This is a genomic window from Saccharibacter floricola DSM 15669 (assembly GCF_000378165.1).
GTDB lineage: Bacteria > Pseudomonadota > Alphaproteobacteria > Acetobacterales > Acetobacteraceae > Saccharibacter > Saccharibacter floricola.
The window spans coordinates 1-115,343 of record NZ_KB899339.1 but is presented as its reverse complement, the minus strand read 5'-3'; the positions used below and the strand labels follow the sequence as shown (position 1 = coordinate 115,343).

The 115,343-nt window shown below is 52.2% G+C and carries 100 protein-coding genes, 3 tRNA genes and 2 pseudogenes (1 of these 105 running past the window's edge); 56 read left to right on the top strand and 49 right to left on the bottom strand.

All coding sequences use genetic code 11. The annotated features are described in order from the left end of the window. Positions 1-644 carry part of the coding region annotated (locus F457_RS13335; protein WP_018980576.1) for an autotransporter outer membrane beta-barrel domain-containing protein on the top strand (this coding region is incomplete at its 5' end). 704 nt of the annotated region lie to the left of the window's left edge, so 644 of the 1,348 annotated nt are shown. Between the two features lie 180 nt (positions 645-824). On the opposite strand, the gene rdgB is transcribed toward F457_RS13335, so the two are convergent. Together rdgB and rph are read right to left on the bottom strand one after the other, a co-directional pair. Next, entirely contained in the window at positions 825-1,448 is a 624-nt protein-coding gene (rdgB, locus tag F457_RS0107790; RefSeq protein ID WP_018980575.1) for an RdgB/HAM1 family non-canonical purine NTP pyrophosphatase, read from the bottom strand. A 5-nt stretch (positions 1,449-1,453) separates the two neighbouring features. After that, the gene (rph, locus tag F457_RS0107785; RefSeq protein WP_018980574.1) at positions 1,454-2,161 is read right to left on the bottom strand and encodes a ribonuclease PH; all 708 of its coding nucleotides are present in this window, start codon (positions 2,159-2,161) and stop codon (positions 1,454-1,456) included. 171 nt (positions 2,162-2,332) lie between these two features. On the opposite strand from rph, the gene F457_RS0107780 reads away from it, so the two are divergent. The 8 genes from F457_RS0107780 to F457_RS13780 all read left to right on the top strand — a co-directional run bounded on the left by F457_RS0107780 (position 2,333) and on the right by F457_RS13780 (position 11,801). After that, positions 2,333-4,867, top strand: a complete 2,535-nt coding sequence (locus F457_RS0107780; protein WP_018980573.1) for a penicillin-binding protein 1A — start codon at positions 2,333-2,335, stop codon at positions 4,865-4,867. Positions 4,868-4,906: 39 nt separating this feature from the next. After that, positions 4,907-6,038, top strand: a protein-coding gene (gene prfB / locus F457_RS0107775; RefSeq protein WP_156809400.1) for a peptide chain release factor 2 whose coding sequence is annotated in 2 segments (ribosomal slippage) — positions 4,907-4,975 and positions 4,977-6,038 — 1,131 coding nt in all. Because the reading frame shifts where the segments join, the coding sequence is not laid out codon by codon here. Positions 6,039-6,552: 514 nt separating this feature from the next. Then, entirely contained in the window at positions 6,553-7,239 is a 687-nt protein-coding gene (locus F457_RS14295) for an energy transducer TonB (protein WP_018980570.1), read from the top strand. A 179-nt stretch (positions 7,240-7,418) separates the two neighbouring features. Further along, on the top strand, positions 7,419-8,465 hold the full coding sequence (locus F457_RS0107760; RefSeq protein WP_018980569.1) for a MotA/TolQ/ExbB proton channel family protein: 1,047 nt from the start codon (positions 7,419-7,421) through the stop codon (positions 8,463-8,465). A 4-nt stretch (positions 8,466-8,469) separates the two neighbouring features. Then, positions 8,470-8,898 carry an ExbD/TolR family protein gene (locus tag F457_RS0107755; RefSeq protein WP_026294278.1) on the top strand — a complete coding sequence of 143 codons (429 nt, stop codon included), beginning with the start codon at positions 8,470-8,472 and terminating at the stop codon, positions 8,896-8,898. 101 nt (positions 8,899-8,999) lie between these two features. Next, complete coding sequence (locus tag F457_RS0107750) at positions 9,000-9,440, top strand: ExbD/TolR family protein (protein WP_018980567.1); 441 nt, start codon at positions 9,000-9,002, stop codon at positions 9,438-9,440. Positions 9,441-9,444: 4 nt separating this feature from the next. Continuing rightward, positions 9,445-10,725, top strand: a complete 1,281-nt coding sequence (locus tag F457_RS0107745) for a hypothetical protein (RefSeq protein ID WP_018980566.1) — start codon at positions 9,445-9,447, stop codon at positions 10,723-10,725. A gap of 389 nt (positions 10,726-11,114) precedes the next feature. Continuing rightward, a complete protein-coding gene (locus tag F457_RS13780; RefSeq protein ID WP_156809399.1) occupies positions 11,115-11,801 on the top strand; it encodes a hypothetical protein in 687 nt (228 codons plus the stop codon). Here F457_RS13780 and F457_RS0107735 read toward each other — a convergent pair. After that, positions 11,788-12,135 (bottom strand): protease inhibitor I42 family protein, encoded by a 348-nt coding sequence (locus F457_RS0107735; RefSeq protein WP_018980564.1) that lies wholly within the window; start codon positions 12,133-12,135, stop codon positions 11,788-11,790. The two genes, F457_RS13780 and F457_RS0107735, sit on opposite strands and share 14 nt — an antisense overlap. A gap of 173 nt (positions 12,136-12,308) precedes the next feature. On the opposite strand from F457_RS0107735, the gene F457_RS0107730 reads away from it, so the two are divergent. The 3 genes from F457_RS0107730 to F457_RS0107720 all read left to right on the top strand — a co-directional run bounded on the left by F457_RS0107730 (position 12,309) and on the right by F457_RS0107720 (position 15,924). After that, the gene (locus F457_RS0107730) at positions 12,309-12,890 is read left to right on the top strand and encodes a DJ-1/PfpI family protein (RefSeq protein ID WP_018980563.1); all 582 of its coding nucleotides are present in this window, start codon (positions 12,309-12,311) and stop codon (positions 12,888-12,890) included. Between the two features lie 39 nt (positions 12,891-12,929). Further along, the gene (locus tag F457_RS0107725) at positions 12,930-13,217 is read left to right on the top strand and encodes a ribbon-helix-helix domain-containing protein (protein WP_018980562.1); all 288 of its coding nucleotides are present in this window, start codon (positions 12,930-12,932) and stop codon (positions 13,215-13,217) included. Positions 13,218-13,452: 235 nt separating this feature from the next. After that, positions 13,453-15,924, top strand: coding sequence for a mechanosensitive ion channel family protein (locus F457_RS0107720; protein ID WP_018980561.1), 2,472 nt, complete (start codon positions 13,453-13,455; stop codon positions 15,922-15,924). A gap of 111 nt (positions 15,925-16,035) precedes the next feature. Here the strand turns inward: F457_RS0107720 and F457_RS13600 are convergent, their stop codons facing one another. Continuing rightward, on the bottom strand, positions 16,036-16,206 hold the full coding sequence (locus tag F457_RS13600; RefSeq protein ID WP_018980560.1) for a YqaE/Pmp3 family membrane protein: 171 nt from the start codon (positions 16,204-16,206) through the stop codon (positions 16,036-16,038). Positions 16,207-16,458: 252 nt separating this feature from the next. Between F457_RS13600 and F457_RS0107710 the strand changes: the two genes are divergently transcribed. Beyond that, positions 16,459-18,879 (top strand): mechanosensitive ion channel family protein, encoded by a 2,421-nt coding sequence (locus F457_RS0107710; RefSeq protein ID WP_018980559.1) that lies wholly within the window; start codon positions 16,459-16,461, stop codon positions 18,877-18,879. 97 nt (positions 18,880-18,976) lie between these two features. Here F457_RS0107710 and F457_RS0107705 read toward each other — a convergent pair whose 3' ends face one another. Together F457_RS0107705 and F457_RS0107700 are read right to left on the bottom strand one after the other, a co-directional pair. Then, on the bottom strand, positions 18,977-19,396 hold the full coding sequence (locus F457_RS0107705; protein WP_018980558.1) for an ArsR/SmtB family transcription factor: 420 nt from the start codon (positions 19,394-19,396) through the stop codon (positions 18,977-18,979). After that, positions 19,396-20,112, bottom strand: a complete 717-nt coding sequence (locus tag F457_RS0107700) for a peroxiredoxin (protein ID WP_018980557.1) — start codon at positions 20,110-20,112, stop codon at positions 19,396-19,398. The genes F457_RS0107705 and F457_RS0107700 overlap by 1 nt, the downstream gene beginning before the upstream one ends. A gap of 261 nt (positions 20,113-20,373) precedes the next feature. On the opposite strand from F457_RS0107700, the gene cydD reads away from it, so the two are divergent. From cydD to F457_RS0107675, 5 genes are all read left to right on the top strand, one after another. Continuing rightward, the gene (gene cydD / locus F457_RS0107695) at positions 20,374-22,050 is read left to right on the top strand and encodes a thiol reductant ABC exporter subunit CydD (protein ID WP_018980556.1); all 1,677 of its coding nucleotides are present in this window, start codon (positions 20,374-20,376) and stop codon (positions 22,048-22,050) included. Beyond that, complete coding sequence (gene cydC / locus F457_RS0107690) at positions 22,047-23,744, top strand: thiol reductant ABC exporter subunit CydC (protein WP_018980555.1); 1,698 nt, start codon at positions 22,047-22,049, stop codon at positions 23,742-23,744. Before cydD ends, cydC begins: the two co-directional genes overlap by 4 nt. A 157-nt stretch (positions 23,745-23,901) precedes the next feature. After that, entirely contained in the window at positions 23,902-25,515 is a 1,614-nt protein-coding gene (locus tag F457_RS0107685; protein ID WP_018980554.1) for a cytochrome ubiquinol oxidase subunit I, read from the top strand. After that, the gene (gene cydB, locus F457_RS0107680) at positions 25,515-26,654 is read left to right on the top strand and encodes a cytochrome d ubiquinol oxidase subunit II (RefSeq protein ID WP_018980553.1); all 1,140 of its coding nucleotides are present in this window, start codon (positions 25,515-25,517) and stop codon (positions 26,652-26,654) included. Before F457_RS0107685 ends, cydB begins: the two co-directional genes overlap by 1 nt. A 10-nt stretch (positions 26,655-26,664) precedes the next feature. Further along, the gene (locus tag F457_RS0107675; protein WP_018980552.1) at positions 26,665-26,883 is read left to right on the top strand and encodes a hypothetical protein; all 219 of its coding nucleotides are present in this window, start codon (positions 26,665-26,667) and stop codon (positions 26,881-26,883) included. 428 nt (positions 26,884-27,311) lie between these two features. Here the strand turns inward: F457_RS0107675 and F457_RS0107660 are convergent, their stop codons facing one another. After that, positions 27,312-28,301, bottom strand: coding sequence for an aldo/keto reductase (locus F457_RS0107660; protein ID WP_018980549.1), 990 nt, complete (start codon positions 28,299-28,301; stop codon positions 27,312-27,314). A gap of 111 nt (positions 28,302-28,412) precedes the next feature. Between F457_RS0107660 and F457_RS0107655 the strand changes: the two genes are divergently transcribed. Then, positions 28,413-29,306 (top strand): LysR family transcriptional regulator, encoded by an 894-nt coding sequence (locus tag F457_RS0107655; RefSeq protein ID WP_018980548.1) that lies wholly within the window; start codon positions 28,413-28,415, stop codon positions 29,304-29,306. A 153-nt stretch (positions 29,307-29,459) separates the two neighbouring features. Next, complete coding sequence (locus F457_RS0107650) at positions 29,460-30,371, top strand: DMT family transporter (protein ID WP_018980547.1); 912 nt, start codon at positions 29,460-29,462, stop codon at positions 30,369-30,371. Between the two features lie 12 nt (positions 30,372-30,383). Here the strand turns inward: F457_RS0107650 and F457_RS12580 are convergent, their stop codons facing one another. The 3 genes from F457_RS12580 to F457_RS0107635 all read right to left on the bottom strand — a co-directional run bounded on the left by F457_RS12580 (position 30,384) and on the right by F457_RS0107635 (position 34,764). Further along, entirely contained in the window at positions 30,384-31,766 is a 1,383-nt protein-coding gene (locus tag F457_RS12580) for an amino acid permease (RefSeq protein WP_245539126.1), read from the bottom strand. A gap of 11 nt (positions 31,767-31,777) precedes the next feature. After that, positions 31,778-32,677 (bottom strand): taurine dioxygenase, encoded by a 900-nt coding sequence (gene tauD / locus F457_RS0107640; RefSeq protein WP_051081317.1) that lies wholly within the window; start codon positions 32,675-32,677, stop codon positions 31,778-31,780. Between the two features lie 1,190 nt (positions 32,678-33,867). After that, positions 33,868-34,764, bottom strand: coding sequence for a hypothetical protein (locus F457_RS0107635; protein ID WP_018980544.1), 897 nt, complete (start codon positions 34,762-34,764; stop codon positions 33,868-33,870). Between the two features lie 520 nt (positions 34,765-35,284). On the opposite strand from F457_RS0107635, the gene F457_RS0107630 reads away from it, so the two are divergent. The 3 genes from F457_RS0107630 to F457_RS0107620 are packed head-to-tail and all read left to right on the top strand — an operon-like array spanning position 35,285 to position 37,771. Continuing rightward, entirely contained in the window at positions 35,285-36,106 is an 822-nt protein-coding gene (locus tag F457_RS0107630; protein ID WP_018980543.1) for a MetQ/NlpA family ABC transporter substrate-binding protein, read from the top strand. Next, positions 36,097-37,140: a methionine ABC transporter ATP-binding protein gene (locus F457_RS0107625; RefSeq protein WP_018980542.1), complete on the top strand. Its 1,044-nt coding sequence runs from the start codon at positions 36,097-36,099 to the stop codon at positions 37,138-37,140. Before F457_RS0107630 ends, F457_RS0107625 begins: the two co-directional genes overlap by 10 nt. Further along, positions 37,121-37,771, top strand: a complete 651-nt coding sequence (locus F457_RS0107620) for a methionine ABC transporter permease (RefSeq protein WP_018980541.1) — start codon at positions 37,121-37,123, stop codon at positions 37,769-37,771. Before F457_RS0107625 ends, F457_RS0107620 begins: the two co-directional genes overlap by 20 nt. Positions 37,772-37,856: 85 nt before the next feature. Here F457_RS0107620 and F457_RS0107615 read toward each other — a convergent pair whose 3' ends face one another. Further along, positions 37,857-39,140 (bottom strand): cystathionine gamma-synthase family protein, encoded by a 1,284-nt coding sequence (locus F457_RS0107615; protein ID WP_018980540.1) that lies wholly within the window; start codon positions 39,138-39,140, stop codon positions 37,857-37,859. An 82-nt stretch (positions 39,141-39,222) separates the two neighbouring features. Here F457_RS0107615 and F457_RS0107610 point away from each other — a divergent pair, with 82 nt between their 5' ends. From F457_RS0107610 to F457_RS12575, 3 genes are all read left to right on the top strand, one after another. Then, positions 39,223-40,626, top strand: a complete 1,404-nt coding sequence (locus F457_RS0107610; RefSeq protein WP_018980539.1) for a cryptochrome/photolyase family protein — start codon at positions 39,223-39,225, stop codon at positions 40,624-40,626. 346 nt (positions 40,627-40,972) lie between these two features. Next, complete coding sequence (locus F457_RS0107605) at positions 40,973-41,683, top strand: polyprenol monophosphomannose synthase (RefSeq protein WP_018980538.1); 711 nt, start codon at positions 40,973-40,975, stop codon at positions 41,681-41,683. A gap of 749 nt (positions 41,684-42,432) precedes the next feature. Beyond that, on the top strand, positions 42,433-43,320 hold the full coding sequence (locus tag F457_RS12575) for a hypothetical protein (protein WP_018980537.1): 888 nt from the start codon (positions 42,433-42,435) through the stop codon (positions 43,318-43,320). Positions 43,321-43,348: 28 nt separating this feature from the next. On the opposite strand, the gene F457_RS0107595 is transcribed toward F457_RS12575, so the two are convergent. The 9 genes from F457_RS0107595 to F457_RS0107545 form a co-directional block, all read right to left on the bottom strand. Beyond that, a tRNA-Lys gene (locus F457_RS0107595) sits at positions 43,349-43,424 on the bottom strand. Positions 43,425-44,670: 1,246 nt separating this feature from the next. Next, a complete protein-coding gene (locus F457_RS0107580) occupies positions 44,671-45,156 on the bottom strand; it encodes a peptidylprolyl isomerase (RefSeq protein ID WP_018980534.1) in 486 nt (161 codons plus the stop codon). A 34-nt stretch (positions 45,157-45,190) separates the two neighbouring features. Continuing rightward, positions 45,191-45,697, bottom strand: coding sequence for a pantetheine-phosphate adenylyltransferase (coaD, locus tag F457_RS0107575; protein ID WP_040920978.1), 507 nt, complete (start codon positions 45,695-45,697; stop codon positions 45,191-45,193). After that, complete coding sequence (gyrA, locus tag F457_RS12570; RefSeq protein ID WP_018980532.1) at positions 45,684-48,470, bottom strand: DNA gyrase subunit A; 2,787 nt, start codon at positions 48,468-48,470, stop codon at positions 45,684-45,686. Before gyrA ends, coaD begins: the two co-directional genes overlap by 14 nt. Before the next feature lie 211 nt (positions 48,471-48,681). Beyond that, on the bottom strand, positions 48,682-49,383 hold the full coding sequence (locus tag F457_RS0107565; RefSeq protein WP_169584117.1) for a hypothetical protein: 702 nt from the start codon (positions 49,381-49,383) through the stop codon (positions 48,682-48,684). Positions 49,384-49,724: 341 nt separating this feature from the next. Continuing rightward, entirely contained in the window at positions 49,725-49,853 is a 129-nt protein-coding gene (locus F457_RS14290) for a hypothetical protein (RefSeq protein ID WP_018980530.1), read from the bottom strand. A 440-nt stretch (positions 49,854-50,293) separates the two neighbouring features. After that, entirely contained in the window at positions 50,294-51,469 is a 1,176-nt protein-coding gene (locus F457_RS0107555) for a hypothetical protein (RefSeq protein ID WP_018980529.1), read from the bottom strand. Between the two features lie 121 nt (positions 51,470-51,590). Continuing rightward, positions 51,591-52,985: a hypothetical protein gene (locus F457_RS13330; RefSeq protein ID WP_018980528.1), complete on the bottom strand. Its 1,395-nt coding sequence runs from the start codon at positions 52,983-52,985 to the stop codon at positions 51,591-51,593. A 64-nt stretch (positions 52,986-53,049) separates the two neighbouring features. Further along, entirely contained in the window at positions 53,050-53,847 is a 798-nt protein-coding gene (locus F457_RS0107545; protein WP_156809397.1) for a hypothetical protein, read from the bottom strand. Between the two features lie 386 nt (positions 53,848-54,233). Between F457_RS0107545 and F457_RS0107540 the strand changes: the two genes are divergently transcribed. After that, positions 54,234-55,556 carry an anthranilate synthase component I family protein gene (locus tag F457_RS0107540; protein WP_018980526.1) on the top strand — a complete coding sequence of 441 codons (1,323 nt, stop codon included), beginning with the start codon at positions 54,234-54,236 and terminating at the stop codon, positions 55,554-55,556. 835 nt (positions 55,557-56,391) lie between these two features. Further along, positions 56,392-57,210: an aminotransferase class IV gene (locus F457_RS0107535; protein WP_018980525.1), complete on the top strand. Its 819-nt coding sequence runs from the start codon at positions 56,392-56,394 to the stop codon at positions 57,208-57,210. A 214-nt stretch (positions 57,211-57,424) separates the two neighbouring features. On the opposite strand, the gene F457_RS12560 is transcribed toward F457_RS0107535, so the two are convergent. Beyond that, the gene (locus F457_RS12560) at positions 57,425-58,330 is read right to left on the bottom strand and encodes a diacylglycerol/lipid kinase family protein (RefSeq protein ID WP_083912732.1); all 906 of its coding nucleotides are present in this window, start codon (positions 58,328-58,330) and stop codon (positions 57,425-57,427) included. 600 nt (positions 58,331-58,930) lie between these two features. Between F457_RS12560 and F457_RS0107520 the strand changes: the two genes are divergently transcribed. The 3 genes from F457_RS0107520 to F457_RS0107510 all read left to right on the top strand — a co-directional run bounded on the left by F457_RS0107520 (position 58,931) and on the right by F457_RS0107510 (position 61,817). Further along, entirely contained in the window at positions 58,931-59,272 is a 342-nt protein-coding gene (locus F457_RS0107520; protein WP_018980522.1) for a hypothetical protein, read from the top strand. A gap of 51 nt (positions 59,273-59,323) precedes the next feature. Further along, a complete protein-coding gene (locus F457_RS0107515) occupies positions 59,324-59,617 on the top strand; it encodes a hypothetical protein (RefSeq protein WP_018980521.1) in 294 nt (97 codons plus the stop codon). A gap of 70 nt (positions 59,618-59,687) precedes the next feature. Continuing rightward, on the top strand, positions 59,688-61,817 hold the full coding sequence (locus F457_RS0107510) for a S9 family peptidase (protein ID WP_018980520.1): 2,130 nt from the start codon (positions 59,688-59,690) through the stop codon (positions 61,815-61,817). A gap of 411 nt (positions 61,818-62,228) precedes the next feature. Here F457_RS0107510 and F457_RS0107505 read toward each other — a convergent pair whose 3' ends face one another. Then, positions 62,229-62,660 carry a hypothetical protein gene (locus F457_RS0107505; RefSeq protein ID WP_018980519.1) on the bottom strand — a complete coding sequence of 144 codons (432 nt, stop codon included), beginning with the start codon at positions 62,658-62,660 and terminating at the stop codon, positions 62,229-62,231. A gap of 184 nt (positions 62,661-62,844) precedes the next feature. On the opposite strand from F457_RS0107505, the gene ykgO reads away from it, so the two are divergent. The 3 genes from ykgO (at position 62,845) to F457_RS13935 (ending at position 64,310) form a co-directional block, all read left to right on the top strand. Beyond that, entirely contained in the window at positions 62,845-62,970 is a 126-nt protein-coding gene (gene ykgO, locus F457_RS0107500) for a type B 50S ribosomal protein L36 (protein ID WP_026294274.1), read from the top strand. Between the two features lie 11 nt (positions 62,971-62,981). Next, on the top strand, positions 62,982-63,701 hold the full coding sequence (locus F457_RS12555) for a tetratricopeptide repeat protein (protein WP_018980517.1): 720 nt from the start codon (positions 62,982-62,984) through the stop codon (positions 63,699-63,701). 333 nt (positions 63,702-64,034) lie between these two features. Then, entirely contained in the window at positions 64,035-64,310 is a 276-nt protein-coding gene (locus F457_RS13935) for a hypothetical protein (protein ID WP_169584115.1), read from the top strand. Between the two features lie 545 nt (positions 64,311-64,855). Here the strand turns inward: F457_RS13935 and F457_RS12545 are convergent. The 3 genes from F457_RS12545 to F457_RS12540 form a co-directional block, all read right to left on the bottom strand. Beyond that, positions 64,856-66,694, bottom strand: a complete 1,839-nt coding sequence (locus F457_RS12545) for an HAD-IIIC family phosphatase (protein WP_018980516.1) — start codon at positions 66,692-66,694, stop codon at positions 64,856-64,858. Positions 66,695-67,035: 341 nt separating this feature from the next. Continuing rightward, positions 67,036-69,264 carry a primosomal protein N' gene (locus tag F457_RS0107475; protein ID WP_018980515.1) on the bottom strand — a complete coding sequence of 743 codons (2,229 nt, stop codon included), beginning with the start codon at positions 69,262-69,264 and terminating at the stop codon, positions 67,036-67,038. A gap of 447 nt (positions 69,265-69,711) precedes the next feature. Further along, a complete protein-coding gene (locus F457_RS12540; protein WP_018980513.1) occupies positions 69,712-70,170 on the bottom strand; it encodes a 5-fold beta-flower protein in 459 nt (152 codons plus the stop codon). Between the two features lie 299 nt (positions 70,171-70,469). On the opposite strand from F457_RS12540, the gene F457_RS0107460 reads away from it, so the two are divergent. Both F457_RS0107460 and F457_RS0107455 read left to right on the top strand, forming a co-directional pair. Beyond that, positions 70,470-71,495 carry a tyrosine recombinase XerC gene (locus tag F457_RS0107460; RefSeq protein WP_018980512.1) on the top strand — a complete coding sequence of 342 codons (1,026 nt, stop codon included), beginning with the start codon at positions 70,470-70,472 and terminating at the stop codon, positions 71,493-71,495. Further along, positions 71,492-72,439 (top strand): retroviral-like aspartic protease family protein, encoded by a 948-nt coding sequence (locus F457_RS0107455; RefSeq protein ID WP_018980511.1) that lies wholly within the window; start codon positions 71,492-71,494, stop codon positions 72,437-72,439. The genes F457_RS0107460 and F457_RS0107455 overlap by 4 nt, the downstream gene beginning before the upstream one ends. Before the next feature lie 40 nt (positions 72,440-72,479). On the opposite strand, the gene F457_RS0107450 is transcribed toward F457_RS0107455, so the two are convergent. From F457_RS0107450 to katG, 6 genes are all read right to left on the bottom strand, one after another. After that, positions 72,480-73,244: an SDR family oxidoreductase gene (locus F457_RS0107450; protein ID WP_018980510.1), complete on the bottom strand. Its 765-nt coding sequence runs from the start codon at positions 73,242-73,244 to the stop codon at positions 72,480-72,482. A gap of 12 nt (positions 73,245-73,256) precedes the next feature. Then, positions 73,257-73,643, bottom strand: coding sequence for a heme-binding protein (locus tag F457_RS0107445; protein ID WP_018980509.1), 387 nt, complete (start codon positions 73,641-73,643; stop codon positions 73,257-73,259). A 511-nt stretch (positions 73,644-74,154) separates the two neighbouring features. Continuing rightward, complete coding sequence (locus F457_RS0107440; protein ID WP_018980508.1) at positions 74,155-74,571, bottom strand: hypothetical protein; 417 nt, start codon at positions 74,569-74,571, stop codon at positions 74,155-74,157. Positions 74,572-74,901: 330 nt separating this feature from the next. Further along, on the bottom strand, positions 74,902-75,468 hold the full coding sequence (locus F457_RS0107430; protein WP_018980506.1) for a cytochrome b: 567 nt from the start codon (positions 75,466-75,468) through the stop codon (positions 74,902-74,904). Between the two features lie 123 nt (positions 75,469-75,591). Next, positions 75,592-76,038 carry a pseudoazurin gene (locus tag F457_RS0107425; RefSeq protein ID WP_156809394.1) on the bottom strand — a complete coding sequence of 149 codons (447 nt, stop codon included), beginning with the start codon at positions 76,036-76,038 and terminating at the stop codon, positions 75,592-75,594. An 88-nt stretch (positions 76,039-76,126) separates the two neighbouring features. Further along, the gene (gene katG / locus F457_RS0107420; RefSeq protein WP_018980504.1) at positions 76,127-78,373 is read right to left on the bottom strand and encodes a catalase/peroxidase HPI; all 2,247 of its coding nucleotides are present in this window, start codon (positions 78,371-78,373) and stop codon (positions 76,127-76,129) included. A 691-nt stretch (positions 78,374-79,064) separates the two neighbouring features. Between katG and F457_RS0107415 the strand changes: the two genes are divergently transcribed. From F457_RS0107415 to F457_RS0107380, 7 genes and pseudogenes are all read left to right on the top strand, one after another. Further along, positions 79,065-79,141, top strand: a tRNA-Asp gene (locus F457_RS0107415). Between the two features lie 205 nt (positions 79,142-79,346). Further along, entirely contained in the window at positions 79,347-79,997 is a 651-nt protein-coding gene (queE, locus tag F457_RS0107405; protein ID WP_026294271.1) for a 7-carboxy-7-deazaguanine synthase, read from the top strand. After that, positions 79,994-80,707: a 7-cyano-7-deazaguanine synthase QueC gene (gene queC, locus F457_RS0107400; protein WP_018980502.1), complete on the top strand. Its 714-nt coding sequence runs from the start codon at positions 79,994-79,996 to the stop codon at positions 80,705-80,707. Before queE ends, queC begins: the two co-directional genes overlap by 4 nt. Then, entirely contained in the window at positions 80,704-81,261 is a 558-nt protein-coding gene (locus F457_RS0107395; RefSeq protein ID WP_018980501.1) for a 6-pyruvoyl trahydropterin synthase family protein, read from the top strand. Before queC ends, F457_RS0107395 begins: the two co-directional genes overlap by 4 nt. Positions 81,262-81,824: 563 nt before the next feature. After that, a pseudogene (locus tag F457_RS13590) lies at positions 81,825-82,494 on the top strand (transposase). 359 nt (positions 82,495-82,853) lie between these two features. Continuing rightward, a complete protein-coding gene (locus tag F457_RS13930; protein ID WP_169584116.1) occupies positions 82,854-82,997 on the top strand; it encodes a hypothetical protein in 144 nt (47 codons plus the stop codon). A 131-nt stretch (positions 82,998-83,128) separates the two neighbouring features. Beyond that, positions 83,129-83,854 carry a CPBP family intramembrane glutamic endopeptidase gene (locus tag F457_RS0107380; RefSeq protein WP_083912729.1) on the top strand — a complete coding sequence of 242 codons (726 nt, stop codon included), beginning with the start codon at positions 83,129-83,131 and terminating at the stop codon, positions 83,852-83,854. A 44-nt stretch (positions 83,855-83,898) separates the two neighbouring features. On the opposite strand, the gene F457_RS12535 is transcribed toward F457_RS0107380, so the two are convergent. Further along, on the bottom strand, positions 83,899-84,576 hold the full coding sequence (locus tag F457_RS12535; protein WP_020684114.1) for a hypothetical protein: 678 nt from the start codon (positions 84,574-84,576) through the stop codon (positions 83,899-83,901). Positions 84,577-84,870: 294 nt separating this feature from the next. Beyond that, positions 84,871-86,247, bottom strand: a complete 1,377-nt coding sequence (locus tag F457_RS0107365) for a S41 family peptidase (RefSeq protein ID WP_156809393.1) — start codon at positions 86,245-86,247, stop codon at positions 84,871-84,873. A 569-nt stretch (positions 86,248-86,816) separates the two neighbouring features. Here F457_RS0107365 and F457_RS0107355 point away from each other — a divergent pair. Both F457_RS0107355 and F457_RS0107350 read left to right on the top strand, forming a co-directional pair. Then, positions 86,817-87,884 carry a catalase gene (locus tag F457_RS0107355; protein ID WP_018980495.1) on the top strand — a complete coding sequence of 356 codons (1,068 nt, stop codon included), beginning with the start codon at positions 86,817-86,819 and terminating at the stop codon, positions 87,882-87,884. A gap of 14 nt (positions 87,885-87,898) precedes the next feature. Then, positions 87,899-88,441, top strand: coding sequence for a cytochrome b (locus F457_RS0107350; protein WP_018980494.1), 543 nt, complete (start codon positions 87,899-87,901; stop codon positions 88,439-88,441). A gap of 198 nt (positions 88,442-88,639) precedes the next feature. On the opposite strand, the gene F457_RS13770 is transcribed toward F457_RS0107350, so the two are convergent. The 7 genes from F457_RS13770 to F457_RS0107310 form a co-directional block, all read right to left on the bottom strand. Then, entirely contained in the window at positions 88,640-88,813 is a 174-nt protein-coding gene (locus F457_RS13770) for a hypothetical protein (RefSeq protein ID WP_156809392.1), read from the bottom strand. Positions 88,814-89,175: 362 nt separating this feature from the next. Continuing rightward, positions 89,176-89,466 (bottom strand): transposase, encoded by a 291-nt coding sequence (locus F457_RS14390; RefSeq protein ID WP_018980492.1) that lies wholly within the window; start codon positions 89,464-89,466, stop codon positions 89,176-89,178. Beyond that, positions 89,451-89,633: a hypothetical protein gene (locus F457_RS13760; RefSeq protein ID WP_018980491.1), complete on the bottom strand. Its 183-nt coding sequence runs from the start codon at positions 89,631-89,633 to the stop codon at positions 89,451-89,453. Before F457_RS13760 ends, F457_RS14390 begins: the two co-directional genes overlap by 16 nt. A gap of 28 nt (positions 89,634-89,661) precedes the next feature. Next, positions 89,662-90,309 (bottom strand): GTP cyclohydrolase I FolE, encoded by a 648-nt coding sequence (gene folE / locus F457_RS0107330; protein WP_018980490.1) that lies wholly within the window; start codon positions 90,307-90,309, stop codon positions 89,662-89,664. 21 nt (positions 90,310-90,330) lie between these two features. Beyond that, entirely contained in the window at positions 90,331-91,188 is an 858-nt protein-coding gene (gene folB, locus F457_RS0107325) for a dihydroneopterin aldolase (protein WP_018980489.1), read from the bottom strand. Positions 91,189-91,501: 313 nt separating this feature from the next. Then, positions 91,502-92,326: a dihydropteroate synthase gene (gene folP / locus F457_RS0107315; protein ID WP_018980487.1), complete on the bottom strand. Its 825-nt coding sequence runs from the start codon at positions 92,324-92,326 to the stop codon at positions 91,502-91,504. Then, a complete protein-coding gene (locus F457_RS0107310) occupies positions 92,326-93,087 on the bottom strand; it encodes a DsbA family protein (protein ID WP_018980486.1) in 762 nt (253 codons plus the stop codon). Before F457_RS0107310 ends, folP begins: the two co-directional genes overlap by 1 nt. A gap of 285 nt (positions 93,088-93,372) precedes the next feature. Here F457_RS0107310 and F457_RS0107300 point away from each other — a divergent pair, with 285 nt between their 5' ends. After that, complete coding sequence (locus F457_RS0107300; protein WP_018980485.1) at positions 93,373-94,734, top strand: gamma-glutamyltransferase; 1,362 nt, start codon at positions 93,373-93,375, stop codon at positions 94,732-94,734. Between the two features lie 200 nt (positions 94,735-94,934). Next, entirely contained in the window at positions 94,935-95,996 is a 1,062-nt protein-coding gene (gene recA / locus F457_RS0107295) for a recombinase RecA (RefSeq protein WP_018980484.1), read from the top strand. Between the two features lie 102 nt (positions 95,997-96,098). Here recA and F457_RS12520 read toward each other — a convergent pair whose 3' ends face one another. Beyond that, on the bottom strand, positions 96,099-96,419 hold the full coding sequence (locus F457_RS12520) for a type II toxin-antitoxin system HicB family antitoxin (protein WP_245539124.1): 321 nt from the start codon (positions 96,417-96,419) through the stop codon (positions 96,099-96,101). Between the two features lie 330 nt (positions 96,420-96,749). Here F457_RS12520 and F457_RS0107285 point away from each other — a divergent pair, with 330 nt between their 5' ends. Then, on the top strand, positions 96,750-97,946 hold the full coding sequence (locus F457_RS0107285; RefSeq protein ID WP_018980482.1) for a multidrug effflux MFS transporter: 1,197 nt from the start codon (positions 96,750-96,752) through the stop codon (positions 97,944-97,946). Positions 97,947-98,150: 204 nt separating this feature from the next. Here the strand turns inward: F457_RS0107285 and F457_RS0107280 are convergent, their stop codons facing one another. Together F457_RS0107280 and F457_RS0107275 are read right to left on the bottom strand one after the other, a co-directional pair. Continuing rightward, positions 98,151-99,158: a ferritin-like domain-containing protein gene (locus tag F457_RS0107280; protein ID WP_018980481.1), complete on the bottom strand. Its 1,008-nt coding sequence runs from the start codon at positions 99,156-99,158 to the stop codon at positions 98,151-98,153. A gap of 39 nt (positions 99,159-99,197) precedes the next feature. Continuing rightward, positions 99,198-99,812: an ATP-dependent Clp protease proteolytic subunit gene (locus F457_RS0107275; protein WP_040920985.1), complete on the bottom strand. Its 615-nt coding sequence runs from the start codon at positions 99,810-99,812 to the stop codon at positions 99,198-99,200. A 283-nt stretch (positions 99,813-100,095) separates the two neighbouring features. Between F457_RS0107275 and F457_RS12515 the strand changes: the two genes are divergently transcribed. Further along, on the top strand, positions 100,096-101,040 hold the full coding sequence (locus F457_RS12515; protein WP_026294265.1) for an OmpA family protein: 945 nt from the start codon (positions 100,096-100,098) through the stop codon (positions 101,038-101,040). Between the two features lie 10 nt (positions 101,041-101,050). Here the strand turns inward: F457_RS12515 and F457_RS12510 are convergent, their stop codons facing one another. Then, on the bottom strand, positions 101,051-101,977 hold the full coding sequence (locus tag F457_RS12510; protein WP_018980477.1) for an AraC family transcriptional regulator: 927 nt from the start codon (positions 101,975-101,977) through the stop codon (positions 101,051-101,053). An 81-nt stretch (positions 101,978-102,058) separates the two neighbouring features. Next, entirely contained in the window at positions 102,059-103,060 is a 1,002-nt protein-coding gene (locus tag F457_RS0107260) for a glycosyltransferase family 32 protein (protein WP_018980476.1), read from the bottom strand. A 386-nt stretch (positions 103,061-103,446) separates the two neighbouring features. On the opposite strand from F457_RS0107260, the gene F457_RS0107255 reads away from it, so the two are divergent. Further along, entirely contained in the window at positions 103,447-104,232 is a 786-nt protein-coding gene (locus tag F457_RS0107255; RefSeq protein WP_211209038.1) for an SDR family NAD(P)-dependent oxidoreductase, read from the top strand. Positions 104,233-104,385: 153 nt separating this feature from the next. Here F457_RS0107255 and F457_RS12505 read toward each other — a convergent pair whose 3' ends face one another. Further along, complete coding sequence (locus F457_RS12505) at positions 104,386-105,843, bottom strand: SEL1-like repeat protein (RefSeq protein WP_018980474.1); 1,458 nt, start codon at positions 105,841-105,843, stop codon at positions 104,386-104,388. A gap of 235 nt (positions 105,844-106,078) precedes the next feature. On the opposite strand from F457_RS12505, the gene F457_RS0107245 reads away from it, so the two are divergent. From F457_RS0107245 to glpX, 3 genes are read left to right on the top strand one after another with little or no spacing between them, the layout of a single operon-like run. Beyond that, positions 106,079-107,323 (top strand): LL-diaminopimelate aminotransferase, encoded by a 1,245-nt coding sequence (locus F457_RS0107245; protein ID WP_018980473.1) that lies wholly within the window; start codon positions 106,079-106,081, stop codon positions 107,321-107,323. Beyond that, entirely contained in the window at positions 107,310-108,632 is a 1,323-nt protein-coding gene (locus tag F457_RS0107240) for a homoserine dehydrogenase (RefSeq protein WP_018980472.1), read from the top strand. Before F457_RS0107245 ends, F457_RS0107240 begins: the two co-directional genes overlap by 14 nt. Continuing rightward, the gene (glpX, locus tag F457_RS0107235) at positions 108,629-109,618 is read left to right on the top strand and encodes a class II fructose-bisphosphatase (protein WP_018980471.1); all 990 of its coding nucleotides are present in this window, start codon (positions 108,629-108,631) and stop codon (positions 109,616-109,618) included. The genes F457_RS0107240 and glpX overlap by 4 nt, the downstream gene beginning before the upstream one ends. Positions 109,619-109,994: 376 nt before the next feature. Here glpX and F457_RS0107225 read toward each other — a convergent pair whose 3' ends face one another. Continuing rightward, positions 109,995-110,903: an SEL1-like repeat protein gene (locus tag F457_RS0107225; protein WP_040920981.1), complete on the bottom strand. Its 909-nt coding sequence runs from the start codon at positions 110,901-110,903 to the stop codon at positions 109,995-109,997. A 302-nt stretch (positions 110,904-111,205) separates the two neighbouring features. Between F457_RS0107225 and recJ the strand changes: the two genes are divergently transcribed. Both recJ and F457_RS0107215 read left to right on the top strand, forming a co-directional pair. Beyond that, on the top strand, positions 111,206-113,020 hold the full coding sequence (gene recJ / locus F457_RS0107220; protein ID WP_018980468.1) for a single-stranded-DNA-specific exonuclease RecJ: 1,815 nt from the start codon (positions 111,206-111,208) through the stop codon (positions 113,018-113,020). A 49-nt stretch (positions 113,021-113,069) separates the two neighbouring features. After that, positions 113,070-113,145, top strand: a tRNA-Glu gene (locus F457_RS0107215). A 134-nt stretch (positions 113,146-113,279) separates the two neighbouring features. Here F457_RS0107215 and F457_RS0107210 read toward each other — a convergent pair. Both F457_RS0107210 and F457_RS12500 read right to left on the bottom strand, forming a co-directional pair. Beyond that, positions 113,280-114,356: a catalase family protein gene (locus F457_RS0107210; RefSeq protein WP_018980467.1), complete on the bottom strand. Its 1,077-nt coding sequence runs from the start codon at positions 114,354-114,356 to the stop codon at positions 113,280-113,282. A gap of 26 nt (positions 114,357-114,382) precedes the next feature. Further along, complete coding sequence (locus F457_RS12500) at positions 114,383-114,853, bottom strand: MarR family winged helix-turn-helix transcriptional regulator (RefSeq protein ID WP_018980466.1); 471 nt, start codon at positions 114,851-114,853, stop codon at positions 114,383-114,385. Between the two features lie 320 nt (positions 114,854-115,173). Between F457_RS12500 and F457_RS13585 the strand changes: the two are divergent. Continuing rightward, positions 115,174-115,343, top strand: a pseudogene (locus F457_RS13585) (transposase); the annotation flags it as partial.

Sequence of the window (115,343 nt, the reverse complement as noted above, 5' to 3'; positions counted from 1 at the left end):
GGGGGCGCGCTTGGTCGGTCGGTGGCTTAACCCGTGATGCGGCACTCACCCTCAAGCTAGGCCTGACCTATAGCTGGGATATGATTAACACCAATCGTTCTATTCGCTTGCCAGACTATCAAGAAAAAACACATAGTAATTATCGCGCAGGAACGGCCCAAGCCTTTGGTGAAACAGGCTATCGCTTCACACTCCATGCTCATCACACGCCTATTGCTTTGGAACCTTTTGTGCGGATGACCTACCTCAGCACACAATATGGGTCTTTCCACGAGCATGGCTCTCTGGCTGCCCTCCGGGTTAAGGGCCGCAACGATAATATGGGTTACGCAACATTCGGCTTAAAAAGCTCAACGCGCTTTACTCTGGGCGCCGTGGCCATTGCCCCTCATCTAAGCGCAGCCTACCGATATGGTTTTGGGATGACCCGCACAACAGCCCATGCGGCTTTTGCCGCAGCAGGGCAAGACGCTACAATGATGAGCGTGGCAGGCACGCCAATTTCCGCCAACACTGCCCTGCTCAACACAGGCCTTTCAGCCCAGCTGGCGCAGCGTCTGGATGTCAGCGTGGATTATATCGGCCAATATGGGTCACACATCACCAGCAGCGGCGGCTTCGGAAGCGCAACATACCGTTTCTAATTGCGTCACATTGAAACATTTTTGACAGAAAGGCTGAGAAGAACGCTCTTCTCGGCCTTTTCTCTTATGTAAGGGCAACACACCCTTACTCGTGATGCACCACCATCAGGTCTGTTATAGAAGAACACCCCATTTCGATACGCCCTGCGAGCACCTGACAGAACGCTTCATCATCACGTATCAACGCGTCACACAGTCCGCTAGAAAGCGCTCCATCGCCTGTCCACGATGGCTGAAACGGTTTTTCTCTGTCTCGCTCATCTGGGCAAAGGTGCGCGTTTCTCCCTTGGGGATGAAGATCGGGTCATAGCCATGGCCATGCTCGCCCTGTGCTGGGAAGCTAACCGTGCCTTCGCAACGCCCATGAACCATGCGGTATGTGCCATCTGGCCATGCCAGACACAGCACCACGACAAAAGCCGCCCGTCTATCGTCAGAGCCCGCTTCAGCAAGTTCACGCTCAACCCGGCCCATCGCGACCGACATGTCCCGCTCAGGCCCCGCCCAGCGGGCAGAATACACACCCGGACGATTATCGAGCGCGACAACACAGAAGCCTGAATCATCAGCCAAAGCCGGCAGTCCCGTCGCGGTCGCGGCGGCGCGCGCTTTAATCAGCGCATTGCCCTCAAAGCTATCGGCATCTTCAACAGGTTCTGGCAGGTTTAGCTCAGCAGCCGAGCGCACCGTGATGCCACTCGTGCCGAGAAGAAGCGCAAACTCGCGCAACTTTCCCGCATTATGGCTTGCTAGAACAATCTCCGCCCCATGAGCGAGGCGGCGGGTTGTGTCCTCGCCGCTCATCGCTCTCAGCCTTCCAACGCTTTGCGCTGTGCGTCAAAGAGCTCTTTGGTGCCCTTCTGCGCAAGCGCGAAAAGCTCCATAAATTCTTCTGGGCGGAAAGGCTTATCTTCTGCCGTGCCCTGCACCTCAACAATGCCACCATCGGCCGTCAGGACGAAGTTTGTATCGGCCTGTGCTGTGCTGTCTTCGTCATAATCAAGGTCTAGCACCGCACCGGCTTTGGTCAGCCCGCAGGACACGGCCGCTACTTGACCCGTCAGTGCTGCAGAACGGCCCATGCTTTTAAGCGCCTGCGCCAACGCAACCCATGCCCCCGTGATAGACGCGCACCGTGTGCCCCCATCCGCATTCAGCACGTCACAGTCCAACGTGATGGAGCATTCACCCAGTGCTTTAAGATCCACACAAGCGCGCAAGGAACGACCAATCAAGCGCTGAATTTCCTGCGTACGGCCAGACTGCTTACCCTTGGCGGCTTCACGCAAACCGCGCGTATGCGTAGCGCGGGGAAGCATCCCATATTCCGCCGTGACCCAACCTTGGCCTTTCCCGCGCAAAAATGGCGGTACGCGTGTTTCGACCGACGCTGTGCACAGCACCTCCGTCCCGCCAGCACGGATCAACACCGACCCTTCTGCATGGTGAGAAAAGCCCGGCTCAATAGAGAGGGGGCGAAGTTCATCAACGGCACGACCGGAAGGGCGTTGAGACATAATGGAGGCATCCTTAGGAAAGTTTAATCTTTTCGTGACAGTATCACAGCCCTATCCCTCCTCATAGAGGGCGCGGTTTTTCTAAGGAAATGCCCCTAAAGCCTTTCTTAAACGCAACGCGTGCAAGACCGCTTCCCGTCTCTGTAAAGCCCGTGTTATGAACACATCATTATGACGCGTTCCTCTCTCCGCCCTGATGGCTCCGCCTCGCCAATCCGCACACCACGTTTTCGCCGTGTGCGTGTTTTTCTTGCGACTGTTTCAGCCCTAGCCGTCGTAGGCTTTGGCGGAGCGCTGATTGCTGCGTATGGGTTCTATCTCCATATCAGCGCAGACCTCCCCAGTGTGGATGCGCTGAAGCAGTATCACCCCCCTGTGGTCAGCCGCCTTTATACCGCTGATGACACGCTGATGGCCGAGCTGTCCCATGAGCGGCGCATTTACGTGCCCATTAGCGCCATTCCCCCACGAGTGCGGAACGCCTTTATCGCGGCGGAAGACCAGAATTTTTACAGCCATGGCGGGGTGGATTACTTCGCTATTGCACGCGCAGGCTTAACCGACCTCGTCGCCCGCCACGGCAAGCGCCCTTTAGGGGCCTCCACCATTACGCAGCAAGTCGCTAAGGTGATGCTGCTGAACAATAATGTGTTGAGCATTACCCGCAAAGCACGCGAGGCCCTGCTGGCCATGCGGATGGAACAGGCGCTGCCCAAAGACCGTATTCTCGAAATTTATCTGAACGGCATTTACCTCGGCAACGGCGCATATGGGGTCGAAGCCGCCGCACAGACCTATTTTGACAAATCGCTTGACCAGCTCAGCGATGCAGAAGCCGCTATGCTGGGAACACTGCCCAAATCCCCTAGCAATTATAACCCGTTCCTCCACCCTAAAACCGCTCTCTGGCGGCGGAACTGGGTGCTGGATCGGATGAGCGACATTCATATTATCTCTGTTCAGGAAGCTGAAGAGGCCAAGCAAGAACCGCTCGTGCCTCAAACACGCCGCCGTTTAGGCCCGCTTTCCAACTCTGAATGGTTCGCAACGGAAGTCCGCCGCCAGCTCATCGCCCGTTATGGGGAAGACCAAACGGCTGAGGGTGGCCTTGATGTTCATACCAGCTTAGACCCTCACCTTCAGCAAGTCAGCACACGCGTTCTGCGCAATGGGCTGATGCAATATGACCGCTCTCATGAAGGCTGGCGCGGCCCCGTTGGTCATTTGATCGATTCGCCACAATGGGAGGACGACCTTCCCAAACTAAAAGCACCTTTGGGGATGCTTCCCTCATGGCGCCTTGCTGTCGTCCTCTCCCCAACGGGGGACGTCGGTTGGCTGGAAAACAAACAGCCCCGCCACGCTATGTTGCGTAAAGAAGACCTGAGCTGGGCCCGCCGTCGTCACCCTCTCACCGCAGGCGATGTGGTGATGGTTGAACCGCAAAGCGATCATGACAGCGCCGCCTTGCAGCAAGTCCCCCGTGTGCAGGGCGCAACCGTCACGATGGATGTCCATACAGGCCGTATCTTGGCCATGGTCGGTGGTTGGTCGTTTAAACAAAGCTGGTTTAACCGCGTGACACAGGCCCAACGCCAACCGGGCTCGTCCTTTAAGCCGCTCGTCTATCTCGCCGCGATGGAACGCGATATTTCGCCGTCAGAAACATTCGACGATTCGCCCATTTCCTTTGGCGATTGGCACCCGCAAAATTACGAGCATGATAATTGGGGCCCCACGACGCTGCATGATGCCTTGCGCGAAAGCCGCAACCTCGTCACGATCCGCGTTGCAGCCCATCTAGGCATGGATGCTGTAGGGGACATTGCCGTTCGCTCCGGTCTTGTTGATAAAATGCCACCTTACCTCCCCTCCGCCTTGGGAGCTGTGGAAACGACTGTGCTGCGAGAAGCCGGCGCTTATGCCGCCATTGCGAATGGTGGGCATGTCGTTAGCCCAAGCGTCATTGATTATATCCAAAACCCAGATGGACAGGTCATCTGGCGCGCGCAAGACCCCGCTAAAGCGCTCACAACAGAGACAGGGGTGCCCCTCCTGCATGACACACGCCCCGTCCTTGTCAGCCCGCAAAGTGCCTACCAGATGCAGACGATGATGCGCGATGTCATCCGCCACGGGACGGGCATCCGCGCGGGGATCGGCATTGACCGGCCCATTGCCGGCAAAACAGGCACCAGCCAAGATTACCGCGATGCGTGGTTTGCTGGCTTCTCCCCCGATGTCGTCACGGTTGTGTGGATCGGGTACGACACACCCCAATCCTTGGGGAAAAACGAAACAGGCGGGCATATTGCTGGGCCGATCTGGAATGAGATCATGAAAGCGGTGTTCGCCACCCGCCCACGTCTCGACTTCCCTACGCCTGATGGGATGACCTTAGCCCATTATAACACGGGCCGGATCTCCGCTGTTGATGCGTTCAAACCGGGGCAAATCCCCGGTGCTTCTGTGCCCCTTCACGGCTTTGGCTCTGGCACGCAGGCTCTTACCGCTGCGGATACGGGAGCGGATATGCTCCCCGACTCTGAAAATGACATGCCCGGTAGCACACCAGCACCAGACGCGAACACGCCGCTGCCTCCTCCCTCTGCCACACCATCTGATGGCTCACAGAGCACGCCCAACACGCCACCACCAAAGAATGGCGGCGAAGGTGGTGACATTGGCGTAGGAGGGCTGTACTAACGCAAGCCTAACGCTAACCTTTTTTCTGGAGAAAGACGGATGTCGGCTGAGACCGAAGCACTCTCCGAGCAGATCAAGCAGTCCGTGGCGCTGCTGAGGAGGCATCTTTGACTGGGATGTCTCCACAACACGCCTTGCCGAACTGAACCATCAAAGCGAAGACCCCGACCTTTGGAACAATCCTGAGGCCGCTCAGAAACTGATGCGCGAGCGCACCATGCTCGCCAATCAGATTGAGGGCGTTCAGCTGATTGAGGAAAAAACGCGCGATACGCTCGACCTTGTCGAACTCGCTGAAATGGAAGACGATACGGCCGTCGTAACCGAAGCCATCGCGACCTTAAAAGAACTCTCCGCAGAGGCCCAGAAACGCGAGACAGAAAGCCTGCTCTCCGGTGAAGCTGACAGCAATGATTGTTATCTGGAAGTCAATTCCGGGGCTGGTGGCACAGAGGCGCAAGATTGGGCGCTGATGATGCTGCGCATGTACACGCGTTGGGCCGAAAAACACGGCTATAAAGTCACGCTCATGGAAAATAGCGATGGCGAACAAGCCGGTATTAAGTCCGCCACCATCCTCGTCAGTGGCCCCAATGCCTATGGCTGGCTGAAAACAGAAGCTGGTGTGCACCGCCTTGTGCGTATCTCACCTTTCGATGCCGCCGCCCGTCGTCAAACCTCCTTCGCCTCTATCTGGGTGTACCCCGTTGTGGATGACACCATTGAGGTGGAAGTGCTGGATTCTGACCTCCGCGTTGATACGTTCCGTGCCTCTGGGGCTGGTGGACAGCACGTTAATAAGACGGATTCAGCGATCCGTATTACCCATATCCCAACCGGGATCGTGGTCGCCTGTCAGACGGATCGTTCCCAACATCGTAACCGCGCCACAGCCATGGAAATGCTCCGTGCTCGGCTGTACGAAGCAGAGCTGCAAAAGCGTGAGAACGAAGCCGCCGCGAACGAAGCTGCCAAAACCGATATTGGCTGGGGGCATCAAATCCGCTCCTATGTGCTGGCGCCCTATCAGCTGGTCAAAGACCTCCGAACCAACATCGAGAAAACCAATCCAGATGCTGTTTTGGATGGAGATCTGGATGCGTTCATGGCCGCCTCATTGGCCCAACGTGTCAGTGCGACACGCTCACAAGCCAGTGCTGATGCCCAATAAAGTCGCCTAACGAAACGTTATTGCTTTAAGAGGGGGTGTAAGGAGATTCTCTTTACACCCCCTCTTTTATGGCATTTTTATGAAGTTTCATGACGTTTTTGTGCAATCAAAGAATAAAAAAAATAGCACAGATCACGGTCATTATAATACACAGTCAGAACGTGTTCGAAATGTTAGAAAACTGGGATTTCTTTCCATTCATACGCGTTGTCCCCACTTTTCAAAGAAACGATTTTTGACCAAAAAAGATCTATGATCGCGTCCACAACGCTTGACAGAAAAGCCATTGATCGGCCCAACTTGTCCCGTAAATAACCATTTCTTTGCGGTGATTACTATTCACCCCTTTTCTGGACCAGATAGGGCCGGTATGAAGGGGAGGCCTAGGCAAGTTCCACCGCAGAGCTGGTTTGGGTCAAGACAACACGCAACCTGACCCGCCACGCTGCCCGGCCCTATCATCTAGGCAGGCGCCGGGGCGGACTTAGGGAATAAGGGGTAAGAAGGTTTCGAAATGAAGAGCTACGCCGCCCAGCAACGCAAGCCGACGGACTATATCGTCGCGGTTGTCGTGGCCATTTTGGCCATGGGCGTGGTGGTCTATGCCCTGACGCGCCACCCGTTCAGCAAGTCTGAGCCACCCCACGCACCCATTCAGACGCGCGTCATCAATGAACCACCACCACCACCGCCTCCACCACCGCCGCCGCCTCCGCCGACGATGGTGCAGCCACCTCCACCATATATTCCACCGCCTAAGATCAATGTGCCACCACCGCCTAAACCACCGATGCGGCATGTGACACATCAAAAGCCACCGAAGGCACAGCCACCGGCCACGTCCCCGACGCCACCGGCCCCAACGTCAGCGCCGCCTTCTAACGCAGACACGGCGGAAACAGATCATGGTGTCAGTGCGAGCCCGATTAACAAGCCCCCTCTGAACTACCCAGAGGACGCTGAATCTGAAAGCCGTGAAGGCTCTGTGACGGCTTCGTGTGACATTATGCCAGATGGTCATCCTGCACATTGTAAGGTGATCAGTGTGAAGGGCGGGAGTGACTTTGCGGAAAGCGCAATGGAGTTCCTGACAAGCCCACGGCTTCGTTACCAGCCTGCTGTGATCAATGGGCAACCCGTTGTGGAGCATAACCACGTGCTTCATGTGGACTTTAGTTTGGGCGGTGGTAGCGACGAATAACCATCGCCTGCCCCTTCCCATCCTGTATGGATATGGAAGGGGGACAGATTTCTTCTCTTTCGCCTTTTCTTAGGGGAAAGATCAGCTTAACTTCGGGAGGGCGGCCAATCCACAAGCCCCCTTCCAGCGCACCCCCTCCACTCAGCGGGTGTCTGACTTTTGACGAGGATATGGGATTCATGACCAGACTGTTCCGCCTTCCTGTAACCCCTGCTTCGCCTAAGGCGCGCACTGTAGGTGGCACCGCTCTCGCGCTTACACTGGCTCTCGCAAGCGTCTCCGCTCCTGCTGCGTTCGCACAGGATGCCTCCCAGCAACAGGCACCGGCCGCTCCACCTGCCGATGCAACAACCCCAGCTGCCCCTCCTGCCGGTGCAACAACGCCAGCAGCTCCCCCAGCCGGTGCAACGACCCCTGATGCAAACGCACCAGCGCCTTCCAACGGCACGCCTGTTACCGCAACACCAGTGAGCGATAAGCCTGCTGATAAGGCTCCTGCTGAGAACCCTTATGGCCTTAAGGCTCTGTGGAAGAATGGTGACGTGATCGCCCGTGGCGTTCTGCTCATCATGGCGATTATGTCTTTGGGCACATGGATCATTCTGGTTACGAAATTCATCGAACAAGCCCGCCTCTTCAAAGCGGCTCGTGATGCAGGCCATACATTCTGGAACCAGAAGTCTGTCCAGGAAGGCACTAAGAAGCTTAAAGCAGAATCCCCTTTCCGTTACATTGCTGAAACCGGCATCGCTGCTGCTCAGCACCATGAAGGGTCTATGCGGGATTCAATTGATCTGCCTTCATGGATCGCCATGTCCATCCAGCGTTCCATTGAAACGGTTAATACACGCCTCCAAGGCGGGCTAGCCTTCCTCGGGACTGTGGGCTCCACCTCTCCCTTTATTGGTCTGTTCGGAACCGTGTGGGGTATTTATCACGCGCTGACAGCCATCGGGATTGCTGGTCAGGCTTCTATCGACAAAGTGGCTGGCCCTGTGGGTGAATCGCTGATCATGACGGCCATCGGTCTGGCAACCGCTGTTCCCGCTGTGTTGGGCTACAACCTGCTTGTCCGCCGCAATAAAGGGGCTATGGATCGCGTGCGTAATTTCGGCTCTGACATTCACTCCATTTTAATTGGTGGCTATCGTCATGGTTCTGTGGAGCTTGACGTTGGCAAGAGCGACTCTGCACCAACCACCACAACCACTAGCCAGCGAGTCTAAGAATATGGCTATGAACGTCGGAGGAAGTGGCGGTGACGACGAAGTGGTGTCGGCGATTAACACCACGCCACTCGTCGACGTCATGTTGGTGCTGCTCATCATCTTCTTGATCACCATCCCTGTTGCCACTCATACGGTGAAGGTGAAATTGCCGGTTGACCATAACCAACCGACACATACCAAACCGGGCAACGTCGTCTTGGCGATTACCGCTGATGGGCAGACCTACTGGAACACGACACCACTACGGAGCCGTGAGGAGCTGCTCAACCGCCTCGTTGAGGCGGCTCGCCAAACACCACAGCCTCAGATCCAGATCCGAGGGGATGGTGCTGCGAAATATATGGCTGTCGGCCAAGCCGTGGCCGCCTGTCAGGAAGCCGGTATTTCCCATATCGACTTCATTACAGAACAGCCCCACGACGCTAACTAAGTAGGAGGGCGAGATAAGCGACATGCTCTCGCCCTTCCATCCCTCTTTCCCATGCTCTACCAACCTTACAGATAGAGCATGCGCTTTCTGGAGACTGCCTTATGGCTATGAGTGTTGGCTCTGACAGCACCCATGAAGACGAAGGTATCGTCGATATCAACACCACGCCTTTGATTGACGTGATGTTGGTGCTGTTGATTATGCTCATCATCACCATCCCTTTGCAGACACATTCCGTTTCGATTGATCTGCCTCAAGGGAATCCCCCTCCCTCCAGCGTGCAATCCCCGATCGTGACGATTGCCGTAAGCTATGATAATTCTATCATGTGGAATGGCTCTCCGATTACGTCAGAAGAGTCTCTGCAAGCGCATCTGCGCAATGCCGTTTCCGGCCCTGAAGACGGACAGCCTGAAGTGCATATCCACCCAGATCGTCTCTCAAGCTATAAGACGGTGGCGCACGTGATGGCAGATGCTCAGCGTCTTGGCGTCACCAAGCTGGGTATTGTCGGCCTAGATCAATTCATGGAAGGACAATAAGCTCATGGCCCCCTCTCCCTTAACGATCTCTCGTGCAGCATTGATGGCGAGCGCTTTTGGTCTGGCCGCTTTTATCGCACCACACCATGCTCCCTTTAACGGAGGAGGGGCACTGGTCTCTACAGCTTATGCTGAGGATGCTCTCGGTCAAGAAGTCGGCGGCCATCTTCAACAAGCTCAGAAAGCACTCGCAGCCCACAAACTCAGCCAAGCGATGGAGGCCGTAGATGCTGCTGATGCCGTCAAAAGCAAAAGCAGCTACGAGGCCTATGTCATTGCGCAAATGCGCGCTGCCGTTGCCGCGCAATCTGGCAATGCAGCAGCAGCGCTCAAGGCCTATGATGTCTTGATCAATAGCGCTCGCACACCTGCGGCTTCTAAAAAGCAGATGCTCATGGCGCAAGCGAGCATGGCCTATAGTGCGCGTGACTATGCCAATGCGGCTAAAGCAGCAGCGCGCTATACCCATGATTACGGTGCTGACCCACAGATGCAGACCTTGCTCGTGCAGTGCTATTATCTTCAGCAAGACTGGAAGGGCACGATTGCCGCTGTACGCGGGATTATCGCAGCTGACCAAAAGGCCAAGCGCCCCCCTGCCGAAAGCCAGCTTCAAATGATGGCAACGGCCTATGGCAATTTACGTGACCTCCCCGGCCAAACCAACGCTTATGTTCAGCTCGTAAAATATTATCCACGCACGCAATATTGGCAGATCCTGATCCATAATCTGGTCAGCGATCAATCATTATCACCACGCTTAGTCTTTAACCTTCAGCGTTTGCGGCTTGCCACGGGTGTGCTCACCAATCCTTCCGACTTTCAGGATATGGCAGAACGCGCTGTGCAAATGGGCCTACCGCAACTGGCACTTAACCTGCTCAATGAAGGCTATAATCGCCATCTCCTTGGCAGCGGCCCAGCGGCAGCATCCCAAGAACATTTCCGCTCTTTTGTCGCTCAACAGGCTGCAAAAACGCGCAACGATCTCCCTGCTTCGGTACAAGAAGCTGGACGCACACCAACAGCCGGGCCATCTCTCACGACTGGGTATAACCTCATCCTGAATGGTCAAGTCGATCAGGGGCTTGCTCTCATTCAACAAGGACAAGAGAAAAAACCGCGCTTCCCCGACATTGCCCAGCTTGAGAAAGGAATGGCGTTGATTGATGCGGGCCGTAAGACGGACGCCGCAACGCTCCTAGACTCCATGAATGGTGATGGTGTCGTCAATGACCTCGCCCAGCTCTGGGCTGTGTATCTCCACAGTGCAGCCGCACGCTAACGCACCGCGCTAGCTCGCACGCGCATAGGCATTCAGAACGCACGTCTCGCGTAGTTGGGACGTGCGTTTTTATATCACAATGTTTGGTTCCAGACCTCAATAAACCCACACAGTCAGCCATCATTCACCTATGATAGAGTGAGTACGTTCCACAGGCATCTTTAGAAACCCATAAAGATCAACGGCTCTTAATCTTTTGATAAAACGATGTCGCTGACTGCCATACTGCATGGTCTATCGTGCTTACCATGATAGCGAGCGATACATGCCCGGCTCACACAAAAGCCACACATAGGGTCACATCACATTCATGATATCTCTTTATTCTCGACAAAAATCTAAAGAAATTTTATCTCACAGTTATTCCATCATGACGAAAAAAGACCTCTGTGACGATAAACCGCCATTTTCTTCTTAACCTCACTTTGTGCGTCGTACTCACCGCTATAAGTGGATGTACCTCGATTGGTACCAAATTTCGCCCAGAACATGTTGAATGGGCCCGTGCGCAAGGGAAGGCCACTCTTACTGTGCGCGGCTACATGACCGGCACGAGCAAAATCAAAATACCGTGCAATACATCACCCGCCAAGGCGATCCTCATGCCAGATGACCCTTATTACAGAGGGTGGATCCGTGCGATGAATTCTTTCCACATAAGCTTCCCTGCTACTCTATCAACGAAAGCAGAGGTACTTCTTCGACAAAGCCCCTGGACAGGACGCTGCATCTTTACCTTTAAAAACGTGCCTCCCGGCCCATGGCTGGTCATGATCACGATGCATGAAACCATCGTCCGCGAGATCCACTCCACAGGGTTTGGCGGCTCCGTCTCATTCCCAGCTGTCATCCCTGACCTCGCCTACGCTCCCCTCACCATTACCTCAAGCGATACGGTTATACGCAAAAACATTGTGATGGATTACAGCAAACGCACAGATATTGGTCTCTTCAAATTTCGTAAGCGTGCCACCCTAAGTGACGTCGAAGAATGGACACCACCCGAAAAAACACCCATTACTCCCCCCAAACAGAGCCCTTTTCACAGTTCCCAGTCGCTCTTTAACGGACGGTAATCGTTTTGACCGTCTCCTCTTTAGGGAGGGCTTCAAAGGGGCGCCCATAAACCAACACAAGCTTGTCCGTCCCGCGCTTTACGGCTTTGAGATAAAGCACTTCCTGCTCAGGGCAGCCAACAGCACCGTGGCAATCCCGACCGGGCTGGCGCTCCATCCCGACAAGCACGGCTGTTTGAGGAAGGGTTTTGACCATCCAGCTTGCACCTGTGGAAAATTGCGCGGGTAATGTCAGAGTGAAAAGAGCCTGAGGACGGACAGTAAGGTCGGTGCGCTCCTGAGCATAACTCAGCGAAGGAAGAAGTAACGCGACCAATGCAAAACATGTCTTCATATCAGACCTTCTCCTATACAGCTTGCTTCTCTCAATGTCGTTACCACCTATTACCTGTCACATATGAAGTAGCCTATAATAAGGCATTCCCTTGATAAGGGACGGTATATGAAACCATTCAGCGCCCCCTCTGCCGCGTCATGGGGGAGCGATACAGTAGAGAGGATATTATCATGGCACAGAAGAGAATTCTTTTTATCGTTGGCGATTTTGTCGAAGACTATGAAATTATGGTTCCCTTCCAGATGTTAGACATGGTGGGCCATCACGTTGATGTTGTCTCTCCGGGTAAGAAGACAGGCGATCACGTCGCGACGGCTATTCATGATTTTGAAGGGTTCCAAACCTATACCGAAAAACGCGGCCATAACTTCACACTAAACGCCAACTATGATGACGTTTCTGAAGAAGAATATGATGCACTTGTTATCCCTGGGGGGCGCGCTCCTGAGCATCTCGCCACTCATGCCTCTGTTCTAGAGCTCGTTCAGGCCTTCTCGCGGGCGAACAAACCGATCGCGTCAATCTGTCACGGGCCGGTCTTGCTGGCAGCAGCTGGCGTGATTTCTGGCAAAAAAGTAAGCGCTTACCCAGCTTGCCAAGCTGATATAGTCCTCGCAGGAGCCTCATACCACACTCTTCCGATGACAGGTGCCATCACCGATGGAACGCTTGTTACAGCTCCAGCATGGCCTGCCCATCCCGCTTGGATCGCGCAATTCTTGGAAGTTCTGGGCACCAAGATTACGCGTTAAGCGCATCAACTTTTCTCATATCACGTAAGGAGTGCGTTTATGTGCGATCTCTATAGCCATGCTGACCCAGCACTCTATCACTATCGCACGCGCTCTTTGCGCCTCCACGGGGTGGTGACCACCCTGCGGTTGGAGGATATTTTTTGGGATATTCTCCAGACGATCGCTCATGATAGCGGCCTCACCCTTAACCAAGCCATTACGCGGCTGATTGATGAAGCCATTGAGCGTCATGGCTCCATTGCTAATACAGCATCTTTCTTACGCGTTTGTTGCCTACGCTACCTGAGTGAAAACCCTTCCCAAAAATCCAACGTCCCCTCTTAACGCAGCAAGAGGGTTTCTCCTCCTAATCAAGCGCCCTTCCCATATGAAGACAAGCCAATAACTCTGCTCTTTTTACACAGGAATATAAGGCTCTTTTGATTTTTTTTCTGTATCCTATATTTTAATAAGATCGCTTTAAAAATGATGGTTCGTTTTTTACAAAGGTCTTAGACCTTGTGGCGGGAACATCAACCTGTCTTCCCTCGCCATCATCACATCTTTGGAGAAGTCGCTCATGCCAGACAGGGCCTTCAGCTCTGGGCGCCATAGCCCGCCTTCCCAGTTTTTCTGGGGCCATTTCCGCCCGCTCCTGCGTCTTTTTGTCGTGCCTTTGCTTCTTATAAGCTTAGCGCCGACTTTGGCACAGGCCGCCACAACGCCTGCTCCAGCGGGGCCGCATATTGATGCCGCTCAAGCAAAGCAGTTGATCGGTGTGCTCAATGATGACGCTAAACGTAAGCAGTTTGTCACGACGCTAAGCAACTTAACAGCTGCACAAACCTCGACAGCGCAAAAAGCGTCGCTCCCCGACCAAGTGCTGACGAATTTGTCCTCGTTTGGCAGCCGCACGATGATACAGCTGCGTGTGTTGCATCAAAACGCGCTCAATTTTCGTGAAATCATCCCTTGGGTGCAGCATGTCTGGCAGGACAAGAGCACGCAAAGCCAGATCTCCTGCGTCCTTCTCCGTGTCGCACTGATGATTGTCGGCAGCTTTGTGCTCATTCAAGTGATGAGGCTGCTCCTCAAACTGCCACGCAATAAGCTTGATGAGTTGGCGAAGGATCATGATCGGCTCCAGTTCCATCGTGAAGCCGATAAGCTCAGAGCGGCCAGCGCAGCTAATGCGAAAGCCGAAAAAGCAGAAGCAGAAGCAGAAGATGATTCTTCTGAGGATCAAAAAACGAGCACAGACGCAGCTCAACCCGACTTTGAAGATCAACTCCGTCGTCAAGGGGCTCTGTCTCGTCTGCTCATCTCCCTCCACCGCTTCCCCTATACATTCGGAAATGCGGTGCTAGATGGGCTGATCATCCTCATGTTCCCCCTCACAGCTCTGCTTATTCAAAGCTTAGACCCAGCCCCCACTGATGAAACGTTACAATCTGTTTGGAGCATTGCGTGGATATCGGGCATCGGTCTGGGGATCTGGACGATCCTGATCCGGGCTTTACTCGCACCTAAACAGCCTTGGCTGCGCCTAACGGTCTTGCAAGACAATGTGGCGAAGTTCCTTTACTATTCCTTCCTACACCTCGCTACGGTGCTCGCTTGGGGCTATACAGCACTGATCGTATTGCACCATTGCACCCTACCCCCGGATGTCTCGCTGAGCTTAGAAAAGCTCCTTGTCCTCGTTGTGCATGCGATGGTTGCCGTCATGATCTTGCGGGCCCGCGGGATGATCAAGCATGTGTGCGACCGTGTGGCAACGCGCAGCCCACGTCTAGCCCCATTCATGCGTGTGATTGCCCGCTGCTGGTGGGTTGTGGCGCTCTTCTTTGACGTTGCACTATGGCTTGTCTGGGCCGCTAATATTCAGGGTGGCTATGATGTCATCTTGCGTATCTTCGTTCGTACATGCGTTGCACTGGTGCTGATGCGCGTTCTCAGCATTCTGGCCTATGGTGGGCTGAGCCGTATTGTCCATGCCCTTACTGATTCTACCCTCACACATGAGACGCAAAACCGTATTTTGCGCTATTACCCCGTTGCCCAGCGCCTTTTAGCGGTCGTGATCGCGGTGCTAACAGCTCTGTCCCTCGCTGTGGCATGGGGAGCACCGATCTACTCCGTCTTTGGGGAACATACACTCGGTGGGCAACTCTTCTCCTCCATTATCACCATCATCATCGCCTTGGTTGTTGGTGTTGTGGCGTGGGAAGTTGTCAATGTCGCGATTGAGAACCAGATCCGCCGTCTGGGCCAAAAAGACAGCGTTGAGCAGCAAAACCGTATGGCACGCCTGCGCACCTTGCAGCCGATGTTCCGTATTCTTCTGCTCGTTGTTCTGGTCATCGTCATTGGTCTGACGGTTCTCTCTCAGCTGGGGATCAATACTGGCCCACTTCTGGCGAGTGCCTCTATTTTTGGTGTGGCTTTGGGTTTTGGTTCTCAAAAGCTGGTGCAGGATTTCATCAGCGGTATTTTCTTACTGATGGAAAATGCCCTCACGGTTGGTGATTCTGTCACCCTCAACGGCACCTATGGTGTGATTGAGAAACTGTCGCTCCGCTCGGTGCATATCCGCGCCAATGACGGGTCGATGAACATCTTCTCCTTCAGCTCCTTAGGTCAGGTCACCAATTATAACCGTGATTTCTCTCGCGCTATGATCATTGTGGAAGTCGGTTACGATGTGGATACGGACGTTGCCGTTCAGGCTCTGCTCGATATTGCGCAAGACATGCGTAAAGATCCGAACTTCTCTTCAGACATCATTGACGACTTCCAGCTCTGGGGCGTTTCAGCGCTCAATGATTTCTCTGTAACAGTGCGAGGAACCTTCCCCACAACCACATCAGGCCGTTGGCCGGTTGAGTGGGAATTCTATCGTCGGGTGAAAAAAACCTTCGAGGAACGTGGGATCACCATCCCCTTCCCAACACGGACGATCAATCTTCAAGATGTCGCCGAGGCCGGCACATCACGCGCTGTGCCATCACGGCCTCACGCTCCAACCCAGGGGGGCAACAACGCCTCCTAAAGACAGAAGGGGAGCTTCCAGCTCCCTCTTCTCTCATAAAAAAAACCCCTGCCTTCACTCAGAAAGGCAGGGGTTTTTTGATACGACGGTTCAATGAACCTTCAAAAAGACTTAGCCATGTTCTTCGTCATAAGAGCGTAAGGCTAGAAGCGCCCAAATCGTGGCTGGAACCCAACCAAGAATAGTCACCTGAAGCAGCAGGCAGATAATCCCCGCAATGGGACGACCGATTGTAAAGAAGCTCAACCACGGAATAAAAAATGCGATCAGAACACGGAGCATACTCTGCCCTCCTTATTAGCGTATGACAATAATCTCCATGACGCTCCATACTTTGGACACGCTCATGGCCTCTTACGGCCGTACTATAAACAACCGTCCTTTAATAGAGAGTTTCCATCTTGCCGGTATGATGTGATCATTCCATACTGTAAGTATCGTGTCACGAGCCTTTTTGTTTTAACCACAGGCGCGTGGATAGGCTCAACATACCCTCTAAAAAACACGTCCTTTGCGTGGAGAATGATCCCTCTTATGGTTTTGACAATCCAGAAACCTTCTTTTATGCGCCATATATACAGGCTTATGCTTGTCGCATTGGTCTCTGCTCTGACGGCTTTAGGCTTAAGCTCCGCCCAAGCTTCCAGCCCAGCCCCTGCTGCAGCACAACCCACGCTCAACACACCTCTGAGCCGCGATGAAGCACAACGCCTGCTCTCTGTACTCAATAACCCACAAGAGCGCGATCAGTTTGCCCGCACGCTCTCGCTCATGGCGCGCGCAGCACCACCAGCCTCCACGCCGGCCTCATCCCCTTCATCTACCCCCACACTGGATAAAAGTCTTTTACCAGACCTGCACTCCGGCTTTAACAGTCTGCGCAACCAAGTCTGGGGCGATATTGGCCATTTTTTCAGCCTCTTTAACGATGTGCGCTATGTAGGGATTGAAGCCCATAAACAACTGAGCGCTCCAAGCGTACGGGCTGCTATTATTAGTACCCTAACAAAAACGGCCCTTATTTTCATCATTGGTCTGGCCTTGGAATATGGCACTAGCGTTCTTCTACGCCGGCCTGTGCATTATCTGACAAGCCAAGCCTTCCGACGCGATACCCTCAAACGCTCGGATACCTCCCCCGACCCCTCTGCTTCCGCAACCGGTGAAGATAACGAGAAAACAGAAGAACTTCGGGCAGCCGACCAAAGACGCCAAGCAGAAACATTGCGCTTTCTCGCACGCATTCCTTATGCTTGTGGGTTCTTTGGTCTCAAAATAGCTCCTATCGCTGTTTTTTACTTGCTGAGCCTCGGCGCCTTTGTACTCATTCCGTGGGATCAGACCGGTGGCGATGTCTTTATGAACATCGTCAATATTTATGCCGTTACACGCTGCCTCTATCTTTGCGGGGAAACCATCCTCGCCCCGCACGCATCCACCATTCGTCTCCTGCCCGTCATGGACATAACGGCACGTTTGCTCACACGCTGGTGGAAATATCTCATTATCCCTCTCGCGATCATCGTTATGCTTACCTGCTTGGGCGATAACCGATTTATCATCCTTCCACGCGGGGCTGATGCGTTAATCCGTATTATCGTCTTTATTGAACATCTCTTAATCGCGGTCTTTATCTGGCGCGTACGCCATATTGTGAGCCGCTTTTTAACACCAAACCGCACCACTGCTCACACGGTCTCTTTTTGGAGTGTACTGGGGGCTATCGCCCGTTTATGGTGGATTCCAGCTCTGTTACTCGATGTGTCACTCTGGACGGTTTGGGCCGCACAACTGCCGGGCGGTTATCATTGGATCATTCGTGCCACATTAGCCACGATCGCTACACTCGTGCTCTTCCGCATTGTTGCGATTATGGTTTATGGCGCTCAAAATACCCTTTTCCGCCTCAAACCCTCCCTCGTTCAGCGCTTTCCTGACCTCCAAAAACGTGCTGACCGCTATTACCCGATGACACGCCGTTTACTCACAGCGATGCTCATCGCCATTACAACCGTCACAATCGCTAATATTTGGGGTCTGCCAAGCTATGGGTTCTTCCTCTACAACCCTCTTGGGAACCATATTTTTGTTACCCTCCTGATCCTCCTGACTGCCGCTATCAGCGCGGTATTGATTTGGGAGGGGATCAACCTCTTCCTCCTCCAACAGCTTGCTCATTTTGAACAAAATGGCATGCTGTCCCGTGCGACGCGTCTTAAAACCGTCCTCCCCATTATCCGCACCGTCATGCTGGCGTTGATTATCATCATCGTCACCGTCACGACCTTGTCGCAAATGGGGATCAACGTCACTCCATTGCTGACCGGTGCCGGTATTATGGGGGCGGCGATTGCTTTTGGCTCTCAAAGCTTGGTGAAAGACTTTATCACAGGGTTCTTCATGCTGGTTGAAGATGCCATTCAAGTGGGAGATTGGGTCACAACAAGTGGAGTTTCCGGCACGGTGGAAAATCTCTCCATCCGCACCGTCCGCATTCGTGATACGAATGGGGATCTCCACATTATCCCCTTCTCCTCGGTCAACTCCATCACCAATACAGCGCGTGGCTATAATAAGATCGTCATCAAGCAGCAGCTGGCTTTGTCAGAGGACTTTGCCCGTGTCGTCGCTCTCATGGCTGATGTGGTGACAGAGATGCGCCAAGACGATACCTTTGGCCCTATGATCCTCTCCGATTATACGGATCTTGGCGTGGATGATAGCGGAGGTTCCGGTGCTGTACTTGTCGGCAGTATTCTCACGCAACCGATGATGAAGTGGAAAGTAAAGCGCGAGTTTAACCGTCGTATCAGTAATCGCTTTGCTTCAGAAAATATCAACTTCTATACGGGCACGTCTTATATTACGACACCCCCCAATACGCCTTTCCACACCGTTCAAGACGGCACGCAACCTCGCATTGAGCCGCCTTCCCAACACTCACCGCAGAGCTAAAACGGCTCTATAACACACGCCCCATCTGGTCATGGTGACCCGGTGGGGCGTTTTTTATTGGGGCACTGCAATACCGCAGTCTCAGCGCAGTGAACGCTTATAATAACTGAGCAAACATGGCCCCATGACCATGAGAAGGCCACTCTTCAGAAGACACGCTTTTTTCCTCGTCCGCAGCACCGTCTGATGATCTCTCTGGCACCAAAATCGTCAATAAATCCTGAGCCTTTTGCGCCGTGACCGTCTGGGCTAGCCTGTAGAAAATCTTTCTCCCAACACGCTCAGAAACGACAAGCTCAGCCCGTCTCAGCTGCCCTAAATACTGGCTCAACATCGGTTGGGTGATCCCCGTTAAACGCTCAATATCAGCGACCATGCAGCGTTGTTGGCGTAATAAGAGGAGAATCATCAACCGTTGCGGTTGAGCCAGCATACGCATCTCTTCTGCTAAGGAGCGACACTGCTCCTCCGTCACTGGCACTCTGTGACGTAATAGCTCTTGGTTTGTCTCTGCCATCATCCCTCCTCATCATCTTCTTGGGATAATCGGCCGGCACATTCATTTCCTTTGGGGTGAAGAAACCAACTCCTCCCCCGCTGACGCATCGATTGCTGCGTTTGAGCGGGCGGCGCAAGTGTTGGTTGGCCGGGGTGCCATCCTTCTGGGGTTACGACGTGAGAACGCTCCACCTCCTGAAGGGCCTCTAACAAACGCAGCATCTCCGCAATAGAGCGCCCCACCGTTGCCGGATATGTCAGGCTTGCTTGTAAGACCCCTTCTGGGTCGATCACCCGCACAGCACGTGCTGTCGCACTATCTTGAGCGGAAGGATCCAACATGCCGTAAATCCGCGAAAGCTCTAGGGAAGGGTCTTCAATAATCGGGAACGGAATTTCCACATCAAAGCGCTCTTTAATGAGGTCAACCCACGCTAAATGAGACGCCAAACTATCGACTGACAACCCCAGAACGACGCAGTTGCGCCGGCGGAAGGCTGGTTCATGGTGCGCCATCGCGATAAATTCACTCGTACAAACAGGAGTAAAAGACGCAGGATGTGCCATGAGGATTACCCAACGCCCGCGCAATCCTCCTAATGTCACCATTCCTTGCGTCGTTCGTGCCCGAAAATCCGGTGCTTTCTCACCAATACGCAACGGCGGTATTACCGGGTCATCCCCTGCCTCATTCATCGCTTGTCGCTCTTTCATCGTCTGAAGAAGGAAACTCATTCTCTCACGCGAATCTCAGAATGTGAATTAAGTTTTTTCATTAATCACCTTTTTTTATATTTTTGTTTTATCCTTAAATACCCTTTATACGAAGCAGTTTTCTGCCATTTTTTAATTTGATATATATCAAAAAAATTTATTTTCTCGCAGAAAATTAAGCTGTTTGGGCTTGATTATGGCGATAAAGTGATTTTGTTAAGTCAATCTACTCGTTCAGCCAAACATCTGTGCTGAACCTATTGTCACCTTCGGAGGCTCTTCATGACACCCCGCCTTCACGCCAGAGCGCCGCAGACATTATCCCGTCTGACGCGCCTTGCCGCTGTACCACTTGCGGGGTCTGTCATGCTCGGTGGTGGTGGCGCTGTTTTTCTCATCGCGCAGATGGGAATTCTTGCGCACATCATTACCGACCTCGCCTTTCGTCATCATCACGCACTCAACGACCTCCCTTATGCAGGGCTTCTCATAGGCTGTGTCGTGCTCCGCGCCCTCTGTCAGGGCAGTGCCGATACGCTGGGTGATTATGCGGGCCAAACCGTCACCTCCTCCTTACGCATGGAAGCCATGGAGCATCTTTTCCGTGTGGGGCCGGTGGGGCTGTCTGGCCAGGATAGTGGCCGCATGGCCACTCTCCTCTCTGAAGGGATTGAGGCCCTCCACTCCTATATATCCCGCTACATGACCCGAGCAGCGGCCATGCTCGTCACCCCTTTGCTTATCTTGGCAATGGTGGCCAAGCTTGACGGGTGGAGCCTGCTGATCCTTGCCATCACAGGGCCGCTTATTCCCCTTTTTATGGCTCTTGTGGGGTATAGTGCCCAAAGCTTGATGGATCGCAAATGGACAGAGCTTCTCCTTCTCGGCGCTTCTTTTCTTGATACACTCCAAGGGCTGACCACGCTGCGTCTGTTTGGGCGCACGCGCGATGGGTTAACCATCCTCGCTCATCAGACCCACGCGCATCGGCGCAGCACGATGGCGGTTATGCGGGTCGCGTTTCTCACCTCTGCCGTGCTGGAGTTCTTCTCCAGCCTGTCAATCGCGTTGGTCGCTGTGCTGTTTGGAGCCCGTCTGCTAAACGGAACAGTGGCCTTCCAAGAGGCGTTCTTTGTGCTGCTGCTCGCCCCTGAGTTTTTCATGCCGCTGCGCAGTTTTTCTGCCAGCTACCATGACCGTCAAAATGCCCAAAGTGCCTTTACCCCGATCGCAGAGCTCTTCACCCTTCCACCGTTATGTCAGACCGACCGTCCGTCTTCCACATCCGCTCCTCTTCAGAGCGTGCAACTTGAAAAGCTATGCGCAGGATATGGCGACGAACCCGACGTGCTTCACAGCCTCTCCGCTCACTTTAACCGCGATCAGCTTACCGTCATTACCGGGCCCAGCGGCAGCGGCAAAACGACGCTCCTGCGTGTTCTATTAGGGATGATGCCGCTCCGTTCCGGCCAAGGCAACGCACAGCGTGCAGACGGCACAGAATGCCCTCTGGCATCCCTCACGATTGGCTGGGTACCGCAAAGCCCCTTCCTGCTTGCAGGCACTATCGCTGATAATCTACGCCTCGCCTCGCCTCATGCCACCGAAGACGCCCTGCATGACGTCGTACAACAGGCCGGCATGAGCGACATTATCGCGACCCTTCCTGAAGGCCTCCAGACCTCTTTGGGGGAACGCGGCGCGCCGCTTTCAGCAGGGCAGATCCGCCGGCTGGCTCTGGCTCGCGCCCTGCTTCGTGCCCCTCAGCTTCTGCTCTTTGATGAACCTACAGCTGATCTCGACGCCACCAATGCCGCCCATGTGGCAGACGCCATCGCGCATGCCAGCAGCGGGCGGGTCTGCGTCGTCATTGCCCATCGCTCTGACCTCACCCGTTACGCTCAACAAACTCTGACGCTGAGTAACGGGGCATGGGCACAAACAGGAGCGGTCTCATGACCCAACCGTCACCGTCCGCTTTTTCCATCCGTCCTTTCCTCCGCCAAGCACGCGGTGTCTTGTTTGCTGGGTGTGTTCTTTCATGCTTGGCGTCTTTGGCGAGCTTTGGGCTGCTTTTTCTCTCCGGCTGGCTCTTAGCAGGCGCGGCAGCCGCGGGAATAGGCGGGATCGTGGCACAAAATATGTTCAACATCACGCTGCCCGCCGCTGGTGTGCGCTTCTTTGCGACCGTGCGCATCGTGGCCCGCTATGGGGAACGGCTCATCACTCATGATGCCGCCCTCCGTGTGACGGGAAAGCTACGTGTCTGGAGCTTTAAAACCCTCGCCCCACGCTCAGAAAGTCTGGCAACACAGGCGCGCAGCGGTGATGTCCTGTCACGCTTCGTCCATGACACCGAGCAGCTTGGGCAGTTCCCCCTTGATGTAGGTCTGCCTGTCGGCACCGCCCTCGTGGGCGCTCTCGTCGCTGTCGGTGTGACCAGCCTGTTCAACCCAGCCAGCGGCCTTGTGCTCGCCATTGGATTAAGCGTTGGTGGCCTCGCCCTCCCATGGCTGATCGGTGTGCTGACAGACCCACTTTCTCAAAAGCAAAGAGAGAATACGGCCCGTCTGCACGCGGATATGTTGGAGACCTTACAAGGCATGGCCGATATTCTGGCTAATGGTGCAGCCCAGCGCTGTATGGGCCGCCTGCACCAGCGCCAAACAACGGTCAACCGCCTTATTTTAGGGCAAGCATGGCGCTCCCATATCGTGCGGCAACTGCTGCCCATCCTCACCATGCTGTGCGTTTTAGGCGTGCTCTTCTGTGCCTCTGAAGCCCTGCAGGCTGGGCACCTCACAACAGCGCAACTCCCTATGCTGGCGATGGGGGTTCTCGCCGCTTTTGAGATGATCGCGCCTTTGATGGAGGCTCGTTTGGCCTATGAACGCTTTGTTCAAGCCGCGCAACGGGCTGGTGCCCTCTGTGCTCTTCCCATCGCCACGCCAGAGCCATCCACACCAGTAGCCCTCCCCCAGCACGCGCCTTTAGCCCTCCGTCATGTCCAGCTCTCTCTCGGTGGGCACAAAGTGCTGAACGATGTCACCTTCAGTCTCGCACCGGGGGAACGCTGTGCCATCACCGGCCCTTCTGGCGCGGGAAAATCGACCATTTCTCGCCTCATCATGCGGCTGATCGACCCCGATCATGGGAGTGTCACACTCGGAGATAAACCGCTCAATCATTTTACAACCGAGCAGCTTTCTCACGAGATTGGGATGCTCAGTCAAACGCCTCATCTCTTCCAAGGCAGTGTGAGGCGCAATCTGCTTATGGCGGATCCACAAGCGACCGAAGCACAGATGATCGCAGCCCTGCACATTGTTGACCTCCATGAAGAGGTCAACGCCATGCCGCAAGGGTTGGACACACTCTGTGGAGAGCACGGCACACGGCTTTCCGGCGGGCAAATGCGCCGCCTCGCCCTCGCGCAAATCGTTCTACGTCGCCCATCCTTCCTCGTGCTGGATGAACCGACTGAGAGCCTCCCTCCCTCTATGGGCACACACATTATAGACAATGTGCTCGCCGCATTACCCCAAGCGGGTGTACTGTGCATTACCCATAGGCCAGAACCCCTCCCTTTTATGAACCGCGTGTTCAGGCTGCATAATGGCGCCCTCATCGCCGAGGAAGGGGGTGAGCGATGAGTTAAGCCCCCATACATACCCAACCTGACAGAAGGTGATGCTTTCTGGCTGGGCCCTGCCGCTCTCTCTCTTTCGACGACGGCCCATCCGGGGAGCATCTCCGCCCTTTACCCTAGCGTGCTCTGTCCATGCCCCCTTCGAGAAACAGGAGTTTGCAGTGGATTTTATCAATCCCCATGTCGTTGACCTGTCTCGCTTTCAATTTGCGATGACAGCGCTCTACCATTTTATGTTTGTCCCCCTCACCTTGGGGCTGACCTTCCTTGTTGCCGCGATCGAGACTGTTTACGTCATCACCGGTCGTCGTATTTACCGTGATATGGCCAAATTTTGGGGCCATCTCTTTGCCATCAACTTTGCCCTCGGCGTGGCAACCGGGCTGACGATGGAGTTTGAGTTCGGCACTAACTGGTCGATGTATTCCCACTTCTTTGGCGATATGTTCGGCACACCACTCGCCATTGAAGGGCTGATGGCGTTCTTTATGGAATCGACCTTCATCGGCCTCATGGTCTTTGGGTGGGATCGCCTCAGCCGCCCCGCTCATTTGGCCGTGACCTTTCTTGTTGCCGTGGGGTCTAACCTTTCCGCCCTGTGGATCCTGATCGCCAATGCGGGCATGAATGTCCCTACAGGCACGCATTTTGACCCCGATACCATGCGGATGCAGTTCGACAGCTTTGTTGAGCTCGTCTTTAGTGAAGACGCTCAAGCGAAGTTTGTTCACACCTCTGTTGCCGGTTATGTCTGCGCTGCGATGCTCATTATGGGGATCAGCGCCTTCTATCTCCTGCGTGGACGTCATCGTGAGCTTGCGCTCCGCTCCTTCCGTATCGCCACCCTTTTTGGGCTGGTCTCTTCGGTCGCCGTCATCACCTTAGGGGACGTCTTGGGCCGGATGGACTACGCAAAACAACCGACCAAAATCGCCGCGATCGAAGGGCTATGGCATACGTCAAAACCACCCTATGCACCGTGGGCGGCTTTCGCCTTACCCGATGATGCCAAGCAAGAAAACCATCTTGAGATCGGTGTTCCGTTTGTGCTGACCCCGCTCATTACGCATAGTTTTGACCAGCCAGTCACCGGTATGCACGAGCTTGAAGACCAAGCAGCACCACGCATCCGCTCCGGCATTATCGCGATCAATGCGCTCAAACGCTATGGTGATAGCCATTCCAGCACGGATCTCGCAACCTTCCGCGCGCATGAAGACGATATGGGCTTTGGCTTTCTCGCCATGCGTCATAGTCCCAACCAAGACACCAGCGCCATCACTGAGGCTGACCTTGAGCGCGTCGTCAAACAAACACAGCCGGATATTCTGCCGAATGTGTTCGCTACCTTCTGGGCTTTCCGCATCATGGTGGCTCTAGGTGGGTTCTTCTTCATCTTCTTTGCTTTCTCCACCTTCTTCAGCCTGCGTAATCAGCTTGAGAGCAACCGTTGGCTGCTTCGTATTGCTGTATGGGCCATTCCTCTGCCTGTCATGGCAACAGAGTTTGGATGGGTGACCGCAGAAGCAGGGCGTCAACCTTGGACAGTGTTTGATCGTCTGCCGACCTTCCTGTCTTCTTCCAGCCATACAGTCGGGTATATGACCTTCTCACTGATTGGCTTCATCCTCCTCTACAGCGCGCTGATTATCGCAGAGTTTTATCTGATGTTCCGCTACGCACGCCGTGGCCCGCAGGACCATACATCCCACGAAACGCCAAGCACCGACCCGATGCTTTCAGGCCTGCATAACGCACAAGGAGGGCGCTTCTGATGACGGCTTATGTTATTCTTAAACTTCTCTGGACGGGGATCTTAGGCTTCCTCCTGTCAGCGCTTGGGCTGATGGTTGGAATGGATATGGGCGTCGGCACACTTCTGCGCTTTGTCGGCCGCACTGACCCCGAACGCCGCACCATGCTCAACATTATCGGCCCTCATTGGGACGGAAACCAAGTCTGGTTCGTCTTGGGAGGCGGCTCCATCTTCGCAGCGTTCCCCTCCCTTTATGGCACGTCTTTTTCCATCTTTTACGTGGTGATGATCCTGCTGCTCTTTAGCATGATCTTGCGCCCCGTAGCCTTTGAGTATCGCTCTAAAGTGGAAAATAAGCATTGGCGCGCAGGATGGGATAGTGCTTTCCTCATCTCGGGTTTTGTACCGATGTTCGTCTTCGGTGCGGCCTTTGGGAATGTCCTCCAAGGGGTTGGCTATCACTTTCTGTGGACGGGGCAATATATCCAAGATGAGAGCTTCTGGTCATACTTGCTCAATCCCTTTGCCATCCTCTGCGGTCTTATGAGCGTCTCACTCAGCGTGCAGCAAGGCGGGGCGATGCTGATGCTGCGTGCAGAAGAGCCCATCTACTCACGCGCGAAACAGTATAGCTCCTTCGGTGGACTTGTCGCGGCCCTGCTCTTTGTGATTGGTGGCGTCTGGGTTCACAGCATCAAGGGCTTTATGTTGACCGCTCCGGTAGATCCCAACATGCCAGCCAACCCACTGCATGGCCAACATGTCGCCATGGTAAAAGGTGCATGGCTGACACATTTCACAGCCCATCCATTGCTCTGGCTGATCCCCATTATGGGAACATTCTGCATGGTGGCGAGTTCTTTCTGCCTCCGCCGTGACCATGTCGGGCTTGCTTGGTGGCTGGGTGCGGGCTCTTGGATCGGTACCATCGGGACAATCGGCGCTGCGATGTTCCCCTTCCTCATGCCATCATCCACAGCACCAGACCAAAGCCTCAGCACATGGAATGCCACAGGCAGCGCCTATGGCCTCACCGCGATGTTGGTTGTGAGCTGCATCTTCATTCCACTCATCCTCTCGTACACCTCTTGGTGTTACCATGTCATGCGCGGCCGCGTGAGTGTGCATGACGTCATCAATAGTCACGATAGCTATTAAGGAGGGGCTTATGTTTGCTCAATTTCCATCCTTGTTGAAACTCGCAGGCCTTGGGGCTGCGCTCGTCATCGCCCTGCTCTTTGCTGTCTTCGTTGGCGACCAAGGCCCGTGGTATTTCGCTTGGGTTGTCGGCACGGTGATGATCGTGCTCATCTCCGCTACAGGGGCCGTTCTCTTTGAAGCCCAAAACAATCAAGACCACGACCAGAACAAGGAGACACAACCATGATGGGTGACCTAGAAGGCATTATCTTCTTTATTCCCTTTGTTTATCTTGCTGTTTACCTCGCTGCCGTTGTGATTATGAAACGCATAGAGCCGTGATCGCTCAATAAACGCTTTCCTTTATCACCCTGCTCTATGGGGCACTCTATAGTGCTGGGGGAATGTGACAGCCACGGCAGTGCCACCCTGTCATACCCCAGCCCATAGACGCCACTCTTGAGGAGGAACGAAAAAAGCCGCCCTTTCCATCAGGGCGGCTTTTTGTGTACTCTCACAACGTCAGAGCATAGAGGGACAATCACGTAATGGATGACGATACCAAAGAAGCACTCAAGATGTTTCTCCGCTTTCTCATCCCGATCATTCTGGTTGGCGCTGCCTTCGCCGTATTTTCCGTTAAAATTCTACTGGCTCTCTTTTAAAGCGCACAGCTTACCGACCAATCATTTTCATAAATTTCTCAGGGTAACGTGCGCCCTCAATCGTTAGGGTTCTGACTGCCTCTTCAATTTTCTTCAGCTCATCAGCACTCAACATAATCTCCGAAGCTGCAGCATTTTCGTCAAACCGTGACAATTTTTTAGTGCCAGGAATGGGTACAATCCATGGTTTTTGGGCCAAAATCCACGCTAAGGCAATTTGCCCAATCGTTGCCCCACGCTCCCATGCGATAGAACGCAATATATCCACACAGGCCTCGTTCTTCTCCATCGCTTCCGCCTTAAAACGTGGCAAAATGGCCCGGAAATCATCCTCTTTCAGCTCGGTCTCTTTAGAGATCGTGCCTGTTAAAAAGCCTTTGCCAAGCGGGCTATAGGCCACAAGCCCAATGCCAAGCTCTTCACAGGCCTCAAAAATCCCATTCGTTTCAAGATCACGCGTCCATAACGAATATTCATTTTGTAACGCAGCAATAGGCTGCACCGCATGAGCCCGGCGGAGCGTTTGAACACCGGGTTCTGACAAGCCAAAATGGCGGACTTTCCCTTCAGCAATCAGCTCTTTAACCGTCCCCGCGACGTCTTCAATCGGCACATCTGGATCCACACGATGCTGATAAAACAGATCAATCGTTTCAATACCAAGACGTTTGAGCGATCCTTCACAGGCCCGGCGAATAGACTCAGGGCGACTATTCAGCCCCTCCGTCTTTCCATCCACATAGTTAAACCCAAATTTGGTCGCAATCGTCACCTGATCCCGCACGGGACGCAGCGCTTCCCCGACCATCTCTTCATTCGTAAAAGGCCCGTACACTTCAGCAGTATCAAAAAAGGTTTCACCACGCTCCGCAATGGCACGAATGAGGGCTATTCCGTCTTTTTTGCTCAGCTTATGACCGTATCCGAAATCGATCCCCATGCAGCCAAAACCAATCGCTGACACCTCAAGACCGCTTTGTCCTAAAATCCGTTTCTTCATGGTTTATCCTCTTTCTCACGACTCTCTTATCGACAGGCCCTCACCATGACTCCACTCACATCTTATGATAAGTATGATAAATGATATTGCCGTTATGAAAGATATTCATCAATGGAACGTGCAGACCTCCGCGATCTCTATGCCTTTGTCGCTGTCGCCCAAGCACGAAGCTTCACCAAAGCCGCCGCACGTCTGGGCGTGTCACAATCAGCCTTAAGTCATACGATACGCCATTTAGAAGAACGCCATCAGGTCAAACTCCTGACCCGCACGACCCGCAGCGTCTCACCCACAGCCGCTGGCAAAACGTTCCTGAACGCCCTCACACCCATCTTCAGCCAACTTAACGACGCTTTTGATGATCTGCACCATGCCAGCAACACCCTCACCGGCACTGTGCGCATTACCTCAGGCAAGCTTGTCGCCCACATGCTGCTCTGGCCATGTATTGAAAAACTCAGCCAACGCTACCCCAACCTTGTCTTTGAAATTGATGCCTCCCATCGCCTCCATAATATCGTTACCGAAGGATTTGACGCCGGCATTCGTTTAGGTGAACAAATTGAACAAGACATGATTGCCGTGCGTATTAGCCCCCCAAAACGCATGGCTGTTGTGGGCTCTCCCGACTATTTCGCCCACCATGCTCCACCTCTCACTCCACATGATCTGACCGATCATGCATGCATCAATCTCCGCCTCCCCACCAAAGGCGGGCTTTATTTGTGGGAGTTTGAACGCGATGGCCGCCCACTCAATGTACGCGTCAATGGCCCATTGATTTTCAATGACACAGACCTCACCGTAGAGGCTGCGTTAAAAGGCTTTGGCCTTACCTGCGTGCTTGATGATGCTGTGCAAGACCATCTCCAAAAGGGCCGCCTTATCCGTGTATTAGAAGATTGGTGCCCACCTTTCCCCGGCTATTACCTCTATTATCCCAGCCGCCGCCACGTCCCACCCGGTCTTGCGGTGCTTATTGAGGCCTTACGGAATCATCAATAAACATTATATATTTCTATTTCAAAACGATAATAGATTAGAAACGTCTTCGCTCCCTCCGTCCTGTAACGGTACAAAAAGTCTCTCTAGAAACATACCGCCATGATCTGTTAAGAAGCCCCTCTCCCTTTTATCCCCCTGATCAGGATGGTGCGCATGGCTTCTTCCCCTCGGCAATACCAGCTTGGACTGTTGAGTATTACCATCACAGCCATTCTATGGGGAAGTATTGGCATCGCCGCGAGCATGGCGCCCCCCGTTCGTCCACTCACAATGGGGGCAGCAGCGATGGGCTGCGGGGGACTGCTCCAAGCACTCAGCGCTTTACCAAGCCTGTACCACGCACGCGCTCTTTTAAAAAAATACGGGCTTTATGTTCTGCTTGGCGGGCTTGCTGTCGCAATTGACCCCCTCGCATTCTACACCTCCATGCATATGTCCGGCGTTGCTGTCAGCACGGTCGTCAGTCTCGGCTCAGCTCCTTTATTCTCGGCTATCATTGATACCGTGATGGATCGTGTCACGCTCGGCCCTCGTTGGTATTTAAGTGCCGCTTTAGGGATTACAGGCATTGCTCTGCTCTGCTTCGCAGAACGCACAGCCAGCCTCTCTCACCACGCCGCCCCCGCACCAATTATGGGGATTATTCTCGCCCTTATCATGGGCTTTACCTACGCCTTCTACTCTTGGGCCGCCCACCGGCTTATTCAACGTCATGTTCCCTCAAGGGCCGCTATGGGCAGCATTTTTGGTGTGGGCGGGCTGCTCCTTATGCCGGTGCTCTTCAGCACAGGGGGCGCTTTTCTGCTCTCTTGGCATTATATCGCCGCCGCGGCGTATTTAGCGGTTATTCCGATGCTCATCGGCTTTATGTGCTTTGGCTATGGGCTGCGCCATGTCCCTGCAAGCACCGCAACAACCATTACGCTTCTTGAACCCACAGTCGCTGCTCTTTTAGCCGTTTTCATACTGGGCGAACGTCTTCCCTGGGTTGGATGGAGCGGTATTGGGCTCATTATGCTCAGCCTTATCTGTGTCACCTCTCCCAAAAAAGGCAATAACGCTTAAACCAGCCGCCCCTTACGAACCAAGCTGGGCACGGCGCTGCCTCACATGGAGGGATATGCTCACGCCAAGAGCCAGCAAGGCGATCGTGCCCAATGACAAAAGCGTATCAATCCGCGACCCCGGCAAGAAGAGCAATAAGATCGTTAGGACAGGGATCACACCAATAACCGTTCCTGCGATCCAACGATTCAGGCGCTTTTGACGTAATCTGGGGTTCCGCCAATAAGCGATGGCGGCCATCATATACATAAAGAGAATTAACCCGCCCGATGCCCCAAGCAAAATAGGGTACACGGTCTCTGGTGACCCGACGGCAAAGAGCACAATAATCAGCTCCAATGCCGTGGTAAGCCGTAGCGCCCATACCGGCACATGACGCGCTGTTTCCTGAGTGAGGAAAAGCGGTGCAAGGTTAAGGCTGCCTAACTCGCGCATCGTGCGAGACACGACATAAACAGCGGAATTAAGGCACGAAAGCACGGCAATCAACGTCACGGCAATGGCGGCTTTTTGCGCAAACGGCACATGCAGCATGTGCAACACCGTTAAGAATGGCGAATGCCCAACCCGAACCGCATCCCACGGCACCAATGACACAATGACCAGAACAGACCCGGCATAGAAGAACAGAACTTGCAGCGGCAAACGACGCACCGTGCGGGTAATATTCTCCACAGGGCGGTCACTATCAGCGGCCGCCATCACCGCAATTTCACAGCCGCTAAATGTCTGCACAATCATGGGGACAGCCCCGATCACAGCCCACACACCACAGGAGAAAAACCCACCATGGCTCGTCATCGTTTGTACGGCTCGGCTAAACGGATGTCCTGACCATGCCAGCCATCCCAGCCCAATAAAAATAAACACACCCAAAAAGAGCAGCTTTAATATGGAAAGCCCCGCTTCTGCCTGCCCATAATGACGGAGGGATAAACGATTAATCGCCCAAGCGATCGCAATAAAAGCCAACGCCCCCACAAAAGCGGGTACAGCGACCAAGTCTTGAAGGATCATCCCCCCCGCTACAGCCTGCGCACCGGCTGTAACAGCCCAAAGAAACGCATAGCTCCAGCCACTCATAAAAGCCGCACGCGGCCCCACATGCTGGGCAATATGGCTGATAAAAGAGCCACGACCTTGGGCATCAATCGCTAAACCACCCAGAAGGCGCATCACCAGCCAAACAACGGCCCCCGCACCAAGATAGGAAAGCAGCACAGCAGGCCCAGAAGCCGCAATCGTTGCCGATGTGCCCACAAACAGCCCTGCCCCGATAATTCCCCCAATGGAAATCATCGCAACATGAAAGGACTTCAACGTGTTCGCCTTTGGACGACCGTCATCACGTAACACATGACCATTAGGCTGCGGGGCCACCGCCATCGACTTCATTCCTCTTTCTCTTATGACGGGCCAACGGGGCGATCACCCAAGATCGTGACCCGGTTCATAATCCGTCGTGCTGGGCGATAATCATCAACCGCATAATGCTGCGTAATGCGATTATCCCAAAAGGCAATATCACCTTCTTCCCAACGCCACCGTACCGAATATTCCGGCTTCGTGGCATGGTGGAATAAATAACTCAAAAGAGCCTGACTTTCACCAAAATCCACATCATTAATTTCGGTCGTGAAGCCTTCCGCCACAAAAAGCCCTTTTTCGCCCGTTTCAGGATGTACCCGCACCACAGGATGTGTCACAGGTGGGTGCGCATTGCGCGTTTCCGTCCATTTTGCGAGTGCTTCAGGTGTGTTTCCAAAACGTGACACGGGAAAAGACCGTGTAAAATCATGCTGAGCCGTCAGATGCTCCACACGCTGGCGCATCCCTTCGGACAGTCCTTCATACGCAGCAGTCCCACTCGCCCAGATCGTATCACCACCCCCGGTTTCGGGCAAAAGACGTGCCGCTAAAACCGCTGCTTTTGGTGGCTTTTCTTCAAACGTCACATCTGTATGCCACAGCGCATTATCACGTAGATCATTCAATGCCGTATCCAGCACAATCGCTTCAGGCACGTCCTTTACAACAGGGAAAATGGGGTGCCGATGCAGGCTTCCAAAATTGCGCGCAAAATCACGTTGCTGCACAGGAGAAACCTTCTGACGACGGAAGAACAGCACCTGATGAGTAAGCAGCAGCGCATTGATCTCATCACGCAAGGCCGGTGTAAGAGGCTTGGAAAGGTCAATCCCTTCCACCACCGCACCAATAGCAGGAGACAAACGCGTCACCTGAAGTGCATTAGCCGCCGGGGCCACAGCAGGAGAACGATTGAGAACAGAAGAAACAGCAGCCATAATCGTGGCCTCCATGATGATGGGGAAGACCCCCATAAAACGACAATTTCATGGTAAATATATTTCACACGATTTTTCAAAGTGAAAATAACATATATTACTATATTGTTTAGTTTTATATCGATGGCATGGTTTTGATAATCCTTATTTTCCCGTGGGTTACCTTCTCACATAACGCAACTGGAAAATGTTATGGATGGTCCATTCCTTTCATAAAACGTACCATCCAGACACTATCTATAGCTCTCAATACACGTACCGACATCACACCCATCTTCTAAGATCAAACCCTATTGATATGAAATAACAAACAAGCAGATAGCCCGTTTAAGTCCTTTTCCGAAACTCACAATATACCTCACCGTTATGATCCCCTCGTGTTGAACGGCAGCATCTTTATAAACCCCAACAGCCTACAATGAAGCGCGTTTCCCAAAGAGTATAAGTAATACCAAAAGGAAAGATGACGAACGTCTACAGGCGAACACACCAGCAAAAAAGAAAGAAATTTTCTTGTCATCTTTATCTACATCACGTCAATTTTTGCAGTATAACTGTTTCAAACACCGCCAATAGTTCACAATAGTTTCTATAAAAAAATGAAATACTATGGTTTATCGGGCCTTAATATACTCTTTAGTAGCAGCAATAAGAAAGGAAGAGACGCTGCCCTACGCCTCCAGCTTTCACCAACACATGAAACACTGAACAGCCATCTACCAAAGGCAAACTCAGAAAGCACGACACGTCCCACCGTTCTGATATCGCCAAAAAACCTAAGATATCGTTCGCCAAAGTTTCTTAGACGACGTCTTCCCTTTCAAACGAACTTTCTCAATTAACATTTCCCAGAAAGACCAGCTCCGATCAGAAAAAACTCATGTCATCATACTCATGATAATCCGTTCGGCAGTCCATCTATCTTGCGAAACTTAACAGGCCCTAAAGCTCAGAACAGCCAGAAGCTTCGACGCTGTCATGCCATTCTCATCATTCCTGAACATCACCGTTATCGTGCTCTATAGGTCATGCAGCTTGTTTTAGGTCGCAGACGAACAGCCTCAGTCAATCACTCGCAAACCGCCTTTGTCTCGCTCGTCCTCCCTCCCCCTTACGGCCCCTTTTCTATCCATACAATCTCTGAGAGAGTTTGAAACAAAACAGAACCTCATCCAGCAAGCATATTTCCCTTAATCTGTAGGGTTTGACGGCAACGAAAGCTTACGCTCCATCATCTCTTTAATCTGGTCTAAAGACGTTCTTTCATTCGCAATAATTTCATAATGATAGTGCTCCTCTTCCTTGCGAGCTGTTGTGTAAGTTTTTCTCCATTCTTTTATATAATTTTCAACATCTCTAAATGTATCTTTATATTCTTTAAATAATTCTTTTTCATTTATTGTGCGAATCTCTTTTTTAACAAAACCACAATAACTTTCAAAATAAAAAACAAATAATTTTTCCTTAAGACCATAATTAATATCAAGTCTATACATATATTTTCCATCGTTGTTGGGGAAGTCTGTTAACCCTTCCCTAAAGAGAGAGTACAATATATTCGTGTATTCATTAGAAATAACTTGAGTTAAATCCACATCCTTTTTCCCCAAATTTTTATGCATATTGTTCTTTTCATTTTCTACCTTCTGAAGCAAATCATCAACAATAACAAGATTCAGAAACCCTTTCTCCTGAAAAAATCGAATAGATTTCATCAAATTTTCAATAGTATGATCCTTATCAAAAAGAAGATATACTTCTTCCAACATCGACATATAAGAACTATCTGGATACGTCTTCTTCTCTAATTTAAATACAAGTTCATCCTCATCCTTTGGTATAAACTCATAACGTTCTTGAAATTTCTTATAAGCCGCAAAACGCTCTTTAAAGAGATTGAGCCTATACGCATTGGCGTTGATCTTTTTCTGTGATCGCGCCACCCAGAACGCTGCACCGGCGATGAGAATACTGAAAAGAGAGGCTCCTAATGGTGCAAAATCCTTCAGTACCGTCACGAAAGAAGGATAAGAGGAAGGCGAAACGCAGGATAATACCATATTATGGATAGAACATGTGGTCTGCATGGTGCTTTCAACCCACTCCTCATTCAAAGATAATCACGCATTATCGCCTCTTATAGCATCCGATAAACCAATGACCTCATAATATTCCCCGCCCTTTTACGATCATGTTGGGCAGCTAACGAAGCTCAGCATTTCATAGGTAAGCTCGCGTTCTTTCATTCTCTTTGGATGAAATGCCTGTGGATCTTCTGGAAGACGACACGAAATCACGTCCAATCCCGACGATAATAAGCGCACTCAACTTTCCTACAGCCGCCCTGACAACCAAAGCCCTTGGAACCTACGTCGATACGTAGAACCATATCTCTCCGAACACATAACCACATCCTTATATTGATAAAAACGAAAAAAGCTTGTCTGATGGCGTATTCCTCGCTACCACCATTTCCCCGCTGTCTCATTAAGCGATAGCTGAGCGGCGATAGCGGCCATAGCGAAGCACTCCTATTTTCCTATGGCACGACATATAAATGTTGAATATGGTGTAAAACGACACTTAACCGTTGAATGGTACATGCTCATGACCCGGTCTCCTTCTTTTAATCGCCGCCGGTTTCTGAACTTTTCAGCCGGCTTGGCAGGTTCTGCTTTGCTGTCCTCCGCTTATGCGGCCCCGGCCCGTGTGCTCAAAATCGGGATTATGTCGGGCGAGGACGAAGATATTTGGCGTATCGTTGCACAAAATGCAGCCAAGTCTGGGTTGACGCTTAAGGTCATCCCGTTCTCTGACTATAACGCCCCCAATGAAGCTCTGACCGAGCATGAGCTGGATGCCAACGCGTTCCAGCATCGCCCCTTTATGGAGGCGCAAATAAAAGCACACGGCTATGAGATCACCCCCGTTGGGGACACGTATTTCCAGCCGATTGGGCTTTACTCCCATAAATGGCATGCCATCGCAGACCTCCCCAAAGGGGCCACTATTGGCGTGCCGAACGACCCCAGCAATGAAGGCCGCGCGTTGCGGATGCTCCAAACATTGGGGCTGATTAAGGTCTCCGCCGATGCGGGACTGTTCCCCACCGCGTTGGACATCACCGACAACCCACGCAACATCACCGTCCAAGAGCTAGACGCGGGCATGGTGGGGCGTTCTTTGTCAGACCTTGATGCCGCCATCGTCAATACCGATTGGGCCCGTAAAGCCGGGATTGACCTCGTTAAAGACCGGATCGGTGTTGAGGGGCTCGCCAATAACCCATACGTCAATTTTATCGCGGTCAACACGCAAGATGCCAACGCCGCTTGGGTAAAGCCATTGGTGGAGGCTTTCCATCAACCTAATGTGCATCAGTCTATTGACGACCTCTTTCATGGTACGGTCTCGCCTGCATGGTCATGAAAGCCCCTATTCTTGAAAGCCGTCACGTCACCCATCGTTTTGGTGGCCAAGCCGCACTAAAGAACATCTCTTTTTCCATCGAAAAAGGCGAGGTTGTTGGTGTGATTGGCCGCTCGGGTGCGGGAAAATCAACGCTGCTGCGCTTCCTCTGTGCACTTGAAACGCCTGAGGAAGGGCAGATCCTGCTGGATGGGATCGACCTGACCAAACAGCCTGAAAACCGGCTGATTGAGATACGCCGTCATATTGGCTTGGTCTTCCAGCATTTTAACTTGCTGACCTCCCGCACCGTGGCTAGTAACATTGCTCTACCTCTCCAAATTGCAGGACGCCCACGTCGGGAGCAGCAGGAACGTGTCAACGAACTGCTTGAGCTTGTTGGATTGGCGGGTTTTGGGGAGAAATACCCTTCCCAGCTCTCCGGCGGGCAAAAACAACGTGTGGGGATTGCCCGTGCACTTGCCGCAAACCCGACCTTGCTGCTCTGCGATGAAGCGACCTCGGCGCTAGACCCAGAATCCACCACCTCCATTCTCAATCTACTGACCGACATTAACCGCAAGCTTGGCTTGACCATCATTATCATCACCCATGAGATGGATGTTGTGCGCCGCTTTGCTCGGCGCATTTTGGCATTAGACCATGGGAAGCTGATTGAAGATGGCACGTTAATCGACTTCCTCAGTGATGGTGGGCAGAAGAAGACCCTCCAACCGCTTTTGGCTGATATTCGCCCCAAACTGCCCAATGATGTTGCACAGCAGATGTGCGAGACGGATTCCCCCGGGGCTGCAATTATCATGCGCGTTGTCCATAGCGGTGAAGGCGTGATGCCGCCCTTCTTTGGGGCCTTAGCCCAACGGTTCACCCTTGATGCTGCCTTGCTGCAAGGCGGGGTAACGACCATTAGCGGCCAGCCCGTTGGGGATATGATTGTTAGCCTTCGCGGGGAACGCCGCGATGAGGCCGTTGAATTCGTTAAAGAGCTCGTTAAAAGCATGGAGGTTCTGGGATATGTCCCCCATCATCCTTAATGTCATCCTCCACGCCACTCTTCAGACGCTTGAGATGGTTTTTGCCTCCACCGCTTTTTCAGTGCTGGTGGGGCTGCCTTTAGCGGTGTTTATGATCGTGACTGGGCCGAATGGGCTCTATCGTTTGCCGATCATTGGCCGTCTTGTCGGCATTATCGTCGATGCGTTGCGGGCGATCCCCTTCATCATCCTGCTGGTGGTGCTGATCCCCGTCACACGCTTTATTGCGGGCACGTCCTTAGGCACAGAAGCCGCCATTGTGCCGCTATCAATTGCTGGGATCCCCTATTTCGCGCGGCTTGCTGAAGTGTCCTTACGGGAAGTCGATATGGGGCTTGTTGATGCGGTTAAAGCCATGGGCGGCACACGTCTGACCATTATCCGCTCGGTGCTCATCCCCGAAGCCCTACCAAGCCTCATCGGGAGCCTGACGGTAACCCTCATTACTATGGTCAGCGCCTCCGCAATGGCCGGGGCCATTGGGGCTGGTGGTTTGGGAGACCTCGCCATCCGTTACGGCTATCAGCGCTTTAACACGACCGTCATGATGGATGTGGTGATTGTCCTCATCATCATGGTGTTCATCATTCAAATGGTGGGCAACAGCCTGACACGCTGGCTGCGTCACTAGCACCGCCACGAACAACTATGACGATACAAAAAAGGGGACGTATCCGGGACGCCCCCTTTTTCTTTAGACGTTCAAAAAGGCGCCCTTACGCTTTCTCAAGTGCCTGCTCGAGATCAACGAGCAGATCGTCACCATTTTCAACACCCATAGACAGGCGCACAGTGGCATCCGTCACACCAATACGGTTACGCACCTCTACCGGCACACCAGAATGGGTCATGGTTGCTGGATGGCTCGCCAGTGACTCTGTCCCACCAAGGCTGACGGCCAGCTTCATGATCTGCAACGCATTTAAGAACTTAAAGGCTGCTTCCTGCCCACCGACAATGTCAAAGGAGAAAGTTGACCCGGCCCCGCTGCATTGCTTCTGATACACATGCCCTTGTGGGGAGTTCTTATCATAGAAAGGCGGGTAATAGACCGTCGTCACCTTAGGATGACGCTCTAGAAAGGCCGCCGCTTTCTCCGCATTGATCGCCGCACGCTCCATACGCATGCCCAATGTTTCGAGCGAACGTCCCAGCATCCAGCAGCTATGAGCATCCAGCTGCGTGCCGATCGCACCACGAAGCTGACGGATCGGCGTCATCATCGCTTTTGTGCCCATCACAGCGCCGGCCACAAGGTCGGAATGACCACCCACATATTTCGTGAGGGAATAGAGCGACAGATCCGCCCCATGCTCCAATGGATGCTGATAGACCGGGCCGAGCAGCGTATTATCGCACGCCACAAGCGGACGGTACCCCTGCTTATCCTCAATCTTCTCCGCCACACGACGCATAAGGGCAATATCGACCAGACCATTCGTTGGGTTAGCCGGCGTTTCCGCGAGGATAATCGCCACACGCCCTTCAGCCATGGCTTTTTCGGCTGCTTCTGTTACCGAGGCTTCATCCACGCCATTACCAAAACCCACAGCTTTAATGCCGAGGGAGGCCATCGTTTTGCTCAGTAATGTTTCTGTCCCACCATAAAGCGGCTGGGAGTGCAAAATAACATCACCCGGACGCGCATACGCCAGTAACGTTGTCGTAATGGCGGACATCCCGGAAGAGAACACCGCCGCATTCTCTGTGCCTTCGTAGATCGCTAAACGATCTTCCACAATCTCGCTATTTGGATGGTTAAAGCGCGAATAAACCAACCCAGCGCCCTTACCCTCAGGCGGTTGCTTACGACCGGACACGTAATCAAAGAAGTCGCGCCCTTCTTCAGCAGTCGGGAAGACGAAGGTTGAGGTCAAAAAGACCGGTGCTTTCACAGCCCCTTCTGATAAAACAGGATCATACCCATAATTAAGCATCTGTGTATCAGGATGGAGGCGATGCTCGCCGATGAAAAGTTTATTATGATTGGATTCGGCCATGTCACTTTTCCTCTTTAGGATATAATGGTTGCTTTATAAGCTCCCATGACACACTCTACGGGTTCTTGTGAAGGAGAAAACGATGGTGCAGCGCCCTACTCTTCTCTGGTTTCGTGATGATTTACGCCTCGACGATCATCCAGCCTTGTATGAAGCCGCTCAAATAGGGCGTCCCCTTCTCTGCGTCTTTATCCTAGAAAACGGCCAAACAGCGCTGCCTCCCCTCGGTGGTGCAGCCCATTGGTGGCTTCATGGGGCGCTCTCCTCCCTCCGCCACGCTCTAGAAGAACGCGGCGGCACGCTCATTACCCTTCGGGGAGAAGCCGAGACCCTCATCCCCGCTCTCGCCCGTGCCACACAGGCCGCGAGCGTGCATACCCATGCGCGTTTTCATGAACGGGAACGCGCGCAAGAAGACCGTATCGCCCAAGCTCTGCCGGATCAGGTCGCTCTGCATAAATATTGGGGCACGGTTCTACTAAGCCCAAACACCGTCGCAACCAAAAGCGGGGCTTCCTACCGTGTCTTCACCCCTTTCTGGAAAGCCCTTCAACAGCACCCGATTCCGACACCCCTGCCCATTCCACGCACGCTTCAGTTCTTCGCTCTTCCAGACGACGTGTTGTCAGAATACCGATTCGATGAAGAAACATTACGCCCCCACCATCCCGACTGGGCCGAAGGCCTGCGCGAGCGTTGGGACACCTCCCTCATCGCGGCTCATGAGCAACTGGACGACTTCATCACCCACGACCTCGCTCATTACGAGACCGACCGTAACCTTATGGGGCAAGAAGGCACATCATGCCTCTCCCCTCGTCTGGCATGGGGGCAACTGTCGCCCCGTCGGGTCTGGCATACCGTGCGCCAAAGCGGCAAAAGCCAACCCGATACGCGCTGCTATCTCAGCGAGCTCGCTTGGCGCGACTTCGCCCGTTACACACTGTATCACACGCCTGATCTCCCCTTCCGCAATCTTAATCAGAAATTTGACCGGATGCCTTGGCGCAACGACCCCAAGGCTCTACGTGCGTGGCAGCAAGGCCGCACGGGCATTCCCATTGTTGATGCGGGCATGCGTGAATTATGGCACACAGGCTGGATGCATAACCGCGCACGGATGATTGTCGGCTCCTTCCTCACCCGTCATCTTCTGATCCATTGGCGCGAAGGAGAGGCTTGGTTCCGCGATACGCTCATTGATGCCGACCACGCCAGCAATAGCATGAACTGGCAATGGGTCTCCGGCACGGGCATTGATGCCACCCCTTTCTTCCGCATCTTCAACCCCACCTTGCAGGCTGAAAAATTCGACCCGCACGGCGATTATATCCGCACATGGGTGCCTGAACTACGCTCTCTTTCTGGAAAAGAGCTCCGCGAACCTTGGACAGCGCCCAGCCTCTTTAAGACCGACTACCCCGCACCCATCATAGACCTTAAAGAGGGACGGGCTCGGGCATTGGACGCACTTCGGAGCCTATGAGAAGCCTTTCCAATCAGGCATCACAATAATAGATAGTCTTTCCGTAAAACGATGAGGCTATCGACCCAAATATAGACATATTATCCCCGAATTTGAACACTATAGAAAAAAATGTCATATGGTTTTCTTCTTAAAAATTTTATAGCAACTTAATAATTATGGTGATATATAATAAATTACTTTGTTGTGACACTAATTAATTTATAATGTGTGTTTTTACATTATTTATTATTTTTGTTCTAAGTAATTAACTTTATTTAACACTTCTCTCATCCCCTTTTCCTAGATGACAAAAACAATGATTGCCGTTATTAATGCGTCATAGTGTTTATCTCTAGGGTGCTTCATGTCGTCACTTTGTCTCAGTATCATCATCCCTTGTTATAATGAAATTGATAACGTCATACCCCTCACGCAAGCACTTGAAAAAGCACTCGCAGGTCTCGAATGGGAAGTTATATTTGTTGACGACAACTCCCCCGATGGCACGATCAAACGTGTCCGAGATATTGCCCAACATAACCCCCGTATCCGTGGTATCCGACGCATCGGTCGGCGTGGCCTCTCCTCCGCTGTTATTGAAGGAGCCATGAGCTCATCTGCTCCCATCATTGCAGTTATGGATGGTGACCTCCAACATGATGAGACGTGCCTCAAACCTATGATTACCGCCTTACAAAGCGGCAAATATGACCTCGTCGTTGCAAGCCGTCATATCGAAGGTGGAAGAAATGATGGGCTCGCTAACGGATGGCGCCGTGCCCTCTCACAAGGAGGAATATGGATTACCCAAAAACTCCTCTCATCCTCACTCACCGACCCCATGAGCGGCTGTTTTGCGATACGCCGCTCTTGTTTTGATGAACGCGTTGAAGCTCTTTCTGGCAATGGCTTTAAAATTCTTCTCGATCTCGTACTTGCACGCTCAACCCCATTACGCATTCACGAAGTGCCCATGATCTTTCGGAACCGTGCGCACGGTGAAAGCAAACTCGGCCTCGGGGTCATGGTCTCTTTTGCCATCATGGTTCTGAAAAAAGTCATCTCAAAAAGATAAGCCATGCCCGCTCCTTTACTGTTACGCTTCCGCTAGTCTTTGTTAGGTCTTGAGGCAATCTTCTGTAGCAGCGATGAGGACCACGGAAAGAAAGTAGATGGCGGTACCTGTAAGCTCATTTTGAACAACTGACGTCAGGATCGTTTCGCCGTGTTGGAATAATAGGGCGCGCTCCACGGTTCCAGAGAGTGTCACGGAACTTTGGGGAAGTATTAGCCACGATCGCAAACGACATAACCCGGCCGGTTATCAAGGAGGAGGCCGTAAGCAGAAAACAACTCATGCGTTTGCCCGAGTGAAAGCATGAAAGACAGCGCTTTCCCGCGTCCGCATCACCGCCGCAGACCTTGGTACCAAAATCCCCCATGTGAGTTGCCAGACACCAATTTTCGACCACCGAATGCACCATTGTGCAGCCATCCACCAAAGACTGGAACTCAGAGGGCAAAGCACGTCATGTCGCACCGCTCTGATGCCGCCAGAAAATAGCAGAAATCATCCGCCGGCGGTTCTTGGGTGGCGTCTTTCCCTTTGGACAAAATTCCTCAATCGGTGCCCCCAGACAACCAACTCAGATCAGAAAAAATAACGGTATCGTTAAGCCTCGTATTCTCTTCTTCAATACCTAATAAACCTGAGTCACAATGCCGTCGACGTATTTTTCCATCTCCTGAGGACTCGTTTTTTATGGCACTTCTTGTCATACTCTTGTGCAGAATACAGACAATACCTCGTCAAAAGAAGCTTGTATGACACGCAAAAAATCCTCTGCTTTATCCGAACCCGCCTCTTCCCAACGCCCTCAATGTTTTGTTGTCATGCCCATTGCCGATATGGAGGGCTATGATCCAGGACATTTCGGGCGTGTCTACCGCAATATTATCATTCCCTCTTGTGAAGAAGCAGGTTTTAGCCCCATCCGTGCAGATGACGTCGGACGTACCAACCTTATCCATGTTGATATTCTCAAACATTTGCTAAGCGCCGAGATGGTGATCTGCGATCTCAGCGGCCGCAACCCAAATGTTTTATTTGAACTTGGGTTACGCCAAGCCTTCGATAAACCAACCGTGCTTATGCAAGAAAAAGGTACGGCTCAGATTTTTGACATCAGCTCTCTACGCTACACTGAATATTCTCGTCATATGCGCTATGATGATGTTCTGGATGTTCAAAAGAAACTCACCATTAGTCTTAAAGAAACCTATGCGCATCGTAATGATGAAAGTAACGTCAACTCCCTCATCCGCCTCCTCTCACTCACCGAGCCCGCGCAACCCAAACCACCCAAAGACCCACAAGCCGCTCAAATGAGTATGATTCTATCAGAAGTACAGGATTTGAAAGGGCTGATGCAGGCTACAGGGACGATGGCTGGGCAGAGATCCTTGCGAAATACCCAGCAGGACTATCGAATAGAAGAATTATTGGGTAATGCAGGTGCAGCTTTCCAACTATACATAGAATCTCCAGATGACCACGTCCTCAAGAATTTTGCTCTTAATGAGATACAAACATCTTACCGCGAGGCAAAATTACTTTACGCACAGCAGCCATCGTTAACAAATAAACGCGTAGTTGAAACAATTAAAGACTATCTGACGAGGATTGAAACGATGGAACAACCCAACGACTAACAACATATCATTTTATAAAAGGGGAACATGGTGAACCGGCTGGGACTCGAACCCAGGACCATTCGATTAAAAGTCGAATGCTCTACCAACTGAGCTACCGGTTCTCCGTGTGGGGCTTTATCTACGGGAAGCACCCCCTAGCGTCAAGGGGGCTTTCAAAGAAAAGTGATTATTTCTTTAGAATATCTCTCAGAGCCTCTCTTCCTTGTCGCCATAGAGAAAGACACGTTTTTACCCGCTTAATGTCAGAAAGGATGAGCTGTTCACACACTTCCCACAGAACGACAAGGGCCCTGATCTTCATGATGCCTATCCGTTAACGAGCACGCAGGAAAACCACACCAGCATTCTACGCCCCTCCATGCCCTAACAGCAGACAATGTCATGAACTTTCTCGGAGAACTACTCCTTCATCAGCCATCACAGCAGGATAGTCCTCGGTTCTGTTAACAAAAGGGGGCAGCCATCATTTGACGGCAACGAGATTGAATAAGCCCATGAAAGACGAGGGAGTCTTATCGTAGCATGGCGCGATGCGTCGCATCTTCTTGAGGTGGTTGTAATTCCGGTAACGCCGCCAGTCTTTTTTCTGTAGAGCACTGCGGCCTTTGCATACTGGAAGGACTGACGGAAGCTATCGCAACCAACCCCTTAACCGGCTAGCATAGTCCCGGGGTTTGACATTAGGGCGCCTTGAATACGTCGTGACTTAACGGGATGCCGTATGTTTTACCTATTGGCTGTCCGTCGCGTACGCTTCCTTCACATTTAGAAAACTAAGAAAACATGACACCTACACCGTTAGCACGAAAGCCGTGTGATTAAGCGAATTTTCCATAATAATAAAACGATGATGATTGATAACACGATCATCCGAGCCCATCAGCAAAGCACTGGAGCCTCTAAAAAGAAGAAGATCAAGCCATCGAGCGCTTACGAGAGACACTGACGACCAAAATCCACGCAGTCTGCGATGCACTAGAAGACCAGATAGAACGGTTTATGACACCGAGACAAACCGCAAAAATATCAACTAGGCTGCGTTGACAAACAATCTTTTCAAATGTCTTTGCACGTGATGCCGTCTTCTCATTGGAGAAGAGAGAGAGCAGATGCGCGGTGATTTAACAGACGAAGAATGGGCTATTATTGGTGAGCTTTTTCCGCCTGAGCATGGTCTCTGGTCACGTCCAGCACATGATGGATAGTACTGTGTGTTCAGGCTCACAGCCAGATCGCTGGCGCAAAAAGGGCCTCTCCATACACCCCCAGCGGGAACGTATTGAGAGGCCCTCATTTCAGCGATCCGCCCATCTGTTCACACAGAACAGGCAACGCAATAACGCGTTCTTACGCTTCAATATAAGCGCGTGTGATATGGTCTGGCTCACTCACCATGCCAGAAGCACCAGAGCCACGTTTGACCTTATCAACATGCTCCATACCTTCGATGACCTGACCAGCAATGGTATATTGCCCGTCTAGGGATGGCACTTTGTCAAACATGATAAAGAACTGGCTGTTCGCGGAATGAGGCTGCATGGTGCGGGCCATGCCCAACGTGCCACGCTCAAAAGACGCCTCACGGGTAAACTCAGCAGGCAGGTCAGGATAAGAGCTTCCGCCGGTTCCGGTGCCGGTTGGGTCACCACTTTGGGCCATAAAGCCTTCAATCACGCGGTGGAAGGGCACGCCGTCATAAAAACCTTCACTTGCCAGAAGCTTCAGGCGCTCAACTGCCTTAGGAGCGAGGTCGGGGCGTAAAGCGATGACGACCTTTCCTTCTGGCAGTTCCAACACTAATTTATCACCAGACGCTACGGTATGTTCTGTCATGGTTCTTTCCTTTTATATTTCACGCCGCACGCGCTTATGAGCGTCCAAGCTTGTGGAGCACACGTGCAGCGACATCAGCGCTCACGAAAGGGGAAATATCCCCCCCTAACCGGGCGATCTCTTTCACAATACGGCTCGCCGTTGTGCGATGCTCTTCTGACGACAGTAAAAACACCGTCTCAATCTCGGGTGCTAAACGGCGCAAAGCCCCCGCAAGCTGGGTCTCGAAATCGAAATCCCCTGCGGAGCGTAACCCACGAATAACGGTACCCGCCCCAGCCTGATGCACCGCATCAACAAGCAGGTTATCGAACCCCACCACGTCAATCCGTGCTCCGTGAGGCAAACGAGACACTTCGTGACGCACGCTCTCGAGCCGTTCTTCTAAGCTCAAAAGCGGCCGCTTCTCGTCATTGACCGCAACACCGATCACGACATGCTCGAACAAAGCCGCCGCTCGTTCGATCACATCCAGATGCCCAAAGGTGATCGGATCAAACGTGCCGGGGTAAAAACCGACGCGCGGATTACTCATCCGCATCGCTTTCAGTAGTGTTTTCCTGCGCAGACGCCTTTTCTTCCGCAGAAGTCTCAGAGTCTGTATCTCCCGCAGCTCCCTCAACGGCTCCCTCAGCATCAGCAGCGTCGTCTTCCTCACTCTCAAGCACAGGGAAGACACTAATGACGCGCTCTTCCCCATTCACACGGAATAAGGTGACACCACCGGCCTGACGCGACATCACACGCACTTGCGCCACAGGCAAGCGGATCAGACGGCCTGTATCGGTGACCATCATGACATCTGTGCCATCCAGCGTTGCCATCGTGCCGACCACTTCACGGCCACGGCGCGGCGTGCTGAACGTCATGTTCGTAATGCCCTGACCACCACGGCCAGACACACGATAATCATACGCAGAGGAACGACGACCAAAGCCTGTATCGGTGACCGTCAGCAATAGCTCTTCCTGAGCTTCCAGCTCCGCGAAACGTTCATCACTCAACGCTCCTTCAATCGAGGCGCTGTCATCTGCCTCGCCCGTGCTATCCACGCTGTCTTCATCACCTTCGCCCAGTTGGGCAGCCGCAGCGGCACGACGGCGCGCATTGGCCATGCGTAGATAGATCGCGCGTTCTTCCACACTTACATCAACATGATTGAGCACGCAGAGGGACACGACCTTATCGTCAGCTGCCAACTTAATGCCCCGCACACCCGTGCTGCCACGCCCTGCGAAGACACGCAGAATCTCATCAGTGATCTGGAAGCGGATCGCCCGTGCCTGACGAGTGGCGAGGAAGACATCTTGCCCTTCACGGCACGTCGCCACCCCAATGAGGGAATCCCCCTCATCAAGCTTCATCGCGATCAGCCCAGAAGAACGAATATTACGGAAGTCACTCAAACGGTTACGCCGCACATTGCCGCTTGCTGTGGCAAAGACAAGATGAAGATCGTCCCACAATGTCTCATCTTGAGGCAATGGCAGCACCGCTGTGATGCTATCGTCGCCTAGTTCTGGCAACAAATTCACCAGCGCGCGCCCCTTGGCTGTTGGCGCGGCTTCGGGCAGATGCCATACCTTCATCCGGTAGGCCTTCCCACCGGAGGAGAAAAACAACACCCATTGATGGGTATGGGCGTTAAAGCTGCGCACCACCACATCATCACCGCGCCGCCCTGCCGCTGTGCGGCCACGCCCACCACGGTTCTGCGAGCGGAACAGATCCAGCGGTGTGCGCTTGATAAAGCCATCACGCGTGATGGTCACCACCATCTGGCCCGGCTCAATGAGGCTTTCGTCAGATTGATCGCCCAGCGCGTTGGAAATCTCAGTCACGCGCGGTGTGTTCAACGCGGCACGAGCGGCCAGAAGCTCATCCCGCATGACTTCCATACGGCGGATATGGCTGCCTAAAATCTCCAGAAGCTCGGTAATCTTAGAACTAACCTCGTCCAGCTCACTTTGAAGCTTTTCCTGCTCAAGGCCGGTCAGGCGTTGCAGACGCAGCTCCAAAATACCGCGCGCTTGCGCCTCGGTCAGATACACACGCCCATCAACGATGACATTGCCGTCATCATGAATCAGCTCCAACAGAGGCTCAACGTCACCGGCGGGCCAATCACGCGCCATCAGCTGCTCGCGCGCTGTTGCGGCATCGGGAGCCGAACGGATCAATGCGATGACCTCATCAATATTGGCCACAGCCAGCACGAGACCCACCAGCAAATGGCCCCGATCACGCGCTTTATTAAGGTCATGCCGTGCACGACGCATGATGACATCTTCACGGAAGCGAATAAACGCATCCAGCACATCGCGCAGCCCCATCGTGCGTGGGCGCCCTTCATCCAGCGCCAGCATATTCACACTGAAGCTCGTTTGAAGCTGGGTGAAGCGATAGAGCTTATTGAGCACCACTTCCGGCGTTGCGTCACGCTTCAGCTCAATGACCACGCGCATGCCTGAACGGTCGCTTTCATCGCGAATGTCCGAAATGCCCTCAACCTCTTTGCTGCGCACAAGGTCGGCAATCTTTTCTTGAAGCGTGGCTTTGTTCACCTGATACGGAATTTCCGTCACGACAATGGCGAAACGATCCTTACGGATTTCTTCCACTTCCGCGCAAGCCCGCACAGGGATAGAACCACGGCCCGTCTCATAGGCCTGACGAATCCCCTTACGACCCATGATCATGGCACCCGTGGGGAAATCCGGCCCCGGGACGATCTCCATCAGCTCTTCCAACGTCATCGTTGGGTTAGCGATCAGAGCCAGAACGGCGTCAATCACTTCTGTGGGGTTATGAGGGGGGATATTGGTCGCCATCCCCACCGCGATTCCCGAGGCGCCATTGACCAGCAAATTCGGGAAGGCTGCCGGCAGAACCTGCGGCTCGCTCTCGCTTTCATCGTAGTTCGGTTGGAAATTGACCGTGTCGCGCTCAATATCGTCAAGCAGGAAAGACGCGGACTTAGCCAAGCGTGCTTCCGTATAACGCATGGCAGCAGGGCTATCGCCATCAACAGAGCCGAAATTTCCCTGCCCATCAATGAGCTTAACGCGCATAGACCAATGCTGGGCCATACGCACCATGGCGTCGTAAATAGAGCTATCACCGTGAGGGTGATATTTACCCATCACGTCACCAACCGCGCGGGCTGACTTACGGTAGGCTTTATCAAAGGTAAACCCGCTCTCCCGCATAGCGTAGAGAATACGGCGATGGACTGGTTTAAGACCATCACGCACATCCGGCAGCGCACGTGAAACAATCACGGACATCGCATAGGCCAAATAAGAGGAGCGCATCTCCTCCTCAATGGTCACTGGAAGGCGGTCAGAAGGCAGAAGATCGTGCGGCTCGCTCAAAACAGGTCCACCAGTTTCTAAAAGGATGACAGGGGACGGTCAGTATAACCTATTCCCACGCACAGTGCCAGTTCAGAGCGACAGGAGAAGAAGCAAACACGCTAGTACATTCTGTCTTTAGCCCATATTCCCCGAGCAAGCGAAGCTATCATTAATTTCCTCGATCTGCTTCAGCAGCTCGCTTCAAAGCATTCAAGTAAACAATCTGGCTCGCAAAAGAAATTTTCTCTTTCGGATCCGTATGACAGACATGCGCAAAAACTCTCTCTAACACGTCCTTGTTTTTTATCCTTCCCAATACAGCTTTATCCGCATCAATGTTCTTCTGTTCATTATCCATCCCTTCCACGGCACCTTCGAACCACTGCCAAGTAAAGAACCCAACTCCATCATATTCATGCTCATTAAAGAAAGTACAGGTCTCACCACCCACACCCACAGACCATTTATAATTCTCATCGCCATCTGTGAATGTCATTGCTTGAATATCTTGTTTGTACTGCTGGGCAATAAGATCAGCGGCGACATACAATTTATAACTTGGGTGAGCACGGCAGATATCATCAAGACGAGATTCAACATTTTGTTCATCACGTGGCAAATAACCAAAACTCTTTTGGTTTCCAAAACCAACCCTAACAAAGTCCATCCCAGAAAGCCGGCCCTGCACCCACGGAATGGCAAGCTGGTGAATAGAAATATGATCAGCATCTGGATTATTATAGAGCTCGCACGGTAGCCCTGCGATACCAAACCTTGGAGGAGCGTTTGATAGATCCTCCTCAGCATGAGCAGCCGTGCACAGCACAAACACGCCCAACAAACCAGCTAACATCGTCTGAAATCGCATCATTCACTCCTCAGCGTGCCTGGGCCTTCTGCGGAGCTTAGACACCTCATTATCAACACGACACGATCATCACGCCCCGTCATACTGCACCAAAAGATATGGAGCAAAAACAAAGAGCGTACAGCAGAAAAGACCGCCTCTTTAACGAGTTATAAATGCTTTTCTCCGCCATGTCGTCTATCCATTTAGGAAGAAACCTCTAAACGCAACGGCCCTAATCACCCTAGAACAGACATGCTTTTTACCTGCCGGACGGATCCGGCCTGACATCTCAACGCCCTTCTCACACCGCTCTCTATCCCGCCATCTGACACCCACGCTAAGGCAGCATGCTCCTCTTATGCCTATCCCAACTCAGGACAATCAGCGACAGGAGAAAATTGGCTCACACGTGGAATCTCAATATCCGTCCCATCTTCCTGAACAGGCTGTATATTATCATCCGTCATTGCATAAACGCGGCCCCAATCCATTAAGGATTCATCCCCTTGGAGCCTTAAAATGTATTCATGCCATCAGTTCCATTGCTTGCGCAGCATTTTCTGTGCGAAGGCGCTCGTAACGTATCACTAAGGGGGAAAGGTTGGCTTCCGTCTCTCAATACGGACGAACAGTCCTTAACCCTCCTTGAGCTGCTTTCTCCCTAGCCATAGAAGAACATCTCCTTACGCCCCCCTATATACGCCTTTTTGTCAGATCCGAAGCTCGCTCCTTGAAGTCATATTACGGCAAAAAATATGGCCTCCTGTCACAGTCACAAGCCTTCACGGAACACCCCCACTGACCTCCTACCACTGGAAGCCATAAGCGCAGCATACCTTACTTCCAGCACATGTGATGGGGGTAACTTCAGACTGAGTCCCACGAGGTTTGAGGACGCTTAATGTCTTCATCAAGAAGAGAGCCCCCTAATTCAGTGAGGCAGGCACTCAACCGAGCTCCCCACAACGTGACAGGCAAAACCTGCTGAAAACGGGGCTTGGGCGTCTGAACTCTTCCCCTGCTCCCGCTGTTGCACAGCATGGTCATGCATCTGGATAACGTCACGCACACGCTCTGGTTCAATCCCCACAGTAGCCGCCCAATCATACCATGCTTTATCAACACATTGTGCTCGCGCACCATATGAGCGCTCAGAAGAGCATGTTGCGAGCGCCTCATCACGCAGTTCTCTATTACGATCAGACGATTCTCGTCCCTCCTGAACGTCCTTCTGATCAAAGGCGAACGGGCCATCCCACGACGTATGACGTTCTTTAAGCTGCTCGGCCTGAGCCTGCGCTTCCCACAAACGCACATTAGCCGCTTTTGCGTCAAAATGGCCTGTACGCTGCTGCTCGTCCGCTAATGTCAGGTTTATCTTCAATACCGGTGTGAGATCAGATACAACATAACCACCTGCGCGCCGCGCCCACGCGACATAGGCCGCATTATGACACAAAGCCTTATAATGTGGCGTTGGGGCCTTAGAGCCATCATAATAAGACGTGCATTGGTTATCCTGCCATTCTTTCAGCCAATCTTTATTGATCCGACTATTCGCCCGCGCAGGGTCAGGAATATCTAGCGCGCTCATTTCCATCACCACACGCCACTGTAGCCATGCCTCTTTAGGCGCTAGAACCCCCTGCTGCGCTTGGCTTAAAAGCCAGTGATTCTGTGCGAGCACGGCTTGAACCATCGCTGGACGCATCGGCCCACCCGACGCCCAGCGTTGGAAGCTGCCATTCTCACACTTTTCCAAATCGTCCCACTGCGCAGCACGGCCCTCGCTTTGCTCATACCGCGCACGACATTGTGCGATGTCATCGCGCGTCGAGCGCACAGGGTCACTGCCATCTTTGGGGTCTTTCCTCGGGAAAAGAGCGCGAATATTCTCTTCAGCTAAGACAGGAACACACGGGAAAGAGAAAATCGCACAGACAGCATCTTCTCTCGTGCTCATCCGTTGCGGCGTGACAAAACCTCGCTCCCCCCCAGCACCATCATTAAGACCTGCATTATGCACCCCTGCATTGAGGCAGCCTGTTAATAAAGCCGCCGCCCCAAGCGACATAATGAGTGACTTAACAGTGTGTATGGTCGTCATAAATGGCCGTCTCTTCACTCAATAATAAACACGCCTCATCCAGCATGCCTAACAACGTCTTTGATGATTGCAGACAACCATTCTTCCGTCCCTCTGGCAATGGAGAAGATGCCTTCCCCTCTCAGTTAGGCGTACAGCGCACAGATGAACCAACATGATCGCACGTAAAGCCCCTTGAGCGCGCATCATCCAGCGCGCTGGAAACTTCCGACCTCACAGCGGATTTAATCCGATCCACTTGCTCTTGCTCTGCGGCCTCTCGACGTTGCTCTTCCTCTTGCGCACGCTCTGCTTCACGCTCCTGAGCGGCTTGGGCTTCGGCTTGCTGTTGCGCTTCCTTCGCCCGCTCTGCCTCAACTTGCCGCATATGCGCCTCATACCGCGCCGTTGCTTCTGCTTTCACACGCGCTAATGCTCTCTGAGCTTGCTCAGCAGACAAGGTGCCTTGCTCACGCTGCTGAGCGATGCTTTGCGTGCCATGAACCGCCGCTGTGATAATCGCAACGGGCACGTCACTGTCTTTTCCCCAACGATACCACGCATTTACCCCACATTGTTCCTGAGCATGAGCAGAGGCGATATGCGCGCAATGCCCCAACGTCTCGTCACGCACTTGCGCCTTATAGGCGGGTGATGCCTGCCATTCTGCTAATTTCTGAGCTTGGGCCTCTTTCTCTTTGTCTTCCTGCTCCTGACGGGCAGCCTCCTGCTCACGCTCATTCCTTTTAATATCCACCTGCTGTTGCGCAGATTGAAGGTTGGCTTTGATATAATCTTCATCATGACGAGTGTCATTCTCAAGAGCGATATTGGCCTCCATCATGGGAGAGAGATCAGACGCTTGATAACCCCCATAACGCCGTGCCCACGCTGTATAAGCCACCATACGGCAAAGCGCCCTGTCATGCGCCACAGGCTCTGTGCGGCCATCGTAACGAGAATCACATTGCTCGTTCTGCCAGTCTCGCAGCTTATCTCGGTCAATCTCGGGATTGAGGTGCGCTGTGTCCGTTATGGGCACGGTTGCCATTTCCATCGCGATATTCAGGCGCAACCACCCCTCTTCAGTGGACATCTTCCCCTGTGATTGCGCCGTAATAAGAGCGTTATTTTCACGATGCACCGCCTCAATCGCATCGTAGGTCAATGGCCCACCTGCAGCCCATTGGTCAAAGACATCATTTTCACACCGTTCCAGAGCTTCCCATTGCGTAGGCTGGTTTTCTTTTCCCATATAATGCACACGGCACTTTTGAATGTCTCCCCGCGTTGACCGCACGGGGTCACTCTCATCTTTCGGGTCCACCTTTGGGAACAATGTCGGAATATTTTTGACGACCTCATACGGCACACAATACGGAGCCCATATAATACAGCCTGCAATTCTCCCAGCCGTCCCCCCTTTTTCCGCGTTTCTCTCAGGATGAGAACGCATCCCCGCACTCTCACAACCGCTCAGCAGAAACGTGGCTCCGAGCAATAAGGCCGACCACTTTACGTTTGACATATTCATCATTTTATTATTCCATCTTCAAAACAATATGTAGGACTGTTACCCTCTCTTGATCCTCCAAACACCATCACTGGTGCCAAACACGCAAAACAGAGTCTACTCCTGCATAATGAACAGTGCCTTGCTGCTCTGAAGGAGGTGCTTCTGCATGCTGCCCAGCGCGTTGATTGACCTGACCATGCGCCTGTTGCAAACGGTCTAGAGATTTTTTCATATCGTAATGACCGTCTTGTTCATCCTGCGCATTCGCAAGATTTGCGTCTAAAACGGGCGTTAAATCTGACAGACGATAGCCCCCCATCCGACGTGCCCAGGTCAGATAAGCAATGTTATGACATAAAGCCCTGTAATGCGGGTTCGGCGCTTCATGCCCGCTATAGCGACGCGCACAGGCATGTTGTTGCTGCGTCTCTGCCTGATCATACTCAGCTGCATAAGACGTGCGTTCTGAAGCGGAACGATCAACCGCCGCTCCTTCCATCGCCATCATAAACTGCAACCATGCCTCTTCTGCCGAAAGGCGCCCTTGTTGGGCCTGCGCCAAAAGCGTATGATTACGTGTTGTCACCCCGTCTATCGTGCTTTTGTCCAAAGAATGATCAATCGTCCAATACACAAATGACGACTTTTCACACGTCTCTAAGCCGGCCCATAAAGGAGGCTGCCCCTCCTTTCCCTCATAGCCTTTCCGGCATTGCAGAACCGCCTCTTCCGTCGCTAAAACGGGGTCGTCATAATCAAGCGGTGGCTGAGTGGAGAAAAGTGGACGGTTAGACGATCCATCCACCCCTGCGCAGCCACTCATAAGCCCTGCGATACCAACCAACATGGCAAGGGATGTTCTCATAGACGAGGTTTTCTTCACGCTTCTCTCCTCTCATGAGGCCTTCATGCGCCAAGCAAAACAGCCTCTCTATTCTTGGAGAGTAAAGAAACATCCCTTTTCTTTCCTGACAACTTAACATCCTGTAAATCAACAATTCTTACACATAATTAACGTGCAATCCATAGTGTAACCACTCAATAAATTGAGACGTCACATCTCAGAAAAAAACAATGGTTATGAAACACTCACGACCTCCCAATCGGGTGAATATTTTACGTGATATTCTTAATCGCCCCATATCACGCCATTATGACACGCCAGTATCTCTACACGATTGGAACGACCAAAGGGGGCTTGCCAGAGGACATCCCGTCCTGACACAGTAGCCCCTATTTCATTCTTTCTGGTGATGTTGTCCTCTGCCCATGCCCACTTCAGCGCCGCTCTGCACATTGCTTCCTTGGTGCCCACCGGAACGCCTGCTCGCCTTGTGTCATAACCAGCCTCAGAGCGTCTTTCTCGATAGTGGAGGCGACCCCAAGCAAGACCGCCACCGGTGGAGCATTCTCTGCCCACGCCCTTCGGCCTCTTTGAGTATCCTTGGGTTTGACCCCTCAGCCTATTGGAACACGCTGCGCCAGTTCTGGCGTGAGCACACACCCCCCGCCTCTCCTCACTGTGAGCACCTCCCCTTTAGCGGCGGCGTCATCGGTCTTGCCAGTTATGAAGCGGGCCTCGCCTGTGAAGGCCTGCGCTCGCGCCATCCTCTGTCCACACCGCCCCTGACAGCACTCGCCTGCCGTGATCTCTTTGTGATTGATCGCCGTGAACAGGCTCTATGGTGGGTCAGCCCTGACGGAACGCCCCCGCCGCCTTTACCTGAAACGCCTCTTCCTTCGTCCACTCTGCCACCCTTAAACTGGCAGGCAGACTATGATGAGCAAGCCTGGCATCACACGATCGACAAGGTGCGCTCTTACATTCAACATGGCGATATTTTTCAGGCGAATATCACCATGCGCTGGCACAGCTCTCGCCCTGAAAGGCTTGACCTCCTTTCACTGTATCAACGCATGCGCACGCGCTGCCCTGCCCCTTTTGGCGCATGGTTCCATACCGCCAATATCAGCCTCCTGAGCGCGTCTGTTGAACGATTTTTAAGCCTCTCGCCTGATGGCACGATCGAGACACGCCCCATCAAAGGCACAACTGGAATTGACCCAGACCCAACGCGCAATGAGGCCCTGCGTTCCGCTCTGGCTCAAGACACCAAAGAACTCGCAGAAAACCTCATGATTACCGACCTGATGCGCCATGATATTGGGCGCGTCTGTGCGCTAGGTTCTGTCACAGTCCCACAACTATGCGCGGTCGAACGGTTTGAGCATGTCCATCATCTTGTCTCTTCTGTTCAAGGCATACTTAAAAACACACTCGACGGGATAGACCTCCTCGCAGCAACAGTCCCGCCCGGTTCTGTCACCGGAGCCCCTAAACATCGCGCATTAGAGATTATTGATGAGGTCGAACGCTCATCCCGCGGGGCTTATTGCGGCACGCTGTTCCGTCTTGGGTGGGATGGCAGCCTCGACAGTTCGGTTATTATTCGCAGTATCAGCGCCACCGCTCACCAGCTTTCTCTTGGTGCAGGTGGAGGGATCACCTGGCCTTCTGATGCCCAGCGGGAATATCATGAAACCTTATTAAAGGCGGCCCCCTTGTTAGCACTGACGGAACCTTCCTCTTAACAACGGACAAGGCTTGGAGAGGCCTATATCACCAACCCAGCGAACCCTCTCCGATGCTACAGGCTGCCGGCTCCTCTTGCTCCTCTACACGATAATAACGAAACATCTGACATGCTGTTAAAGGCTTCCAGAACGGCACGCCATCACTCCTTTGCTTGTCGACAAAATCAGTGCCAATAAAACTATAATAGGAGACAATGGCACACGAATATGTTCAATGGCACCTATCCTCTCACCTGCCTTTTAGAAGAGCTCATCACGTAATCCAGCCCCTCTGCAATCTAGGCTCGGCTCATACAAGATAATCGTCTATTTCCCCATGTTCTACATGTTGGATACGCATGGCGAGAGATACATGCACGCTAAAGTCAATGAAACTTCCTATATTTGCTACAGTTTCACCAATGAGCAAAGGAAGGCTTTAGTCAAAGCAACAATGGCTTTATGAGAAAAATCCATGCCAGTGTTGATGCCCTCATGAAACTCTCCACCTCAATACCTCGCCGACTTCCAGATGATAAAGAGTACGATGGTGACAGGGTCGAGAAAGGATGTTTTTCGAGCCATCCACCCTGTCATTCCAACGCGTTCAAACCGCACAAAAATAGCCCCTATGATGGTCGTTTTTACAGAGATCACTACCCATTACGACAATATGAAACGTCGATAACACCTTAAAAATTACTCGCCTTTCTCAGTCTCACAGCGGCCAAATGGTAACGACCAGATTGTATCAACAAAGCCCAATCACAGGCTTGGAGAGCGTTCTATGTCACGATATAGTTCCCTTCCGCTTCAGACCTAGCCCTTTTCTCGCTCCATCACGGCTTCTTCCATGACCATCGCTGCGCCTTTTCTTTTGCTTAACCGCACCCTGCTTCCCGTTGATGAGGCCGGGATTACCCCTGCTGACCGTGGGTTTTTACTGGGTGATGGGCTGTTTGAAACGATGCGCGTTTCAAATGGTGAGGTTCCCCTCCTCGACCGCCATTATCAGCGCCTTCGTCACGGCTGTGCTCTGCTACGCCTTCCGCCGCCTGCTCTGGAAGATATGCGCCATGATTGCCACACCCTTCTAGAAGCCTGCACCCTCCATGAAGGCTCTATCCGCTTCACTCTCAGCCGAGGCCCCGGCCCTCGGGGGCTCACACCACCGCAAACGCCGCAACCAACGCAGCTCCTCACCGCGTCGCCTCCGCCACGCACAACCCTTGCACCTGTGCGCGTGCGTATCAGCACGCATCGGCGCGATGCCTTATCGCCCCTCTGTCAGGTCAAGTCTTTGAGTGTTCTCCCCGCTATTCTTGCGCGTCTGGAAGCCCAAGAGCAGGGCGCTGATGATGCCTTAATGCTTAATCACCACGGCTCTGTCACCGAAGCCAGCGCGGCCACCTTCCTCGCTCATGATGGCACGCAGCTTATCACGCCCCCTCTCCATGATGGTGTTCTACCGGGCATTTCACGAGCACGCCTGCTGGAAGCTGGACACTGTAACGAACGCTCACTCACCAATGACGCGCTCGCCACTCTTCCTGCTGCATGGCTGGTCACGGCGTTGAGCCTAACGCCCATTATCGCCATTGATGACCATCCCTTACCCGTATGGGAAAACGAAACAGAGCGCCTGCGCCAATTCCTCTACGGGCTTTCATAAGACCACGCTTCTACCCACCGCTTTCGGCCTCATGGGCAATAATTCTGCTCTGACACGCTGCGTTTATAAGAGGCACGATCGTGGCACATAACATGGCCATTCAACATCACCTCTAATACGCTGCGGCCCTCGTAAGACCCAACCCTTGTCTGTCGCCCTTGTGACAGAGAACATACACCGCGCACACGATAAGTTCCGAACATGTCATATAGCCTTACTCACGATACCCCACCCATAGAGGTGCCTTGGCCACCTGAAAGGCATGTGGCGTTCCATCCTGCCCATCGCCATCAAGCTGAGTGGGCACGTCTCCCGACGACATAATGCGCACTGAGGACGTGACCACACCCTCAGACAGCCCCGGCACCATCATTGTTTTCTTCATCAACACACTTATGATGAGGCGTATTATCGCTCCAACACCTTGTTTCTTTATCAAAATAATATGAAAGCGCGCATGCCCCATCTGGCTGACCGGCGTGATTTGATAACTCCCCGCGTAAAAGCGCCCTTTGGATATAATAGCCGAAACAACCTGATGCACCGTTCCATCGTCACAGATCACTTTAAAGGGACGCGGGCGATAAAACAGCGCGACCTTTAATGCACTCACACCATAGGCATAGCGCCCCATCCAACGTTTCAGCCGCAACGACACAGCCTGCACGATGGCACCATCCCACCCTAAACCAGCCATTTGCACAAAAAGCTCTGTCCTGTGAGGAAAAACAGCCTGACCGGGCCAAATCATACGTGCGTCCCCACGCATAATATGCGCCACATTGTCGTGATCTTTTTGGGGAACTCCCCATTCATGCGCCAAGACATTCGCCGTGCCAATGGGATGCAGACACAGCACGAAAGGCGTGCCCACTAAGAAAGCTGCACAATCAGCAATCGTTCCGTCCCCTCCCCCAATGACATAATGGGTAAAATGCTGTTCCGCCACAGCATAACGCATCTGCTTCTGGGCCTCTTGCCGGCTTGGACTGACGCACAACGTCACATCAGCACCGGCACGCTCTAACAACCGCGCAAAACGCTGAACACGCTGGTGTGAAAACTGCCCCGCTCTAGGGTTTGCTAAGAAAAAGATACGCTTCTTCGTTACAGACATCATAGGCCTCTAGGATCATACATGAGCAAATACCACATTATTTTCCTCTGCCACGCGCCTAAACTCACCAAAATTCCAGCACCATTTACATCACTGCGGAAAGGCCACGATACTCTAGCCTTGTGCTACAAAAGATGACTTACTTAGTCGAAATAGGATGGAATTTTAGGTCTATACCGAAACATATTGAGAAGCGCATCATCCCCTAGGAGCACTGAAAATATGACACCCCTGTATCATCAGAGTAGGCCATATAATAACGTGTGAACACATAAATCATGCCGTCAAATATTCATATATTTTAACAACATACACTATGTTTAATCAGAGCTAGATCCGATCAACAAAATTGATGACGTCTCTCCCAAGAGCTTTTCCTATAATCTGCTCTATTGTATGACTTTTCCCCAGATGACATGTGAATACACCAAGAGAAACAGTATAATTCATACTATCATGATTTAATATGCCACATATTTCGTTCAAATTTTTATCGTCTATATAATCCAATAAATTTCTACGGAAATTCATATTCCTCCCTGTGACCTATGATAAAAGCCTTATGTCATTCTTTCCCCAAAGAACCGATCAGGGAGCATCATCATGGAGCCAACATTTCCCTTATTCTTCGTGATCTTACAATGGGTCGCGCCGTTGACGGTCTGTGTTCTCGCGGGGCTATCGGGCTCTATCTGTGCCCAGCGTAAGAACCGCCACGTCGTGTTATGGGCGGTTCTCTGCTTTGCCTGCCCTGTCATCGTGATGTTTCTTGAGCTGCTCCCACCTAAAAACCGCACTACCAACGCCTCTCAAACAACACCGCGCTTTCCTCCTCTCCTAGAATGGATTGGCGTTTCAGTCGTCTGCATCCTGACCATCCTTCTGGTCATCTCCCTTCTGATCGCCTGCTTAATTGCTCTATCCGCCTTGCTTTTGAAGAAATAATCCTAGGATGATCTTTCCATCACGCTCCTTTCATCACAACAGATACATATTATGACGATTATTCTTTCCCTCCTCATCGGGCTGATCGCCTCTTACGCTGCTTATCTCTGCGCCCTGCGCAAGGGACGGCACGCTCGGCGATGGGCGATCCTCTGTTTGTTGGTCTCCTTTAGTCTCCTCTTCCTTGAGCTCCTCCCCAACCGCCGCTCCCCCACAGAACCTCCCTATCGTTTATCGCCGTTTCAACGCGTGATGGAGATGGCCGGTATTGTCCTCGTCATCATCGTTATTGTGCTGGCTATTCTAGACTATCTTGACGTCCCTGTGCCTTTTCTTGATGGGTAATAGGCTGCTCCTCAGAGTTTTCCTTCCCCACACTATTGACGCTTTCTCAGTAACCGCCACATAGGAACATATGAGTACTCAACAGACGTCTTCCCTTCCCCAAGCCCCTGCGGCTCATCGTAATCCCATCACGCTGGAGCAGCTTGGCCGCACGCGCCAAGACCCTTATGCGTGGATGAAAGATGAAAACTGGCAGCACGTTCTGCGTGATCCCTCCGTTTTGCGTGAGGATATCCGCGCCCATCTGATGGCCGAAAATGCCTATGCAGACGCAGCATTGAAGGAAACAGAAAGCCTCCAGAAGACCCTGTTTGAGGAAATGGTCGGGCGTATTCCCCCAGCAGAAGAAGCTGTGCCTATCCCAGACGGGCCGTGGCTTTATACGTTACGCTTTAAAAAAGGCGCCCAATATCCCCAGCATGTGCGCCGCCCGCGCGATGGTGGGAAAGAAGAAATTCTTCTGGATGTGGATGCGCTGGCCAAAGAACATAGCTTCTACAGCCTTGCTCAAGCGGCCCATACCGATGACCATCGCTATTATGTCTATGCCGAAGATGTGCAGGGCTCTGAAGTGTACCGCATTCAGGTCAAAGACCTGAGCACGGGGGAACTCTGCGCCCCTGCTGTTGAAAGCACGACAGGTAGCTTTACGCTGTCACCCGATAGCCAATGGCTCTTCTGGGTCTATCGCGATGAGTTTGGCCGCCCTTCCCGTATTTATCGCCGCCCGCTCTGTGGTGGTGACGATGTGCTGGTGTTTGATGAAACCGACCCCGGCTTTTTCATTACCATTGGTGTCAGCTCGTCCCGCAAATGGATCGCTATTGAACGCGGCGACCATGACACGAACGAAACTTGGCTGATCCCTGCCCACACTCCAACGGCAGAGCCCGTTGTCGCTGCCCCTCTTGTCCGTGGGGAGCGTTATAGCCTGACCCATTGGAATGATCGCTTCATCATCCTCACCAATCGCGATGGTGCTGTTGACTTCAAGCTGATGTCCACACCAGAAAACGCCACTGGGCGGGAGCATTGGCAGGACTTTCTCCCCTATAAGGAAGAGCATTTTGTGCTGGGTGTCAGCGCAGGACGCCACCATCTTGTCTGGAGTGAACGCCAAAACGGCAATGAGCATCTCTACGTGCTCTCCGCAACCGCAGCAACAGAAGGCACTATTCGGACTCATGCGCAGCGGATCAGTATGGAAGAGCCCGCTTACGATCTCAGCTTGCTTGGTATTTTGGAATATGACCAGCCTGTCTTGCGGTATATCTACCAATCCCCCACAACGCCCGCCCATTGGTATGATTATGACATGACCACGGGGGAGAAGACCTTACGCAAAGTGCGTGACGTTCCCTCTGGGCACGATCCTGCGGCCTATGAAACACGCCGGCTCTTCGCTACTGCTCACGATGGCCAAGAAGTACCCATCACCGTTCTGATGCGCAAAGGCACCGAACTTGATGGCTCCAACCCCATGCTGCTCTATGGCTATGGCTCTTACGGCATTTCTATGGACGCAGGCTTTTCCACCTCAGCACTGAGCTTGGTGGATCGTGGCTGGGTCTATGCCACTGCTCATATCCGTGGCGGGTCTGAAAAAGGCTGGAGCTGGTTCCTAGACGGACGCGCAAAGACCAAAACCAACAGCTTTACCGACTATCTTGCATGCGCCCATCACCTCATCAACACAGGCTATAGCGCCCCTAAACGCATCGTGGCTCATGGCGGCTCGGCAGGTGGGTTGCTGATGGGGGCCATCGCGAATATGGAGCCCGAGCTCTTTGCTGGGATCGCTGCACAAGTGCCCTTCGTCGATATGCTCAACACGATGTCAGACACGACCTTGCCACTCACCCCTCCCGAATGGCCAGAATGGGGCAACCCGCTGACAGACCCTGAGGCCTATGACCTCATCGCCAGCTACTCGCCGTACGATAATATCCGCCCCGTGACCTATCCCCCTATCCTCGCAATGGGCGGGCTTTCTGACCCACGCGTCACCTATTGGGAACCCGCTAAATGGATCGCCCGCCTCCGTGCAGAAGCCAAAGGCGGCCCCTTCCTCTGCCGGATCAATATGGATGCCGGTCATGGCGGCTCCTCAGGGCGCTTCACACGCCTCAAGGAAGTTGCTCTCGTGCAGGCTTTTGCCCTCTGGAGTGTCGCACGAGAACCCCAACATAGAGCAGAATAAAACGGTCGTTAAAATGTTGCTGGGCTATTGCGCCCAGCAGGGTTGGTTAAGGGGCACCGCCACCTTACCCGTCATCACGAGACCCCACAGAAGCCTTATCAGTGATTCTGTGGGGCTCCATTGGCCCCCATAAGGCAGCGGTTGGGTTGGTATCTTCCTGCCAAAATACGCAGCACAGTCACAGGTGAGACTCTGACGCGTCCGACATTATAGACCATACGAACACTCATCTCTTACGCTTCTGTCCACTTATAAAGCGTACAGCCACCGTCAACGATACCAGAATAACAGCTGCTATGGAGCCGCATATAGGTTCACTAACAGTCTCATCAGCCTATCTCAGACAAAAGGCCCCCCGCTTTTTCCGTCAATTATAACCCCATGCGACGCCCTCTCTGCGAAGCTTTTTTATTAGCCGGGATCATCCGCAGGGTCGCCCGGCAGACCCGCACATAGCTTGCTTAACTTATCATCCGTATCCGCTTTTTCGCGGCATAGTCGGTGTGCATCAGCACCGCACATCGTGATCACATCTTCCATGTCAGACGCCAGCACATCACGCACCAAATTGGTGTCAGAGTCGTTATCGCGGCCCTCAACATCATCAAGCTGCTTTTGCATTTTATGCATCTCACCCAAAGCATGAAGGCACGATTCACTCGCCGAATCTGGGCTATAGCGTAACGTCTCTAAGAGACGATTCACCCCTGTACCACGCGCATTGACGTTAGGGTCATCATCATCAGTCTTGGCAGGAGCCGCACCTGCAGCTGTGCAGAACAGTGTCATGCACAGGGCAGAAAAGACAAAAGAACGGGGGGAAACAGCACTAAGACGCATCATGCTGTGAGAATACGCCAGAAAAGCTCTCAAAGAAAAGAGGGTTTTATCGTCGTTTTTCTTGACTCATAGGTGAAAATCACGCTATTCGAACGCCAATTTCGCGGGCATTATAGCCCTGCAACCTGTCGTGGGTCCGGCGTTCATGAGCATCGGGCCCGTCTTTTCTGTCGGGAGCCCGAAGATTATGAAGATTCGTAACAGCCTGAAGTCTGCTAAATTACGTGACAAGAACTGCCGCATTGTCCGTCGTCGTGGCCGTATGTATGTCATCAACAAGCAGAACCCTCGCATGAAAGCACGTCAGGGCTAAGGCTCCGACGGATGCGGTGGTGTGCTCCCTTGTCTGATGGGCAACATCCCCGTGGGTTTAAGCGGCCTTTGGGCCGCTTGGCTGCTCATGCTCTAGCAGCCATGAAGCCTCCTGCCTTCGGGTTGGGGGCTTTTGTTCTGTACACCGCCTTTAGCCCAGCGCTGGCGACACCACACCCAGCGATAGCGCATGAACACACAGGCACTCACGCCTCTTCTGCCAAAGCGCCCCCGCCCAAAAGACGCTCTCTGCGCGAACGACTCCAGCAAGCAGAGCATGACCTCCATCATGCGCAAAATGACCATGACGCCCAACGCGCATGGAACCATGCCGAACAACTCCGCCAACGCACCCTAAGCCCAGGCGTTCAACTCATGGTCAAAGACAGCTTAGAGCAAGCGCAAAAGGGTGAGGTCGATCGTGCAGAGCACCAACTTTCAGCCACCCTCACAATGCAACCCGACAATGCTTTTCTACGCCGCCAGCGCGCCGCTATTCGCCTGTTAGGCAATGACCCAACAGGTGCGGTGCAAGACATTGGCATCAGCCTTAATGAAGACCCACGCGACCCGACCGCATGGATGATGCTCGCAGAAGCTCAAGAAAAGCTCCACCATTCCGACCTTGCTCTTCATGCTTTTGAAGAAGCCATAAGCTGCACGCCCTACCTCCCCGATAAAGACAAACGGCTTGCTCATTACAAACAGCGCGCGTTGGGGCGGGAAGACTAGAGTCTGTTAGACTTTTAATAATCTACTAAGGCAGCGATATAGAGACATAAAAGAAGAACGCAGGCCTATAGCAATTCATGAGCCTCACGAATCCAGTAGTTTTCCTCGTCCCTCAGAGGCTAAACAGACCCATCTCCTCCGCCACATTGAACGACTAGGCCCTGTTAGATTTTGAAAGACGGAGTAAGCTTCCTATCTGTCTATCATGAGTATGAGTGAGTCCATTTTTCTGATGAGAATGGGTCCCTCTGGGTGCCTCTTATTGAGGAGGTCGCCTAAGAACCTTCGGTGGACGATTTCTGTGATTTTCTGGCGGCATCGGAACGGTGCGAAATGGCGTGCCTTGCCCCTGAGTTCGGCCCTTGGTGGATCACTGCGCAATGGTTCACTCGGTGGTCAAAACGTGGTGTTTGGCAACGCTTTTTCAGCAGAGTGAGTCGCAAAGACCCAGCCTTAGGCATGGTCTTCCTTGATGGTACGATCATTCGCGCTCATCACAAGGCCGCCGGGACGGCCAAAAAAGAGGATACACAAGAAGCCAGAGAGATCGTGAAGCTCTTAGCCGCTCACGTGGAGGCTTTGTTACCAAGGCCTGCGACATATAGCTGATGGACGCGGTAAAGCGCTGTCTTTCACGCTTTCTCCCGGGCAGGCACATGAATTACCGTCTGCTTATGCCCTCCTTGATAACGTGTCTCACCGAGCAGGTTATATCGTCTGCGATCATAGCTCTACTTCCCAGAAGTTTCGTAATGCGCTCCACAGGGCCCGAACTCTTCACGGAATCTATGTGAGGCATATTCTCACTCACAAACAACATAAATTGGTGAATGAGACAGATCCTCAAGCAGGGCACAGGTATAAATTCGTGCACCTTCCGGCTGAAATTATAATAAAGGGAAAAGCCCTGTCGCGTCTATCAGCCCAGCACCATAGACTTTGGTACCAAAGCCTCCACATGAGCGGCCAAGAGCTTCACTATCCCTACAACATTTTCTATATCCCCTATTTGGTAATCCCGGCTGGCTTGTGATGGACACGAATCATTGTGTCCTCACGTTAAAGACCATGCTCAGAGCTGGGTTCTGTCAGCCAAGATAATGAAGAAGTTTGTAACAAACACCCTCTTTCGACCAACGGACAAAAGCTGAATGCTAACCATCAATATGCAAGGGAACTGAAGGCGGATTGACAGCTGTAAAAGTACCAGGATTTTCTAGCTCTTCTTCAAACCCTGCTACAGAAAAATGATTATGGCACGTAAAATTACGCCCCGTATCAACAACTTTAGCCACAACCTTCGGATAGTCTGCAAGAATAATTTTAGCTACATGATGTAAAGTAGCTTGTTCAGAACCAAGTCCAAACACACGGCAGGAAAGAACCTGCTGCAATATCTCCTCACCTTTAAATATAACTGCACCAATTAATCCACTATCAGCCATACGGTCTTTTAGGAATGTGCAAAGAATACGGCCTCCATTTCCTAAAAATACTCGCATTTCTTCGTCTGTCCAACGTTGACCAGTTGTATTAAACTGGTTGGTCTTATTGACCAACTCAAAAGCACGATCGTAGTTAGGATGTGAGGGACTATCAACAAGACTATAGCTCTGTTCAATCTTCAGCGAACCAAGCCAATCTTCACGAGAACCACTTGTATGGGCCATATCACGCTGTATTTTTGCCCGAACCGAAGCCGTACGTAGCCGTGCCTCACCACTCACCTTCGCTACTTGTGTTAGGGGAGAGAACAAAATCTTACGACGCCAATCATAAGGTTCAGTATGCAAGATATGAATATCGGGAAATACCTTGCGCACTTCTTCAACTTCCCGTGGATTATCATCAATAAATAACGCATTTTCAGGCAGGATATTAACCTCTGACAATATCCGACGAATATTGTCAGACTTGGGTTCATAATCAATTTTTACCGAAACAAAGTCTTCAATCTGTAGACCGTCGCGAAATGCTTGCTTAAATTTCTCAAGAGTAGGCTCATAATCATTCCTAGAACAAATAGCCAACATACCCCCACGCGCTTTATAAATCATCAAGGCCTCAGCAAGACCTAACGCCCAAGTTCCGGTTTCTTTCCAGGTCATATGTTCTTTTTCACCCGAAATACCGCTCCATAACGTATCATCAAGGTCGCAGATAATTAGCTTGATATGTAAAGGATCTAAAACAATCCGAGTATTATCAGCTAGGCGTTGCGCAACCGCGTAGCTTGCATGATTATAAGAATCTCCATTCTTATACATATCATGCATTCGCGTAAGTGGCGTCATACGTTGGGATTCATACTCAATATCTTCATCAAAATCATGAATAAAACTCGCATGTGCTACTTGTAGAAGGTAATCGTCCTGAGTATATATTCTTCCATACTCTTCAATAACTTCATTCATGTCGAAAAAATAACAATTTTCCATATTTTCTATTTTTTTGTACAAATATTCATTTAAAGATTGTACAAAATAAGATATATTATTAAGATCATATCTTGGGAAGAGATTGCCAAAATAATTTCGCCGTGGCTCCAAAAAGGAAACAAAAAAAGTTGGTCTTTTTCCTATAAAATTTTCAGATGCTTGTACTTTCCGCAGTAAATCACGAATATTCTTCTTGCAGGCGTCGAAGAAATCTTCAATTTTGTGCTCTTCAACAGCACGTACCCACAGAGGCTCCACTTCAATAACTTGATCTGGAATATTAGGAAAAGTATCAAGAGCCGAACGCGTGAAAATATGGCGCAGGGTAAGGCCTAGGACATTCGCATCATATTCACCAGAAGGATCAATGTCAGGAAAGTCCACCCACGGATGATTCATCCATAAAAGGGTATCTGCAGTATGTCCAAGTTCAAGAAGCGCACCGTGCACGGGAGCTAACTGACACGTTGAAACAAGTAAAAAACGAAGCGGTTCCAACTCCACTGGTGATAAAAAATTATCTCCATTCTTTAACCTTGGAAAATGATGCCCCATTGTCTATCCTTTAATAGAATTTAGAAGTTACAACCTATAAGACGATATTATCGTATCATCATAATATCAACAAAAATTTATTTTCAGCCACATTGACATTGCAATACTGCTATTTAAGTGCTCTATCCTTTTTCTAGTGCTAAAAAGATACCATATATGAATAATGACAAAATATTTTCTAAATGAAATACAGTTATTATATAATACTAACCATTTTATAAATGATACTTATAGAATTCATGCATCATAAAATAGTTATGACATTATTATATTCTGATGTATGAGATGTGCCTTTAGGTAGAAATACCATTAAGATACAATGAAAATTTTGGTGTTAATCCTTACATAAACGACACGGGGTCAATATCAATCTCCAGCTTGGCTTCTTTACTAAGCTTTACATCCCCCAGCCAACGCCGCAATAATGGTTGTACTGCTATACCACGTCGCGTGCGTAGCAGCAGGCGAAAGCGGTAACGCCCCCTCAGCAACGCCAAAGGCGCCGGTGCAGGGCCAAGCACCTGTATGCCCTCACCCTCAGGAGCATTGAGGGCAATGTGACGTGCAAGCTGCTCAGCATGGCTTTCCTTAGGGGCACTCACAATAACCGCAGCTAGCCGCCCATAAGGAGGCCAAAAGCCCGGACGGCGTTGTGCGGCTTCTTGCTCCATAAACGCTTGAAAATCGTTATGTTGAAGAGCCTGCATCACCGGATGATCGCTCACATAGCTTTGCAACATCACCTGCCCGGGTTTTTCCCCACGGCCTGCACGTCCTGCGACTTGATGGAGAAGCTGCATTGTGCGTTCAGCAGCACGCAGATCGCCTCCGCCCAAGCCTAAGTCTGAATCCACCACGCCAACTAACGTAAGATTGGGGAAATGCCAGCCTTTCGCGACAATTTGTGTGCCGATAATGAGGTTCACGTCATTATTGGCAATACGCCCCACTGCCTCTGCCATAGCCGCAGGCGAGGTCAACGTGTCTGATGCCATACTGAGCAGCTTAGCCTGCGGGAAACGCGCACGCACTTCTTCATCAATGCGTTCAATCCCCGGGCCAATCGGCACCAAACTATGCTCTGCCCCACATTCAGGACATACAGGCTTGAGCGGCTCGACCCGTTCACAATGATGGCACGCAAAGACCCGACGCGCACGATGTTCCACCATCCAAGCCGAACAATTCGGGCATTGAATGCGATGACCACAGGCTCGGCAAAGCGTCAGAGGGGCATAGCCACGGCGATTGAGAAACAGCATGGCCTGCTCACCCGCTTCGAGACGCTTTTCAATCGCGTCACACAGCACAGGTGAGAGAAACAGCCCGCGCTCTGGCCCATGTTCGCGAAGGTCAAGCAGTGAGATCTCAGGTAATTGCGCCCCACCATGCCGCGCATCAAGCTGCTCATGACGGTAACGCCCCTGCTCCACATTGGCGAGCGTCTCCATTGAAGGCGTTGCAGAGACAAGCACAATAGCGGCACGCGCCATGCGGGCCCGCACAATGGCCATATCGCGCCCATGATACAGCACGCCTTCCTCTTGCTTATACGTGCTCTCATGCTCTTCATCGACCACAACCAGACCGAGATCCGTAAAAGGAAGGAACAACGCCGACCGCGCCCCAACCACAACACGCGTCTGGCCTGATTCAACCGCGCACCACGTTTCACGCCGCGTTTTATGCCCAAGTTCCGAATGCCACACGGCAGGTTCTACGCCAAAACGCGCAGCAAAACGGCTCGTCCATTGGGCGGTTAAGACAATCTCAGGAAGCAAAACCAGCACCTGCTTACCCTCACGCAGACAGGCCGCTACCGCTTCAAAATAGACTTCCGTCTTGCCCGACCCTGTCACCCCCTCCAACAGCGTGACCTCAAAGCGTTGGGCCTGCACAGAATGCACAAGCGCCTCTGCCACCGCGGCCTGATTGGGCGATAAAATGGGGGGATGATAGTCAGGATCAGGCCGCTTCTGCACGCTTGGCCGGTCTATCATACGCTCTTCAAGCAAACCTGCTTGGGCAAGTCCCCGGATCACCGCTGCACTCGCCCCACTGCGTTCACTCAGCTCTGTTACGGTATGGGGCTGCTCTTCTGACACAGCGTCCAGCACCGCTTGCCGTGCCGGTGTCAGACGAAACCCAGCCGGCATAGACGCCTCTGACCGCACCCAACCTGTGACCGGCTTTATCCCGCCTGCAGCGGGAACACGCATGGCAATCGCCAGCACCATGCCCGGGGCATTCATGCCATAAGCCGCGACCCAATCAACAAAATGCCGTAAACTTTCCGGCAAAGGCGGCATATGCTCCACCAACCCCTCAATAGACCGCAACTTTGCCAATGCCACGATACGTTTCGGTGGAGCTGGGCGTAAATCAGGTGGAAGAGACGGGGCAGACGGCCCCCATACACACCCTACGACCTCTTTCTTCCCCAACGGCACCCGCACCAACGTGCCCGGCGGCAAGGGATACGCACTGCGATAATCTAACGGCCCCGCAAAAGGACGCGGCACCAGCACCGAAACACGATGCGTGTGATCGTTGGAAACACGCGGTGACATGAGGGAGGACTCTATGACCATGTTGTAAACATAGCCCGTTTAGGGATAGAAAACCATGAACCGTCTGTTTAAAAAACGCTTTGCCCTCTTAGGTGCAGTATAATGAATGCCACGTTACGGGCCCATACGTCACGTATAACGCGGATCAATATCCTCAATATCATTACATATACCAAATAAACTTACGAAAAAGGGAGCTATATCCTTAACAAGACTGAGGTTACTATCCGTCATTTCCACCATTATAGCCAAAGCTCATATTGATCGTCTCATCATATGTTAGCCGCGACGTATTTAAGAGCTTCTCAAACTGTTTTTGGCTGAAAAAACCTCCATGAGGCCCCTTCATTTCCAGTGAACCACGATATTCAGTCAAATTTGAAAGAGGCTTCAGATACCAAAGTACGTAATCCCCACAAAATCTACAATAGACATCAGTCATAGATGTTACTGCTTATGGTTTTTGAAATAATGCGTTAGCATCTCAAAAGCCGCAATACCACTTCCCGATGGAACGTTACCTACTGTACTATGATACTGATCTTCAACGGTGCCATCACTCCCAAGATAACCAATGGTACTATGATACTGGTCTTCAATAGTTCCGTCACTCTCAACATAACCAATCGTACTATGATACTGGTCTTCAATAGTTCCGTCACTCTCAACATAACCAATCGTACTATGATACTGGTCTTCAAGCGTTCCGTCGCTCCCAATATAACCAACCGTACTATGATATTGATCTTCAACCGTTCCGTCGCTCTCAATATGGCCAATCGTGCTATGATATTGATCCTCAACCTCTCCACCCATAGACGTACCATCCGTAGCATGCGCTACAGATGACAGCATTAGAGGAATAGCTAATAAATAAATACTAAAAACAGAACGACAATATGACATGACAACTCTCCTTTGTCCTGTCTTTTACATCCCTATTATCACTCAGAAAATCAATATAATCCAATATTATTGTTTTTTAACATTTTAGACATATAAACAATTTTCATCAGCATCTTTTATTATTTAAATATTACATGTGTCCTCTATATGCAGCCAAGATCTTATTTGGCGACAAGAAGCCACTCTACGAAAAAGACCTCCCGTAACGCGATGCCCCCTTCTGGTGCATTGCTTATCATAGTGGTAACATAACGTGGTTTATCACTATGATCCTTTCCTTGTTGCGGTCGAGAAAGACCATGAAACCTTTACCAGAAACATTGCCTCCCTCTTCCGTTCACACAGCCCAGCAAGCGCTCGAAAGCTGGGTGTCTTGGTTGCGTTATGAAAAGCGCTCAGCTGAAAAAACCGTCATTGCCTATCAGCATGATGTTGCCCAAGCGTTAGGCTTTTTCACGCAGCATTTTGGTGGGGACTTGTCTCTTTCTGGTCTGGGGTCACTCAAACTTGTCGATTTCCGCGCATGGCTCGCTCATGACGCCGCACAAGCTGAAGCCCGAGCGCAGCGCACCCCTCAACGCGCTCATAGTCACGATGGGCAAGCACGGAGCCGGGCGCGTCGTGTATCATCCCTGCGCTCCTTTTACACCTTCTTGCGCCGTCATTATGGGGTCAGCAACCCCGCCCTCTCGCTTCTGCGTAGCCCACGGCTCAAGCCCCGCGTGCCACGCCCCCTCAACCCAGAAGATGCCCGTAAAGCCCCTGGGGATATTGCCGATATTGTCTCATCCCCTCATGTAGCCCTCCGTGATGAAGCGCTCTTTACGCTGCTGTACGGCGCTGGTTTACGCATTAGTGAAGCTCTCAGCTTGAATGTGCGTGACCTTGACCGGCTCCATGATGGGCTCATGACCATCATGGGAAAAGGCCAAAAAGAACGCGTTGTCCCTATTCTTCCCGTCGTGCAGCGAAAGCTGGAAGCATGGCGCGCTGCTCACCCCGCGCCGCACCCTCAAGCGCCGCTCTTTTGCGGGGTGCGCGGTGGCCGGCTGAACCCCGCCATTGCTCAACGCACAATGCGTCAATGGCGACAGATGGAGGGCCTCCCCGATACAGCCACACCGCATGCGCTACGTCATGCTTTTGCCACCCATCTCATGCAAAACGGTGCTGACCTCCGCGTTATTCAGGAATTGCTGGGCCATGCCAGCCTCTCGAGTACGCAAATCTATACTCTTGCCGATGAGCACAGGCTTATGGATGTCTGGAAAAAAGCACATCCCCATGCAGACAAACCTGCACATTCTGAGGAGAGTTCCTCGTGAAACATGGTTTCTATTGGAGGCGACACACCCGCCATACGGCCGCCGCTCTGCTCTATAGTGCGCTTATGGTCTTCTCCACAGCTCAGGCCGCACCTTCTTGCCGTATGGAACAAGCCGCCACGCTTCCCTTAAGCGATGCAGACCATACCGTCAGTAGCCCCGCCCACATAGACGGTCATCCTGTCTCACTCATGGTAGATACAGGCTCGGAGGGAAGTCTTCTTACCCCTGAAGCGCTCGTGCGCTTTCATCTCCATACAGACCCTGATCACCACACCGCTATCTTAGGGCCGGATGCCCACCCTCATCTAGTGCCCAATGTCCTCGTTCAACAGCTCGCCTTAGGGAACGTCCATCGTGAGGCCATCACGGTGCCAATGGGAGCGCTGCCGCCCTTTCCTACAGTTCAGCCGCCGCTTCTGGGCCTGATTGGAATGGATCTCCTCGGCCAATATGACCTAGAACTCGACCTTGCCCATCATCGCATGGCATTATGGACTGTGCAGGTTGGCTCAACATTGTGTCAGCACCCACCATTATGGTCTCATCTGTGGCTTAACCTACCGGCTCAACGCTATCATGGGCGCTTCCTCGTACCTTTCACCCTCGATAACCATCCAGGCCTCGCCCTCATCGACAGCGGGTCTCGCTCAACTGTCGTAAGTACATATTTCGCCCATCAACTGGGGATTACAGACGCCCAGCTCGCGCATGACCCCGGAGGGGAAATTGCTGGGCTTGGTCTCAAAGAACACAGCTATCATTGGCACCAATTCCATCTCCTCCGCATCGGCACAGAAGATTGGACGACCCCAACCTTAACCGTCGCCCCTGTGCATGACCATGCTGATATTTTACTGGGAGCAGAATGGTTCCAAACGCATCGGCTATGGCTCTCCGCTGCGACGGGTCATGTTTTTGTGCAGGGTGTAGAGGGGCATTAACCCCTCTACACACCTTTATGTACAAGCGTTTTTTACGCCCTTACCATGTCCACACAGCGGCTTCTTGCTGCTTAATGGCGTCTTCCATATCTTTTGGGAACAGGTTGCGGAAAGGCGATTTTGGATTGTCCACGACATCCGCCATCCCTTCTATATCCTGCTCCTGATCGAACTGCTCCATCGGGAAGGTCAACTCCCCTTGAGGGAAGATAGCGGTCTCAGGATCATACCAATATTTCGCTCCTTCCATGATCCGATCATTAAAGCCCGTCTGATAAGGGCCCGGATTGATCGTCGCAAAGGAAATTGGCTTATCCGCAAACTCCTGATGCAAGGCTTGCGCTGCCGCTTCCAGCGCATGTTTAGACGCGCAATAAGCCCCTCCAAAGGGTGGGGTTATGACCCCTGCGATGGAGGACACAAACACAACGCGTCCAGCATTCTTACGCACGAACTTTTTCAAGAATAGTTTGGTCAGTTCAATCGTTGCGAAGAAATTGATATTGAGCTGACGTTGGAGAACCGCCGCAGGCATGTCGGCCAGCGAGCCCCCTTCCCCGATCCCAGCATTATTGACGAGAATATCCACCTCAAGACGACTGGCATATGTCCGATCCATCTCATTGGTGATATCAAGACGAAGCACCTCAACTGACAGCCCCGCCTCTGCCACCTCATGACGCAAAGCACTCACCTGAGCGTTATTTTCCACGCCCGCATAAACCTCATGACCACGACGCGCCAAAGAAAAAGCAAGGAACTTACCAAGGCCTGTCCCGGCCCCTGTGACGAGGATTGTTGACATATCAAGACTTCCTTAAAAATACGATGATACAGCGTTCATAACAGCGTGAGCAGCAGGCTGGTCAATCTCAGGGTTTTCCATCGAAACACCAACATAATACGCCGTTTTCCCATCTACTGTGCGGCCCACGGCACCACCTGGCAGAAAACAATAGTCAGGGCTCGTCATGGCAGCAAGGCCTGAGGCCCCCAACTGTTCTGCAAGCTTATCGGTATCTGCCTGAAAGGAAAAAGCGGTGTATGCCTTTTGTGTACTCAGCTTTTCACTACACGGCGTGATCTCATCACTGCGAAACCACAAGAGAAGCCGCCCTTCACTGTTGAGGACAGCGCAACAATAGTGCCGACTAAAACCATCCAAGGTTTTTTGGGCATCGGCTAATAGTAACGAGAGGGTCATCCCCACGGCCCCTTTCATACTCAGACTGTATGGGTGGACACTTTCTCGGCCATCCCAACACGATAAAAATAAACCGACCGGTCAGTCTATTTATTGTAAATAGACATCTTCGCACGCGTCCTGCAAGCTATTTTTATACAATCCGCACACTCACTACGAGAACTTAGCCCCTTATAGGGAGGCATAAGAACGAAAGCATGCGTGACATGTTGGAACCTACTCGCTCTTCAAGGTTCAAGAGGGCATGGCAAGCCCCTCTATGATGCACTCTGCGTTTTCTGATGACGTATAGCCTGTGTCTGTATCGGAACTTTTGAGTGAAGGTCGTCCAGCCCCGGGAAACGTCGTCAAAAGACACGCAGCGGCCCCATTGACGGTTCTTTGACGCTATCAGGACGGGATCCACTGGGTGTTCGGCACCCTTATGCAGCTTTGTACCCCACATGTCTTGCATGTGTCAGGCCGCACCATCTCACTGTATCACACCATCATGCTGTCATTTGGCAGGCCCCTAGCAGCAATCACCTCCACCACAATCGCTACTGCCGCTTCCACCATTGCAACAATCACCCCCACCGGAAAAGAAAGATGACCCTTGTTGTCCTCTGCTACGGGTAGAACCGCGCGACCCGGCGATCACACAGAGCAGCAAAAAGAGGAGAATGATCAACAAAGCTGAGGCACCTGACAGCAGCAAAGCAACATATTCAATAGGATGCAGCCTATCGGTCTCCGCCCTATTAGAACTTTTCCTAAAAAGCAGGAGATAAGCCGGCGGAAACGCTGTGCACACCATCGCCCATAAAGGGACAGAACGGCCTTTTCTTAATGCGGTATAATACCCACCGAGTCCTGTTATCAAGCAACCGAGCGCTATCCCCAGCAAGATGACCGCATTCTGTGTCTGCTCATCCCATTTAATCGTCATGGCGGGGCTTTCTTCGCTCGTGGAAACGCACGCTTAGACCGCCACAATACATGAAAAAATAAGACTCTACAGTCTTCTATGAAAGAGTAAGAAAAGTATTTTATTGCTTATGATACGCTTTCTTGGAGTCATTTAAACTCAAGACATTAGAGCCGCCTCCTGAATCAGGACGGGCTCGTTGGGACAAGTCATCTTCCCCGAAGACGAGCTGCTGTTCACACACAGGACACAGATAGCCATCATCGTGCATAATACTTTCCCAGACCAACGATCCTACAGTCTTATAGAATGTGATCCTCAGTATAGCATGATGATAAAGAAATATTTGCCTTACTTAGACGGACGACGTACCATCATCCGGGCAACCACACCATCACGCTTCACCACAGCATGGTAGAGAGCCGCTAGAATATGCAGGGCAATGAACCCAGCAAACGCCCATGAAAACCACTGATGCAGCTGCAGCAGGAACATTGGCAAATCGCCATCATCCATCACGCTCTCAGGCAGAGGGATAAGCGGCCAAGAGACCCAACCAAATAGGACGATTGGCATCGCCATAGAAGACATGGCAAGCCACCCTGTTGCGGGTAACAAAATTTGGAAAAGATACAAAATGCCTTCCACACTGCCCGCAGCAACACGCTGCACTTTTGGAACAGACGGTGGAAAAGCCGGTGCTTTCAGATTGCGTGTTAGCCGCCAAACAATGCGGACAATAATCAGCACCATTGTCGTAATCCCAACAGACTTATGCAGCGTATGCAAAGCCGTCGGATCATCAATGGACGCATGGTCCATATACAAACCCAAAGCGATCAGAAAAAGCACGAGGAGCGCAATAACCCAATGCAACACGATAACAACTGTACCGTAACGCTCTGGTGTTTCCGTCATTTATCCGTTTCCTCTAAAACTGCTTTTCCATAACACATTGGAAAAGAAACGTCTTTTTAACAAGGCTGAGGAAAGAGGCTAATGATCATTCTCAACCTCTTCCCTCCCCTGAGAGCAACACGGTTAGTGACCGCCGTTGCTGTCTACCTGCTGGAACAGCTCATTAAAGCGACGCTTCTGTGCTCCAAACATCGGAGCCTTGCGTGCCTGAGCCTCGTTGTTGGCATTATCAACAACAACCAACCCCACCATACCAAGCATGGCATGAGGCAGGCATTTGTAACCGTACACACCGGACTTCGTAAATTGCACGGTTTTGTCCTGACTAAACGGAACACTGAAGGACGGTGCTCCATCAGGGATCATCCCAGGAATGGACTGGGCGTTATGGCCTTTGTCCGCTGGAATGAAGTGAACGCTATCGCCAGAGTGAATATGTACAACGGCCGGCTCGAAGCCATAACCACCTTGGCTACTATGGCTTAGCATTTTCACATCAACCGTCGCTGCGGAAGCGGACATAACTGTCGCCATTAACAGGGCAGAAGCCCCACCAATAAACTTGAACATGCTAATCTCCATTTCGACACCCCGCCGAGGGAACCCCCCGGCGGAATGAGTGATCAAGCGCTCTTCTCTTATCGAAGAGAAACGTCTCTTATCGTTGCAGATCGAAACGATCGAGGTTCATCACCTTCGTCCAGGTCTTCACGAAGTCGTTGTAGAACTTCGCTTTACCATCGTCGGACGCATAGACCTCAGCAGCAGCACGCAGCTCAGGGTTAGCACCGAAGACGAGGTCAACGTCTGTTGCGTTCCACAGCTTCTGACCAGATGCGCGGTCAAAGCCTTCATACAGGTCTTCCTGACCTGGAACCTTCTGCCAACGTGTATCCATTGTCAGAACATTGCTGAAGAAGTCTGGCGTCAGTGTGCCAGGTGTCTTCGTCAACACACCGTTGGAAGAATGACCGGTGTTGACGTCCAGAGAACGCATACCACCCAGAAGGACGGTCATCTCAGGAACAGTCAGGTTCAGCGTACTGGCCTTGTCAACCAACGCATTCAGAGGTGGCGTACCATCGGCATCAGCGCGGTGATAGTCACGGAATGCATCAGAGGTTGGCTCCAGCAAGTTGAAGGAAGCAACATCTGTCTGCTCTTGTGTGGCATCACCACGACCCGGAGCGAATGGAACCTGGATGTTCACGCCAGCTTTCTTAGCGGCATTTTCCAGACCCACATTACCACCGAGAACGATGATATCAGCCAAAGCCACTTTGCGGCCACCATGACGTCCAGCATTGAACTTGTCACGGATCTGCTCAAGCTTCGGCAGGATGGTCTTCAGCTCTTCTGGGTCGTTCACAGCCCAGCCATTTTGCGGCATCAGAGCCAGACGGCCACCGTTTGCACCACCGCGATGGTCTGTCACACGATGAGAGGACGCTGCAGCCCACGCTGTTTTGATCAGTTCACGATCAGACAGGCCTGTACCCGCAACCATCTTCTTCAGCTCACGAACGTCAGCTTGGTTGATGATCTTAGCTGGCGTGTTGACCGGATCTTGCCAAACGAAGGTTTCCTTAGGAACTTCGTTCCCGAAATAGCGGCTCTTTGGCCCCATATCACGGACGACAAGCTTGAACCATGCACGAGCAAACGCATCAGCGAACTCATTGGGGTGTTCAGCCCAACGTGCAATGATCTTGTGGTAAACAGGGTCAGTCTTCAGCGCGATATCCGTTGTGAACATCATGATCGGACGCAACTTGGACGGATCGTTCGGATTAGCTGGATCCGGAGCGATGTTGTCGTTCGTTTTCGTGCGCCACTGATGAGCACCCGTTGGGCTCTGCGTCAGGACCCAATCGTTGTTCAGCAGGTTATCAAGGTACTGCGTCGTGAAGTGGATCGGATCAGCAGACCAAGAGCCTTCTAGACCACTGGTTGATGCATCATCTGCTGTACGCTTGCCCTTAATGCAGTGATCAGCCCAACCAAGACCCTGATTCTCAACGCCGTTAGCGATTGGAGCACCGCTCAGGCAGGAGTTTGGATGTGCACCGTGAGCCTTACCGAAGGTATGACCACCGGCGATCAGAGCCGCTGTTTCCTCGTCATTCATAGCCATACGACCGAATGCAAGACGGATCATTGCAGCAGACTTGGTTGGATCAGGATCACCGTTTGGCCCTTCTGGGTTCACGTAGATCAAGCCCATATGGGTCGCTGCCATTGGGTGTTTCAGCTTCCCGTCTTTGCTAACCTGGAAAGAGGCCTTGTTCGGGAAGAATGAAGTGCCTGGCCCCCAATAGATCAGCTCAGACTGCCAATCATCTGGACGACCACCCACGAAGCCGAGGGTTTTGAAGCCCATCTGGTTCAGCGCAACATCACCTGTCAGGATGATAAGGTCACCCCAGGAGAGTTTCTCGCCGTATTTCTTCTTAACAGGCCACAGAAGGCGCTTCGCCTTATCAAGGCTTGCGTTATCTGGCCAGTCATTAAGCTGAGCGAAGCGCTGCTGAGCACCTTCCTCACCACCACGACCATCAAGAGCACGGTATGTACCAGCGTTATGCCAAGCCATACGGATGAAGAACGGCCCATAATTGCCGTAGTCAGCCGGCCACCAAGGCTGTGAGGTCAACATAACCTTTTCGATGTCCTTACGAACTTCTTTCAGGTTAAGTTGCTCAAACTTCTTGTGGTAAGACGTATAATAGCTTGAACCGTACGGATCAGACTCAGAGTCGTGATCACGCAGCTTGGACAGGTTCATGCCCTTTGGCCAGTAATACTGGTTTGGACCCGGAACATCGGCTGCCATAGCAGCTGAAGCGAAGGATGTCAGGGTTGTGCTGGCAATAAGCAGAGCCGCCCCGAAATTTTTCAGTTTCATCCTGATCAATTCCCTATTCGGTGGATATTGAAAATCTTTGCAAGCTACATAGCAACAACAGTTCTGGCCTGAGGATCAAGCCATTAAGTGAGTGCTACACATTACGATCTTATACTAGCTAGAGAGCACGAGGAAGGCCAATAGCTATTTTAAATAACTCTTATAAGTTATCTTCGCTAGTAATCGGCTCTGCCTCACGCAACACCTCCTCTGTGTAAAAGCGATTCTACATTTAAAAGACGTTAACTTCAAACCTTTTGGACAAGAATTACCTTGGAAAAACGCGTCTTTTAAAAGCCATAATAACAGCGCTCTATTAAAATTTTCTCTTATTATTAAGACCAATCATAGGGTCACAATTCATACTAGCCTATAGACGCCACTCTTCAGGAAGACATACACGAGACGCTTACAAGCATACCCTAGAGAAGCTGATGAGCAGTCTTGTAAGCTGACCTGTCTCACCTTCTCTCTAACATAGAAACGCACCCTACACACCCATAATAACCTGCAACATAGAAGCCCTTACCGTGATAACTTTAAAAAAGCGTCTTCATAAAAATTTGAAAAAAATGAAAAAAATGAAAAAAGCCCCTTGCCACACTCATAACTGACTGATAGATAACCGCTCATCCCGACACGGGGTGCTCTTCCAAACCTTCCTAAAGAGGGTGTTAAGGATAAGCAGTCTGCGGGTGTAGCTCAGTTGGTTAGAGCGCCGGCCTGTCACGCCGGAGGTCGCGGGTTCGAGTCCCGTCACTCGCGCCACTCTTTTTTAAAAAATGAGTGGCACTTTTATAGAGTAGTGGCTTTTGACCTTCCTTCCATGGAAGGTTTTTTTATGCGCGCTTTCTAAAAAGAAAACCTCTAAAATCCCCGACATTCCTTCCACTGAATGCAAAACGACTTTTCTCTTCACTCTGTCTAAAGAAAAACCTTGCATCTCAACGGCCTGTCCCCGACATGTCTGCCTATGTCTTATTCTGTGAAGGAAATGTTTGCCACCCTCCAAGGGGAAGGGGCACAAAGCGGCCGTGCAGCGATCTTTTGTCGATTCACCGGCTGTAATCTCTGGTCAGGGCGCGAGCAAGATCGTGCCAAAGCGCATTGCACGTTCTGTGATACGGACTTCATCGGCCTTGATGGCCCCGGCGGAGGACGATTCTCAACTCCCGAAGCTCTGGCAACCGCCCTTCAAGCCTGCTGGCAATGTGCTACTCATGATGACGAAAGCCACCAGCATCGTTATGTCGTCTTCACAGGGGGAGAGCCCCTCCTTCAGCTCGACCCACCTTTGATCGAAGCCGTCAAAGCGCACGGCTTTACCATTGCTGTTGAAACGAACGGAACCCTCCCCGCCCCAACGGGAATCGACTGGCTGTGCGTAAGCCCCAAGCCCGGCCCCGAGCTTGTTCAAACAAGCGGCGATGAGCTCAAGCTCGTCTACCCACAAGAAGCCCTGCCCCCGTCTCTTTTTGAAGCGATGGATTTTACACATTTGTGGCTCCAGCCTCTCGATAATGAGAACCGCCTTCGCCATACTGAACAGGCCGTACGCTATTGCCAAACGCATCCGCAATGGCGCCTTAGTCTGCAAACACATAAATTGATCGGAATTCCATGACCGCGTCCTCTCAGAACCGCGCCCTGGTCCTGTTTTCAGGCGGCCAGGATTCGGCCACCTGCCTCGCTTGGGCCCTCGCTCGCTTTGACCATGTTGAAACCGTCGGCTTTGCTTATGGGCAGCGTCATGCTGTCGAGCTTGAATGCCGTGAGACGTTACGCCGCTCATTCGCCGCTCTCAGCCCATTATGGGCAGAACGGCTTGGCCCAGACCACACGATTGATCTCGCCAGCCTTGGGGCTTTGTCTGACACAGCCCTCACCAGTGATGCAGAGATCACCATGAGCGAGAACGGTCTTCCCAACACATTCGTGCCGGGGCGCAATCTCATCTTCTTGACTTTTGCCGCTGCCCTCGGTTTTCGCCGTGGGATGAAACATATCATTACCGGCGTCTGTGAGACCGATTATTCTGGATACCCAGACTGCCGTGATGACACCATCAAAGCGCTGCAAGTCGCCCTAAACCTCGGGATGGAACAACGCTTCGTCCTGCACACGCCCTTAATGTGGATCGACAAAGCCCAAACGTGGCAGCTCTGCGAAGAACTCGGGGGTGCCCCGCTGATCGACACAATCCGCCAGCAAAGCCATTCCTGCTATAAGGGAGACCGCACCCATGAGCACGCATGGGGGTATGGCTGTGGAGACTGCCCCGCCTGTGACCTCCGTGCAGAAGGGTGGCGTCGCTTTCAGGAAGGGCTTTCATGACCGATACACCCCAGACAGAACTCGTTTTTACCCGTCGCTTTTGCATGGCTCACCGTCTCATTGCCGGAGCAAGTGAGCGCTGTGCGATTCCCCACGGGCATAATGAATATGTAACCGTCACACTCGGCACAGGCCCCAATAACCCTCACACCCGCCTTGATGGCCACACGAATATGCTGCTCCCCTTCGCAGAAGCAAAAGGCCGTTGGCACCGCTTTATTGATGAGCGGGTGGATCATTGCTTTCAGCTCTCAGACAAAGACCCGCTCGTCCGTTGGTTTGCCCAGCATGAACCCCAGCGCCTTGACCGCATCCTCATCACACCGGGAGACCCCACGACTGAAATGCTCGCCGCTGTTCTTATGTCAAAACTCAGGGCTTTTCTCCGCGATCAAGGTGAGCTGCTCACAGTGCTGAGTATTGAGATCAAAGAAACACCCACCAACACAGTGCGCCTTCACGGAAACCCGCAACACTATCTGCCGCCTATAGAGGGGCCATTAGAAAGCGTCTGGTGGAATAGAGCCGATGATACGATCGCTGATGGGATATAAGAGGTCAGAGAGACATCAACTGTTGCGTTACCTTTTTGACACCCTCCCCACTGAGCCATCTGTAGAGAACATACGGGTGGCATTTGTATCTGGCTTTTACGGGCCACATTCTCAAGCATCTCGACCCAGTTTGTAAGAGATCTCATCATTCTCTCTGCTTCAAGAGATGAAGCTGTGGTTACATAGAAAGACAGTGCTGCCCCACAATAGAGCGCCCCCATGCTCATGATAAAAAGAAACACATGATGCTGTGCAACAGAAGTAGGCACGGCATTTCCTTGGGTTCAGGCCGGTCGATGTGAGGGCTCAAGGATGTTTCAGTTTCCTTAAAAGACAAGACTGAAGATGAACGCATGACACGTCATCTACGCCCTTTCCTCAAAGAACCACGGCAAACCATGCCTTAATGACCGCCGCGTATTAAAGGGGCTTATTTTTACCAACCAACATGGTTTGCACTAAGATCCGTTAGGTTTTGAACGACGGGCAGGCTTCCTATTGTCTGTCATAAGTGTGAGTGAGACCATTTCTCTGATCAGAGCTGGTTCCTCTGGGAGCCTCTTATTGAGGAAGTCCCCCAAAAGGAAAGACACCGCCCAAGAACCGTCGGCAGACAATTTCTGCAAGTTTCTGGCGACATCAGAACAGTGCGACATGGCGAGACGTGGTGTCTGACAACGTCTTTTCGACAAGGGCAGCCGCAAAAACCCAGCCGTGGGCATGGTCTTCCTTGATGGTACGATCATTCGTGCTCATCATAAGGAAGTCGGGGCGGCCAAAAAGGGAAATACATAAGCAGCCAGAGAAGTCGTAACGCTCTTAGCCGCTCACATGAGAGATTTTGTCACCAAGGTCTGCGGTGGTGCGGACAGACACAGGAAAGCGCTGTCTTTCATGCTTCCACCCGGGCAGGCCCATGAATTACCGTCTGCTTATGCTCTTCTTGATAACCTGCCTCACCAACCGGGTTATGTCGTCTGTGACCGTGGGTATCCCTCCCAAAAGTTCCAAAGCGCTCTCTGGAACGATGGAGCGTGTCCTGTTAGCCCAACACGGCGAAACGACCCTGACATCAGTTGTCCAAAATGGACTTACAGACACCGCCATCTGATTAAAAACCTGTGGGCAAGGCTCAAGGAGTGGCGGGCTGTTGCAACCCGATATGAAAAGACCGCTCTTTCCTTTCTCTCCATGATCCTCATCGCTGCTACAGCAGATTACCTCAAGACCTAACAGAGCCTAGCCCCTTAATATTCGACCGCAGGAAGGTACCCATACGCCCATAATAGAAAAGTGACTTCGACATCAGTTCTCCGTGATGAAATAACAGAACGCGATCTAAGGTTTCAAAGCTCTTCATGGAATTTATGCGACGCCTATCCTCGGTCACAGACTTTGGCGCCAAAATTCCCCATGTGAGCAACCAAGAGTGTCACACTTTTGGGAAACGGATCGTTTACCATCAAGAAAGACCATACCTAGAACCCGGGGCTTTACAGCTGACCAAGGCAAAAACATTGCCATACACCCAACTTTAACAAAAACTGGGCGCCATCCACCAAGGACTAAAACTCAAAGGGAAAGAGCCCGCCATGTCGCGCTATTCTAAGGCCGCCAGAAAATCACGACTATCGTTATTTGAGCGCGGTTTTTCCACTGGAGGAACTGTCTCAATCAGTGGCTCTCCCAAAGAGCAAATTGGATCAGAAAAGCTGATTGTATCATGCTCACAATGAACCGTTAGGCTGATTGTTCTCCTCCGCAAGCATCCTTATTCTTGATCGTCCTACAAAACGCGACAAAAACTTATTGCACTATCAAAATTAAATGACCAATACTTATTTATCGTCTCGTCAATAAGGATGCCATGATGAATGATTTTTCCCTATATTGTGCAGCCATGTTCCTAGGGGAGATTATATTCATCCTCCCTTTTATTCTCCTCTCTCCACAACGACAGTATCGTTATATCATACTTCTTTTTGCCATTCTTCTCGGTGACATCATCGTCACTGTCTCACCTGTTCATCTTTCGCTTCATATCGGCCACTGGAACTGGATTGGTAAAACCCTCGCCCTCCTCTTCTCAATTATCCTCATCTATGTGCTCAAACTTTCTCCAAACGCTGTTGGTTTGCGTTTGCCACAGACAGCTCGTCAATGGAGGGATACAGCCCTCGGCATTATGGTGTTAATGGTCTATATGAGTGTAATTGTCTTTGTCTCAGGTGATCCTTCTTCGCCCAATCCCCTAGAAAATTGGCTCTTTGAAGCAACACTTCCGGGCATAGATGAAGAACTCTTTTTCCGTGGTGTCGCAATCGTGGTCACCTCGCAAGCCTTTCCCCAATTACGCTTTAATATCCCGCAATGGGTTGCACCTTTTACCATCACAACCGGCATGTTCGCGCTTTTCCACCTCTTTTCAATCTCTCACGGACATGTCAGCTTCAACTGGTTAAGCACTCTTGCAGGCGTTCTCCCGATCAGCATAGGACTTTATGTTATTCGTTATCGCACAGGATCCGTCTTCAGTGGCATGGTCGCCCATAACATGGCCAATCTCACAAACTTCTTTCTGACAACCTCTTAACGATGCCTTAGCTCCCCAGACATCATCTGGGGAGCCACATGTTCTTAAGCCGCATATTTTTCCACAAAAGAGAGAGGACACGCCACGATCTGTTTATCCAGCGTTTGCAAGGCTCGGATCCATGGCACTATTGTCCCCTCGTCAAAGGAAAAATTCCCCTCTTTTGTCAGCTGTCCTAGTTGATTTTTCGCACTATTAAGTGCAACCGTGCATTTAGCTAATCCGCCATCTGACCGGATCGCAAAGCTATTGGGCATCGTCGCATAACAGACATAGCCTGCCCCCTCTTCATTCGGGTCCGTTGGTTGAAAATCCTGCAAGATTTGTGTCAACTCACGGTGACGTTGCGCTGATGTCTGGCTTTTATGATCGACCGTTTCAAAAGTATGGTCATGCTCACCACCTAAATGAGCGATATTTTTGAGCAACACACTAAAAAACGCGGGATCTAGATGTTTTTTAATCAAAGCTGATAATTCTAATAACGAAGCGTGATTTTCTGCATGAAGATGCAATCTTAAAAGGATTTTCCCCTTTGTAAGACGCCCTTCTTTTCTTAGTTTATTAAATAAAAGAACATTCGCCCATATTTTATCAAAACTACGGTCGGGGTGATTAATGAAGCGCATCACATTATGAAAATCTCGCGCTCCATCAAAAGAGATTTGATAATCCGTTATCCCTAACTCCCCCAGAACAAGAAACGTCTCTTCGTCCAGCAAGTAACCATTAGTCGTCGCTGACGATATAAGGCGGAACCCATACTCCTTTGAGCATATGACAACACATCAATCAAAATATCTTTAGTCAGAAGAGACTCCCCACCAAACCAACTCAAATTGAGAAGAGACAGGTCCGGTGCACGCATAGTGAGAAGATTTTTCACCCCCTCTACCGTCTCCTCACTCATCCTCCCTTGCGTATAATCTTCATAGCAATAGGTGAATCGAAAATTGCATTTCTCTGTCGGGAAAAGCGTCAACCCGAGATAAGAAGGATCAAGCGCACATGCAATCTTATTGTCCATGATGTTCTTTCTTCATAACGGTATTGATATATTTGACAGCTTTTTCTAAGACATCGTCTTTCCCCGCTAAAAGCTCTTCTTGCGTTAGAGGGATTGAAATATCCGGCATTATTCCCTTCCCTTCCGCCTCAGTTCCATCAGGCCACAACACATTGATGACCCCGACACTAAATCTCATATTTTGTTTTGGGAAAAAAACATCAGAACGAAGGCCATACCCTCCCGCGCTTTCTTCCCCCATAATGACAGCTCTCTTAGATGATTTCATTATCATCAAAAAATCCTCACAAGCTGACGCACAACCGTCATCTGTGAGAACAAAAACCTTCCCATGGTACAATGTCTTCGGTTTTATGACGTCCCCACCAAAGCGAAACCATGTATGCGAATAAGACAGAACATCTGATAGGGCTACATCACTGTAAGCATCATTAACCGCGATATGCTGCGGGCTCATCCCAATTTCATCTTTCGTTGGTTTTTCCAAAAGAGACTGTATTAAATCATTGGGTGCACTCCCCCCGCCATTCCCTCTGACATCAAACAATAATGCGGGAACATCCTGATGATCTCTCACCGCCTGAACCATTTTTTTCTCATTCTCAGGATGAGAAAAATCAGAGACCGTAATACGCTCTATTCCAGGGGCAATCTGCGACACGGAGACACCCTTTACAGCCACATAACGCCCCTTAATCGGAGGATTTTTTTCAGAAGAATCTGAAAGATTACGATCTACATCAACTGATACATCCTTCTTCCCCGGAAAATGGAAAGTGAGCGTGAACTTTCGTGGCCACAGCCATACCCCATACTTCATAGAGGTCAGATCTTGTCTTTGGTCCCTTAAAGAACTATCCGAAATAAACGCGACTTGTTGATCGGCCCATGTTGAAAAAACGTCATGATTAATCGCGCTAATTTCTACTCCTACAGGGACTGACTTTGTCCAAGAGCGTGTAACAATCCACTTTCCCTCAATAAAACCTACTCGGAAAGGAAGGCCGGGGTAGCAGTGCACAAGTTGATCCTTAAAACTCGTATGAGTATTATGAAGACTTGCAAAAAGCTTTGCTGTTTTCTTGTCAAAGTCGAGCCGTGTAGATATTGTCGAAAGCGATTTTAGATAATCTTGATAATGCTCATCGAAGTCATATGATGGATCTAACGAGCTCCAATGCGCAAAACGCGCCGTAACAGACGCATAAATACGACTCGCAATCCAAAACCTGTCAGCCATTGAAGGGGCCGCTAAAGTCGCAAAATCCTTAGACGTTGGGCATGATGCTGTTGGTGTTTCCGCCACCCCATATGAAGGGGTCAGAAAAAAAGCTGTTATATATATAAGAAGAAAAGTCTTATTCACGTTATATCTATCCCACCCATTACATTATGTATGCTTATTAATTCAGACTTTTCTCACAATGGCCTATATTAACACTCATACTTAGCAGTCTCTCCAAAAGATCATCAGGAGAATCCTTCACGACAGCCTTAAGCAAACAAGCCATTCACTGAAGGGCGTCCGAAATAACCCACAGTGATATGGCTTTATGCCACATCGACTTTTTCATCCTGTGCTGAGCTTGCAAGAGTTTGACCACTCGCTGCGGTTAAAAGAGGAGCAGCGGCAGGGGCTGCGAGGATGATTTTCTTTGACTGTTCCATGATGTCACTCCTTTTTGCTGTGTGACCTTTTTACTTTACAAAGAAGTCTTTTTGAAAAGATTTGATATAGATCAAAATATCATTTTTTTATCGAAACTATTTTATAAGATATTGTTTTTATATAGGAATGTTATTCAGAGAATAGCCTCACTCTAATCAGTGATACATATGATTCCGATCATCCTTTCCCTTGTCTCCTACGCATACCCCCCATAGAGTGGTATGTTTCTATTCTCTTCTTTCCCCCACTTGTTAGCGTGAATCTTTATGTCTCAAACATCGTCCTCACGCCTCCTTCGTTGGGGCTGTGTGCTTCTTCCACCGGCTCTTTTAGCGGCAGGTTTTGCTTGGGCAGCAGGGCTATTTTCTCCGCATCGTCTTTCAACCGCCCGTTTTATGACGGTGCTCGAAAATGGTGGCGGGGCGGCTCCCGGTTTCCGGCGCGCACACTCAAAAGGTCTCTGTGTTTTAGGGCAGTTTGATGCCTCTGGCGCTATGACCGCCTATTCTAGCGCTTCGGTTTTCTCACAATCCCATATCCCCGTCACAGGGCGGCTGGCTCTTGCCCCTCCTTTCCCTCATATTGTTGATGGGCCAGGTATTGTACGCAGCATGGCCCTCCGCCTTCAGCCTGACCATGCACAGGAATGGCGCACCACAATGAATGATCCGCCATTGCAACCAATGCGCGACATTCAGGATGCGTTTGCCTCCTTTAGCGCCAACCAACGCGATCCGGTCACACATAAACCCGACCCTCGCCTTGCAAAAGCGTATGAAGCAGCGCGTCCATGGCTCAAAACAGCCTATGCAGCTAACCGTGCTCATGTCATGTCGTCTGACTTTGCCAATGATACGTTTAACAGCCTCGACAGCTTCCAAGTGACCAACGCTCAAGGGGAAAATCACACGGTGCGCTGGAGCATGGTGCCTCTCTCCCCGCCGGATGCTCCTGTGCGGCCAGAAGACGCGCATGACCCTAACGTCCTCTTCACGCATGCGATCGCTTCCTTACATCAACAGCCTTTGCGCTGGAACCTTGTCGTTACCATCGCCAACCCGAGCGACCCTGTGAACGACCCAAGCCAACCTTGGGCACCCACAGACCGCACCATAACGGCCGGAACCCTCACCCTGCACAGCAGTGCCAGTGAGGATAACAGCCCCTGTGGTGGCATGGTATTTGATCCCACGATTCTACCAAGTGGCCTGTCACTCTCGGGAGACCCCCTCCCCGCTCTGCGCTCTGCGGTTTATATGCGCTCCTTTGTGAAACGCTCGGGAGAAGCCAAAGACCCCAGCAGCATCACACCCGCTATGACACAGCCTCATTAAGCGTAGGATTGATTATGTCTTCTTCATCATCACCGCGCGGTTTTGCGCTTTCTTCGCGGCTTGTCCATTGGGTCATGGCCGTCCTTATTCTTGCAATGCTAGGGCTCGGGCTTTTTATCGCCCATAGTTCCACAACGCACTATGTCACCTTGTTGCATCTTCACCTGATTACCGGGGTCAGCCTGTTAGTGCTGGTTATTGTGCGGCTTCTCAATCGTTTTGTCGTCCCAACGCCTGAGCTCCCAACGGATCTCACCACGCCTATGCGTCTTGGTGCTATCGGGGCTCATCTCGCACTTTATGGGCTCATGATCGCTCAACCGCTCGTGGGCTGGGCCATGCTCTCTGCTGGTGGTTATCCCATTACACTTGGCGGCAGTGTGACGCTTCCGCCGCTTATTGCGCCTGATCCAGCACTTTGGGCCAATCTACGGCAACTCCATACCATCCTTGCCTATAGCTTTATTGCCGTCATCTTGCTTCATATCGTCGCAGCACTCTTCCACGGATTGATCCGCCGTGACCATGTGCTGTCTTCCATGGTGAGTGGAAAATAACACCCATTTGCTTCTTATAAGAAGGGCCTGAACCTCATTACATTGTAGGGGTTCAGGCCAATAAAAAAGCGCTACAGCTATACTTTTGCGTCAGTAACACTCCCAATCCATGCAGCGTGACTCTCTCAAACGCTTTTCAAAATGTTCGGCAGCCGCATACGCTTCACTCTAATCGTTGTCGAAACAACCGAACCGTTTCTACTCACAGAACTCAGAACTAACAGAAGGCGCTTTGTCACTGGGGGCGTCCAAATCAGCAAACATCTCTTCTGAACTAGAAGAGCGCTTCCCTCCCCCAGCATTGAGGCTGTTAATGGCCTCAAATGTCTTCGCATTGGGTTTAAGGTCATCGGCCATAACGATCTCAGTCACCTTTAGGTTCTGTTGACACATGATGGGATCCAGATTTTCACGGCTACTATGTTGAGAAAGGCAAGGAAGGATTTTCGTGTTTTGTCATACCGTGTGACGATACGACAAAACTGCTTTAGTGTCTTGAACATGCGCTCACTATGATTGCGATCCCTATAACCATGGATGTCGTAGGGAATATTCTCTTTACAGTATAATCGCAGCGGGATAACGGGCAGAACCGCTTGGAAAAGCAAGGTTTCTCGTATGTTATCGCTATCATACCCCTTGTCGGCTAGAAATCGACGAAGGGGTGCGACCAAAACCCTCCTTATATGTCCCCTTTTGCGCCAGCGGCCTGGCTGTGAGCCCGGACAACGGTGCTATCCATCATATGTTGGTTGCCAATCATCGGTCAAACCGAGGTCAACCAGTGTGTCGAGCAAAGCATCCCAGACCTCTCGTTCGGCCCATCGACGAAACCGAACGTAGACGGAATTCCATTTCCCGTAACGTTCATACATGTCTCGCCAAGGACAACCGACACGCAGGACATACAGCATTCCGTTGAGAAAAAGCCTATTATCGTGTGCTGGACGTGACCAGCGACCATGCTCAGGCGGCAAAAGATCACCCATAATCGCCCATTCTGCGTCTGTTAAATCACCGCGCATCCGCGCCACATCAATCTCAGGAAATATCCACGCCCAGCGTTCATTGTTCCTTGAGCAATGGCCGTGCCCTGTTCGACAGAACACACCCATTCATCAGCGATATGATGACGGCCTGACGTTAAGTTGGCTTGCTCGTTTTCCCCATAAGAGCCCTCACCATGCCGCACGCCCCATCACATCCAGACACGACCCAGCTTAACCGCGCATCAAGCTCATAATTTCTTGCCGTGCTTGGAAATCTTCGGCCCATAGCCCGTGTGCGCCTGTTGTCACCGTCGTAGAGCCCGGCGTGCGTACACCACGAAGGCTCATGCACATATGCTCTGCTTCCAACATCACCAACACAGCTCGTGGTGCCAGCACATCGACCATGCCTTGCACAATCTGGTCTGTCAGCCGTTCTTGCAGCTGTGGACGACGAGCATAGCCTTCCACCAAACGCGCCAGCTTACTCAGCCCCGTCAGACGGCCACCATCAGGGAGGTAAGCCACATGTGCCCGACCAAAAACAGGCAAAAGATGATGCTCACACATTGAATGAAAGCGGATATCTTTCACCAACACCACACCGCTATGATGGTCCGCACTGAACTGCTTGCGTAGATGCTCACGCGGGTCTTCATACAGGCCTGAAAAGACGTCCAGATACATCTTTGCCACACGATCAGGCGTATCGCGCAAGCCTTCACGCGTTGGGTCTTCCCCCACAGCCGTGAGAATCTCGCGCACATTGCGGGCGATCCGCTCTTGCGCATCCTGTGGGCATGCAATCGCCCCGGCTTTCCCCTCAGGTGTCGCCTGTAGCGGCATAGGGGCCGCATCCTGCTGATCGTTGGCTGACATGAACCTATCCTTGCTCCCCTCTCACGACCGACGCCGCGTCACATCTCCTAGCGTGCGTGGAAGCTGTGCTAGCGCGTCCTTCACACGACGTCCAGAAATCTTACGCTCAGGGTCTAACTCCGCCAAGGGCTCTAGCACAAAAGCGCGCTCCCATAAATGACGATGCGGCAGCGTCAGCACCGCACTTTCATGATGACGCTCACCATAGAAGAGAATATCAATATCGACCGCACGCGCCCCCCACCGACGGCCCGGCACACGGCCAAGCTCGCTTTCAATCTGCTTACAGCGCTCTAGCAATGTATGAGGCGGTAGAACAGTCTGGCCGATCGCAGCGATATTCACAAAAGGCGGTTGGTCTTCCACCCCCCAAGGGGCGCTATCGTAAAAGTCCGACACTTGCTCAATCGCGATGCCCTCACAGCGTGACAGCGCATTGACCGCGCCCATCAGCACCGCCTCGCGCTCACCCAGATTAGCCCCAAGCGAGAACCCCACCATATGATGACGCACCTGCGTTACCGTCGCACTACTCTCCTGCAAAACATGCGGCACAGGAGCGGACGGTTTACGCACCTCCACCGTCACCTCTTGCACCAAAGGGCAACGCTTTAAAATACGTTGGGCAATCCGCCCAGCGACGGTTTCAATAAGATTGAGCGGCGGCCCTGTGACAATCTCAGAAGCGATCTCACTGAGTTCGGCGTAACAAACCGCCTGCTCATACGCATCGCCTTCAATGGCCGCGCTCAAATCCGCCCCGATCTCAAGCGATACAAAGAAACGCTGCCCAAGGCGCTTTTCTTCTTCCAGCACACCATGATGACCAAAAAAGCACAGATCGCGCACGTTTACGCGGGTTAGAGGAGGCGTAATCACAGTCTATCCTTTACTATAGGTTCATCATAACGCGCCGCCAGCGCCAGTGATGGGGCCATGACAGCGAAACTCGCCCCCAGCAAGCCAACAAGGGCTATCCCTCCGCACAAAAACGGCATCGTTTGGCCGCACCAAAAACGCATAAGAGCAAAGATATTATGGCACCGTACCTGCTCATACCCGCTGAATATGGAACACATCATACTCATGCCACCACACTACCCCGCGTGCTCTTGCCTATACAGATGAGCCATCCTTCTGCACACCATCGGCACCGTTTAAGCCGCACCAAAAGTGCATAAGAGCAAAGATATTATGGCACCGTACCCGCTAATAACCGCTGAATATGGAGCACATCATAATGGGCCTGCACATCATGCACACGCCAAAGCGCCGCCCCTTGCTCTTGCCCATACAAATTAGCCATCAGCGTGGCGGGAAGACGCTCATCCGTTGGCCGTCCCAAGAAATGCCCGAAGAAGGATTTACGCGACAATCCCAGCAAAACGGGCAGCTTATAATGCTGCCTCAAACGCCCTAAAGACCGCACTGCCCATAGGTTTTGCTCGGGTGTTTTTCCAAAGCCCACACCCGGATCCAGCACGAGCTTATCGGAGGACACACCGGCTTTGTCCGCCAATGAGAGAGAACGGTCAAAAAACCGGCGCCAATCTTCCCATAGATCCAGCTGAGGGTCGATCTCGTGGCGATTATGCATCACGACTGCTGACGCCCCCCCCGCCGCGACCGTCGCCGCCATGTCGGGGTCAGCCTGAAACCCCCAGACATCATTGATGAGCTCCGCGCCAGCCGCCAAGGCCTTTTGTGCAACGAACGCTTTGGTCGTGTCGATGGACAAAGGCACGCCCGCCCCCTTCAGCGCCACTACCGCAGGGGCCAGCCGCTGCCATTCTTCTTCCGCCGGGACAGGCTCATAGCCGGGGCGTGTGGATTCCGCGCCCAGATCCAGCACATCCGCTCCTTGAGCGCTTAAATGCTGGGCATGGTCTATCGCCGCTTGCGGGGCGAGATACCGCCCGCCGTCAGAAAAAGAGTCCGGCGTGATGTTCACAATGCCCATCAGAAGCGGGGCGCGCTCCCCACGATCTGCTGCATGGACAGCCTCCATTAGAGACATTAACGACCTTTCGCAGCGTCAAAGAGACGATCCATCTGCTCAGCACTCATCGCGCCCGGCGCCACCGCCGCTTGGCCGAACACAAAGGTTGGCGTGCCATCCAGCCCCACAGCCTGTGCTTGGCCTAAATTCGTCGTGATGAGCCCCGCAACGGCAGGATTACTCAAATCTTGCATGAACTTCGCGACATTCAACCCTTGTTGACGGGCCATATCCTTAAGCGCGTTTTCATCTGGCTTGCTGGTCTCTTCCATCACAGCCCGACGCATTCCATCATAATGGCCTTGCAACGCGGCCGCATAAATCGCCCGGCTGGCCAAAACGCTCGCAGGGCCAAGAACAGGCACGACTTTTTCAACCAACCGCACATCAGGATGACGCGCAATAAACGCATCCACCAATGGTGCCATACGACGGCAATAGCCACAGCGTGGGTCTAAGAACTCCACCACTGTGACCGATCCTGCCGGATTCCCCCGCACACTGTACGAAGGCGCCGTGGAGATCGCCTGCCAATTCGCCCGCACCCCCACAAGATTCTGCGCTTGCTGGCGTTCCATGCTTTTTTGACGCAAAGACTGCATCGCATCGACCAAAATACTGGGGTCATCTTTAAGTGCCTGACGCACAATATCCACAATAGCCCCACACTGCTGGGCATTAAATACATGAGAGCCCGCTTGCTGCGCTTGCGCTGACGCCCCACCTAGCGAGAGGCCCATCATCGCGGCTAAAGCCGATGGTAACACACGAAATTTCACGTCTTCACTCCATACATCGTGGAACAGCGTTCCCCAAAAGGCTCACCAAGAAAGCAACCTGCCGGCCCGGCGTCAAATTATCCCGTAAGAAAGCCGTTTTACCCCTCCCATTGTGCCAGAATTGAGGCTAGGGTAAGGTCACCCATCAATGATAACGTCTTTATGAGTACCGCGCGCGCCTCTATGCTCAGGCCGCCCCCTCTTTGGAACGGGAGATACGCCATCGTGGCACAGTCTCAGAGCCGGTTTTTACTGCCCTGCCCTGCCCCTCGTAAACGCCCCTCCATGCTCCGGGCGACCTCTTTGCTGGGCACCTTACTGCTCACCAGTAGTGCGGTAACGGGCTGCTCCTCTATGCATAGCCTGCATCACCATCTTTTCGGCCCGACGCAAAAGGTGAATGCCCCCAATAGCGGCACCGTCGTCGCTGATGAACCACAGGCCGCTCTGGCAGGGCGTGATGTCCTCGCCCGCGGTGGTAATGCCGCCGATGCCGCGACCGCCACAGGCTTCGCCCTTGGCGTCACGCTGCCCTCTCGTGCCTCTTTGGGCGGCGGCGGAGCTTGCCTTGTCTCGCGCCCGCATGAAACAGCACAAACCATTAGCTTCCTCCCCAGTGCAGGCTCCAGCACGGGTGATCGCCCCGCCACTGTTCCAATGATGGCGCGCGGGCTCTACGCCCTCCAAACGCGCTATGGCAGCGTGGCCTTTGACGACACGCTCGACCCCGCCATTACCCTTGCTCAACAAGGGATGACCGTCAGCCAAGCTCTATCGCGTGACCTGACCGTTGTCGGCACCGCTCTGTTAAGCAATGGACCAACCCTCTCCGTTTTCGGGCGTGATAGCGGCGCGGGGGCTGTGCAAATGGGTGACCGCATCACCCAAACCCGCCTGACCTCCTTCCTCTCACGCCTCAAGCTTGTCGGGATTGGCGACCTCTATAATGGCGCCTTGGCAGAAACATTTGTCACCCAAGCCAATCAAGCGGGCGGTGGCCTCACACGCGAAGACCTTCGCCGTGCCCTCCCACTCCAAACAGGTGCTCTGACACTCAGCACAGGCCCATACCAGACCAGCCTGCTCGCCCCACCAGCGGATGGTGGAATCGGAAGTGCCGTAGCCTATCGCACTGGAGGAAGCGCCCAAAATACTGTCAGCGCATGGCGCCGTTCGGGCCTTCATACCGTCTCTGACGCGCAGGGCTTCATTACCCAGAACCATAATGACGCCGCTGGTCTCCCACCACTACCCGCGTCAACTTCCTTCGTCGTGACTGATGGCGATGGGATGACGGTCAGCTGCGCCTTGAGTGAGAATAATTTGTTCGGCACAGGGCGCATGGCTGGCACCACTGGCGTGATCCTCGGCGCTGGCTCACCACGTTACCCACACCCTCTGCTGAGTGCCGCTATTGTGCATGATCGTCGTGGCCGTGTACGCGCAGCGCTGGCCGCTTCCGGTCAAAATGAAGCAGCGGATACGCTCGCCCAAGCTCTTCGTCAGGTCAGCACAGACCAGCCCATCACGCCACGCCACGGAGAAGGCCGCCTCAACAGCATCAGCTGTGGCCGCACGCCCTCTTCCTGCCAAGGCAATGCAGACCCGCAGGGCAATGGCATGAGTGCCCATACGCTATCACGTTAAGAAAACTCATTCCCCCTTTCAAAAAACGCTCTATTAACAACAGCTAAGGCAGCGTTTTTTGAAAGGATTTTTGCTAAGAAGAACGCAAAGACATTCCGCCCTTTACCAATAGAGAAAGGCGGGTTTATCCTACACTCTCTCAAAGGATAGGCGCTCTGTTATAGGGCACCGCTTTGCCGTTTCTGTTTTCATGAGGATTAATGGATATGGCCACAGATAAGGCCACTGACAAACCGACTGACAAAGCTAAAGCCCTTGATGGGGCTCTCAGCCAGATTGAGCGCTCCTTTGGGAAGGGAGCCATCATGCGGATGGGCGACCGCCCACAAGAGCAGCCTGAAGTCATTTCTACCGGCTCCATAGGGCTGGATATTGCGCTGGGCATTGGCGGCCTCCCCCGTGGGCGTATTGTCGAGATTTACGGGCCGGAAAGCTCGGGTAAAACAACACTCGCCCTCCATGCGCTCGCAGAAGCGCAGAAGAAAGGCGGAACCGTTGCGTTTATTGATGCCGAGCACGCCCTAGACCCACTCTATGCAGGCCGCTTGGGCGTAAAGGTTGACCAACTCCTCCTCAGCCAGCCAGACGCCGGTGAGCAAGCCCTTGAGATTGCCGATACGTTGGTGCGCTCTGGCGCCATTGATGTGTTGGTTGTTGACTCGGTCGCTGCTCTGGTGCCGCGTGCCGAACTTGAAGGCGATATGGGTGATAGCCATGTCGGTCTGCATGCCCGCCTCATGAGCCAAGCGCTGCGTAAGCTGACAGGCTCGGTCTCTCGCTCCAAAACCACCGTCATCTTCCTGAACCAAATTCGGATGAAGATCGGTGTGATGTTCGGCAGCCCTGAAACCACCACCGGTGGGAACGCGTTGAAATTCTACGCGTCTATCCGGATGGACATCCGTCGCATCGGGTCGATTAAAGACAAAGACGAGGTGAAGGGGAACCAAACACGGATCAAGGTCGTTAAAAACAAAATGGCCCCGCCCTTCCGGCAGGTGGAATTCGACATCATGTATGGCGAAGGCATCAGCAAAATGGGTGAGCTTCTTGACCTAGGGGTAAAGGCCAATATCGTGGAGAAATCCGGTGCTTGGTTCTCTTACGACAGCACCCGCATTGGCCAAGGCCGCGAAAACTCCAAGAACTATCTGCGCGCCAATCCCGAAGTCGCTCAAGAGATCGAAAACCGCATCCGTGCCGATGCTGGCTTAATCGCCGATGCGCTCGTTACCGAGCCCAGCGAGGAAGACGACGTATAACCCACTCGAGAAAGACAGTCTTTCTCCTCTTCTCTGCTCGGTCTTTCCTAGCCAATCACATGCTAGGAAAGGCCCAAAAGCAGGCAGATATCCTCTATCAAGTCAGTCGGTCTGTGAGCCTGTGCTCTTGGAGCATTCGGCGCTTACATCAAGCACGGCTCTGTCAACATAAGCCCACCCCCACATCCATTGCTCACTCTGATCGTCCTCAATGGGTGTAAAAGCCGCAGGAGGAGAGGACTGGGGGATGGAGCGCCCTGCGTCTATTTCCTCTTCAATCCATAACGTTATCGCTTCAGTCGTGTTTATGATGGCCTCATCAGCCGTATCACCTGCTGAAAAGCAACCGGGAAGATCTGGGACAATCACGCCATAAGCCGTGTTTTGATCGCCACGCTCAATAAGGATGCGATAGCGCATCATAGTCTTTTTTCCCTTTTGCACGCTTCTCATGAGACGGGAAGCCTCCATTTAAACACCCTTACACAGAACCCAAGGCTCTTTTTACTATATAGTCGGGCATTATAGAGAGCCTCTCCTTCCTCCATAAAGAACCTTCCTGCAAGGGAAGAGATATTGATGTGAGATAAACCAAAGACCCTCAGCAGCCTCATCTCACAAACACCCGGCAAACCGCGCAGAATATGTTTCACATAACAGACATCACCCATTTCCCTCTAGAAGAGCGAGCACACGTCCCCTACCTTTGAGGGATCATCTGCTCCGAGGCTGAAAGACCCCTTTTCGTCCATTATGACATCGTCCCCATCTGCTCCCTCTTGGCGTCTTCTCGCTGTCCTAAGCCTTCTCATGGGCTTTGCGGCTATTTCGACGGACTTCTACCTTCCCGCTATGCCAGCCATGGCCCGCAGCCTGCACGCCAGCCCAGAAGCATTAGCCCTCACGATCTCGGGCTTTCTGGCGGGATTTAGTGTCGGTCAGCTCTTCTGGGGGCCTATTGGTGATCGCTTTGGCAGACGTATCCCCATAGCCTGCGGACTCGTTTTGTTCATCATAGGGTCTTTAGGCTGCGCGCTGTCATCCTCCATTACGATCATGATTAGCTGGCGCGTTGTGCAGGCCGTCGGTGCGTGTGCCGGTGTTGTGCTCGCGCGTGCGATGGTGCGCGATCTTTACGAAGGCGCCCGCGCTACCGCCATGATGTCTCATCTTATGACCATCACGGCTGCAACACCCTTGCTCGCTCCAACCATCGGTGGGCAAATTCTCGCTTTTGGAAGTTGGCGAAGCATCTTCACCGTGCTCACCGTTATTGGTGTGCTCATCTTTGGGTTGCTCTTTACCCTGCCTGAAACCTTCCCGCCTAACCGACGCCATCATGAGCCTCTTGCGCGTGTCTTTGCCCATTATAAAGACCTCCTCCTACAGCCGCGCCTCATTGGTTACGCCGGTGCTGGGGGATGTCTGTATGCAGGGATGTTTGCCTATATTTCCGGCTCACCTGCAGCCTATATTAACTATTATCACGTATCCCCCAGCTATTATGGACTGCTTTTTGGGCTCAATATTATCGGGATTATGGGCGCAAACGCCATAAATGCACGCCTTGCCCACCGCCTTGGCAGTGACCGGCTCCTCACACTAGGAGGAGGGATCGCCATTGCCTCTGCTCTCTCCCTTACCGTAACAGGAAACACTGGCTGGGATGGCTTGTGGGGACTGGCAATCCCCCTATTCTTCTACACAGCGACCTCTGGCTTTATCGTCGCTAATTCTCTCACGGGCGCTCTGCATCAGCACCCACGCCGCGCAGGGGCTGTCTCAGCTTTGGTGGGGGCTATCCATTATGGCAGTGGCATCCTCGGCTCCGCTTTAGTGGGCGCTTTTGCCAATGGCACACCAAAACCCATGACCGCCATTATCTTAGGCTTTTCCTTGCTTGGTGTGTTCTTCCTCCTCCTGCTCAAAGCCCCTCAGAAAGTGACGTGACGGTCAGAGCATGTCACCTTTTTGCAGATATAAGCCTCTCTCAATACTTAATCATGCGAGCAGCTTTCATCCATCGCTCTCGTAACCGCCAAGCTCTGACGTCTCCCTAAAGAGCTCATACAAAAAACCCCGCCTCGTTTGTGTCGAGGCGGGGTTTCAACAATGTCAGGCGTGTTCCCACACCATCACATCGTTAAAAAGCGTTTATACAGCCGCCTTTTGGCCACGAAAGCGCTTCCAAAGCTTTACACCACCAATAGCGAGACGTGCCGCAAAAGGGGCCATCTGCGGGCGAAGCAAACGAGCATCATAACCGGCAAAGCGGCGTTCATTCTCACGCAAGCACAGTTCCATCAGGTTCACAAAGTCGATGTCCTGATCGGTCATGCTCCTCGCACCCGTCACGGTGAAGTTATTGTCTTGCGTATGCTCAACACCTTGGTCATCGAATGAACGCACGAGGCTCAAACGCTCATAAAGCAGGAAGAACAACACACCGACCACGCGGGCCTCAAACAATGGGCGCTTCCAGAGCGGCATATTGGCACGATGATAGGCCAGCCAGTTTGCAAATAGCAAAATATGACGACATTCTTCCTGCATCACAGGCTCAAATGTCTCGATCAATTCCGGTGGGAAAAGATGCGCTTGCTCAGCGAGCGCGAACAGGCCAAAGGCAAAGAAGCTATCCCAACATTCTGAGAAGCCTGTCACCAGATAAGCCCATTCCGTATCACGTGGTTCTTTGTAAGGAGGTTCCGGCGCCAGCGGAATGTTATAATGCTCCACCATACGAGAAAGCACTTCTTTATGGCGGTTTTCTTCCCACGCATTACGAGAAATAGCATCCCGCACATCGGGGTCATCAATCACCTCAGCATAAGCCGCCATACGCAGACGGGCCTTGCCCTCCGTTTGCACGGCAATGTCCCAAATCGGCAACGAAGTGATACGATGAAGCGTGTCAGGGTCTAGATCTGGCCACGGAATCACAGACGGCTTGTAGGGGTTAAACGTCTCGCGGAACATATCGGCCATGGCTTTTTTATGTTCCACAGAACCCGGCTTGATCGGCCCTTTAACAGGGCTGCTCCAATGGCGAGCCTCATAATCTACTTGTTCAAGCGTACGGTCTGACGGTTTGTCTGGCAGATGAGAGTAAATATCAGCCAGTGTCTTTTTACCACCCTTAGCATTCTTCACGTCGCTCACGGCGTGCTCCTTCCTTACTCAAGTCTATGGGAGCCAAAACTACCCAAGATCAGCCGCTGAAGTGATGACGCGGCTCACCAGCCCGTACTCGATCGCTTCATGTGCTGACATCCAATAATTGCGGTCCGTATCACGGGCCACTTTCTCGTAGGGTTGTCCTGTTTCACGCGCGAAAAGCCGGTTTAGACGTTCGCGCATTTTGATAATCTCACGGGCCTCAATATCAATATCGGTTGCCGGACCACGCACCCCGCCCATTGGCTGGTGGAGGAGGAAACGCGTATTGGGAAGACACAGACGGCGTTCCGGCCGTCCCGCTGCAAAGATCAGAGCACCAGCAGAGGCCACCCAGCCTGTGCCAATGATATTTACAGGCGCTTGAGAATCCACAAAACGGATCATGTCGTGAATCGTGTCACCACTTTCCACATGACCACCGGGGGAATTAACGTAAACGTCAATCGGCTTGTCTGATGTCCCAGCAAGGGCCAGCAGACGGGCCGTTACCTCACGCGCTAGACGGTCATTGACCCCACCGAAGATCAAAACCTTCCGCTGCTCAAAGAGGTGTTTATCCACCTCTACAGAAGGCTGGGCTTTGTCTTTGTCCGCTTCTTCCGGCTCATCGTCCAGCGTATGCGGGGCCGCGCTCATAACAGATAATGCCTCCCGTCCAGTGACATCCTGCTGGGCGTTCTGAAAGGAGGGCTGTTGGTTGCGTTCGTCATATGTCATCATGGCCCTATCCTGCTCCTGCTTTCTCGTCATGCCAAGCCATAAAACGGTCTTCTTCTTCACTGACAGACTGCTTTTTATGATAACTACGACAAGAAAACCACAGGGGATGATTGCCTGATAGGCTGCCAACCCGTTATCGTGCCCTCATTTCGCCCCGTAAGGGCTTTTCGATAATGCCACTCTAATGAGAAGACGGACCATGACCTCTCAGCGCGTTTCATCCCTTTCCTTACCCATCAGCGCTCCCTCATCATGGGCAAAGCTGATCTGTGCAGGACTGGGACTAAGCGCCTGCATGACGCTCCTCACCGGGTGCCAACATCGCAGTGCCGCCACTACAACAGCGGACTGGGTTCATGGGATTGAAGGCGGTGAAGTGTACCGCCTCCAGCCCCCTGCGCCCGGTTATGGGCAGCCTTACCCTCATATTGGCCGCACCCCAACCACCACGCCAGAATTTCCAAGCGCTGAAGCCCGCACAGAGCTCACCCAACAGTTGGAAGAACAGCGTAACCGCGCCCAACGCTTGAGTGCCGCCAGCGGCCCACTCCAACGCACCAATCGCCTCAACCCCCTCCCACCTGCACCGGGCAACGGCAACAGCATGACAATGGTGAGCCAAAATCAAGGATCATCACCGCCACCACCGCCCCTCACACACGACACGCAAGGGCCGGGTAAGGGAACGCCCTCATCACTCACATACCAGCCTATTGACCACCGGCTACCCGCCACATTGCCGCATGTCGATAATGCGCCTCCACCTCCCTTAACCTTCCCAGGCTTCCAAATTCCTGCGGCCATCACCACGCGCGTGCCAGACTTTGATAACCGCACACCGGCTGGCACATTGCTTCTCTTTCAAACAGACACAGACCATCTGAAAGACGGGCAAGAATCACGCTTGAATGACCTCAGCACGAATCGTCACGATAATATTATCCTCATCCATGGGTTTGGTACCGCCCTTGGCGATTCCTCTGGCCTTAACCCAGAAGATCAACGCAATGGGATGGCGCTCGGCCTGCTCCGCGCCAAAACCGTCGCCCAGCAGCTCATCGCTCGTGGCGTCCCAGCAGAAAAGATCGAGCTCCGCGCAGACCCCATTGGAGACGGCGTACGTGTGCTCTATCGCCTACCGTAACCGCCGCTATCTATCGCCACACTTCCTCATGGAGCGCGCTATAGCGCTCCACTCCAATGCTGCAGATAAAGGCTAAGTCCGCATGTGGGGGGCGGCCAAAGATCTTCCGGTAATCGCGACTAAAATGCGATGGGCTTTCATAGCCCACAGCAAACGCTGCATCTGCTGCTTTCGACCCCTCCCAGACCATCAAACGCCGCGCTTCTTGAAGCCGTAAGCGCGTGCGATACTGAACCGGCGTCATCCCTGTTAACATCTTAAAATGTTTATAAAACTGAGAATGCCCCATTCCTGCTTGTGCCACCAACGCGCCAATCTCGCAGGGTTCGCGGAAATGTTCTTTAAGACAGTCCAACGCTTTCGTGATACGCGCCACATCGCTTTGCTCACGCGCCATACCATACAAAATCGGGCCTTGCTCTTCCTGCAATAAACGATAGAGCAGCTCCATCTTGATAAGCTCTGCCAAGAAAGGAGACGGTTCATCATCGTCCAACAGCGCCATAAGACGTACTAACGCCTCCATCACCACGACGCTCGTCTCACTCACCCCCATCGCTGGGCGAGAATGCATAGGTTTATGCACAAACCCGACACTTTTTTGCAAAACCGCGTCAATCTCTGCAGGAGAAAATGACAAGCATAGGGCGAGATAAGGTTTCTGAAGAGAGGCGCGCGTAATACGGCCTGAAACAGGCAACTCCAACCCTGAGATCAGATACTCTCCCTCCCCATAAGTAAAAGGCTGATCGTTAAGGAGGAGCGTCTTCTGGCCCTGTAGCACCACGTAAAAACGTGGTTCATACACCACCAAAACAGGGTCTGTGGGGCTTTCCGCTCGGTAAAGTGTGACGCTCTCAAGGGCTGTCTTCGTCACTTTATCCACACAATGACGGCTCACAGCCTGCTGGAGAGTCTGACACAGTTCTGACGCCATCACTGACCTCCTTATGGACCGCATTAAAGACATTATGACTAAAGTGTATAACGAGCCACCACGCTCATCTATCAGCTGCTTTCACAGAACGATGGGCGTTCCTTCATGACGATAGTCAGTCAATCGCTCATAGGGTTCAACCTGTTCATAAATGATCCCCTCACGCTCTGAATCAATCAATCGCGCATTATCCGATGTCACATGGTTCATGAGTGCGCGGGTAAACGCATGCGGGCCTGTAAGACCAAGCACGGCGTCTTTTCCGACCGAGAAAATACGCTCATCATAAAGCATGATATTAGAGATGACTTGATCTATGACGTTCTTGATAAGCTTATGCCCAGGAGCGCTTATCATAAACCATTGTTGAAACTCACCATAAGGAAGATGCCCAATAACGGGGGATTTCCCAAAGCTATGATAACGCGTCGATTGAGCAGACATCCAATGCGATAAAAGAAGTGTGTCGTTCTGTTGGATAATATCTGAAAAAGGTCGATCGCATCCCGACTTCATGTCTAAATAGATGCCCCCATAACGGTAGAGGCACAAATACCTAAATAAATCCGCTCGGGCTGCTCCATATCTTGGATTGATTCGTAAATATACTTTCAATATATCCCATCCATAATGTTGGTATATAAAATCATGACGGTCTTTTTCTGAATAATAAATATATTTATAGTCTTTATTAAGCCTCTTTAACTGATTGATGTTCGGTATAAATTGCTCTCTAATGGTTGAAGGTTCTTCTGTCTGATGAATAATCTTAGGAATGGTCGCCCCTTCGTCCACAGGAGCCACTTGGAGAGGCTCTCCACCATCACAGAAACGAAACTGCTCCCATCCGAGAGGACGAGCGGCATGGGCTACGGTTCCATCAGGTTGTGGGGATAGAAACGCGCCATCCTGCGCGCAACAGAACACACCATAATCATTAAGGGGAATTATTTTATATCCACAGCGCATCATATCTTCCAATGAGGCAATCTGCTCTTTGTGATCGTTATAATCACACATATTAACATGAAATAACGTATCATGATTGATACAGAAGAATGTATTAAAGAACGTAACAATCACGTAGACAATCTCACCACACCAATAATGTCATTAAGAATGACTCCAGCACATGCACGGAAAAGTCAACATTCTCTCAGTATGATACCCTCTTTCTCACAGCTGTAACAACACAAGACGCTTGCTTTTCCACGACCTAAAAAAACGGAAAATAAGGCAAGTTTTTTACAGAAATATTCTACCCCTCCCAAAGGATTTTCCATCATCCTCCCTTTAGATCGTCCCTCATCATGAGACGCTCCTTAGGCAGGATCATGCGGCGTTATCACGATAGACACATTCCCTCTGGTCTCAGAGAACCCGCACTGATGGCGGGGGGCGATCATTTTACAATGAGGGATGCTTGAGCACGCCCTCCTCACGATAAAGACACATCGATAAAGGAAAAAATGATGCCTTCCCCTCACGATCACTCATGGAATGGAAAAGTCGTCTTCATCACAGGAGCAGGCACAGGAATTGGCCAAGCGACAGCCCTTGCTTTTGCCCAGCGCGGTGCCAAGCTTGCTCTAGCTGGTTCATCAGAAGCTCCCCTACATGACACTGCCCAGCGTATCGCCACTCTAGGCGGGACCGAAACCCTCTGCCTCCCTTGCAATGTCACCAACGAAGACGACCTCGCCCGTACGCTTTCTCTCATAGAAAAAGAATGGGGGCGTCTTGATGCCGCCTTTAATAATGCAGGGATCGGCCAAGGCGGCACACCGGCTGCTTCTATCTCGACCGAAGAATGGAAACGCGTGGTGGATATTGACCTCACCGGCACCTTTCTGTCCATGAAATATGAGATCCCCCTCATGCTCAAAAGCGGCGGCGGTGCGATTGTGAACAGCGCGTCCACAGCAGGGCTTGTCGGGTTCCGCACTGCTGCGGCTTACACAGCGGCCAAGTTCGGCGTTGTTGGCCTGACCAAAGCAGCAGCGATGGATTATGCCCGCGAGGCCATCCGCATTAACGCTATCTGCCCGGGCCCTATTGAAACACCCATGATTGAAAAATTCCTCGGTGGCGCTGAAGGGCTCCGCCGCACAAAAGAAGCCCAACCCATCGGGCGCCTCGGCCAACGTGAAGAAATTGCTGAAATGGTCGTCTCCATGTGCAACCCTGCCACCGCCTACCTCACCGGCAGCGCCATCGCCATTGATGGCGGCCAAACATCAGGCGTGATGGGGTAAAAAAGAACGCCTATTCTGCCTTCTAAACAGACGATCAGCGCCATAATGGACACAGGGAGAGGCCAAAGAGCCCCTCCCTTGTTCCATCCATACGGCGTTCCCCCTCTATAGGACGCTCCGCATGAGCTTCGGGGAAAGCACCTCTCTCCCTTTTTAAGAGAAAAACTTAGAAAAGAACGCTTTAATGCTCTTACCCACAGTAACCCCTTCCTCCGCACTTTCCTGCTGAAGAGCCGCTTGCCGCTGGCACGCCTGCTTTATCCCTCCATCACACGCCAGACCATAATATGTGAGCGCCTTCTGTCGGTCTAAGGGCACACCACGCCCGCGCCGATACATTTCTCCCATATTATATAAGGCGACGTTGCTGCCCCGCTGAGCGGCTTGATGGTACCACGCCACCGCTTTCTCATCATCCTGCGCAACACCGCGCCCATTCTCATACATTACCCCTAAGTTACACTGCGCGTTCACATGGCCCAGCTCGGCAGACAGGCGATACCAATGCACGGCTTGCTCCTCATCCCGCGCAACGCCACGACCCTGATCGTACATCCATCCCAAATGGCACTGTGCCGCCGCATAGCCTTGCTCGGCAGACAGGCGATACCAACGCACCGCTTGCTCATCATCCTGCGCAACGCCACGCCCATTCTCATACATTACCGCTACATTAAACTGCCCTGTCGCACATCCCTGCTCGGCAGCCTTACGGTACCACCGGACGGCCTGCTCATCGTCCTGCGCAACGCCACGCCCGTGCTGATACATCGCCCCGAGATTGCACTGTGCATCTACGTAGCCCTGCTTGGCAGACTGATGGTACCAATAAACCGCCTGCTCATCATCTTGAGCAACGCCTTGTCCAAAGGCATACATATTCCCTAAATTACATTGCGCGTTCGCATCTCCTTGTTCAGCCGACAGGCGATACCATGCCGCAGCCTGAACATTATCTTGAGCAACGCCACGCCCTTCGCGATACATCACCCCTAAGGTACACTGAGCGTCCGCATCTCCTTGCTCGGCTGCTTTGCGATACCATTGGGCGGCCTTTTTATCATCCTGAGCGACGCCCTGCCCGTGCTGGTACATCGTCCCCAACGCGACTTGCGCATCTATATTCCCCTGTTCAGCCGCTTTACCAAACCACTGCACAGCGCGCTCGTTATTTTGGACAGCGCCTCGCCCTGTCCAATAGAGCCACCCCAAGCGACATTGCGCGTCCGCGTATCCCTGCTCTGCCGCTCGGCAGAACCACTGCACAGCCTGCTCATCGTCCTGTGCAACGCCTTGCCCAGCTTCATACATCGCACCGAGGCTAGATTGCGCATAAGGCTCACCCTGTTGTGCCGCCTGGCGATACCATTCCACGGCCTTTGGTGCATCTTGCACGACGTTGCGTCCCGTCCGGTACAGCCACCCTAAATTACACTGCGCTTTTGCATGGCCTCGCTCAGCCGCCACATGGAACCATTCGGTCGCTTGCACGTCATCTGATGCAACGCCGTATCCGGATGCGTACATTTGCCCCACATGAAACTGCGCCTCTACATCACCTTGTTCCGCAGCGTTCAAAGTATCATTAAAAACATCAGAGGGAGAGGACATGGCTTCCTTCCTTATAGACAAAGGGATCAAGGGACGATCATCGCACCAATTCTTTTCCTTTTATTACCCTATTTAAGAGGCCATCTTTGTAAGAAATTCATAAAAACCATCTTTTCTGACCAAAAGTCTCTTGTCTGCACGGCTCTGGTGATGAAACATGGCTTTGGTCGTTTTATAAAAATGACCGTCTTGTTTTTATGCTTAACTCAGCCTTAGCGCTGCACGATGGGACCCCATGACTGAAGAATTCCACCGGATCCGCCGCCTCCCGCCCTATGTCTTCGCAGAAGTCAACAAGGCCAAGGCTGCCGCCCGAGCGGCCGGTGAGGATATTATTGACCTCGGCATGGGCAACCCTGATAGCCCGCCCCCTCAGCATGTGATTGAGAAATTGCGCGAAACAATCGGCAATCCGCGCGTGCATGGCTATTCTGTTAGCCGTGGTATTCCCGGCCTGCGCAAAGCTCAAGCAGCCTATTATCAGCGCCGCTTTGGGGTAGACCTCGACCCTGAGAGCGAAATTATCGCCACCCTTGGCTCTAAAGAGGGGCTGGCTAATCTGGCCTCAGCAATTACGAGCCCGGGCGATACGATTTTGGTGCCGAACCCCTCTTATCCGATCCATCAATTCGGCTTTATCATTGCCGGGGCGTCGGTGCGCTCTATCCCTGCCGAGCCGGGTGAAGCGATGTTGGAAGCCCTCCATCGCGCCGTACGTCACTCCGTGCCTAAACCTACCGCGCTGATTATCAATTTCCCCTCCAACCCGACAGCCATGCAGGCCACGGAGGAGTTTTATAAGGAAATTGTTGCTTTCGCACGGCGGGAAAATGTCTGGATTCTGTCCGATCTCGCCTATGCTGAGATCTATTTTGGCGACACACCACCACCCTCCATCCTCGCTGTGCCGGGGGCAAAGGACATTGCGGTAGAATTTACCTCCATGTCCAAAACCTACTCCATGGCTGGCTGGCGTATTGGCTTTGCTGCGGGCAATAAGCACCTGATCCAAGCGCTCACCCGCATTAAGTCTTATCTCGATTATGGGGCCTTTACCCCAGTGCAGGTTGCCGCTGTTGCCGCTTTGAATGGCCCGCAAGATTATGTCGATGACATGCGCGCCCTCTATAAAGACCGCCGCGATGTGCTTATCAGCGGCCTTCATGCAGCCGGGTGGCATGTGCCAACCCCTGAAAGCTCTATGTTCGCTTGGGCCCCCATTCCTGAAAAATTTGCGCATCTTGGCAGTATGGAATTCTCCAAAATGCTGCTCAAGGAAGCCAAAGTTGCCGTTGCCCCCGGTATCGGCTTTGGTGAGCATGGCGACGGCTTTGTGCGGATCGGCTTGGTGGAAAATACCCAACGCCTTCGCCAGGCTATCCGCTCAATAAAAGCCTTCATGAACCATCATAATGCCGGCACGCCTGCATCGGCCGCGTCTTCTGATCCGTTAGGGAGCAAACCTCATGACAAACACTGATAGCGCCCCTCTTAAACGCTCACACTCCACCCCCCTCCGTCTGGGCATTGCCGGCCTTGGCACGGTGGGGATTGGGGTGATCCGCCTCCTCCGCGCCCATACCGCGCTGATTACCCAACGCACGGGGCGCTCTTTAGAAATTGTGGCCGTCAGTGCGCGCAACCGCCAGCGTGACCGTGGGGAAGACCTCTCCGCTTTTCGGTGGCATGAAGACCCGCTTTCCCTAGCGAGTGACCCAGACGTGGATGTCGTGGTGGAATTGATTGGTGGAGCCAACAACCCCGCCCGCAAGCTTGTCACCACAGCACTGGAAAATGGCAAAGCCGTTGTCACCGCCAACAAGGCGCTCATCGCGTTGCATGGGGCTCATCTCGCTCAATTGAGTGCAGAGCACAACGCCCCGCTTTACTATGAAGCCGCTGTGGCGGGCGTTGTCCCTGCTGTGAAAGTTGTGCGTGAAGCTCTCGCTGGCGATCAGCTCACCCAGCTTGGCGGCATCATGAATGGTACCTGCAACTTCATCCTCTCAGAGATGGAAGAAACAGGCCGTGCCTTTGGCGATGTCCTCAAAGAAGCACAAGAAAAAGGCTTTGCTGAAGCTGATCCCTCCACCGATGTGGATGGATGGGACACCGCCCATAAGCTGGCCATTCTGACTGGTATTGCCTTCCAACCGATCGACTTTGAAAGCCTTGATGTCCGGGGCATTCGCGGTGTGACCAGCCCCGATATCGCCTATACCAAAGAGCTCGGCTATCGCATCAAACTCCTCGGTGTGGCACATCGCACAAAAGATGGCGGGGTGGATGCCTCCGTTCAGCCATGCCTCGTGCCGCTTAACTCTGGTCTTGCACAGGTTGGCGGCGCCTTTAACGCGCTAACCACCGTCGGTGCCTTTAGCGGTGCTGTCACCCTCTCTGGTCAAGGAGCCGGCGAAGGCCCTACCGCCACGGCTGTCATGGCGGATCTGATCGACCTCGGTCGGGGCCATCATCTGCCACTTTGGGGCCAACAGCCCCCTGAAAAAGCTGCGCTCTGTGTGCCGAGCGACACGGTTGAGGGAGCCTATTATCTCCGTCTCTCTCTGGCGGACAACGTCACGGAAGAGAGCATCAACGCCCTGCTTGATGAGCATAAAATCCCTCTCAAGCACGCAAGCCTGCGCAAAGAAGCGAATGGTTCCCTCCATTTCGTCTGCGTCACGCATCCTGTCCTTGCAGGGACATTGCACAGCACCCTCTACGCCCTTGGCCGCCATGAAAGTCTCAGCACTGCTCCATTAGCGCTCAAAATTGAGGCGATGCCATGAGCACGGCGTCCTCCGTCCGCCCCTATCGCGTTACAGGACGCAATCTGGGGTTGGACCTCGCCCGCGTGACTGAAGCTGCGGCCATTGCCTCCGCCCGCTGGACAGGGCGGGGGCAAAAGAACGCCGCCGATGGTGCCGCCGTGCAGGCCATGCGGACCGCCTTTGACACGGTCGCCATTGACGGCACCGTGACCATCGGTGAGGGCGAGATGGACGAAGCCCCCATGCTCTATATTGGGGAAAAGGTCGGCTGCGGTGGTGATGAAATGGACATTGCTGTTGATCCACTCGAAGGAACCAATCTCTGCGCCCGCAGCATGCCCAACGCCATTACGGTCGTCGCCTTGGCCGAACGTGGGAAGTTTTTGCACGCACCTGATATCTACATGCAAAAACTCGCTGTAGGGCCGGGCCTCCCTGATGACCTCATCGACATCAACGCCTCTATTGAGGTCAATTTACGTGAACTCGCACGGGCCAAAAAATGTGCTGTCTCAGACCTGACCCTCTGTGCCCTTGAGCGCGAGCGTCATGAGGAACTCGTCGCAAAAACACTCGAAGCCGGCGCCCGTGTGCGTCTATTGAGCGATGGCGATGTCGCCGGTGTTGTCGCCACCTGCATGCCCGAAAGCGGGGTCGATCTTTATGCCGGAAGCGGCGGCGCGCCTGAAGGTGTTCTCGCAGCCGCGGCTATTCGTTGCCTCCACGGGCAGATGCAAGGCCAGCTCCTCTTTGATGACGCTGCCCAAGCCGAGCGTGCACGTCAGATGAGCGCAGGCCGCGACCCAACCCGCACCCTCGCACTAACCGACATGGCCGATGGCCCAGTCTTCTTCTGTGCAACAGGTGTGACATCAGGCGATATGCTCAAAGGGGTTGAGTGGCTCCGTAATGATTATATCCGCACGCATTCGGTCATGATGCGTTCTGAAAGTGGAACCATCCGCTATATGGACACCTATCACCACGTGCACCCGCGCAGTTGACAAAGGAGTTGAGCGCACGGCTCCGTGCTGTGCGCTCTCTTGGCCTCGTAAAGAAACAGGCCACCAACCCCCTGACGGCACCACATCCTCCCCACGCCCCTTTTCCTCACAGGGCAATAACGGCCTTTAAGGCAAAAGTTGACTGAGAAAGACCCTCAACAATTTCCATGACGATGAATAGGCTCGGATCAAGCCCATTCATCATCTCACCAGAAATGTCAAAGCAACAACATCAGTTTCTTCTCACACATATCCGCAAGATACTGAGAAAATTGTTTGATCTTCTTTTTCAGTCAGAATCAAAACGTTTCATCCCGCTCATTCAACCTGCCGTAACTTACCTTTAAAGCGGGAGCGAGAATTCTGCTTTAAACCATTATCGTAACAACTGTCTCAAAGTATTCTGGGCAGCTTCATTTCCTTGAGCCGCAGCTTTTCGGAACCACTTCACCGCTATTTCATCACTCTGAGGAACACCTCGTCCAGTGCCATACATAAACCCTAACTCATACTGGGCGTCCGCATCTCCTTGATCTGCGACCTTTTGATACCACTCAACCGCTTTCTCATCATTTTTGTGAACACCTCGCCCAGTGCCATACATGCTTCCTAAATTAGATTGAGCGTTTGCATTTCCTTGATCTGCTGCTTTTTGATACCATTCGACAGCTTTCTCATCATTCTGGGAAATACCTTGCCCAGTGCCATACATAAGCCCTAACTCATACTGGGCGTCTGCATCTCCCTGATCTGCAGCTTTCTGAAACCACTCAACCGCTTTCTCGCCACTATGAGGAACACCTCGCCCATGACGATACGCACCTCCTAAAGAACACTGGGCGTTTGCATTCCCTTGATCTGCAGATTTTTGATACCACTCAACCGCTTTCTCATCACTATGGGGAACACCTCGCCCAGTATGATACATTATCCCTAAGTTATACTGAGCGTATGCATCCCCCTGATTTGCGGCCTTGTGAAACCACTCAACCGCTTTTCCATCATTCTGGGGAACCCCTCGCCCTTCGTTATACATAAGCCCTAAAGCAAACTGAGCGTCTGCATCTCCTTGATCTGCGGCTTTGTGAAACCACTCAAAGGCTTTCTCATTATTCTGGGGAATACCTTGCCCCTCACTATACATAATCCCCAGCTCATGCTGAGCTTTTACGTCCCCCTGACTGGCAAGATGCTGCACCTTTCCTATATCTGCAGCTGCACACTGGGCATGCGATAGGGAAAACCCTGCAATCATAAAAATAGTCGATAATATATTTTTCATCATATGATCCTTTTCATTTATTCGCACAAAGAAAAAGATACAAAACGAATACATGAAACACCATGTCTTGATAGGTTTTATGTGCCAATTTTCGTTTGATCGTGAAATTTAGTGGAATAATACTCTTTCTATTTTGAAAGGGTTCTGGGCACCGCCTCTATGGATCAAACACCGCACATCTTGCCAGAAAGAGACGTTTCCCTCATGCTCTCCCCTTCACTGATGGGGAGGGGCTCTCACGCTTTTAGGCCTCCGTCTAAACACAGACCTTCCCCAATCTACAGCGCATTTAACAGAGGCCCTTCATGCTGCCGAACACCCCGCAGACGTCTATGTCCCATCCTACCGTGCTCCATGTGGAGCGCAGTGCCGGGAAGCGTCGTTGGGTCTGGCGGCATCCGTCCTTAGCGAAGCATGAAAACCGCATCGCCCTCCAGCTTGCCCAAAAGCTGGATATTGCCGAGCTGCCCGCCCGTATCCTTGCTGGTCGTGGTTTAACAGCTGATGATGTCGCGCATTTTCTTGAACCTCGCCTTCGCACAGCGCTGCCTAACCCGTCATGTTTGATGGATATGGATCGCACGGCCGAGCGGCTTGCTGATGCGGTCGAAAAACGTGAGACAATCGGGATTTTAGGCGATTACGACGTGGACGGGGCCTGTGGTACCACGTTGCTCACCAGCGTTTTCCGCCAACTTGGCTGCACTGTTCATACCCATATTCCTGACCGTATTGAGGAAGGGTATGGCCCCAATATTCCAGCACTTGAAAATCTACTCACCCAAGGCAGCACGCTGCTCATCTGTGTGGATTGCGGCACCGCCGCCATTGATGTGCTGGATCATTTTGAAGGCCGTGTGGATCGGGTCGTGCTTGACCATCATAAACCAGACGGCGCGATGCTGCCCAAAGGCTTTGTGGTCAACCCCAACCGCCTTGATTGCACGTCAGGCCTTGGGCATATTTGCGCCACCGCCGTGGCTTTCCTGACGGTCATTGCTCTGCGGCGCACGCTCAACCAACGCGGCTTTTTTGCCAAACATCCCCCTTTCGACCCAATGGCTTTGCTGGATCTCACAGCCCTTGCCACGGTGTGCGATGTCATGCCCCTTCGGGACATCAACCGCGCCCTCGTCTCCCAAGGGCTCAAGATCATGAATGGGCGTAAGCGTTTGGGGCTCACTAAACTGGCCGATGTCGCCGGCGTTAAAAATGACAGCAGCGCGATGAGCTGTGGTTTCGCGCTTGGCCCGCGCATCAATGCCGGGGGGCGCATTGGCAAAGCCGACCAAGGGCTTCGCCTGCTGCTCAGCACCGACGAAGGTGAGGCCCATATACTGGCCGAAGAGCTGGATGAGGTTAATCGCAAGCGCCAAACCGTCGAAAGTCATATTCTGGACGACGCTGCCCGCCAAGCCGAAGCGCAAATTCAGACAGGCCACGCCGTTATCTTTCTTCACGGTGAAGGCTGGCATCCCGGCGTCGTGGGGATTGTCGCCGGGCGGCTGAAAGAGCGCTTTAACCGCCCCACCCTCGTCGGTGCTCTGACAGACGGAACGGTTAAAGGGTCAGCCCGTTCTGTTCCGGGGCTCGACCTCGGCGCCGCTATTATCGCAGCCCGGCAGGCAGGCTTGCTCATCACAGGGGGAGGCCACGCAATGGCCGCCGGCTTCTCCGTAGCTGAAGAGAACGTCACAGCCCTTCACGCGTTCCTTGATGAGCAGCTTAGTGCAGCCCAAAACCGCCCGCCGCAAGAAGACCTGCTTCTTGATGGGGTGATCTCCATCCAAGCCGCAACGCCAACACTTGCCCGCCAGCTCTCCCAGCTCGCGCCCTTTGGCCCCGGTAACGAGGAGCCTTTGCTCGCTATCAGCCATGTGCGCTGTGTCAAAGCCGACCGCATTGGCCGTGATGGCAATACACTCCGCGTTATCTTACAGGGCGAGGACGGCTATAGCCGCCTCAAGGGTCTTGTCTTTCGTGCAGGCGACAAAGCCTTTGCCGACGTGCTTGAGGATCGCTCTCAGCCATTACTCCATGTCGCGGGGCAATTACGGCTGGAATACTGGCAAGAGCGAGAAAACTTAACTTTTTTCATTTTTGATGCTTTTCCCTGTTGACCGCCCCCTCCCTTTAGCCTATTAACCCCCTCAACGACATCGCCTCTATGTCCCGTTCGTCTAGAGGCCTAGGACACCGCCCTTTCACGGCGGCAACACGGGTTCGAATCCCGTACGGGACACCATTTTTTGAGATGATTTTCTCAGGAAATACAAAGATGTTGTGACCTCCCCCATAGTAATCATGATGTATAGTATAATTTTTATACTGTATCCGTTCTCTCATAGATGCTCTGATACAGTATAAAATTCAATCGACCTAACGAGACCTCTTGAAATGAAGGGGGCATCCGTTAAGGCGTGTTCTCAATTTGGAAGAAAAAGCATACATCTCACGCCGTGCCCGCATAATATTCCCTAATGGACGATGCGCCTCTAGACCATGCCACGGAGAAAACGACAGAGTGTCTTCCAAAAGATGCGCTCGCTCTTTTGACCATGCCTCTTGTGGCGGCACAGTGATGGTTGCAAGCGGTAAGTAAGGGTTGTTCTCTTCCGGCCATACGTGCGCCGCATCCTCGACTGAGTTTTCTGTTACATCCCGACATAACTGCGCACGCAGCGTCCAACTGCCCCCTTCAGTGCGAAACAGCTCCTCTAACGCATGACGAATAGCCAATGGGTCTTTATCAATGTCCAGTAGCTTGCCTTGCTGAGATTGAAAGCTTTCAGACGACGGAACAACGTCAAACTTAGCAATATACTGCCCAAATCGAAGAGGAACTTGACTAAAGAAACGATCGGCAACAGGAACAGAAGGAAGATATCCCCCCAAGACGCCAATTGTATCGTTTGAACGCCCAAGACGCGTTAAGCGTTTTTGAATGACCCGTAAAAACTGTGACAGTTTGGCTTTCAGTCCTTCAAAACGGTCTGTCGTCAGTGTCAGAAGCTTCAATGTACGCAAAAATCCCTTTGCATCTGGCGCTGCAAAAACAGGGCCATTCACAAACAGGAAGTCCTGCACCGGAACACCTTCATTATCGGGCAGTAATGGGCCTTTAACATCGTTGATTTTCAAAGCAAAACCACGCGGCCCAGAGACGGCATCCCGCAGCGGATCTCCCGGAATAGCTGACAGACGAATAACAACCGAATAGGTCTCAGGGCGAGAGAATAACCCTTGAGCGAGAACCTCTGGAAGGTCATCATGGACACGAAGCGTCCCCTCAAGCAATGCATGACTTTTGGCATGCACCCCACGCGCTGCCCACTCATGATCTCGATGAGTCGTAGAAATAATCTTATGAAACTCTTTCCGCAGCCCTTGATGAACTCTTCCTTCGTCTGAAGAGATATGTTCGATACCGTCATGGTACGTAATTGGGGTTTTCATGATGATACTCCCTAAAAAATATCAGATTAAACCGAGCGAGAACGCAGCATGTCACGCAAGCAACGTGTAAAATTCTGTGCATTCTCACGGAGACGATGTGTGTCACTCTCACTTAAACGAGAGTGACGAAGCAGTTGCTCAGGAATCGTCTGTGCTTTGTCGCGCAGGCTGCGGCCATGCTGAGTAAGCGTAATAATAACGCGTCTTTCATCATCTTTGCTGCGCTTACGTATCACATGACCACGTGCTTCCATGCGCTTAAGGAGCGGAGACAATATCCCGGTTTCAAACCCCAACCGTGCACCGATCATTCCAACCGTGACCTCGCTTGTTCCGTCATACTCCCACAGGACGAGCATGACCAAATATTGCGCATAGGTCAGGTTAAAAGGCTCTAAAAGAGGCCGATAAAGTCGTTGCAAGAGATTTGACGCTTCATAAAACGGGAAGCACACTTGCTCATCTAAACTGAGCCCATTCGGCGCTTCATCAACCATCGCTCTATCCTTCTCATGGGAATGGAGTAAGAAACTCTCATTTATGTATTATCATATTATGTATCATGCAACATAATATGATAATACATCAGCAGAAAAGGCTTCTTGAGTGCGCAACTGTGCGAATTTCACAGAAATCGCGCATGAAGGGTTAGCTCTTCCCGCGTGTTTATAGGCTTTTATATGTAAGAAAACAGAATGAGCGCTCTTCTAGATCCAGCGGTTTAGGAGCTGTTGACAAAAAATATTTTTGCATATGATGCCCTCCCTTATCATCGGAAAGGAAAGAGTGTATGCGCGGTGATTGAACAGACGCAGAATGGGCGATTATTGGTGAGCTTTTGCCGCCTGAGCGCGGTCGCTGGTCACGTCCAGCACACGATAATCGGCTTTTTCTCAACGGAATGCTGTATGTCCTGCGTGTCGGTTGTCCTTGGCGAGACATGTATGAACGTTACGGGAAATGGAATTCCGTCTACGTTCGGTTTCG

Coding starts and splice junctions, on each gene's coding strand:
- rdgB (WP_018980575.1), bottom strand. CDS start 1,448: ATGAGCGGCGAGGACACAACCCGCCGCCTCGCTCATGGGGCGGAGATT.
- rph (WP_018980574.1), bottom strand. CDS start 2,161: ATGTCTCAACGCCCTTCCGGTCGTGCCGTTGATGAACTTCGCCCCCTC.
- F457_RS0107780 (WP_018980573.1), top strand. CDS start 2,333: ATGACGCGTTCCTCTCTCCGCCCTGATGGCTCCGCCTCGCCAATCCGC.
- F457_RS14295 (WP_018980570.1), top strand. CDS start 6,553: ATGAAGAGCTACGCCGCCCAGCAACGCAAGCCGACGGACTATATCGTC.
- F457_RS0107760 (WP_018980569.1), top strand. CDS start 7,419: ATGACCAGACTGTTCCGCCTTCCTGTAACCCCTGCTTCGCCTAAGGCG.
- F457_RS0107755 (WP_026294278.1), top strand. CDS start 8,470: ATGGCTATGAACGTCGGAGGAAGTGGCGGTGACGACGAAGTGGTGTCG.
- F457_RS0107750 (WP_018980567.1), top strand. CDS start 9,000: ATGGCTATGAGTGTTGGCTCTGACAGCACCCATGAAGACGAAGGTATC.
- F457_RS0107745 (WP_018980566.1), top strand. CDS start 9,445: ATGGCCCCCTCTCCCTTAACGATCTCTCGTGCAGCATTGATGGCGAGC.
- F457_RS0107735 (WP_018980564.1), bottom strand. CDS start 12,135: ATGAAGACATGTTTTGCATTGGTCGCGTTACTTCTTCCTTCGCTGAGT.
- F457_RS0107730 (WP_018980563.1), top strand. CDS start 12,309: ATGGCACAGAAGAGAATTCTTTTTATCGTTGGCGATTTTGTCGAAGAC.
- F457_RS0107725 (WP_018980562.1), top strand. CDS start 12,930: ATGTGCGATCTCTATAGCCATGCTGACCCAGCACTCTATCACTATCGC.
- F457_RS0107720 (WP_018980561.1), top strand. CDS start 13,453: ATGCCAGACAGGGCCTTCAGCTCTGGGCGCCATAGCCCGCCTTCCCAG.
- F457_RS13600 (WP_018980560.1), bottom strand. CDS start 16,206: ATGCTCCGTGTTCTGATCGCATTTTTTATTCCGTGGTTGAGCTTCTTT.
- F457_RS0107710 (WP_018980559.1), top strand. CDS start 16,459: ATGGTTTTGACAATCCAGAAACCTTCTTTTATGCGCCATATATACAGG.
- F457_RS0107705 (WP_018980558.1), bottom strand. CDS start 19,396: ATGGCAGAGACAAACCAAGAGCTATTACGTCACAGAGTGCCAGTGACG.
- F457_RS0107700 (WP_018980557.1), bottom strand. CDS start 20,112: ATGAGTTTCCTTCTTCAGACGATGAAAGAGCGACAAGCGATGAATGAG.
- cydD (WP_018980556.1), top strand. CDS start 20,374: ATGACACCCCGCCTTCACGCCAGAGCGCCGCAGACATTATCCCGTCTG.
- cydC (WP_018980555.1), top strand. CDS start 22,047: ATGACCCAACCGTCACCGTCCGCTTTTTCCATCCGTCCTTTCCTCCGC.
- cydB (WP_018980553.1), top strand. CDS start 25,515: ATGACGGCTTATGTTATTCTTAAACTTCTCTGGACGGGGATCTTAGGC.
- F457_RS0107675 (WP_018980552.1), top strand. CDS start 26,665: ATGTTTGCTCAATTTCCATCCTTGTTGAAACTCGCAGGCCTTGGGGCT.
- F457_RS0107660 (WP_018980549.1), bottom strand. CDS start 28,301: ATGAAGAAACGGATTTTAGGACAAAGCGGTCTTGAGGTGTCAGCGATT.
- F457_RS0107655 (WP_018980548.1), top strand. CDS start 28,413: ATGGAACGTGCAGACCTCCGCGATCTCTATGCCTTTGTCGCTGTCGCC.
- F457_RS0107650 (WP_018980547.1), top strand. CDS start 29,460: ATGGCTTCTTCCCCTCGGCAATACCAGCTTGGACTGTTGAGTATTACC.
- F457_RS12580 (WP_245539126.1), bottom strand. CDS start 31,766: ATGAAGTCGATGGCGGTGGCCCCGCAGCCTAATGGTCATGTGTTACGT.
- tauD (WP_051081317.1), bottom strand. CDS start 32,677: ATGGCTGCTGTTTCTTCTGTTCTCAATCGTTCTCCTGCTGTGGCCCCG.
- F457_RS0107635 (WP_018980544.1), bottom strand. CDS start 34,764: ATGCAGACCACATGTTCTATCCATAATATGGTATTATCCTGCGTTTCG.
- F457_RS0107630 (WP_018980543.1), top strand. CDS start 35,285: ATGACCCGGTCTCCTTCTTTTAATCGCCGCCGGTTTCTGAACTTTTCA.
- F457_RS0107625 (WP_018980542.1), top strand. CDS start 36,097: ATGGTCATGAAAGCCCCTATTCTTGAAAGCCGTCACGTCACCCATCGT.
- F457_RS0107620 (WP_018980541.1), top strand. CDS start 37,121: ATGTCCCCCATCATCCTTAATGTCATCCTCCACGCCACTCTTCAGACG.
- F457_RS0107615 (WP_018980540.1), bottom strand. CDS start 39,140: ATGGCCGAATCCAATCATAATAAACTTTTCATCGGCGAGCATCGCCTC.
- F457_RS0107610 (WP_018980539.1), top strand. CDS start 39,223: ATGGTGCAGCGCCCTACTCTTCTCTGGTTTCGTGATGATTTACGCCTC.
- F457_RS0107605 (WP_018980538.1), top strand. CDS start 40,973: ATGTCGTCACTTTGTCTCAGTATCATCATCCCTTGTTATAATGAAATT.
- F457_RS12575 (WP_018980537.1), top strand. CDS start 42,433: ATGACACGCAAAAAATCCTCTGCTTTATCCGAACCCGCCTCTTCCCAA.
- F457_RS0107580 (WP_018980534.1), bottom strand. CDS start 45,156: ATGACAGAACATACCGTAGCGTCTGGTGATAAATTAGTGTTGGAACTG.
- coaD (WP_040920978.1), bottom strand. CDS start 45,697: ATGCGGATGAGTAATCCGCGCGTCGGTTTTTACCCCGGCACGTTTGAT.
- gyrA (WP_018980532.1), bottom strand. CDS start 48,470: ATGCGCTCCTCTTATTTGGCCTATGCGATGTCCGTGATTGTTTCACGT.
- F457_RS0107565 (WP_169584117.1), bottom strand. CDS start 49,383: ATGATGCGATTTCAGACGATGTTAGCTGGTTTGTTGGGCGTGTTTGTG.
- F457_RS14290 (WP_018980530.1), bottom strand. CDS start 49,853: ATGGATTGGGGCCGCGTTTATGCAATGACGGATGATAATATACAGCCT.
- F457_RS0107555 (WP_018980529.1), bottom strand. CDS start 51,469: ATGACGACCATACACACTGTTAAGTCACTCATTATGTCGCTTGGGGCG.
- F457_RS13330 (WP_018980528.1), bottom strand. CDS start 52,985: ATGATGAATATGTCAAACGTAAAGTGGTCGGCCTTATTGCTCGGAGCC.
- F457_RS0107540 (WP_018980526.1), top strand. CDS start 54,234: ATGCCCACTTCAGCGCCGCTCTGCACATTGCTTCCTTGGTGCCCACCG.
- F457_RS0107535 (WP_018980525.1), top strand. CDS start 56,392: ATGACCATCGCTGCGCCTTTTCTTTTGCTTAACCGCACCCTGCTTCCC.
- F457_RS12560 (WP_083912732.1), bottom strand. CDS start 58,330: ATGATGTCTGTAACGAAGAAGCGTATCTTTTTCTTAGCAAACCCTAGA.
- F457_RS0107520 (WP_018980522.1), top strand. CDS start 58,931: ATGGAGCCAACATTTCCCTTATTCTTCGTGATCTTACAATGGGTCGCG.
- F457_RS0107515 (WP_018980521.1), top strand. CDS start 59,324: ATGACGATTATTCTTTCCCTCCTCATCGGGCTGATCGCCTCTTACGCT.
- F457_RS0107510 (WP_018980520.1), top strand. CDS start 59,688: ATGAGTACTCAACAGACGTCTTCCCTTCCCCAAGCCCCTGCGGCTCAT.
- F457_RS0107505 (WP_018980519.1), bottom strand. CDS start 62,660: ATGATGCGTCTTAGTGCTGTTTCCCCCCGTTCTTTTGTCTTTTCTGCC.
- ykgO (WP_026294274.1), top strand. CDS start 62,845: ATGAAGATTCGTAACAGCCTGAAGTCTGCTAAATTACGTGACAAGAAC.
- F457_RS12555 (WP_018980517.1), top strand. CDS start 62,982: ATGCGGTGGTGTGCTCCCTTGTCTGATGGGCAACATCCCCGTGGGTTT.
- F457_RS13935 (WP_169584115.1), top strand. CDS start 64,035: ATGGCGTGCCTTGCCCCTGAGTTCGGCCCTTGGTGGATCACTGCGCAA.
- F457_RS12545 (WP_018980516.1), bottom strand. CDS start 66,694: ATGGGGCATCATTTTCCAAGGTTAAAGAATGGAGATAATTTTTTATCA.
- F457_RS0107475 (WP_018980515.1), bottom strand. CDS start 69,264: ATGTCACCGCGTGTTTCCAACGATCACACGCATCGTGTTTCGGTGCTG.
- F457_RS12540 (WP_018980513.1), bottom strand. CDS start 70,170: ATGTCATATTGTCGTTCTGTTTTTAGTATTTATTTATTAGCTATTCCT.
- F457_RS0107460 (WP_018980512.1), top strand. CDS start 70,470: ATGAAACCTTTACCAGAAACATTGCCTCCCTCTTCCGTTCACACAGCC.
- F457_RS0107450 (WP_018980510.1), bottom strand. CDS start 73,244: ATGTCAACAATCCTCGTCACAGGGGCCGGGACAGGCCTTGGTAAGTTC.
- F457_RS0107445 (WP_018980509.1), bottom strand. CDS start 73,643: ATGACCCTCTCGTTACTATTAGCCGATGCCCAAAAAACCTTGGATGGT.
- F457_RS0107440 (WP_018980508.1), bottom strand. CDS start 74,571: ATGACGATTAAATGGGATGAGCAGACACAGAATGCGGTCATCTTGCTG.
- F457_RS0107430 (WP_018980506.1), bottom strand. CDS start 75,468: ATGACGGAAACACCAGAGCGTTACGGTACAGTTGTTATCGTGTTGCAT.
- F457_RS0107425 (WP_156809394.1), bottom strand. CDS start 76,038: ATGTTCAAGTTTATTGGTGGGGCTTCTGCCCTGTTAATGGCGACAGTT.
- katG (WP_018980504.1), bottom strand. CDS start 78,373: ATGAAACTGAAAAATTTCGGGGCGGCTCTGCTTATTGCCAGCACAACC.
- queE (WP_026294271.1), top strand. CDS start 79,347: ATGTCTTATTCTGTGAAGGAAATGTTTGCCACCCTCCAAGGGGAAGGG.
- queC (WP_018980502.1), top strand. CDS start 79,994: ATGACCGCGTCCTCTCAGAACCGCGCCCTGGTCCTGTTTTCAGGCGGC.
- F457_RS0107395 (WP_018980501.1), top strand. CDS start 80,704: ATGACCGATACACCCCAGACAGAACTCGTTTTTACCCGTCGCTTTTGC.
- F457_RS13930 (WP_169584116.1), top strand. CDS start 82,854: ATGTCGCGCTATTCTAAGGCCGCCAGAAAATCACGACTATCGTTATTT.
- F457_RS0107380 (WP_083912729.1), top strand. CDS start 83,129: ATGATGAATGATTTTTCCCTATATTGTGCAGCCATGTTCCTAGGGGAG.
- F457_RS0107355 (WP_018980495.1), top strand. CDS start 86,817: ATGTCTCAAACATCGTCCTCACGCCTCCTTCGTTGGGGCTGTGTGCTT.
- F457_RS0107350 (WP_018980494.1), top strand. CDS start 87,899: ATGTCTTCTTCATCATCACCGCGCGGTTTTGCGCTTTCTTCGCGGCTT.
- F457_RS14390 (WP_018980492.1), bottom strand. CDS start 89,466: ATGCGCGGTGATTTAACAGACGCAGAATGGGCGATTATGGGTGATCTT.
- folE (WP_018980490.1), bottom strand. CDS start 90,309: ATGTCAGCCAACGATCAGCAGGATGCGGCCCCTATGCCGCTACAGGCG.
- folP (WP_018980487.1), bottom strand. CDS start 92,326: ATGTCTCTAATGGAGGCTGTCCATGCAGCAGATCGTGGGGAGCGCGCC.
- F457_RS0107300 (WP_018980485.1), top strand. CDS start 93,373: ATGCTCCGGGCGACCTCTTTGCTGGGCACCTTACTGCTCACCAGTAGT.
- recA (WP_018980484.1), top strand. CDS start 94,935: ATGGATATGGCCACAGATAAGGCCACTGACAAACCGACTGACAAAGCT.
- F457_RS12520 (WP_245539124.1), bottom strand. CDS start 96,419: ATGATGCGCTATCGCATCCTTATTGAGCGTGGCGATCAAAACACGGCT.
- F457_RS0107285 (WP_018980482.1), top strand. CDS start 96,750: ATGACATCGTCCCCATCTGCTCCCTCTTGGCGTCTTCTCGCTGTCCTA.
- F457_RS0107275 (WP_040920985.1), bottom strand. CDS start 99,812: ATGAGCGCGGCCCCGCATACGCTGGACGATGAGCCGGAAGAAGCGGAC.
- F457_RS12515 (WP_026294265.1), top strand. CDS start 100,096: ATGACCTCTCAGCGCGTTTCATCCCTTTCCTTACCCATCAGCGCTCCC.
- F457_RS12510 (WP_018980477.1), bottom strand. CDS start 101,977: ATGGCGTCAGAACTGTGTCAGACTCTCCAGCAGGCTGTGAGCCGTCAT.
- F457_RS0107255 (WP_211209038.1), top strand. CDS start 103,447: ATGATGCCTTCCCCTCACGATCACTCATGGAATGGAAAAGTCGTCTTC.
- F457_RS12505 (WP_018980474.1), bottom strand. CDS start 105,843: ATGTCCTCTCCCTCTGATGTTTTTAATGATACTTTGAACGCTGCGGAA.
- F457_RS0107245 (WP_018980473.1), top strand. CDS start 106,079: ATGACTGAAGAATTCCACCGGATCCGCCGCCTCCCGCCCTATGTCTTC.
- F457_RS0107240 (WP_018980472.1), top strand. CDS start 107,310: ATGACAAACACTGATAGCGCCCCTCTTAAACGCTCACACTCCACCCCC.
- glpX (WP_018980471.1), top strand. CDS start 108,629: ATGAGCACGGCGTCCTCCGTCCGCCCCTATCGCGTTACAGGACGCAAT.
- F457_RS0107225 (WP_040920981.1), bottom strand. CDS start 110,903: ATGATGAAAAATATATTATCGACTATTTTTATGATTGCAGGGTTTTCC.
- recJ (WP_018980468.1), top strand. CDS start 111,206: ATGCTGCCGAACACCCCGCAGACGTCTATGTCCCATCCTACCGTGCTC.
- F457_RS0107210 (WP_018980467.1), bottom strand. CDS start 114,356: ATGAAAACCCCAATTACGTACCATGACGGTATCGAACATATCTCTTCA.
- F457_RS12500 (WP_018980466.1), bottom strand. CDS start 114,853: ATGGTTGATGAAGCGCCGAATGGGCTCAGTTTAGATGAGCAAGTGTGC.